Origin of the sequence: Pseudoalteromonas sp. A3 (assembly GCF_025942345.1) — a bacterium.
GTDB classification, from domain to species: Bacteria; Pseudomonadota; Gammaproteobacteria; order Enterobacterales; family Alteromonadaceae; genus Pseudoalteromonas; species Pseudoalteromonas atlantica.
This window is the reverse complement of the sequence record NZ_JAPCKL010000004.1, coordinates 185,257-300,599: the sequence shown is the minus strand read 5'-3', so window position 1 is coordinate 300,599 and position 115,343 is coordinate 185,257. Positions and strand designations below refer to the sequence as shown.

101 protein-coding genes, 1 tRNA gene and 1 other RNA gene (1 of these 103 running past the window's edge) are annotated in these 115,343 nt (G+C 41.1%); 68 read left to right on the top strand and 35 right to left on the bottom strand.

Translation table 11 applies throughout. The features are described from left to right. The 16 genes from fliR to OIZ54_RS10125 form a co-directional block, all read left to right on the top strand. On the top strand, positions 1–193 hold the final stretch of the coding sequence (gene fliR, locus OIZ54_RS10200; protein ID WP_004588302.1) for a flagellar biosynthetic protein FliR. 587 nt of this gene lie to the left of the window's left edge; the window shows 193 of its 780 coding nt (coding positions 588–780); the start codon falls outside the window, past its left edge; its stop codon occupies positions 191–193. 8 nt (positions 194–201) lie between these two features. Then, the gene (gene flhB / locus OIZ54_RS10195; protein WP_248442837.1) at positions 202–1,335 is read left to right on the top strand and encodes a flagellar biosynthesis protein FlhB; all 1,134 of its coding nucleotides are present in this window, start codon (positions 202–204) and stop codon (positions 1,333–1,335) included. Between the two features lie 200 nt (positions 1,336–1,535). After that, positions 1,536–3,647, top strand: coding sequence for a flagellar biosynthesis protein FlhA (flhA, locus tag OIZ54_RS10190; protein WP_024032312.1), 2,112 nt, complete (start codon positions 1,536–1,538; stop codon positions 3,645–3,647). A gap of 22 nt (positions 3,648–3,669) precedes the next feature. Further along, positions 3,670–5,145: a flagellar biosynthesis protein FlhF gene (gene flhF / locus OIZ54_RS10185; protein WP_096739259.1), complete on the top strand. Its 1,476-nt coding sequence runs from the start codon at positions 3,670–3,672 to the stop codon at positions 5,143–5,145. Next, on the top strand, positions 5,138–5,998 hold the full coding sequence (locus tag OIZ54_RS10180; RefSeq protein ID WP_054983003.1) for a MinD/ParA family protein: 861 nt from the start codon (positions 5,138–5,140) through the stop codon (positions 5,996–5,998). The genes flhF and OIZ54_RS10180 overlap by 8 nt, the downstream gene beginning before the upstream one ends. A 26-nt stretch (positions 5,999–6,024) precedes the next feature. Continuing rightward, positions 6,025–6,735, top strand: a complete 711-nt coding sequence (locus tag OIZ54_RS10175; protein WP_024032309.1) for an RNA polymerase sigma factor FliA — start codon at positions 6,025–6,027, stop codon at positions 6,733–6,735. 41 nt (positions 6,736–6,776) lie between these two features. After that, positions 6,777–7,160: a chemotaxis response regulator CheY gene (cheY, locus tag OIZ54_RS10170; protein WP_004588308.1), complete on the top strand. Its 384-nt coding sequence runs from the start codon at positions 6,777–6,779 to the stop codon at positions 7,158–7,160. 15 nt (positions 7,161–7,175) lie between these two features. After that, positions 7,176–7,943, top strand: coding sequence for a protein phosphatase CheZ (locus OIZ54_RS10165; RefSeq protein ID WP_004588309.1), 768 nt, complete (start codon positions 7,176–7,178; stop codon positions 7,941–7,943). Between the two features lie 15 nt (positions 7,944–7,958). Next, positions 7,959–10,187 (top strand): chemotaxis protein CheA, encoded by a 2,229-nt coding sequence (locus OIZ54_RS10160; RefSeq protein ID WP_248442838.1) that lies wholly within the window; start codon positions 7,959–7,961, stop codon positions 10,185–10,187. Positions 10,188–10,238: 51 nt separating this feature from the next. Beyond that, positions 10,239–11,384: a protein-glutamate methylesterase/protein-glutamine glutaminase gene (locus tag OIZ54_RS10155; RefSeq protein ID WP_264390349.1), complete on the top strand. Its 1,146-nt coding sequence runs from the start codon at positions 10,239–10,241 to the stop codon at positions 11,382–11,384. Continuing rightward, positions 11,377–12,141 (top strand): flagellar motor protein, encoded by a 765-nt coding sequence (locus tag OIZ54_RS10150; protein WP_004588312.1) that lies wholly within the window; start codon positions 11,377–11,379, stop codon positions 12,139–12,141. The genes OIZ54_RS10155 and OIZ54_RS10150 overlap by 8 nt, the downstream gene beginning before the upstream one ends. Positions 12,142–12,146: 5 nt before the next feature. Continuing rightward, positions 12,147–13,112 carry a flagellar motor protein MotB gene (locus tag OIZ54_RS10145; protein ID WP_248442840.1) on the top strand — a complete coding sequence of 322 codons (966 nt, stop codon included), beginning with the start codon at positions 12,147–12,149 and terminating at the stop codon, positions 13,110–13,112. A 12-nt stretch (positions 13,113–13,124) separates the two neighbouring features. Beyond that, positions 13,125–13,895 carry a ParA family protein gene (locus OIZ54_RS10140; RefSeq protein WP_004588314.1) on the top strand — a complete coding sequence of 257 codons (771 nt, stop codon included), beginning with the start codon at positions 13,125–13,127 and terminating at the stop codon, positions 13,893–13,895. Between the two features lie 3 nt (positions 13,896–13,898). Further along, entirely contained in the window at positions 13,899–14,681 is a 783-nt protein-coding gene (locus tag OIZ54_RS10135; protein WP_029773816.1) for a chemotaxis protein CheW, read from the top strand. Between the two features lie 24 nt (positions 14,682–14,705). Beyond that, the gene (locus OIZ54_RS10130) at positions 14,706–15,203 is read left to right on the top strand and encodes a chemotaxis protein CheW (protein ID WP_004588316.1); all 498 of its coding nucleotides are present in this window, start codon (positions 14,706–14,708) and stop codon (positions 15,201–15,203) included. Between the two features lie 17 nt (positions 15,204–15,220). Further along, positions 15,221–15,622 (top strand): DUF2802 domain-containing protein, encoded by a 402-nt coding sequence (locus tag OIZ54_RS10125; RefSeq protein ID WP_004588317.1) that lies wholly within the window; start codon positions 15,221–15,223, stop codon positions 15,620–15,622. An 81-nt stretch (positions 15,623–15,703) separates the two neighbouring features. On the opposite strand, the gene OIZ54_RS10120 is transcribed toward OIZ54_RS10125, so the two are convergent. Further along, positions 15,704–16,024, bottom strand: a complete 321-nt coding sequence (locus OIZ54_RS10120) for an EscU/YscU/HrcU family type III secretion system export apparatus switch protein (RefSeq protein ID WP_004588318.1) — start codon at positions 16,022–16,024, stop codon at positions 15,704–15,706. A 1-nt stretch (position 16,025) separates the two neighbouring features. Then, complete coding sequence (locus tag OIZ54_RS10115) at positions 16,026–18,338, bottom strand: flagellar hook-length control protein FliK (RefSeq protein WP_248442841.1); 2,313 nt, start codon at positions 18,336–18,338, stop codon at positions 16,026–16,028. Positions 18,339–18,451: 113 nt separating this feature from the next. Here OIZ54_RS10115 and ccmA point away from each other — a divergent pair, with 113 nt between their 5' ends. Genes ccmA through OIZ54_RS10065 form a run of 10 tightly spaced genes read left to right on the top strand, consistent with a single transcriptional unit; the run spans position 18,452 to position 26,167 of the window. Next, on the top strand, positions 18,452–19,072 hold the full coding sequence (gene ccmA, locus OIZ54_RS10110) for a cytochrome c biogenesis heme-transporting ATPase CcmA (protein ID WP_095206646.1): 621 nt from the start codon (positions 18,452–18,454) through the stop codon (positions 19,070–19,072). Next, on the top strand, positions 19,072–19,758 hold the full coding sequence (gene ccmB, locus OIZ54_RS10105) for a heme exporter protein CcmB (RefSeq protein ID WP_004588321.1): 687 nt from the start codon (positions 19,072–19,074) through the stop codon (positions 19,756–19,758). The genes ccmA and ccmB overlap by 1 nt, the downstream gene beginning before the upstream one ends. Before the next feature lies 1 nt (position 19,759). Continuing rightward, the gene (locus tag OIZ54_RS10100; protein ID WP_004588322.1) at positions 19,760–20,497 is read left to right on the top strand and encodes a heme ABC transporter permease; all 738 of its coding nucleotides are present in this window, start codon (positions 19,760–19,762) and stop codon (positions 20,495–20,497) included. Between the two features lie 3 nt (positions 20,498–20,500). Continuing rightward, a complete protein-coding gene (gene ccmD / locus OIZ54_RS10095; RefSeq protein WP_004588323.1) occupies positions 20,501–20,704 on the top strand; it encodes a heme exporter protein CcmD in 204 nt (67 codons plus the stop codon). Further along, positions 20,701–21,180, top strand: a complete 480-nt coding sequence (ccmE, locus tag OIZ54_RS10090; protein ID WP_004588324.1) for a cytochrome c maturation protein CcmE — start codon at positions 20,701–20,703, stop codon at positions 21,178–21,180. The genes ccmD and ccmE overlap by 4 nt, the downstream gene beginning before the upstream one ends. A 1-nt stretch (position 21,181) precedes the next feature. Next, a complete protein-coding gene (locus tag OIZ54_RS10085) occupies positions 21,182–23,146 on the top strand; it encodes a heme lyase CcmF/NrfE family subunit (protein ID WP_029773819.1) in 1,965 nt (654 codons plus the stop codon). After that, positions 23,146–23,715, top strand: a complete 570-nt coding sequence (locus tag OIZ54_RS10080; protein WP_029773820.1) for a redoxin family protein — start codon at positions 23,146–23,148, stop codon at positions 23,713–23,715. The genes OIZ54_RS10085 and OIZ54_RS10080 overlap by 1 nt, the downstream gene beginning before the upstream one ends. Then, a complete protein-coding gene (locus OIZ54_RS10075) occupies positions 23,715–24,176 on the top strand; it encodes a cytochrome c-type biogenesis protein CcmH (RefSeq protein WP_004588327.1) in 462 nt (153 codons plus the stop codon). The genes OIZ54_RS10080 and OIZ54_RS10075 overlap by 1 nt, the downstream gene beginning before the upstream one ends. Continuing rightward, positions 24,176–25,426 carry a c-type cytochrome biogenesis protein CcmI gene (ccmI, locus tag OIZ54_RS10070; RefSeq protein ID WP_248531551.1) on the top strand — a complete coding sequence of 417 codons (1,251 nt, stop codon included), beginning with the start codon at positions 24,176–24,178 and terminating at the stop codon, positions 25,424–25,426. The genes OIZ54_RS10075 and ccmI overlap by 1 nt, the downstream gene beginning before the upstream one ends. Before the next feature lie 9 nt (positions 25,427–25,435). Continuing rightward, the gene (locus OIZ54_RS10065) at positions 25,436–26,167 is read left to right on the top strand and encodes a VacJ family lipoprotein (protein ID WP_004588329.1); all 732 of its coding nucleotides are present in this window, start codon (positions 25,436–25,438) and stop codon (positions 26,165–26,167) included. Positions 26,168–26,245: 78 nt separating this feature from the next. Here the strand turns inward: OIZ54_RS10065 and OIZ54_RS10060 are convergent, their stop codons facing one another. Continuing rightward, positions 26,246–27,469 (bottom strand): EAL and HDOD domain-containing protein, encoded by a 1,224-nt coding sequence (locus OIZ54_RS10060; RefSeq protein WP_096041370.1) that lies wholly within the window; start codon positions 27,467–27,469, stop codon positions 26,246–26,248. Between the two features lie 334 nt (positions 27,470–27,803). On the opposite strand from OIZ54_RS10060, the gene putP reads away from it, so the two are divergent. After that, positions 27,804–29,282, top strand: coding sequence for a sodium/proline symporter PutP (gene putP, locus OIZ54_RS10055; protein WP_264390348.1), 1,479 nt, complete (start codon positions 27,804–27,806; stop codon positions 29,280–29,282). Between the two features lie 116 nt (positions 29,283–29,398). Here the strand turns inward: putP and fahA are convergent, their stop codons facing one another. From fahA to bcsR, 10 genes are all read right to left on the bottom strand, one after another. Continuing rightward, on the bottom strand, positions 29,399–30,712 hold the full coding sequence (gene fahA, locus OIZ54_RS10050) for a fumarylacetoacetase (RefSeq protein WP_264390347.1): 1,314 nt from the start codon (positions 30,710–30,712) through the stop codon (positions 29,399–29,401). 130 nt (positions 30,713–30,842) lie between these two features. After that, a complete protein-coding gene (gene hppD, locus OIZ54_RS10045) occupies positions 30,843–31,889 on the bottom strand; it encodes a 4-hydroxyphenylpyruvate dioxygenase (RefSeq protein WP_055253161.1) in 1,047 nt (348 codons plus the stop codon). 308 nt (positions 31,890–32,197) lie between these two features. After that, positions 32,198–34,945: a metallophosphoesterase gene (locus OIZ54_RS10040; protein ID WP_264390346.1), complete on the bottom strand. Its 2,748-nt coding sequence runs from the start codon at positions 34,943–34,945 to the stop codon at positions 32,198–32,200. A 145-nt stretch (positions 34,946–35,090) separates the two neighbouring features. Next, positions 35,091–36,584, bottom strand: a complete 1,494-nt coding sequence (locus tag OIZ54_RS10035) for a peptide MFS transporter (RefSeq protein WP_024032295.1) — start codon at positions 36,582–36,584, stop codon at positions 35,091–35,093. A gap of 245 nt (positions 36,585–36,829) precedes the next feature. After that, entirely contained in the window at positions 36,830–40,648 is a 3,819-nt protein-coding gene (locus OIZ54_RS10030) for a cellulose synthase subunit BcsC-related outer membrane protein (RefSeq protein ID WP_264390345.1), read from the bottom strand. After that, on the bottom strand, positions 40,639–41,766 hold the full coding sequence (gene bcsZ, locus OIZ54_RS10025) for a cellulose synthase complex periplasmic endoglucanase BcsZ (RefSeq protein ID WP_264390343.1): 1,128 nt from the start codon (positions 41,764–41,766) through the stop codon (positions 40,639–40,641). The genes OIZ54_RS10030 and bcsZ overlap by 10 nt, the downstream gene beginning before the upstream one ends. Next, positions 41,766–44,012 carry a cellulose biosynthesis cyclic di-GMP-binding regulatory protein BcsB gene (bcsB, locus tag OIZ54_RS10020; protein ID WP_264390342.1) on the bottom strand — a complete coding sequence of 749 codons (2,247 nt, stop codon included), beginning with the start codon at positions 44,010–44,012 and terminating at the stop codon, positions 41,766–41,768. Before bcsB ends, bcsZ begins: the two co-directional genes overlap by 1 nt. Next, entirely contained in the window at positions 44,005–46,674 is a 2,670-nt protein-coding gene (gene bcsA, locus OIZ54_RS10015) for a UDP-forming cellulose synthase catalytic subunit (RefSeq protein WP_264390340.1), read from the bottom strand. Before bcsA ends, bcsB begins: the two co-directional genes overlap by 8 nt. A gap of 2 nt (positions 46,675–46,676) precedes the next feature. Then, entirely contained in the window at positions 46,677–47,390 is a 714-nt protein-coding gene (gene bcsQ / locus OIZ54_RS10010) for a cellulose biosynthesis protein BcsQ (RefSeq protein WP_264390338.1), read from the bottom strand. Positions 47,391–47,421: 31 nt separating this feature from the next. Next, on the bottom strand, positions 47,422–47,601 hold the full coding sequence (gene bcsR, locus OIZ54_RS10005) for a BcsR/BcsP family cellulose biosynthesis protein (protein ID WP_264390336.1): 180 nt from the start codon (positions 47,599–47,601) through the stop codon (positions 47,422–47,424). Positions 47,602–47,715: 114 nt separating this feature from the next. Here bcsR and bcsE point away from each other — a divergent pair, with 114 nt between their 5' ends. The 3 genes from bcsE (at position 47,716) to tyrR (ending at position 52,854) form a co-directional block, all read left to right on the top strand. Then, positions 47,716–49,338, top strand: a complete 1,623-nt coding sequence (gene bcsE / locus OIZ54_RS10000) for a cellulose biosynthesis protein BcsE (RefSeq protein WP_264390334.1) — start codon at positions 47,716–47,718, stop codon at positions 49,336–49,338. 169 nt (positions 49,339–49,507) lie between these two features. Then, entirely contained in the window at positions 49,508–51,088 is a 1,581-nt protein-coding gene (gene bcsG, locus OIZ54_RS09995; RefSeq protein WP_248442850.1) for a cellulose biosynthesis protein BcsG, read from the top strand. A 209-nt stretch (positions 51,089–51,297) separates the two neighbouring features. Next, entirely contained in the window at positions 51,298–52,854 is a 1,557-nt protein-coding gene (gene tyrR / locus OIZ54_RS09990) for a transcriptional regulator TyrR (protein ID WP_004588344.1), read from the top strand. Between the two features lie 18 nt (positions 52,855–52,872). Here the strand turns inward: tyrR and OIZ54_RS09985 are convergent, their stop codons facing one another. After that, a complete protein-coding gene (locus OIZ54_RS09985; protein WP_004588345.1) occupies positions 52,873–53,367 on the bottom strand; it encodes a hypothetical protein in 495 nt (164 codons plus the stop codon). A 103-nt stretch (positions 53,368–53,470) separates the two neighbouring features. Between OIZ54_RS09985 and OIZ54_RS09980 the strand changes: the two genes are divergently transcribed. Further along, positions 53,471–54,007, top strand: coding sequence for a thioesterase family protein (locus tag OIZ54_RS09980; RefSeq protein WP_264390330.1), 537 nt, complete (start codon positions 53,471–53,473; stop codon positions 54,005–54,007). Positions 54,008–54,067: 60 nt separating this feature from the next. Here OIZ54_RS09980 and OIZ54_RS09975 read toward each other — a convergent pair whose 3' ends face one another. Continuing rightward, positions 54,068–54,721 carry an OmpW/AlkL family protein gene (locus OIZ54_RS09975; RefSeq protein WP_004588347.1) on the bottom strand — a complete coding sequence of 218 codons (654 nt, stop codon included), beginning with the start codon at positions 54,719–54,721 and terminating at the stop codon, positions 54,068–54,070. 261 nt (positions 54,722–54,982) lie between these two features. On the opposite strand from OIZ54_RS09975, the gene dapE reads away from it, so the two are divergent. Further along, complete coding sequence (gene dapE / locus OIZ54_RS09970; protein ID WP_264390328.1) at positions 54,983–56,167, top strand: succinyl-diaminopimelate desuccinylase; 1,185 nt, start codon at positions 54,983–54,985, stop codon at positions 56,165–56,167. A gap of 364 nt (positions 56,168–56,531) precedes the next feature. Here the strand turns inward: dapE and OIZ54_RS09965 are convergent, their stop codons facing one another. Then, on the bottom strand, positions 56,532–58,238 hold the full coding sequence (locus tag OIZ54_RS09965; RefSeq protein ID WP_029774118.1) for a GNAT family N-acyltransferase: 1,707 nt from the start codon (positions 58,236–58,238) through the stop codon (positions 56,532–56,534). Between the two features lie 162 nt (positions 58,239–58,400). On the opposite strand from OIZ54_RS09965, the gene OIZ54_RS09960 reads away from it, so the two are divergent. Both OIZ54_RS09960 and OIZ54_RS09955 read left to right on the top strand, forming a co-directional pair. Further along, positions 58,401–59,321, top strand: a complete 921-nt coding sequence (locus tag OIZ54_RS09960; protein WP_248442852.1) for a 2-hydroxyacid dehydrogenase — start codon at positions 58,401–58,403, stop codon at positions 59,319–59,321. Between the two features lie 96 nt (positions 59,322–59,417). Then, entirely contained in the window at positions 59,418–59,558 is a 141-nt protein-coding gene (locus OIZ54_RS09955; protein ID WP_024032281.1) for a hypothetical protein, read from the top strand. A gap of 148 nt (positions 59,559–59,706) precedes the next feature. Here the strand turns inward: OIZ54_RS09955 and smrA are convergent, their stop codons facing one another. From smrA to OIZ54_RS09940, 3 genes are all read right to left on the bottom strand, one after another. After that, the gene (gene smrA, locus OIZ54_RS09950; RefSeq protein ID WP_024032280.1) at positions 59,707–60,288 is read right to left on the bottom strand and encodes a DNA endonuclease SmrA; all 582 of its coding nucleotides are present in this window, start codon (positions 60,286–60,288) and stop codon (positions 59,707–59,709) included. A gap of 129 nt (positions 60,289–60,417) precedes the next feature. Continuing rightward, on the bottom strand, positions 60,418–60,663 hold the full coding sequence (locus OIZ54_RS09945) for a hypothetical protein (RefSeq protein WP_264390324.1): 246 nt from the start codon (positions 60,661–60,663) through the stop codon (positions 60,418–60,420). A 106-nt stretch (positions 60,664–60,769) separates the two neighbouring features. Continuing rightward, positions 60,770–61,207 carry a hypothetical protein gene (locus tag OIZ54_RS09940; RefSeq protein ID WP_264390322.1) on the bottom strand — a complete coding sequence of 146 codons (438 nt, stop codon included), beginning with the start codon at positions 61,205–61,207 and terminating at the stop codon, positions 60,770–60,772. A 102-nt stretch (positions 61,208–61,309) separates the two neighbouring features. Between OIZ54_RS09940 and OIZ54_RS09935 the strand changes: the two genes are divergently transcribed. After that, entirely contained in the window at positions 61,310–61,693 is a 384-nt protein-coding gene (locus tag OIZ54_RS09935) for a response regulator (RefSeq protein ID WP_004588354.1), read from the top strand. A gap of 111 nt (positions 61,694–61,804) precedes the next feature. On the opposite strand, the gene rpsT is transcribed toward OIZ54_RS09935, so the two are convergent. Then, on the bottom strand, positions 61,805–62,065 hold the full coding sequence (gene rpsT, locus OIZ54_RS09930; RefSeq protein WP_004588355.1) for a 30S ribosomal protein S20: 261 nt from the start codon (positions 62,063–62,065) through the stop codon (positions 61,805–61,807). A gap of 294 nt (positions 62,066–62,359) precedes the next feature. On the opposite strand from rpsT, the gene murJ reads away from it, so the two are divergent. The 13 genes from murJ (at position 62,360) to OIZ54_RS09865 (ending at position 77,395) form a co-directional block, all read left to right on the top strand. Further along, complete coding sequence (murJ, locus tag OIZ54_RS09925) at positions 62,360–63,898, top strand: murein biosynthesis integral membrane protein MurJ (RefSeq protein WP_413680496.1); 1,539 nt, start codon at positions 62,360–62,362, stop codon at positions 63,896–63,898. Between the two features lie 84 nt (positions 63,899–63,982). Further along, positions 63,983–64,909, top strand: coding sequence for a bifunctional riboflavin kinase/FAD synthetase (gene ribF / locus OIZ54_RS09920; protein WP_264390318.1), 927 nt, complete (start codon positions 63,983–63,985; stop codon positions 64,907–64,909). A 29-nt stretch (positions 64,910–64,938) separates the two neighbouring features. Continuing rightward, positions 64,939–67,767: an isoleucine--tRNA ligase gene (gene ileS / locus OIZ54_RS09915; RefSeq protein WP_264390316.1), complete on the top strand. Its 2,829-nt coding sequence runs from the start codon at positions 64,939–64,941 to the stop codon at positions 67,765–67,767. Between the two features lie 12 nt (positions 67,768–67,779). Then, complete coding sequence (gene lspA / locus OIZ54_RS09910; protein WP_004588359.1) at positions 67,780–68,280, top strand: signal peptidase II; 501 nt, start codon at positions 67,780–67,782, stop codon at positions 68,278–68,280. Then, positions 68,277–68,717 carry an FKBP-type peptidyl-prolyl cis-trans isomerase gene (gene fkpB / locus OIZ54_RS09905; protein WP_004588360.1) on the top strand — a complete coding sequence of 147 codons (441 nt, stop codon included), beginning with the start codon at positions 68,277–68,279 and terminating at the stop codon, positions 68,715–68,717. Before lspA ends, fkpB begins: the two co-directional genes overlap by 4 nt. Further along, positions 68,717–69,646, top strand: a complete 930-nt coding sequence (ispH, locus tag OIZ54_RS09900; protein WP_248442856.1) for a 4-hydroxy-3-methylbut-2-enyl diphosphate reductase — start codon at positions 68,717–68,719, stop codon at positions 69,644–69,646. Before fkpB ends, ispH begins: the two co-directional genes overlap by 1 nt. 40 nt (positions 69,647–69,686) lie before the next feature. After that, entirely contained in the window at positions 69,687–70,721 is a 1,035-nt protein-coding gene (locus OIZ54_RS09895; protein ID WP_248442857.1) for a sensor histidine kinase, read from the top strand. Next, positions 70,718–71,422, top strand: a complete 705-nt coding sequence (locus OIZ54_RS09890; protein WP_126007793.1) for a LytR/AlgR family response regulator transcription factor — start codon at positions 70,718–70,720, stop codon at positions 71,420–71,422. Before OIZ54_RS09895 ends, OIZ54_RS09890 begins: the two co-directional genes overlap by 4 nt. Positions 71,423–71,685: 263 nt before the next feature. Further along, positions 71,686–72,246, top strand: coding sequence for a type IV pilus modification protein PilV (gene pilV / locus OIZ54_RS09885; protein ID WP_248442858.1), 561 nt, complete (start codon positions 71,686–71,688; stop codon positions 72,244–72,246). Position 72,247: 1 nt separating this feature from the next. Continuing rightward, on the top strand, positions 72,248–73,243 hold the full coding sequence (locus OIZ54_RS09880) for a PilW family protein (RefSeq protein WP_138579991.1): 996 nt from the start codon (positions 72,248–72,250) through the stop codon (positions 73,241–73,243). Further along, the gene (locus OIZ54_RS09875; protein ID WP_004588366.1) at positions 73,231–73,734 is read left to right on the top strand and encodes a hypothetical protein; all 504 of its coding nucleotides are present in this window, start codon (positions 73,231–73,233) and stop codon (positions 73,732–73,734) included. The genes OIZ54_RS09880 and OIZ54_RS09875 overlap by 13 nt, the downstream gene beginning before the upstream one ends. A gap of 1 nt (position 73,735) precedes the next feature. Beyond that, entirely contained in the window at positions 73,736–76,963 is a 3,228-nt protein-coding gene (locus tag OIZ54_RS09870) for a PilC/PilY family type IV pilus protein (RefSeq protein WP_248442859.1), read from the top strand. A gap of 9 nt (positions 76,964–76,972) precedes the next feature. Next, positions 76,973–77,395: a type IV pilin protein gene (locus tag OIZ54_RS09865; RefSeq protein WP_024032268.1), complete on the top strand. Its 423-nt coding sequence runs from the start codon at positions 76,973–76,975 to the stop codon at positions 77,393–77,395. A gap of 14 nt (positions 77,396–77,409) precedes the next feature. Here OIZ54_RS09865 and OIZ54_RS09860 read toward each other — a convergent pair whose 3' ends face one another. After that, positions 77,410–77,940, bottom strand: coding sequence for a GspH/FimT family pseudopilin (locus tag OIZ54_RS09860; RefSeq protein ID WP_096739290.1), 531 nt, complete (start codon positions 77,938–77,940; stop codon positions 77,410–77,412). Positions 77,941–78,019: 79 nt separating this feature from the next. Further along, positions 78,020–78,571 (bottom strand): GspH/FimT family pseudopilin, encoded by a 552-nt coding sequence (locus tag OIZ54_RS09855; RefSeq protein ID WP_248442860.1) that lies wholly within the window; start codon positions 78,569–78,571, stop codon positions 78,020–78,022. A 179-nt stretch (positions 78,572–78,750) separates the two neighbouring features. Here OIZ54_RS09855 and OIZ54_RS09850 point away from each other — a divergent pair, with 179 nt between their 5' ends. Next, complete coding sequence (locus tag OIZ54_RS09850; RefSeq protein WP_004588371.1) at positions 78,751–79,089, top strand: P-II family nitrogen regulator; 339 nt, start codon at positions 78,751–78,753, stop codon at positions 79,087–79,089. 236 nt (positions 79,090–79,325) lie between these two features. Here OIZ54_RS09850 and OIZ54_RS09845 read toward each other — a convergent pair whose 3' ends face one another. Continuing rightward, positions 79,326–79,694 carry a hypothetical protein gene (locus OIZ54_RS09845; RefSeq protein ID WP_248442861.1) on the bottom strand — a complete coding sequence of 123 codons (369 nt, stop codon included), beginning with the start codon at positions 79,692–79,694 and terminating at the stop codon, positions 79,326–79,328. A 57-nt stretch (positions 79,695–79,751) separates the two neighbouring features. Between OIZ54_RS09845 and OIZ54_RS09840 the strand changes: the two genes are divergently transcribed. Next, on the top strand, positions 79,752–80,288 hold the full coding sequence (locus tag OIZ54_RS09840; RefSeq protein ID WP_248442862.1) for a GNAT family N-acetyltransferase: 537 nt from the start codon (positions 79,752–79,754) through the stop codon (positions 80,286–80,288). 96 nt (positions 80,289–80,384) lie between these two features. Beyond that, positions 80,385–82,058 (top strand): gamma-glutamyltransferase, encoded by a 1,674-nt coding sequence (gene ggt / locus OIZ54_RS09835; RefSeq protein ID WP_248442863.1) that lies wholly within the window; start codon positions 80,385–80,387, stop codon positions 82,056–82,058. Positions 82,059–82,102: 44 nt separating this feature from the next. On the opposite strand, the gene OIZ54_RS09830 is transcribed toward ggt, so the two are convergent. Then, entirely contained in the window at positions 82,103–83,305 is a 1,203-nt protein-coding gene (locus OIZ54_RS09830) for an aromatic amino acid transport family protein (RefSeq protein ID WP_248442864.1), read from the bottom strand. Positions 83,306–83,511: 206 nt separating this feature from the next. Between OIZ54_RS09830 and OIZ54_RS09825 the strand changes: the two genes are divergently transcribed. Next, positions 83,512–84,399 carry a DMT family transporter gene (locus OIZ54_RS09825; RefSeq protein ID WP_248442865.1) on the top strand — a complete coding sequence of 296 codons (888 nt, stop codon included), beginning with the start codon at positions 83,512–83,514 and terminating at the stop codon, positions 84,397–84,399. Between the two features lie 13 nt (positions 84,400–84,412). On the opposite strand, the gene OIZ54_RS09820 is transcribed toward OIZ54_RS09825, so the two are convergent. Further along, positions 84,413–85,291 carry a flagellar protein MotY gene (locus OIZ54_RS09820; RefSeq protein ID WP_054983043.1) on the bottom strand — a complete coding sequence of 293 codons (879 nt, stop codon included), beginning with the start codon at positions 85,289–85,291 and terminating at the stop codon, positions 84,413–84,415. 362 nt (positions 85,292–85,653) lie between these two features. Here OIZ54_RS09820 and rnt point away from each other — a divergent pair, with 362 nt between their 5' ends. Next, positions 85,654–86,346: a ribonuclease T gene (gene rnt, locus OIZ54_RS09815; protein ID WP_248442866.1), complete on the top strand. Its 693-nt coding sequence runs from the start codon at positions 85,654–85,656 to the stop codon at positions 86,344–86,346. Here rnt and OIZ54_RS09810 read toward each other — a convergent pair. Next, on the bottom strand, positions 86,330–87,955 hold the full coding sequence (locus OIZ54_RS09810) for a DUF342 domain-containing protein (RefSeq protein WP_248442867.1): 1,626 nt from the start codon (positions 87,953–87,955) through the stop codon (positions 86,330–86,332). The genes rnt and OIZ54_RS09810 overlap by 17 nt on opposite strands. Before the next feature lie 266 nt (positions 87,956–88,221). Between OIZ54_RS09810 and ssrA the strand changes: the two genes are divergently transcribed. Continuing rightward, positions 88,222–88,578: a transfer-messenger RNA gene (gene ssrA, locus OIZ54_RS09805) on the top strand. 87 nt (positions 88,579–88,665) lie between these two features. Here ssrA and OIZ54_RS09800 read toward each other — a convergent pair. From OIZ54_RS09800 to mnmC, 4 genes are all read right to left on the bottom strand, one after another. Then, positions 88,666–89,733 (bottom strand): hypothetical protein, encoded by a 1,068-nt coding sequence (locus OIZ54_RS09800; protein WP_264390301.1) that lies wholly within the window; start codon positions 89,731–89,733, stop codon positions 88,666–88,668. A 355-nt stretch (positions 89,734–90,088) separates the two neighbouring features. After that, positions 90,089–90,724 carry an NAD(P)-binding oxidoreductase gene (locus OIZ54_RS09795; protein ID WP_054983048.1) on the bottom strand — a complete coding sequence of 212 codons (636 nt, stop codon included), beginning with the start codon at positions 90,722–90,724 and terminating at the stop codon, positions 90,089–90,091. 169 nt (positions 90,725–90,893) lie between these two features. Further along, on the bottom strand, positions 90,894–91,217 hold the full coding sequence (locus tag OIZ54_RS09790; protein ID WP_029772569.1) for a hypothetical protein: 324 nt from the start codon (positions 91,215–91,217) through the stop codon (positions 90,894–90,896). Between the two features lie 269 nt (positions 91,218–91,486). Further along, positions 91,487–93,496 (bottom strand): bifunctional tRNA (5-methylaminomethyl-2-thiouridine)(34)-methyltransferase MnmD/FAD-dependent 5-carboxymethylaminomethyl-2-thiouridine(34) oxidoreductase MnmC, encoded by a 2,010-nt coding sequence (gene mnmC / locus OIZ54_RS09785; protein WP_264390299.1) that lies wholly within the window; start codon positions 93,494–93,496, stop codon positions 91,487–91,489. A 181-nt stretch (positions 93,497–93,677) separates the two neighbouring features. On the opposite strand from mnmC, the gene fabB reads away from it, so the two are divergent. The 10 genes from fabB (at position 93,678) to purF (ending at position 108,315) form a co-directional block, all read left to right on the top strand. Next, on the top strand, positions 93,678–94,892 hold the full coding sequence (gene fabB / locus OIZ54_RS09780) for a beta-ketoacyl-ACP synthase I (RefSeq protein ID WP_264390298.1): 1,215 nt from the start codon (positions 93,678–93,680) through the stop codon (positions 94,890–94,892). A 112-nt stretch (positions 94,893–95,004) separates the two neighbouring features. Further along, complete coding sequence (locus OIZ54_RS09775) at positions 95,005–96,126, top strand: 4-phosphoerythronate dehydrogenase (protein ID WP_264390296.1); 1,122 nt, start codon at positions 95,005–95,007, stop codon at positions 96,124–96,126. 45 nt (positions 96,127–96,171) lie between these two features. Beyond that, positions 96,172–97,188 carry an aspartate-semialdehyde dehydrogenase gene (locus OIZ54_RS09770; RefSeq protein ID WP_004588395.1) on the top strand — a complete coding sequence of 339 codons (1,017 nt, stop codon included), beginning with the start codon at positions 96,172–96,174 and terminating at the stop codon, positions 97,186–97,188. A 352-nt stretch (positions 97,189–97,540) separates the two neighbouring features. Continuing rightward, a complete protein-coding gene (locus OIZ54_RS09765; RefSeq protein WP_264390294.1) occupies positions 97,541–102,085 on the top strand; it encodes a FimV/HubP family polar landmark protein in 4,545 nt (1,514 codons plus the stop codon). A 270-nt stretch (positions 102,086–102,355) separates the two neighbouring features. Continuing rightward, entirely contained in the window at positions 102,356–103,150 is a 795-nt protein-coding gene (gene truA, locus OIZ54_RS09760; protein WP_054983053.1) for a tRNA pseudouridine(38-40) synthase TruA, read from the top strand. Positions 103,151–103,290: 140 nt separating this feature from the next. Continuing rightward, a complete protein-coding gene (gene accD, locus OIZ54_RS09755; protein ID WP_024032247.1) occupies positions 103,291–104,166 on the top strand; it encodes an acetyl-CoA carboxylase, carboxyltransferase subunit beta in 876 nt (291 codons plus the stop codon). A 25-nt stretch (positions 104,167–104,191) separates the two neighbouring features. Further along, a complete protein-coding gene (gene folC / locus OIZ54_RS09750) occupies positions 104,192–105,457 on the top strand; it encodes a bifunctional tetrahydrofolate synthase/dihydrofolate synthase (protein WP_264390291.1) in 1,266 nt (421 codons plus the stop codon). A gap of 11 nt (positions 105,458–105,468) precedes the next feature. Next, entirely contained in the window at positions 105,469–106,104 is a 636-nt protein-coding gene (locus OIZ54_RS09745; RefSeq protein WP_264390290.1) for an SPOR domain-containing protein, read from the top strand. Between the two features lie 171 nt (positions 106,105–106,275). Continuing rightward, positions 106,276–106,770 carry a CvpA family protein gene (locus OIZ54_RS09740; protein WP_004586885.1) on the top strand — a complete coding sequence of 165 codons (495 nt, stop codon included), beginning with the start codon at positions 106,276–106,278 and terminating at the stop codon, positions 106,768–106,770. Positions 106,771–106,788: 18 nt separating this feature from the next. Then, on the top strand, positions 106,789–108,315 hold the full coding sequence (gene purF / locus OIZ54_RS09735) for an amidophosphoribosyltransferase (RefSeq protein ID WP_004586886.1): 1,527 nt from the start codon (positions 106,789–106,791) through the stop codon (positions 108,313–108,315). A 100-nt stretch (positions 108,316–108,415) separates the two neighbouring features. Here purF and OIZ54_RS09730 read toward each other — a convergent pair whose 3' ends face one another. Further along, positions 108,416–109,015, bottom strand: a complete 600-nt coding sequence (locus OIZ54_RS09730) for a Yip1 family protein (RefSeq protein WP_004586887.1) — start codon at positions 109,013–109,015, stop codon at positions 108,416–108,418. 215 nt (positions 109,016–109,230) lie between these two features. On the opposite strand from OIZ54_RS09730, the gene miaE reads away from it, so the two are divergent. After that, positions 109,231–110,001, top strand: coding sequence for a tRNA isopentenyl-2-thiomethyl-A-37 hydroxylase MiaE (miaE, locus tag OIZ54_RS09725; protein WP_264390288.1), 771 nt, complete (start codon positions 109,231–109,233; stop codon positions 109,999–110,001). 32 nt (positions 110,002–110,033) lie between these two features. Here miaE and OIZ54_RS09720 read toward each other — a convergent pair whose 3' ends face one another. From OIZ54_RS09720 to OIZ54_RS09710, 3 genes are all read right to left on the bottom strand, one after another. Continuing rightward, positions 110,034–110,834 (bottom strand): substrate-binding periplasmic protein, encoded by an 801-nt coding sequence (locus OIZ54_RS09720; protein WP_264390286.1) that lies wholly within the window; start codon positions 110,832–110,834, stop codon positions 110,034–110,036. A gap of 52 nt (positions 110,835–110,886) precedes the next feature. After that, entirely contained in the window at positions 110,887–111,624 is a 738-nt protein-coding gene (locus OIZ54_RS09715) for a UDP-2,3-diacylglucosamine diphosphatase (protein WP_055253121.1), read from the bottom strand. An 84-nt stretch (positions 111,625–111,708) separates the two neighbouring features. Then, complete coding sequence (locus tag OIZ54_RS09710; RefSeq protein ID WP_024032242.1) at positions 111,709–112,200, bottom strand: peptidylprolyl isomerase; 492 nt, start codon at positions 112,198–112,200, stop codon at positions 111,709–111,711. 64 nt (positions 112,201–112,264) lie between these two features. Here OIZ54_RS09710 and OIZ54_RS20330 point away from each other — a divergent pair, with 64 nt between their 5' ends. Further along, positions 112,265–112,513 carry a hypothetical protein gene (locus tag OIZ54_RS20330; RefSeq protein ID WP_413680490.1) on the top strand — a complete coding sequence of 83 codons (249 nt, stop codon included), beginning with the start codon at positions 112,265–112,267 and terminating at the stop codon, positions 112,511–112,513. A 100-nt stretch (positions 112,514–112,613) separates the two neighbouring features. Next, entirely contained in the window at positions 112,614–113,993 is a 1,380-nt protein-coding gene (gene cysS, locus OIZ54_RS09705) for a cysteine--tRNA ligase (protein ID WP_055253120.1), read from the top strand. 72 nt (positions 113,994–114,065) lie between these two features. Here the strand turns inward: cysS and folD are convergent, their stop codons facing one another. Further along, entirely contained in the window at positions 114,066–114,920 is an 855-nt protein-coding gene (gene folD, locus OIZ54_RS09700) for a bifunctional methylenetetrahydrofolate dehydrogenase/methenyltetrahydrofolate cyclohydrolase FolD (protein WP_029772557.1), read from the bottom strand. A 341-nt stretch (positions 114,921–115,261) separates the two neighbouring features. Between folD and OIZ54_RS09695 the strand changes: the two genes are divergently transcribed. Beyond that, positions 115,262–115,338, top strand: a tRNA-Pro gene (locus tag OIZ54_RS09695). Positions 115,339–115,343 lie beyond the last annotated feature (5 nt).

Genomic DNA, 115,343 nt, shown 5'->3' with positions numbered 1-115,343 from the left:
TATTAATATTTCATTTGGTATTATGACCCGCGCAGCACCGCAATTAAACATTTTCTCAATAGGTTTTCCGTTTACATTAGTTGCCGGTTTAATGATTATTTGGGCTACCTTGGGTAATTTTGTAACCCAATTTGAATTTCAGTGGTTAAAAATGATTGAGCTAATGTGTAGTCTTGTTGGCTGTACGGTGTAGGAGGGGCAATGGCTGAAGATTCAGGACAAGAAAAAACAGAAGAACCCACCTCCAAAAAGCTCGAAGATGCTAAAAAGAAAGGTCAAATAGCACGCTCAAAAGAACTAGGTACTATGTTCGTACTTATTTTTTCTGCAATTTCGTTGCTGTTATATGGGCCGGAAATAGGCAAAGGCTTATACAATATTATGGGCAGGATGCTGTCTTTAAATCGCAGTGAAACCTACGACACCACTAAAATGTTTGCGGTGTGGAGTGAGGTGGCCAGTGCGTTGCTGTTTCCTATGGCGATGTTTGTTTTAATTATTGTTATTGCAGCATTTATAGGAAATACCTTACTCGGCGGCTTTAATTTTAGTTGGGAAGCTGCAGCACCTAAACCCAGTAAAATGTCGCCAATGAAGGGCTTTAAACGCATGTTTGGACCACAAGCAGCGATAGAGCTTGTAAAATCTATATTAAAGTTTGCGCTGGTGGCTATTTTTGCGGTGTTTTTGATTCAAACTTTTTTTGATGAAATTTTGCATTTAAGTATTGAAAGCGCACCTAGTAATATAATTCATGCCCTTGAAATACTCTCGTGGATGTTTTTAGGATTGTCGTGCACTTTGGTGATTATTGCCGCAATAGATGCGCCTTATCAGAGTTATAACCACAACAAACAACTTAAAATGACCATGCAGGAGATCAAAGACGAGTACAAAAACTCAGAGGGTGATCCGCAAATTAAAGCGCGCATTAGGCAAACACAAAGGCAAATGTCGCAGCGAAGAATGATGCAAGATGTTCCCGATGCCGACGTAATTGTAACCAACCCTACTCACTATTCTGTGGCGCTAAAATACGATACTGAGCGAGCAGGTGCGCCGATTGTACTTGCCAAAGGGATAGATGAAATGGCTATGCAAATTCGTAAAATAGCTAAAGGTAACGAAGTACCGATTGTAGAATCTCCTATGCTTACGCGGGCGCTTTATCATACCGCCGAAATAGGCCAACAGATCCCAGATCAGCTATTTACCGCTGTCGCACAAGTTTTAGCCTATGTATTTCAGCTTAAACGCTTTAAAAAAGGCCGCGGAAAGCGCCCCATCCCTCTTAAATCTAAACTGTCTATTCCGGATGATTTTAAATACGATTAGGGTAAGCTAACCACACTTTGAAGAGGCGCCTTGCCTAAATACCAACACGGGGCTGCAAATTCAAACCATAAAGCCCATTCGCTCTTGTCTCTCACTTGCTTTAAATTTTGTATCAATACTCAATGAATCTATTGCTGGCTCTATACTTGGAATAGTTATTGCAATTTCAGGCTAGTGTCAATTTATTGAATTGTAGAGTTATGGATTTTAAAGCGGTATTACAACAACTTAACAAAGATAAAAAAGAGTATGCCAAAGGTGTTGGCACACCGCTACTAGTACTTGCAGCGCTGGGTATGGTTATTTTACCGCTGCCGCCATTTCTTCTTGATATATTATTTTCATTTAATATTGCCCTTGCCTTAGTTGTTTTACTGGTGACTGTTTACACCATGAAACCCCTCGAATTTGGTATGTTTCCGGCGGTATTGTTAATCGCTACAATTATGCGTTTAGCCCTAAATGTTGCCAGTACACGCGTGGTGCTCCTTGAGGGTCACAACGGGGGCGATGCGGCTGGTAAGGTAATTGAAGCGTTTGGCTCAGTGGTTATTGGCGGAAACTACGCGGTAGGTTTAGTGGTGTTTTTAATTTTGATCATCATAAACTTTGTAGTAATAACCAAAGGTGCTGGGCGTATTTCTGAAGTATCGGCTCGTTTCACGTTAGACGCTATGCCGGGTAAGCAAATGGCGATTGATGCCGACTTAAACGCTGGCTTTATTAGTGCAGAGCAAGCACGTGAGCGCCGCAGTGAAGTAACCCGCGAAGCCGACTTTTACGGCTCTATGGATGGGGCGAGTAAGTTTGTAAAAGGCGATGCCATTGCCGGTATCGTGATATTAATTATTAATATTGTTGGCGGCTTATTTGTGGGCATGATCCAACATGACTTGAGCTTTAGCCGCGCAATGGAAGTATATACTTTACTTACCATTGGTGACGGCCTTGTGGCGCAGCTTCCTTCATTACTGCTCTCTATTGGTACTGCTATTGTTGTTACTCGCCAAAACGAATCACATAACATGGGTGAGCAATTTAAAGCCCAATTAGGTAACGAAAAATCATTATTTATCGCCTCAGGTATTTTAATCATTATGGGGTTAGTTCCGGGTATGCCTCATATTGCTTTTTTAAGTTTAGGCGCACTACTTGGCTACTTAGCTTACTTTACTCAACAGCAAAAATTAAAAGCCGCTGCTCTAGCAGCCCAAGAGGCTGAAAGTGGTGCCGTTGCCGGTACTGGCGTTGCAAACAAGCAAGAGCAAAAAGAGCTTGGATGGGACGATGTACAACAAATTGACGTTATTGGCTTAGAAGTTGGCTACAGGCTTATTCCGCTTGTTGACCAATCTCAAGGTGGTGAGCTGCTCAACCGAATTAAAGGGGTGCGTAAAAAGTTATCTCAGGAGCTTGGCTTTTTAGTACCGCCTGTACATATTCGCGATAACTTAGAGTTAGACCCTAATGCGTACCGTATTACCATGATGGGTGTTTCAAGTGGTGAAGGCGAACTCAAACATGGCGATGAACTGGCCATCAACCCTGGGCAAGTATTTGGCCCTATTAAAGGGGTTGAAACCAAAGACCCTGCATTTGGCTTAGATGCGGTATGGATAAAGCCTGATCAAAAAGACGAAGCACAATCACTAGGTTACACCGTGGTTGACTCAGCCACTGTGGTAGCCACCCACATTAGCCAGTTATTAACTAACAGTGCCGCATTATTGCTTGGGCATGAGGAGGTTCAAAACCTGCTTGATATGTTAGCTAAAAGCCATCCGCGTTTAGTAGAAGGGTTAGTGCCAGAAGTACTACCACTGACAACCGTTGTAAAAGTACTGCAAAATTTATTAAACGAAGGTGTGGCTATTCGTGATATGCGCTCTATTGTTCAAACCCTTGTAGAGTACGGCCCACGTAGCCAAGATGCCGATGTTTTAACAGCTGCAGTGCGTATTTCGCTGCGCCGTTTAATAGTTCAAGACGCTGTGGGAATGTCATCAGAAATCCCTGTCATAACCTTGGCGCCTGAGTTGGAACAGATGTTGCATCAGTCATTACAAAATGCAGGCGACGAAGGTGCCGGAATAGAACCAAGCCTTGCTGAGCGGCTTCAAACATCATTAAACGAAGCGCATCAGAATCAAGAAATGGCCGGAGAACCTTCAATATTGCTAACGTCAGGAATGTTACGCACTGTGTTATCTCGTTTTGTTAAGTACACCATACCGGGTTTAAGGGTGATGTCTTATCAAGAGGTACCAGATGAAAGACAGATCAAGATTGTCAGCTCAGTAGGCCAACAATAAAGATTTTAACAGGGGTTGAACCATGAAGATTAAACGTTTTTTTGCCAAAGATATGCGCACCGCACTGAAAGAAGTTAAAGATGAGCTAGGTGTTGATGCCGTTATTATGTCGAACAAAAAACTCGCTAATGGTGTAGAAATTGTTGCCGCAGTAGATTACGACAAAGCAGCCCCTAAAGCCGCAGCACAACCACAGGCAGCGCCTGCTCCGCAAAGAGCCGTGCAACAGCCTACTCATAACTTTGTAAAGCCAGAGCCTAAGCGTGCGCAACCTGAGCCACAAGCAAAAGTAGCAGATAGCTTACAAGCTTTATTAGAGCGCCAGTCGCCACGCCCTCGCTCTCCTGAGCTAGCCTCTATGTTTTCGCAATCAGGTATTGATACGTCTGAGCATTACCAAGAGCCAGCACAGCCACGTACGACAAATATGTTTGCACGCGAAAATGAAGCGCCAAAACGCATGCAAACCCAAGCAGACAGCCTAGGCTTTGATGACTTAGATCAAGACTTTGACGAGTTAGATGCGCCGGTTGCACCGCGTAGTCAAGCTAATAACAACGAAAGCGCCCAAATGAGCGCGATGCGTGATGAAATGAACGCAATTCGCCAGTTATTAGAACACCAAGTATCGGGTTTAATGCAGCAAGATATGGCACGTCGCGACCCTACACGTGCATGCATGATTGACCGTTTAGTTGGCATGGGAATAGATAAAGACGTTGCAGAGCAAATGGCGTGTTTTATTCCAGATGACGTATCGCGTCAGCAAGGTTGGAAAGCATTATTGCAAATGGTTGAAGATCAAATGCAAACCACCAATAACGAAATTCTTCGCCAAGGAGGTGTGTACGCCCTTGTTGGGCCTACTGGTGTAGGTAAAACAACCACAGTAGCTAAACTTGCCGCATTAGGCGCACAAAAGTATGGCGCCGACAAAGTTGCCCTAATCACCACTGATACATACAGAATTGGTGCGTATGAGCAGCTTGCAACGTATGGTCGTATTATTGGTTGTGGTGTTAAACAAGTAAAAGATGCTAATGAATTAGCTGAAGTTTTATATCATTTACGCAATAAGCGTCTAGTATTAATTGATACAGCGGGTATGAGCCAACGTGATTTACGCCTTACAGAGCAATTAAATACGTTAATGCGCAACCAGCGAGTAGATATACGTAGTTATTTAGTATTAAGTGCCACAGCACAAATAAATGTACTGCAAGAAACCGTAAGACATTTTAAAAAGGTTCAGCTAAGCGGTTGTATTTTCACTAAGTTAGATGAATCATTAAGTTTAGGTGAGATTATTAGTATAGCGATTCAAAATCGTCTTCCAATAGGGTATCTTACTAATGGTCAGCGTGTACCAGAAGATATTCGCGTTGCAAATGCTGAAAAACTAGTAAAAAAAGCTGAGCAATTGTATTTAAAAAGAGCAAAAGCACAACATTCAAGGCACCAAGCAGTGGCGCCAAGCACAGTAGGGATGTATGATTAACACAGTATTAGATCAAGCAAGCGGCCTGCGCAAAATGAGTCAAAACAACAACAACGGCGTAAAAGTTATCGCTGTCACCGGCGGTAAAGGAGGAGTGGGTAAAACCAACGTCTCTTTAAATACTGCTATTGCTTTAGGGCAGCAGGGTAATCGTGTATTAGTATTAGATGCCGATTTAGGCCTAGCTAATTGTGATGTAATGCTAGGACTACGTGTTGAAAAAAACTTATCTCATGTCCTTTCTGGCGAGTGCGAACTTGACGAGATTTTAGTTGAAGGCCCAGGCGGTATTAAAATCGTGCCTGCTACATCAGGCTCGCAAAGTATGGTGGAGCTAACCCCATCTGAGCATGCTGGGCTAATTCGTGCCTTTAGTGAGCTTAATACCGAATTTGATATTTTAATTGTAGATACCGCCGCTGGTATTTCTGACATGGTACTGAGTTTTTCTCGTGCAGCGCAAGATGTCATGGTGGTGGTGTGCGACGAGCCGACCTCTATTACTGATGCCTACGCGCTTATTAAAGTACTTAGCCGCGAGCATGGCGTTTATAAATTTAAAATTGTTGCAAACATGGTGCGCAGTATGCGCGAGGGCCAAGAGCTTTTTGCAAAGCTCTCTAAAGTAACAGACCGCTTTTTAGATGTGTCTATGGAGCTTGTTGCGACTATTCCATATGATGAAAATATGCGTAAATCTACGCGTAAACAAAAAGTAATTGTCGATCTTTTCCCTAATTCACCAGCAGCAGTCGCGTTTAAAACATTAGCGACAAAAGCAGTAAAATGGCCTATACCTAATCAACCTTCAGGACATTTAGAGTTTTTCATTGAGAAGCTAGTAAACGGCTGATTATGACAACATCGGTGAAAAGAGCTATGGGATATCAATCAACACAAAATTTAAATGTGATTGTTGAAAAACACGCGTCGCTTGTCAAAAAAGTGGCGTGCCATTTAATAGCTCGTCTTCCTCCTAGCGTTCAGCTTGATGACTTAATCCAATCGGGAATGATTGGCCTTATCGAGGCCTCAAAAAACTTTGACGCCAGTAAAGGGGCAAGCTTTGAAACGTTTGCTGGTATTCGTATCCGCGGCGCTATGCTTGATGAAATGCGCAGAGGGGATTGGGCACCACGTTCGGTGCACCGCAAAAGCCGATTAGTAGCCGAAACCATCACAGAATTAGAAAATAGCTTAAATAGAGAACCAAAAGATACTGAAGTAGCTGAAAAACTTGATATTTCGCTAGAAGAATACCATCATATTTTAAATGATGTTAATTCCAGTAAAGTGCTTGGTATAGAAGACCTAGGGGTAGATGAAGATGTTATTAGCCCTGCAGGTCAAGATTTAGCGCTAGACAAACCATTTAATAATGTTAAAAATGAACGGTTTAATAATTCATTGTTAGAGGCAATAAAGTCTTTACCAGAGCGAGATGCAATGGTGCTTTCTTTGTATTACAACGATGAAATGAATTTAAAAGAAATTGGGCATATACTCGATGTAAGTGAATCGCGTGTAAGTCAGATACATGGTCAGGCGATGATTAAGCTCAAAGCAAAAATCAATGACTGGATAAACTAGTAGTAAGTAAATTATAGGTTAAGACCTCACCGGAGGATGTTTTGGATAAAAACATGAAAATTCTTGTTGTTGATGATTTCTCTACAATGAGACGTATTATAAAAAATCTGTTGCGTGACCTAGGGTTCACGAATGTTCAAGAAGCTGACGATGGTTCTACAGCATTACCTATGTTGCAAAATCAGGTTTTTGACTTTGTTGTAACCGATTGGAACATGCCAGGCATGCAGGGTATTGACTTGCTAAGAGCCATTAGAGCTGATGAAAAATTAAAACATATTCCGGTTTTAATGGTGACGGCAGAAGCTAAAAAAGAACAAATAATAGCGGCAGCGCAAGCAGGTGTTAATGGCTACATTGTTAAGCCATTTACTGCTGGTACTTTGAAAACTAAATTAGAAAAAGTGTTTGAACGCTTAGGTTAATGAGAGGAGAGGCTTATGTCAGCACCAGCTGCGCCTCAAATTACTTTAGAACAAGCTCGTCAGCTCGTCGTTTTTTTAGAAAACGGTGAGCAAGATAAAGCAGATCAATTAATTTTAGATACTGCCTCTCAAGAACAATCGCAGCTTTTTGCTGAAGTAGGTAAGTTAACACGCCAATTACACGAAGCCCTTAAAAGCTTTGAACTTGATACGCGTTTAACCGATTTAACCACTGATGCAATACCGGATGCGAAAAAGCGCTTAAACTATGTCATGGAAATGACAGAAAATGCAGCTAATAAGACAATGGATGCGGTCGAAGCAAGCCTCCCTATTGCGCAGCAGCTAGCAGATGAAATTGCACATATTAAGCCTACTTGGGATAGGCTTATGAACCGCGAAATAGAGCTGGGCGAGTTTAAAACCTTATGCCACAGCATCGACAAGTTTATGAACAGCTCTCATCATAAAACCGATGAGTTGCAAACTTTAATGACTAATGTACTAATGGCGCAGGATTTTCAAGATTTAACCGGCCAGGTTATCCGCCGTGTAATTGAATTAGTCAGAGAAGTAGAAGAAAGTTTAATCCACCTTTTAACAGCATTTGCTGCACAAGATGACAGCATTGCTGAAAGTAAAGAACAACAAGAAACAGAAGAACTGGTTGCCGCACAAACATTAGCAGGTCCTGAAGGCCCTATTATTGATAAAGAGTCGCGAAATGATGTTGTATCTGACCAAGACGAGGTCGATGACCTATTATCAAGTTTGGGCTTCTAAGAGGAGAGTAACTGCATGAGCTTTGAAGTCGATGAAGATATTTTACAAGACTTTCTTGTAGAGGCTGGAGAAATCCTAGAGCTTTTATCTGAACAGTTAGTTGAGCTAGAAAATAACCCAGAAGATACTGAGTTACTAAATGCTATTTTTAGGGGCTTTCATACCGTAAAAGGGGGAGCAGGCTTTTTAGCTATGACTGAGCTTGTTGATGCCTGTCATGGTGCTGAAAACGTATTTGATCTCTTACGCCAAGGGGTTAGAACTGTTAATTCAGAATTAATGGATGTGATTTTACAAGCACTAGATACCATTAATGAAATGTTTGCCACTATTCAAAACCGCGAACAGCCAGACCCAGCAGACCCTCAATTATTAGAAACCCTTCATAAACTTGGCCAACCGCCTACGGATGATGAGCTTACTGAAACAGCCCCCGACGTTGTTGAACAAGAACCCGCAGCTCCCGTTAGCGCAACAGATGATGAAGACCCATTTGCATTTGATGAACTATTTGATGTGGCAGGTTCAAGCCCTTCAGCAGATAGCACGCAAATTGACGAAATTACAGAAGATGAATTTGAAAGCTTACTCGATGAGCTACACGGCAAAGGCCAAAGCCCGGTGTCGCAACCAAGTGCAAGTGCAGAGCCAGATTCAAGTTCAGATATTACCGATGATGAATTTGACAGTTTATTAGATGAATTACACGGTGTAGGTAGTTTTGGTCCTGTTGCAGGAGATACTTCAAGCAGTGAGCCAGAAGTAAAACACACAGCACCACCAGCGGCTGTTGCAAATGATAGCGGTGATGATGAAATCAGCGATGATGAATTTGAAGCACTGCTTGATGAACTGCATGGTAAAGGCGCCGCACCAGAATCAAAAGAAGCTGACACACCTGCACCGCAGCCACCTAAGGCTGCACCTGTAGCACAAACGCCAGCAAAACCTACGCCAGAAAAGCCTACGCCAGCACCTGCAGCAAAACAAGCTCCGGCGGCTAAAGCCGCTGCGCCTACACCTAAAGTGGCTGAAAAACCAGCGAGTAGCGCTGCACCTAAAAAAGCTACGCCTCCACCTGCTGAAACCACAGTACGTGTTGATACAAAGCGTTTAGACCAAATAATGAATATGGTTGGCGAGTTGGTATTAGTACGAAATAGGTTGGTTAGTTTAGCGACCAATACAGACAGTGAAGCGATGGGTAAGGCGATATCAAATCTTGATGTGGTCACTGCTGATATTCAAGGTGCAGTAATGCAAACGCGAATGCAGCCTATCAAAAAAGTGTTTGGCCGATTCCCTCGCGTAGTACGTGACTTAGCCCGTAGCTTAAATAAAGAAATTGATTTACAGCTTGTAGGTGAAGAAACCGATTTAGATAAAAACTTAGTTGAGGCACTGGCCGATCCGTTGGTGCATTTAGTACGAAACTCAGTTGACCACGGAATTGAAATGCCAGCAGCGCGTGAAGCTGCGGGTAAGCCTAGAACCGGTAACGTTACATTATCGGCTTCGCAAGAAGGCGACCATATTTTGTTAACCATTAAAGATGATGGTGCAGGTATGGATGCGGAAAAACTGAAAAAAATAGCGATCAGTAAAGGCGTTATTGACCATGATCAGGCAAGTCGCTTATCAGATACAGAAGCGTATAACTTAATATTTGCACCAGGCTTTTCGACCAAAGAAGAGATATCTGATATTTCTGGCCGTGGCGTAGGCATGGATGTAGTAAAAACTAAAATTACGCAGCTTAATGGCTCTGTGAGTATACAGTCAGAGTTGGGCGTAGGGACTATTTTAGAAATAAAAGTACCATTAACACTGGCTATTTTACCTACGCTGATGGTCATTGTTGGTGAGCAAACGTTTGCGTTACCACTTGCTGGTGTGAGTGAAATATTCCACTTAGATTTAACCAAAACCAATGTTGTAGATGGTCAGCTTACAATTATTGTTCGTAAAAAAGCGATACCGCTATTTTACTTAGAGCATTGGCTAGTTAAAGGTGCTGATTGTTCTCAGCGAAAAGCGCAAGGTCATGTGGTAATTGTACAAATAGGTACTCAGCAAGTTGGCTTTGTGGTTGATTCATTAATTGGCCAAGAAGAAGTTGTTATTAAGCCTCTTGATGCGTTATTACAAGGTACGCCAGGAATGGCTGGTGCAACAATTACATCTGACGGTGGTATTGCGCTGATTCTGGATGTACCTAATATGCTTAAGCATTACGCAGGATAAAATGTAGGCATACCTGTGTATGCCTACACATAAATTTAATAAGAGAGCGCAATGGCCGTAAAAGTTTTAGTTGTTGACGATTCCAGTTTTTTTCGCCGTCGAGTAAGCGAAATCCTTGAACAAGACAGCGGTATCGAAGTAATAGGTTTTGCTGTTAACGGTAGAGAAGCCGTAGAAAAAACAGCGCAGTTACGTCCAGATATGATCACCATGGATGTAGAAATGCCTGTGCTTGATGGTATTAGCGCAGTAAAAGAAATTATGGCGAGTAACCCAACGCCAATACTTATGTTTTCTTCATTAACCCGCGACGGTGCAACCGCAACTTTAGATGCACTTGATGCCGGAGCTATGGACTTTTTACCGAAAAAGTTTGAAGACATTGCACGAAATAACGAAGATGCAATCAAGTTATTGCAAGCCAAAGTGAAGGAAATTGGTCGCAGGCGTGCTCCACGCCCTGTTAGGCCATTAACATCAAGTAAGACTACTGCTCCATCTGCAAGCAAACTTGCCACAACAAGCTCTTCGCTTAAACAACCTGATAGAAGCTTTCACCGTGCTGCCCCAGTGCAGACAACAACTACACCCAGTATGCCCACGCGTGCCAGCGGTAAACACTATCAAATAGTGGCTATTGGCACTTCAACTGGCGGGCCAGTTGCTTTACAAACTATATTAACCCAATTACCTGCTAACTTTGCACACCCTATTTTGTTAATTCAGCACATGCCGGCGGCATTTACGCCTGCGTTTGCGGCACGTTTGAATAGCCTTTGCAAAATACGCGTTAAAGAAGCGCAACAAGGTGACAGGCTAGAAGCCGGCACAGCCTACTTAGCACCTGGTGGACAGCAAATGATGGTGGAGGGGCGAAGTGGTAACAAAACGTTGCGTGTATTTGAAGATAATAGTGAACGAATAAGCTACAAACCAAGCGTTGATGTTACTTTTGCAAGTGTTGCTAAAAGCTACCAAGGAGACGTACTTGCTATTGTTTTAACCGGCATGGGCGCTGATGGACGTGATGGCGCGCGAATGCTTAAGCAATCTGGCGCAACAATTTGGGCGCAAGATGAAAAAAGCTGTGTGGTATACGGTATGCCTCAAGCTATTGCTAACGCTGGGCTTGCCTCTGAGCATTTAGCGTTAAACGACGTAGCAGCAAGAATAAAAAGAGAGACTGGTTGTGGATAAGCTCTCTGTTTTAGGGTTAATCATTGCGCTGGGCGCTATAGCGATTGGTTACTCTTTAGAGGGTGGCGTTGTCACGGCGTTATTTAATGGCCCTGCACTTATTATTGTACTTGGCGGCACCTTAGGGGCTGTTATGTTGCAAACGGCGACAAGCACCTTTAAAAAAACGCTAAGCATGAGCCATTGGGTGTTTTTTTCACCCCAGTACAATATTGAGCAAGCCATAGAGCAAATTAAAACGTGGTCGCATAAAGCTCGCCAGGAAGGGTACTTAGCGCTTGAAAAAGAGGCACTTAGTCACCCAGATCCTTATGCAGCAAAAGGGCTTAGCTTACTAGTAGATGGGTGTTCGGAGCAAAAGCTACGCGACACCTTAGAAATAGATTTAATGCTTGAACGAGACCGCTTACTTGAAGCAAGTAGAGTGTACGAAGCCATGGGCGGATATAGCCCAACTATAGGTATTTTAGGGGCTGTACTTGGTCTTATTCAAGCAATGTCATTTATTACCGACCCTCAAAAGCTAGGTGCAGGGGTCGCCACCGCATTTATTGCAACAATATATGGGGTGGGTTTAGCTAACTTATTATTTTTACCTATGGCCAATAAGCTTAAGCAGCGAGTGGAGCAAAAAATGCTTTACCATGAAATGATGGCCGAAGGGGTGATTGCTATAAGCCTTGGCGAAAGTCCTATTAACATAGAATTAAAGCTTGAAGCTTATCGCACAGAGCGCCCTAATGTCGTGGTAGAGTAACTTTTATGTTACGCCGGCGCTTACGTCAATCAGCTGAAAAAAATCAACATACAGAACGTTGGTTAGTCTCTTATGCTGATTATATGACCATTATGTTTGCCTTTTTTGTGGTTATGTATGCCATTGCCATAAATAAAGAAGAAAGTTTTCAAATCCTCTCAGACTCCCTAGAACAGGTTTTTGACAAATCAGCAAGGCAGCAATCGCAACAAGGTGAGGGCGTTACTGGCGAAGGGCTACTTACTGACCGTGTTACCCCAGAGCAAGAGTTATTGTACGGTGAGAGCATTCAAAAACAGGAGTCTGGCCCAGAGCTGCTAGATGGACATAGTGATACCAGCAATATAAAACAAAAGCATTTAGGTAAACCACTCGATAGTTTGTTAACTAAATTACATTCAGCACTTATTGATGAAATTCGTGATGGAGAAGCCAGTTTAGAGCTCAACCAAGATTGGCTTATTATTGAGCTAAGTTCAGGAATGCTGTTCTCAAGTGGTAGCTCTGTGGCCCATGCGCGAGCTAAGCAAGTCGTAAAAATTGTAAAAGATATTATTGCCCCAGTAGATAACTACATAAGGGTAAGAGGTTACACAGATAACGAAAGTATTCGCAATGAAATGTTTCGCTCTAACTGGGAGTTGTCAGTTGCACGTGCGACCTCTATTTTAGTTGAATTAGAAGCGTTAGGAATTAACCCAGCTAGAATGGCAATCGAGGGGTATGGGCAATACTCACCTTTTGCCGATAACGACACCGCAGCAGGTCGAGCAGAGAATCGTAAAGTTGTTATTGCGCTTTCTAAGTATGGCTTAGTACAACAAACCACCGAAAATGAAGCTGAGCCTGATGAGCAAGTGCAACAAGCTACGCCTGAGCCAGAGGTGGAACTTCCCTCTGATGATAACTCTATTAAAATAATTCGTTTACCTCATGGTGGCATCAGAATCACCACGCGCAATGAACAGTAATTAGGACTTAATGTGAAGATTTGGACAGTAGCAAATCAAAAGGGCGGTGTAGGTAAAACCACAACGGCTGTCAGTCTTGCTGGTATTTTGGCCTTGCAAGGTAAACGCGTATTACTCATTGATACCGACCCTCACGCCTCACTAACGTACTATTTTGGTATTGATTCTGAAGATTTAGAAGTCAGTGTGTACGATATTTTTGCCCGCGGCACCTCAATGCAAAGTGAAGAAATACTTCAAGCATTGTGCCCCTCTACGATGGAAAACCTAGATATATTGCCCGCGACGATGGCTATAGCAACCCTCGATAGAAGCATGGGCAATAAAACGGGAATGGGCTTAATTTTAAAAAAAACACTTGCAAAAATTAGTGAACATTACGATTATGCGCTGCTTGATTGCCCGCCCGTTTTAGGTGTTTTAATGGTGAACGCATTAGCCGCCAGCGAACGTATTTTAGTGCCTGTGCAAACTGAGTTTTTGGCGCTCAAAGGGCTTGATAGAATGATGCGCACTATGGAATTAATGCAAAGCTCTCAAGCGAAACAGTACCAATATACTATAATCCCTACTATGTATGATAAGCGCACAAAAGCGTCGCTTGAAGCCTACAAAACGTTACAAAATACATATAAAGATAAAGTATGGCCAGGGGTGATCCCCGTTGATACAAAGTTTAGAGATGCAAGCCTTGCACAAAAGGTACCCATAGAGTTTTGCCCACGTTCGCGTGGGGTTTACGCTTATAAAGCGTTATTAGATTATTTAATTGGACAAGGTTAATGAATGAGTAAGCAATTATTTGCTAATGAAAAAGTAATGACTCAATACTTAGGGGCGCTATTATGCGAAGACGAACCTGAGGAAAACCTTGAGCCTGTAGCAAAGCTACTTGAGCAAGTACCTAGTGCCTTACAAAACGACGAAGTACTTTTAAAGCCCAAAGCGCAATTAAAAGTAACCGAGCAGCTTTATTCTGAGCAAGTAAAAGAGAGTAATAGCGAGGCTGACGCCACTATTTCGCCACCTGCACCTATTGAGCCTGAGCCAGTAGAGACACCTGAGGTGCAAACCCAGTTAAGTACAGAACCTGCCCCTTTATTACATAGCCAAGAAGATTACTTTGAAGGTGAATTTCAGGCTCTGTTTTTTGAAGTGGCTGGTTTAACATTGGCTGTTCCTTTAAAAGCGCTTGGAGGAATTCATCAATTAGGTGAAGTAAATCATTTATTTGGTAAGCCAAAGTGGTTTAAAGGCGTTATGCTTAATAGAGATGAAAAGCTAAACGTAGTTGATACTGCACGTTGGGTAATGCCTGAAAAGTACGATGAAAAGTTAGAGGCCTCTCTTAATTATCAGTATTTAATAACCCTAGGCGATAGCAACTGGGGTTTATTGGCCGAAAAGTTAATAAATAACATTACATTGAGTAAAGAAGATGTAAAATGGCGAAAAAACAGTGGCAAACGCCCTTGGCTTGCCGGTGTTATTAAAGAAAAAATGTGTGCTTTAATAGATGTAGATAATTTAAATGCACTATTAGAAAAAGGCTTAGATAGCCGTCAGTAGTAACGACCATTACGGGGTAACAGCATGAGCGAAGATAGACTATTATCAGCGAATAAAAACGCAGATAACAACGATGAAATTTTACAGTGGGTAACGTTTAAGCTTGAAGAAGAAACGTATGGCGTAAACGTAATGCAGGTGCAAGAAATTTTACGTTATACCGAAATTGCCCCAGTACCTGGTGCACCTTCATACGTTATTGGCATTATAAATTTACGTGGTAACGTAGTCACTGTTATTGATACTCGTGCACGCTTTGGTTTGCCTGCTGCGGATGCAACTGATAACTCTCGCATTTTAATTATTGAAGCAGAAGAGCAAGTAATTGGTATTTTAGCTGATAGTGTTTCTGAAGTTGTGTACTTACGCAGCTCTGAAATAGACAGTGCGCCAAATGTTGGTACCGAAGAAAGCGCTAAGTTTATCCAAGGTGTATGTAACCGCGATAACGAATTACTTATTTTAGTCGATTTAAATAAATTACTTAGCGATGACGAATGGGATGAGTTAAGCGATATTTAAGCTTTACCACTAAAATTATGTTGTTACTCAGTATCGCAATAGCAGCGTTAGGGATAGGTTTAATATCGCTGGCGCTAATTGTTGCATTAAAAAATAAACAGTCGGCGGAGCTTAATGCGGTATCACAGCAATTAAAAGATACCTCAGAGCAAACACATATATTACGCAGTGAAGTGTCTGAGCTCAGAACAGGGCTTTTAAGTATTGGTAAGCGCGTACTTGAAGTTGAGCAACAAAATCAAGAGTTGATGCAACAACAAGCTGCCCAAAAATATGATGACCCAGACGCAAAAATATATTCTCGTGCTGTTAAAATGGTTGAGCTTGGCGCAGATTTAGATGAGGTGATACGCGAGTGCGAGCTTCCTAGGGCTGAGGCTGAACTATTATTTTCGTTACATAAACAAAAAGACGCCTAGCGTCTTTTTTGCTTTTAACTACACGTAATACCAATGTGCAGTAATACTTAATAAAGGGGGAGATATAATTCATCCACCTAGTTATGCCTTTACATTTAGCTTACCTTGAAAGTCTTGCCAGCCAGGTGGGAACTGCCCACGAAGCACGTACGAAAAAGCAATCAATTCAGCAATAACATAATAAAGTTCTTTAGGTATTTCCTCTCCCAATTCTAAGTGAGAGAGTGTTTTAGCAAGTGCTTCATCTTGGTGGATCATAATGCCTTTTTGTTTCGCTGCTGCGATTATTTCATCGGCCAACTCGCCAAACCCTTTTACACTTACTGCTGGGGTACTTCCTGCTTCATACAACAGGCCAATCGCGGATTTATTATTTGCTGCTAAATTAGAGGTGTCAGTCATGTTAAACCTTAATATTTATAATGGCATGCGATTGATAAAACGCTTGATGACTAGCATCTGCGCGTTTTAAGTTTAGCTCGCCAACTTGCAAGCCATGCTGAGCTAATTTAGCCCTGAGGCTATCTAAGTGAGGGTGTGCAATTGCACTTACTTCTTGGCTAGAGGCAAGCAGCTGGCAATCGAGCGCTTTGTCCATAAGCTCAGCCACTATTTGTAATTGCCCTTGCTGTGCATAATCAAAATTTAATCTAACAAACCACACGTTTTTTTCGGTTTTATCTACACTGGCTTTTTTATATTGCCCTAAGGTTATCTCTGTTTGTCCCGCTTCAGGCGGAAGTTTCATCGGAAATAAAAACTGTGCTAGCGGGTTTGTGTCGCTTTGTTGGTTTGGCGTAGTTACTTGTACTTGGTTAAGGGTATTTTTAACTTGTAGCAGCTCTGGGGCAAGCTCTTGTATTTGTGTTTGTTGAAGTTGCTCTAATAGTTTATCCGCGCCATTACCTACTTTAAAAGTAGGTAAAAGCACATTAAGTAGGGCATCCACGCCTGTGTGGTTATTAAACGTTAGCGAAGTACTTGATTGGCTTATTATTGGCGCCGCTAAAATAGTAACCGCAAGTTGCTCAAGCCCTTTTGTAAAGCTACTTTGTAGTGTGTCGTTTGGCGTAGTAAGCGGTTGTAAGGTACTTAAAAGCTCTCGCTGTATGGTGGCTGGGTGCACATTAGTACTGGAGACCATTCTATTAAAAGCTTGATTCACTAAACGCGTAAGATCAGGTGTATTTTGAGTAGCTTTACTTGCTATGTCAGTAATTTGGCTACTCAACAATGTTTTAGGGTTGGAAGCGCTATTTGGGCGCTCACTCTCTGTTGGCAAATTTAAAAGCGAGGTTAAAAGTTTAGCCTCTGTTGGTTGTAACTGCTGACTTACAGCTGTGTTAAAAAGTGAGTGAGACAAACTGGGTTGGTTAGGAGTATTTACCTGTGAAGTTGTGGCATGTAGTGTTTTTAAACTCAGCGGCACAGAAGAGTTGCCTTGCGTACTTACATTTGTTGGTTGGGCGCTCACTGCTTGGGGCTGAGCTGTGTTGTTTGCTGATTGCCATAACGACACACTCGCCTTTAATTGCTGGGTTATTTGCACTAAAGGAGGCAGCTGCGCAAAGTGTTTAGCTAAAGGGCTGTTAGGGGTAAAAGAATGATTAGCCACTTCTGCGGTTATATTTAGCTTGCTTAAATTAGGGTTTGTTAGCGTGTTTATTGGTGTCGGCGTTTTATTTACATCAAGCTTAGCTTGTTGAGCCTGCAAAGGTGGCATTTTACTCGCAAAGGGTTTGTTTTCAAAGTATTTAACGGCATCGTTAATTCGCGTTTTTAAATCACTAAAGCTACTTTGTAACCATGACTTTATAGGGCTTTGTGCACTTAACTGCGGGCTTGTTTTATCAGCGGGGGGTCTGGCTGCATTTTGCTGCTGTGATAAAACCAAGTCGGTAAAGGGTTTACTAAATGAGTTATTAAGCGCGACCTGCATTTTAGGTAAGTTAGTTTTAATGAGCAGCTTATCTGCTTGATTGGTAATATTGACTGCCACGGGCTTGCTAGGCAATTCACTAAGCTGTTTATTAGTTATCGGTGTTGTGAACGAGCCGCTATGCTGAGGGTGCGAAATAATAGCTAATTTAGGCGTTGCTTGTAGTTGCGCGCTGGGCAGTAAGTTAGTTAATAGCTGCGAAATTTTATGCTGGCTGAGAGTTTGAGTATGGACGGTGTCAGCAAAGCGGTTAATAACATTTATTTGTGCGCCTTTATTGGTTGTATTAATAAGTACCTGTAATGGCTGCTCGGTATTTAACAGCTGTGCGGTTTCTTTGTTAATTGCAATACTGGCATTAAGGCTAGGTATCATAAGCTGCGGTGACGGCGAAAGCTGTACATTGACTGGCAAAGGTTTACTTTGTATTTCACTACCGGTACTAACATAATTTAAAAAACGCTGCAGTTGTGATGCGTTGCTAAGTGTAATATTGGTATTGTTAGGAGTAATATTTAGCTGCTTTCCATCAGCGCTGAGCTGTATGTTAGCACTTGCTATTTTGTCTGTATTTTGAGGGGCATGCGTTATGCCTAAGCGCAGTGTTTGCCAGTGTTTATCAATCAAAACATCGAGTGTAATTGAGCCTTTTGAAAACTGAATATTTTTAGCCGCAAGTACCTGCTCGGGTAATTGTACTAATTCGTCCGAAGTGCTCGGGGCGCTTTGGTTATTAACCAATGAATTAGATAATGTGATTTGCGTTGGATTATTCATTATTTTAAATCAAGTTTTCGCTAATTTTCGTGAATCGATTTTAAAGCAATATTCGTATTACCCTATCATTATGGTAGACTAACGCCTAATTTTTGGCATAGAGAAACGTCATCTTGTTACACATTAAGTCCGTCACCTGCATCAAGCAAGAACGTTGTTTGTTTGCGGATCTTAATTTTAGCCTAAATAGCGGTCAAATCATGCAATTAGCGGGTCCTAACGGGGCTGGCAAAACATCATTATTGCGTATTGTCGCAGGCTTTAGTGTGCCTGATGAAGGCGCTATTTTTTATAACCAGCAAGCTATTGCCAAGCATTATGAAGAGTACGCCACAGACCTGCTATTTATAGGCCATAAAACCGGTGTCAATGTGCAGCTCAGCGCACTGGAAAACGTGCGCCATTGGTTACACATTAACGGCTATACAAATGAGCCCGACTTATATCCAATTTTAGCTAAGCTTGGCTTAGTGGGCCTTGAAGATGTGCCGGTAAGAATGCTCTCTGCAGGGCAGCAGCGTCGTGTTGCTTTAGTGCGATTATGGTTAAGCGATGCAAAACTATGGGTACTTGATGAACCCTTTACTGCACTTGATAAAAATGGCGTTGCCTTTTTACAACAACGTTTTTCTGAGCATTTAAAAAGTGGTGGCGCTATTTTACTAACAACCCATCAAGATTTAACAACACAGTTTGAAAACCTACAAACGGTGACCTTGGAGTATCGTTACTGATGACTCGTCAACATTCATATTGGCTGCTGTTTAGTGCGGTATTTAGTAAAGATGTAAAGCTTGCATTTCGCCAGCGCGCTGAAATTATCAATCCTATCTTGTTTTTTCTCATTGTTATTTCTTTATTTCCGTTAGCAATTGGCCCAGAGCCCGGTCTATTAAACAGAATGGCGCCAGGTATTATTTGGGTAGCAGCTTTGCTCTCTACCATGCTTGGACTCGATAAATTATTCAGAGACGACTATAACGATGGCTCGTTAGAGCAGTTAATTGCTTCATCGTACCCGCTATCACTCACCGTGTTGGCTAAAGTCGCGGCGCATTGGGTTGTTACCGGTTTACCATTAGTATTAATGACACCGTTATTTGCTTTATTGCTTAATTTAGAGAGCTCTGCGCTGTTAGCGACCGTATTAACATTATTATTAGGCACGCCATTATTAAGCTTTATTGGTGCAATTGGGGCTGGCCTTACTGTGGGATTACAAAAAGGCGGCATTTTAATGAGCCTATTAGTGTTGCCTTTGTATATTCCTGTTTTAATTTTTGCAACGTCAGCCATTGATACCAGTACTATGTCGCTGGATTATAGTGGGCAGCTTGCCATTCTTGGGGCCATGTTAGTAGTTGCTATTATGTGTGCACCCATCGCCATATCGTCAGCATTAAAAGTGAGTGTAAGTTAATATGTGGAAGTGGTTACATCCCTACGCAAAAGCAGAGCGCGCATATCAATTATGTAATACGTTACTGCCTTATTTTGCCGTTGTTACGGTTATAAGTATGCTTGTTGGTTGGATTTGGGGCTTAGGTTTTGCACCAGCTGATTATCAACAAAAAGACAGCTACCGTATTATTTTCATTCATGTTCCATCGGCTATTTTGTCTATGGGCGCATACTCTTCTATGGCTATAGCAGCTATTGTCGCTTTAGTGTGGCAATTACGTAACGCTGAACTTGCTGTAATTGCTATTGCCCCGGTGGGAGCATGTGTTACAGCTATTGCCTTAATTACCGGCGCTGCATGGGGTAAACCTATGTGGGGTGCTTGGTGGGTATGGGATGCACGTTTAACCTCTGAACTTATTTTATTGTTTTTATACTTAGGCGTGCTGTCGCTTTACCATGCCTTTGAAGATAAAAAATCAGCAGGGCGCGCAGCGTCTATTTTAGCCATTGTAGGGGTAATTAATTTACCTGTTATTCACTACTCCGTAGAGTGGTGGAACACCCTGCACCAAGGCGCAACAATCACAAAGCTTGATACAAAAGCCATTGACCCAAGTATGTTTTGGCCGCTTATGGTAAATATTTTAGCATTTGCAGCGTTTGTGGGCACTGTAACGTTAATTCGCCTTAAAAATGAAATATTACAACGTGAAAAGCATCGACCTTGGGTTCGAGCCTTGTTAAGTAAGGGGTAAATTATGCAGTTTGACTCTTTTTCTGATTTTATTGCAATGGGAGGCTACGGGTTTTACGTGTGGCTTTCATTTGGTACATGCGCCTTAATTTTGTTGGGCATTTTATTTAGCTCTTTACGTGATACAAAACGTATTATGGCCTCAGTAGAGCAGCAAGTTGCGCGCGAAGCGCGAATTAAAAAAGCGAAGCAGGAACAAATCTCATGAACCCAAGACGTAAAAAACGCCTATTGGTAATTATTGCAGTACTGTTTGGTATTGGTGCCTCTGTAGGCCTAGTGCTTTATGCGCTACAAGAAAACATAAACTTATTTTATACACCAAGCGAGCTAATAGACGGCAAAGGCCCAGATAAAGAAAAACCGCAAATAGGGCAAAAGTTGCGTATTGGCGGTATGGTTGTGCCGGGTTCTGTCATTCGTAATGAACAAAGTTTACAAGTCAGCTTTAAATTGATTGATACCGGGCCATTGGTAACAATTAAATACCAAGGCATTTTGCCTGACTTATTTCGCGAAGGCCAAGGTATTGTAGCGCAAGGTGTGCTTGTAGAACCAAACGTGATTGAAGCTTTTGAAGTACTGGCTAAGCATGATGAAGAATACATGCCAGCAGAAGTTGCAGAAGCCGTAAAAGGAATTAAACACGAAAAACCAAAATACAACCTAGATAGCGGTAGCTAATATGATCCCAGAACTTGGTTATTTTTCTTTAACGCTTGCCATGGTGCTAAGCGTTTTACTGTGTATTTTTCCGCTGTGGGGCGCGCATACCGGTAATCTTCGTTTAATGCGTGCGGCCCCGTCTTTAGCCGTTGGGCAATTTGCTTTTGTACTTCTCTCGTTTGCTGCGCTTATCTATGCCAGCTTAACAGATGACTTTACGGTATCTTATGTGGCGTATCATTCAAGTAGTACGTTGCCTTGGTATTATAAAATTACCTCTACGTGGGGTGGGCACGAAGGCGCTATTTTACTGTGGCTTGTAATGCAAGCAGGGTGGACCGCCGTGGTTGCGATGCGTTCTAAATCGCTACCTTGGGTGTTGCGTGCACGTGTTTTAGGTGTGCTTGGCTTTTTAGGTGTCGGTTTTATGATGTACACACTACTGCTTTCAAGCCCATTTGAACGCTTACTGCCGTATTTCCCTGTTGAAGGGCGTGATTTAAATCCGCTACTACAAGACCCAGGTATGATCATTCATCCGCCATTACTGTATATGGGATATGTGGGGTTATCGGTTGCGTTTTCATTTGCTATTGCAGCACTTTTAACAGGTAAACTTGATAACACCTGGGCTAAATGGTCTCGCCCATGGACGATGACTGCTTGGGGCTTTTTAAGTTTAGGAATAACCATAGGCAGCTGGTGGGCTTATTCTGAGCTTGGCTGGGGTGGCTGGTGGTTTTGGGATCCGGTAGAAAACGCATCGCTTATGCCCTGGCTAGTCGCTACGGCTTTATTGCACTCTTTGAGCGTGACAGAAAAGCGCGGTGTATTTAAATCGTGGACTGTGCTGCTTGCCATCGCTGCATTCTCCCTAAGCTTATTAGGCACCTTTATTGTTCGCTCAGGTATTATTGTATCGGTGCATGCATTTGCCACTGACCCCGATAGAGGTTTATTCATTCTAGCCTTTTTAGGCATTGTTGTTGGCGGCGGTTTATCGTTGTATGCGCTGCGCGTATCACAAGTTAAAAGCGAAGGCCGTTACAAGTTTGTATCACGCGAAGTGGCCTTATGGCTTAACAACATCTTTTTAGTGGTAGCCACATTAATTGTTCTTTTAGGTACTTTGTTACCTATGGTGCATAAAGAAATGGGCCTAGGCAGTATTTCTATTGGCGAACCGTTCTTTAATAAAATGTTTGCCATTTTATTAGTACCATTTGCCATATTAATGGGAATAGGGCCTTTTCTTCGTTGGAAACAAAACAAGTGGGCTGTACTACAAAATAAAGTATTAATAGGTGTGTTAATAAGTGTTGTTATTACCTGTGCGTGGTTGTTCTCAAGCTACGATGTCGTAAAGCCACTTACATTATTAGCCACCACCTTAGGTGTATGGGTTGCAGTCTCTACTGCCATAGATTTATACGCCAAGGCGTCGGTTCACGGGACGCTAAAAGAAGGTATTAAACGTTTAGGCATTAGCTACTGGGCTATGGTGCTAGGTCACGTTGGTTTAGCATTTGTTATTGCTGGCGTAACACTTACTTCGGCGTACTCGGTGGAGCGTGATGTTTCTATGAAGCAAGGCGATATTGTCACGCTTAACCAATACGAATACCGATTTGATGGCGTTAAATCAATACGCGGCCCTAACTACAGTGGGCATGCTGGTGTAGTGTCGGTATTCAATAACGATAAGCTAGTGACTGAGTTACATGCAGAAAAACGCAAATACGATATTGGTATGCAATTTATGACCGAAGCGGCAATTGATGCCGGCTTTACTCGCGACCTATATTTAGCGCTCGGTGAGCAATTAAGTAAAGGGGCATGGTCACTGCGTATTTATCACAAACCTTTCGTGCGTTGGATGTGGATAGGCGGTGTACTTATATCGCTTGCAGGGTTTATGATTTTATTCGATAAACGCTACCGTACATCAGCAAGTACACGCAAAAAAGCGTTGGAGAATGCGTAATGAACCGTAAAATTTTAGCTTTAGCACCGTTATTAATATTCATATTTTTATGTGTATTTTTGTATCAAGGTTTGTTTGCCAACCCGCGTGAAATTCAAACCGGACGACTAGGCCAAACGATGCCTGCGTTTAACCTGCCTGATTTAATGCAAGATGATAAGCGCTGGACAGATGAAAGCCTAAAAGGCGAAGTTTATTTACTTAATGTATGGGGGACTTGGTGCCCTACATGTTTAGTTGAACTAGGGTATTTAACTAAGCTACGCGAGCAAGGCGTAAAAATTATTGGTTTGTACTATGTACAAGGGTACGATGCCGATTTTGATGGCCCATTTGATATGCAGGCTTTGCGCACCGATGTGAGCGATATGCTCAGCCGTGCTGGCGACCCATACCAATTTAATATTTTAGACTTGCACCGTACCTTGTCACTTGATTTAGGTGTATCAGGTGCCCCTGAAACATTTTTAGTGGATAAAACGGGTAAAATTTTATTACACCATACAGGGGATCTAAACCCGCGCGTATGGCGTGCTAAATTTGCCCCTGTTATGCAGGAGCTAAATTAATGCGAGTGTTTTTATTAACCCTGAGCTTTTTTATAAGTATGGCAGTGTATGCCGAGCAAGATCGCTACCAGTTTGACAATAACCAACAAGCTGTGCGCTTTGAAGAGTTAACCAAAGAGCTCAGGTGCCCTAAATGTCAAAACCAAAATATTGCAGACTCTGATGCCATTGTTGCAAAAGATTTACGCGACAAGGTACTCGCGTTGGTAAAAGAAGGTAAAACAAAAGACGAAGTAATCGATTACATGATAGACAGATACGGTTATTTTGTTCATTACGATCCGCCTGTAACACCAGCCACATTAGTACTTTGGGTTTTACCTGTACTTATTGTTATTTTGGGTTTTGGTTTTATTGTAATTCGCCAGCGTAAGGCGTCAGTTAAGCAAACCTGGAACAGTGATGATGAAGCAAAACTTGCTAAGTTAATTGCAGAAAATAAACGTCAGGAGCAAAATTAATGATTTTAATGTGGGCGTGTTTTGCTTTACTCACACTAATTGCACTGGCTTTCATTATGTTGCCTTTTTTAAAAAAAGAGCGCGTGCAAACCATTACTCACAATGCTAATGCAGAATTGATCAGCATTTACGAGCAGCGTTTAGTTGAGTTGCAAAACGACTTAGACAATCAACGTATTGATGCGCAAAGCCATAGTGAATCGGTTATAGAGTTAAAACGTCGTTTATTGAACGAGCTTTCGCCAGAAAAATCGCTTAATAGCAAAGGTAATAACCGTATTTTTGCTTTAACAGGCGCAGCATTTTTATTAGCCCTCACCGGTGTTTTTTACACCTTTACAGGGAGCCAGCAGCAAATAGCAGCGTGGTATGATGCAATGGATAACCTTGCAGATTATGGCGAGCGTGCGGTAATGCAAAAAGGTGAGCCACTAACTCAAAACGAGTTGCAAGCGTTTGCTTTAGCGCTGCGCACTAAGCTTAGTGAATCAGGCGATGACGAAGTTGCGTGGATGTTGCTTGGACGTGTAGCCATGTCGTTAAACGAATTTGATATGGCGCAGCAATCATTTGATAAAGCCCTGCGAATGAACCCAGACAACATGCAAGTACTCATTAGCTACAGCCAAGTTTTACTACTTGAAGGCAGCGAAGAGAACATGACGCGTGCAGCGGGTATGCTATCTAAAGTGCTAAAGGTTGAACCAACAAACCTTGATGCTATTTCTTTATTAGCGCTTATTGCCTATGAGCGCAAGGACTGGCCGCAAGCCAAAGCGGCGTTTGAAGTATTACTGGCAAGCATGGATAAAAGCGATACGCGTTATACAATGATAGCGCAGCGTATTTCCGATATAGAGCAACAAATGCAAAATGAGGGCTCTGTAATGCCGGTCTCTGCTAACAGTACTATTAGTGTTACTGTGAGCTTAGCGGATGAGCTTTTCGATAAGCAGCCACAGCAGGGGACTTTATTTATTTTTGCCAAGGCTGCTCAAGGCTCTCCTATGCCATTAGCGGTTGTAAAACTAAATGAATACAGCTTTCCGCTAACGGTGCAACTCACTGATGCTAATGCAATGGTTGATGGGTTAAACTTATCAAGTGCTAAAGATATTGTGATCACAGCGCGGATCTCAATCGATGAGTCAGTTATGCCAAGTAGTGGTGAGTTAGAGGGTCACTCTGAGACACTACAACGTGAAAACGTAAGTGACTACCAACTTCAAATTGATACATTAATACCTTAAGGACATTAGATGTTAAAGCATAGTTTTACTTTTTTATGTTTATTGGTGCTAGCCGGATGTGCACAAGTACCAGAAAACAAAGTTGATGAGCGCGACCCGCTACAAAGCATTAACCGTCCATTGTACGACTTTAATATGGATATTCTTGATGCTTATATTTTACGCCCTGTGGCTGTAGGGTATGTAGAAGTGACCCCTGTACCTGTACGCAATGGGATTGTTAACTTTACCGATAATATTAGTGCGCCTGTTGATATGATAAACGCAGGGCTACAAGGTAAAGCGGGCAACGCAGGCGTGAGTTTAGCGCGTTTTTTAGTTAACTCTACGGTAGGTGTATTTGGTATTTTTGATGTTGCAAGTTCACTTGGACTTGAGCTGGTAGATGAAGACTTTGGCCAAACATTGGGCGTGTGGGGCGTTGGCGATGGCGCATATATTATGCTGCCGGCAATGGGACCAACTACAGCACGTAACTTAACAGGCGATGTAGTTGATAACTTTGTGTTACCAGAAATCGCTCTGACTACGCCTCAAACTATTTTAGTTTTTGCGCTTAAAGCGGTCGAAGCTCGTGCTTCACTTATCCCGCAAGAAGGCCTACTTAATGACTCTCTTGACCCGTATTTGTTTGTTAAAGACATATACTTTCAGCGTCAGCTTTATGAGCTATACGACGGCAATCCACCAATCAAAGAAGAGCCTGAAGACTTTGATGAAGACTTCTTAGAAAGCCTATAAATAACAGCTATAAAAAATGCCAGCAATTGCTGGCATTTTTTTATGTGTATTTTGAGCTTAAATAAGCTCTAATGTTTATTATTCTTTAACCATCAGCTGCATTTGCTCATTAACCCAGGTTAAGGCGTCATGGTATGCGTTGGCAACTTCTTCGCCTAAATTTAATTGTTTAGCAATTTCGTTGGCGGCTTCCCAATCTGCGTGCTCATAAAACTTAACCAAGTTTAGATACTGAGCAAGCAGGCCTTCGTCATTCAATAGCGCAGCTTTTATCTCTGCAGACAGCGGGAGCTTTTGCATAACGCTTTCCATGGTTTCATCTAAAATGGCGTCCATAAGCGACATCATGCCAGTTAAAAAGGCCATACCGGTATCTTTAAACTGCCCGTGTGAAATAGCAAGTAGTTCGCCAAATCGTGCACGTGTTAGCGAAAGCCTAATTAGCTCAACAGGTTTATCGGCAGAAACTTGCGCTGCAAATAACAAAGATAACAGCTTTTTAATTTCGTTAGCGCCAAGGACGATGAGTGCTTGTTTGATTGTGTTTATTTCGGCTCTGCGCGCAAACGCAGCTGAGTTTGAATAACGCAATAACTTGTATGATAGATTTACGTCACGTTCAAACACATCGGTTATCTTTTTAAGATCCATTTCAACAGATGAGGTTTCGTAAAGCAGCTCTGCTAATGCCATTTCTGATGGCGGTAGTGCTTTACTTTGTACCATTTCAGGCTTTGAAAAAAAGAACCCCTGAAAATATTCAAACCCAAGCTCTAGAGCTAAATTATAAGCTTCATAGGTTTCTACTTTTTCAGCTAAAAGCTTGATGTGTGGATAGGCTTTAATATCGTTAATTATGGTTTTTATTGCATCTTCATCAGTGGTTAAAAAGTCTATTTTTAAAATATCGATAAACGGGTAAAAATGGCGCCATACTGGTTGGTGAATGTAATCATCAAGCGCTAGGGTGTAGCCTTTTTCTTTTAAATCTTTAACAATAGCCAGTAAGCGCTTACCTGGTTGCACTGTTTCAAGGATTTCTACAACGACCGTCTCTTTCCCTAACATAGTAGGGTAACCTTTAAGTAAGGTTTCTAGGGTAAAGTTAATATAGGCGGGTTTGTTGCCAGTTAAATCTTCTAAGCCAAAATTAAACTGACTCCCTTCGATTAGTTTCGTTGTTGCTTCGTCACCGTCTATGTCTGGAAATACATTATCAACGCCATCACGAAATAATAACTCGTATCCAACAAGCTCCTTTTCGCGGTCTAAAATAGGTTGGCGTGCAGCATAAAAATACATAAATAGTTCCGTACAAAATAATAATTATTAGCAATGGCTATAATATATGGCAAAACGTTCGAAATAGCATTAGGTAATTATTATTGATTTAATGAATTGTTATTAAATATTAGCTATATATGTAAATAAATTTACCGTATATCGGGTGTTTGAGGGTTAAATAGTCAATACGGCTGTTTTTTGTTCACTTCAGTGTAACAAGTTGGAGTTATCACCTTTAAGCATGGTATAGTCAAGACGGATGGTTTTTACCCCAATAGTGTCTTTATTATAATATTTTAAGAGTCATTATTAGGATTAAAAGCCTGTTTTATACAACTTTGTGGAGGCGAATTTGGAAACAGGAATGATTATTTCACTGGTATTGTATTTTATAGTCATGCTTGGCATTGGACTTTATGCATACAAACAGTCTACAAGTGATGTTTCGGGTTATATGCTAGGTGGACGTAGCTTATCTCCAAGTGTTGCAGCATTATCTGCTGGCGCATCGGATATGAGCGGTTGGATTTTAATGGGCTTACCTGGCGCTATGTTCGTTACTGGCTTTAGTAGCACATGGATAGCAATAGGCTTGGTTATTGGTGCGTGGTTAAACTACTTTTTAGTTGCGCCTCGTTTGCGTGTTTACACTGAAAAAGCAAACGATTCAATCACAATCCCAGATTACTTCTCTAATCGTTTTAATGATAAATCAAACCTTTTACGTGTAGTTTCTGCGGTAGTAATTATTGTGTTCTTTACGCTTTATACATCATCAGGTGTTGTAGCAGGCGGTAAATTGTTTGAAAGCTCGTTTGGCTTAAGTTACGAAATGGGTTTATACATCACCACTGGTGTTGTTGTTTTATATACCTTATTTGGTGGCTTCTTAGCAGTTAGCTTAACTGACTTTGTGCAAGGCTGTATTATGTTTATTGCCTTGATACTGGTACCGACCGTTGCTTACTCTTTATTAGATCAACCGCTAGAGTCAACACTTCATAGCGTTAACCCCGATATGCTTAATTGGATAGGTGCAGGCTCTGCATTAGGGATTATTTCGGCAATGGCATGGGGCTTGGGCTACTTTGGTCAACCTCATATTATTGTACGTTTTATGTCGGTGCGTAGCGTAAAAGATATGCCAACGGCTCGCCGTATTGGTATGACATGGATGATAGTTGCAGCCATTGGTGCTGTGGGTACTGGTTTATTTGGTGCCGCGTACACTTACGAAAACAACATTGTTGTTGAAGACCCAGAAACCATTTTCTTAATTCTTTCTGAGTTATTATTCCACCCATTAATTGCTGGTTTCTTATTGGCGGCTATTTTAGCTGCAATCATGAGTACAATTTCTTCGCAGTTACTTGTTAGCTCAAGTTCGTTAACTGAAGATTTTTACAAAACGTTTTTACGCAAAGAAGCAAGCGACACAGAGCTTGTTACTGTAGGACGTATTAGTGTAGCAGCAGTTGCTCTATGTGCTATTTACTTAGCGTACGATAGAGACAGCTCAATATTAAGCTTAGTAAGTAATGCATGGGCAGGTTTTGGTGCGGCATTTGGCCCACTGGTTTTATTTAGCCTGTACTGGAAACGCATGAACTTTGAAGGCGCACTAGCAGGTATGGTTGTTGGTGCTGGTACGGTTCTGTTTTGGATTTACTCACCATTTATGATTGATGGACAAAGCTTAAGCAGTTACATGTACGAAATTGTACCAGGCTTTATTTTAGCAAGCATTGCAATTGTCGTTGTAAGCTTAGCGACGAAAGAGCCAGCGCAAAATATTACTGCGCTATTTGATGAGGTTGAAAAAGAGCTTTAATCAACCCGTACTGTAGATACGAAAAAGCCACCTAGTTTAACTAGGTGGCTTTTTTATTTGCTATGTGTTGTCCTCAAATGTGTTTGCTTATTTAGGACATATCAATAACCAATAAGTTATTTAGCAGGTAATACTGTGCTTTCTACGCTACCAAAGCCAATACGGGCATAGCCTGGCTTTTCACACCAGCCGCGCATAATTACGTTATCGCCATCTTCTAAAAAGCTGCGTTGCTCACCATTACTCAGGGTTATTTTTTCTTTACCACCACGAGAAAGCTCTAATAAAGAACCCGCTTCTTCATGTGTAGGGCCTGACTGGGTGCCAGAGCCGAGCATATCACCTGGCATAAAGTTACAGCCATTTACAGTGTGATGGGTCACCATTTGCGCCACAGTCCAATATGAATGTTTGAAGCTTGAGGCAGAGACCTGCGTAGGTTGGTGGTTTTCATCACGCATTTTTTGAGTCTGAATTTTAACATCCATTTGGATATCAAATGCTCCTTGCTCGCGGTTAGCAGCAGATTCTAGGTACGGCATTGGCTGAGGGTCGTTTTCATCACGTGTCCAGCTAGTTCTAAAAGGTGCAAGTGCTTCAGTGGTGACAATCCAAGGCGATACGGTTGATGCAAAGTTTTTAGCTAAAAACGGGCCTAATGGTTGGTATTCCCATGCTTGTAAATCCCGTGCTGACCAATCATTAAATACACAAAAACCAAATACATGGTTTTCAGCGTTTTCAATGGCGATAGCATCACCCAGCTCATTGCCTTTGCCTAAGTAAATACCGAGCTCTAACTCGTAATCTAGGCGCTTACATGGGCCAAATGATGGAGTATCTGCATCGGGCGCTTTAGTTTGCCCTTTAGGGCGGTGAAACGTTTGCCCCGATACATCAATAGATGAAGAGCGGCCATGATAGCCAATCGGCACCCATTTATAGTTTGGTAAAAGCGGGTTGTCTGGTCTAAACAAGCTACCAACGGCTGTTGCATGGTAAATTGAGGTATAAAAGTCGGTGTAATCACCAATACGACACGGCAGTGAAAACTCTATATCAGCTTGAGCAATAAGGGTACTTTGCATTTCTTTTTGTTGCTGTGCGCCTTCACGCAATGCTTTTGAAAGCGCTAAGCGCAGTGCTGACCAGTATTGCTCCCCTAAACCCATAAATGTATTTAGTGTTGATTCGCTTGCTGCATCTAGGGCTGTTTTAGCATCACCGGTAAAAATGTTTAAGTGGCTCAATTTTGCTAAATCAATAACCTGATCGCCAATAGCAACCCCGCCTCTAAATTCTTCATTTGTGTTTTTAGTACGAAATTCTGCAAAAGGTAAATTTTGAATCGGGAAGTCACAGCCTTTAATATTGGCCGACTCTACCCAGCTAGTTAAATTAATGTCGTGGGTTTCGTTAATTTGGCTCATTACTTATCCTTTAGGTTTGATGTTGGGTGCATGCATTTATTTAAGCATACTTGTATCTTGCACCCTACTTTTTAAATATTAAAACGACAAAAAGCAGCGAAGATCGCTGCTTTTAATTTACTCAAAAAAGTTATAAAACGCCGCGGCGCTCTTGGTCTCGCTCAATTGACTCAAACAATGCTTGAAAATTACCTTCACCAAAACCACCATCATCTACACGTTGGATCATTTCTATAAAAATAGGTCCAAATAGGTTTTTAGAGAAAATTTGTAATAGGTAGCAGTTTTCACTTTGGCTATCGACTAATATTTGATGCTCGCGAATTTTTTCTTTATCTTCTGCAACCCACGGCACACGGTCAAAAATAGTGTCGTAATACTCAGGAATAATGTCTAAAGTAGCAATGGTCGATTTATCAAGCTTATCAAGCGAGCTAACTAAATCGTCAGTTAAAAACGCGAGATGTTGTACACCAGGGCCATTATATTCGCCTAAATACTCGTCAATTTGGTTGTTGTCATTGCCTTTACCTTCATTAATAGGAATTGAGAAGGTGCCACAGGGTGATTTTAATGCATACGATAGCAGCGCTGTTTTTTGACCTTTAATATCGAAATAGCGTACTTCTGTAAAACCAAACACGTCTTTGTAAAAGTTTGCCCATGTTTCCATAGTGCCTTTGTAAACGTTATTAGTTAAGTGATCTATACGTATAAAGCCTTTATCTTCAACTACATTAGGTGATGATAAATCTTCAAAGTCAGACTCATAAATAGACCCTTTATCACCAAATTGCTCAATAAAGTAAATCAGGCTATCGCCAATACCGTAAATGGCGGGGTAAGGTAAGTCTTTATGGGTTGAGTCGGTTGCGGGTTTTGCACCACGTGCTACAGCTGTTTCAAATGCATGCTGTGCATCCTCAACGCGCCAACCCATAGAGCAAATTGCTGGACCATGACTTTTTGCAAATTCAGCAGAAAAACCATCGCGTTCGTTATTTAGTAAAAAGTGAATGTCGTTTTGGTTGTAATAGACAATATCCTTGCCTTTAAATTTTTTTAATTTTGAAAAACCAAAATCAGTAAACACTTTATCCATGTAGTCTGCATCAGGTGTTGCGTATTCAGTAAACTCAATACCAACTAAACCTAGTGGATTATTTGCTTCACTCATTTTTATTACTCCTGCAATAAATATTGCTACTGCGATTATGTGTTGTTGTCGTGTTGAGCTAGATAATCAACTAGATTTTAAGTTTGGGGAAGAGGGGAAGCAGATTTAGCATTTGAGCAAACTGTAAATTTAATAAGACGTTTACTTAGTCAATAGGTTTATACCTTACGCTTTAGGGTAAACGAGCATGTATTAGCTTGATGCTTTTAATTTATTAAAGTTTAAGGTATTGATATAAATAAATAAAAAAGAGGTTTTATAAAAATAAAACCTCTTTTAAAAATGTAGTTACGTAATGTTTTTTGTATTTAATTGTTTACACTTTGTGTCCGGTTGTTAAAAAACGTGTTGCGCTGCTCGAGCCAAAGGTTAGGTTTTACGGTTGGAGCTGCTTGGTAATGGCGCTCAATAGCTTGGTTTAATACCCGTGTTGTAGGGGTAAATGTCAGCTTTGATTGTGCACTGCCTATGCTTTTAATTTCGTCTCGAGTCAGGGCGCGCCCAGCATATAAAAGGGCGTTTAAATAACCGGGCACTGTTTCAAAGTTGTTATCTGTAAAGAGTAAAACAGATGACGTTAATGCCCAGGTGTTATTTATTTCACCGTCTTCTTTCACACCAGCAAGCTCGCCGTCTATGTACACTTCAAATACCCCATTACTGGGGGCGGTATAAAATACAAATGCAACTCGGTGCCAGTTTTCAGGCTCTGTTTGTCCAAAGTAACCACTATCACTGGTTGATTTACCATAACCGCCGGTTGGGTCGATAAACATATCGGCATCATCAGTGAGGTAATCTTGTGTGTTTGCTTGCATGATAGCGCGATAAATATCTTTGCCTTCTTCTGGCCAATATAAATCCATTACTAAGGTGTAATCAGAAACCATTCCTTCACTTGCATAATCACCATTGGCAGGTGTATTTAAGGTTATTAATAACCCCTCGGTAGGGGCGTGGCGTGAAAACGCCATTACACCTGAGCTGCCATCAGCAAAATCAGCAATACCAAGTTCTTGAGTTGTATTATATTGCGTTTCTTCAGGGCCCCAGTTTGTCTGTTCTGGGTCAAAATAGCTCAATACTGAAGGGCCATAATCTGCTGCCAAAGGGCTATTTGCATCATCAAAATTCCACACTGTGACATTGCTTTGCTCATTACATGAAAAGAGTTGATTATCGGTATCTAGGTATAAGCATTGGCTTGTTCTAAAACGCGCATATTGATCGAGTAACCACCATGCTTCGTCAATGGCTTCTATGTTTGAAAACGTTACACCGCTAAAAAATAGCTCAGGATTAAGTGCTGCGCCTTTAAATAAAGCAACCTGATAAGTGTTCGCAGCTTGTATACCATCAGGTTTGAGTAAAAACCAATCAGGCTGACTGGCAAACATGGTGTTTAAATCGCTACCTGTAACCGTTACGCTATATAACGAATTAAAGCCAGGAGTGTTAGAGGGCTGGCGCTCAACATAGTAGGCTTTATGAAAGTCTTCTTGTGTTAAGGTCCCTGGTGTCCACCTTGTTTGTACTAATTCTGGGTTAAGCAGGGCCGCCGTTATATCACTTGCATGGGCTGCAGCTAAAGCCGTTATTTCTGCAAGTTCTAAACTACTTGGGTAGTTTTCAGAAATAGCAATTTCTGTGTTTGCATCAGGCGCATAGCGGCCCATAATTTCATCAATTGCCAGCTTAGTTGGTTCATCACGTTCGCTAATGCTGTCAGTTTCAATGGTGCTGTAATCTATTACTGGTGATGTTTTATCTTGCAAGTTAAACGTAAGAGTAACATCGGTGATGCCTTTGGCGTAAAAATCTGGCTGAATAACCACAGCGCCGTTCTCGAGCGTATTATAACTTTCACCGCCATGAGTATGGCCGCCTAACACTAAATCAATACCGCTTACATCGGTTGCCATATCAATATCTAAACCTTCACCTAAATGGCTTAGCATTACCATGTAGTTAACATCGCCTTGGTATTGGTTTACTATACTTTGTGCTATTTGTTGCCACTGCCAGCTCATTTTAAATTGTTTGATAAAATCAGGTATAGGCTCATTATCTATCGGTTCGTCTAGCTCGTTCCAAGGTACTGAGGTCATACCAAATACACCTAAGGTCACACAGCCTACTTGTACTTTAGCAAAGCCTACAGCGGCAAAATCTTGTAATTGTTCGCCTTCATAGCGTGTATTACTGGCAAGCACTATGGCGTTATCATCTTGCGAGTAGCTTAATAATTTTTCTGGCCCCCATGCATAGTCGTGATTTCCTACCACACGTAAATCAAACTGCATGGCTTTAATGGCTTCTTCTGTAGCGCTACCTTGTGATAGTTGCTCAGCAACAGTGCCTTTTTCGTAGTCATCACCCCCGTTGGTAAAAAGGGTATGCGGCGTTTGTGCAAGTACTTGGTTGTAGTAGGCTTTTATGCGGCTAAAGTATTGCTCCTCATAACCGAATCGCGCATGTAGGTCAGCAACATGAACAAATCTAACCGATTGCTCTGTGGCTGTGGCGTCACACGTTGGGCCTATAGCAGCAAAGGCCTCATTGCGCTGCATCATAATAGCGAAGGTTCCCAGTGTTGTTACTTGCGCACTTACAAACCCATCTGCAACAAAAGAGTTATCAATAACTGACCAGCTATCGCCAGACTGTCTAGCAATAAATAGCTGACCACCTAATTGGTAATCATCAGGTATTTTTATGCTGATAGTAATTGGATCACTAAAAGAAAGCGTATTTGGGGTGAGCAGGTGTATATCTGAGATAATATTTAGTAGTGCATTTGCATCATCTAATACTGTTTTTTCGTGTGTAAGTTCAGTGTTTTGAGAGACAGCATAGGCAGGTACAGTCAGTAAAAAGCTTCCTTCATCAAGGCTGACATCTAAACCTGTAGTTGTAGAGACGGTTAACTCGCTAGGCTCAGGCTCAACGGGATCATTAGGGTTAGTTGTAACTTGATCGTCTGAACCACCGCATGCAGATAAAAAAACAATGCTTAAGGTTAAAAATAGGGTGTGAGATAAAGTTAACAAGCGCATGTACTGCGTCCCTGAGACTAGTTAAAAATTAATCAGCAGATGATACCAGTTTACAGCGAGGTGATATAGAAATTTGAGAAAATTTCCCCCATAGTGGCTATGGGGGAAATTATAATTAGTATTACGCGTAATTAAACGTGCAATATTATGCAGCTTTTTCTTCTAGGCCTTGTTTTTCCCATACTTTCGCTTTAAAGCTCATAAGCACTAAAACAATACCTACGCCAATGCTAAATAAGGCAATTTGTAAGTATAAGTTAGGGATTTCTTCAACGTTATTTGGATCAAAGTTACCAGCCAGTAAGCCAGCAATAATGTTACCAATTGAATAAGTTAATACAAATACACCCATCATTTGGCCTGTGTAACGACGCGGCGAAAGTTTACTTACCGCACTTAATGCTACAGGGCTTAAACAAAGCTCACCCACTGTATGTAAAAAGTAGGTTGTTACTAGCCAGTATGGCGCTACTTTTAAGCCTTCAGCTGCGTAGTGAGCGGCCATAAACATAACTAAAAAGCCAGAAGCCATAATAATTAAGCCCATTGCACATTTTACGCTGTAAGTAGGCGATACCATCTTTTTAGATAAGTTAATCCAAAGCGCGGCAAAAAATGGCGATAAAGCAATAATAAATAGTGAGTTTAAAGATTGGAACCACGTAGTCGGAATTTCAAAAGTGCCAATAAGGCGATCTGTGTAATCACGGGCAAATAGGTTAAGTGATGAACCCGCTTGCTCAAAGCCAGACCAAAAACACGCAGAGGCAACACACACTAAAAATAGTGCCCACATTCTTTGTTTTTCGCCCGCTGTTAATTTACCTGTAAAGTAAATAACCCCGAAATAAATAAAGAATATAATTGTAAACACAACAGCTGTGTAGCCTGCTACAACAGTTGGGTTAATAATAATTGCGCCCGTCATTGCTGCAGCGGTCACACCAGCGGCAATAACAACAAAAGCAGCAATACCAAACCATGCACGAGATGCACCTTTAGCGCTTAATGGGTTAGCCGGTAATGCACTGTGCTCTGGTAGGTTGTTAAGCGTACGCTTATATTGGATTAAGCCAATAGCCATACCCACAGCAGCTGCACCAAATGCCCAGTGCCAACCTACGTTTTCCATAAAGTAACCACATACGTAGTAACCAATTAAAGAACCTAAGTTAATACCCATGTAGTATATAGCGTAACCGCCATCACGGCGCTCATCAGCATCGCTGTATAACTGGCCTACCATTGCGCTGATATTTGGTTTTAGCAAACCAGTACCTGTAGCAACAAAGATCAAACCAATAAAAAATGAATACTCATGAGGCACGGCCAAAATAATATGGCCACACATGATGATGATACCGCCGTACCATACAGCCTTTTGACCACCGAATAATCTATCCGCTAGCCAACCACCCGGTAAGCCTAAGAAATAAACGGCACCTGTGTATAAACCGTAAATTGCAGCAGCTGATGCAACAGTAAAGGCAAGGCCTTCTTCTTGTAGGCTTGCTGTCATAAACAATACGAGCATCGCTCGCATGCCGTAGTAACTCATTCGTTCCCACATCTCAGTGAAGAACAATGTCGAAAGTCCTTTAGGGTGGCCAAACCAACCACTATCTGGAGCTGAACTCATATTTACTTCCTAACTTTAAGAATTGTTGTAATGGCCTTATAATTTTTTGCTTTAGCTGTTTTGTGCCATGGGGCACTAAAACGCTCGACCATCTGTATATTATTTGTAGCTAAGATAATGATTTGCTAAATGGTAGTAACACCACAAGGTAAGAGACACACCCTTATCCTAGTTACAATTGCGCTCAAGTATACATATACCTTAGTGCGAGGGGAAGCATTCGCGATATATCACCTTGCACTGCGTTAAAAGTCTGCATAGGGAATAATTGGGGTGCCAGGAAACTCTAACGTCCCGTACACAGGGTTGAAGTAATAGCGAATATAGAGCTGGCCAAAGTTTGGTTCGTAAAAGTCAGCACGATCGATGGCTAAATAACCACCAAAAAACCAATGCGGCGTTATACGGTACTCAAAGCTTCCTTCAAGATTGTATGACACGCCAGAGCTGTCATCACTCTCAAATACAGGGTCCACCCCGGTAATCGCTTCTCTATCGTAGGCTTGTAGCTGCAAGTCAGTGTCGTTAGGATAAAAATCAATGGCTTGGGTTTTTGTTTGCGAATATGAAATCCCTGTTTTTAAGCGATAAACAAAGTCATCGCCCCAGCGCGCATCGTAGCTTAAAGGTACCGACAACCCAACGTAGTTTTGTGGGCTATAGTAACCGCCGTGGCCCCATGTTTCTTCACTTAAATTATACTGATATGCCCAATGCAATAGACTTGCGCCGACGGTAAACTCGCGTTCTTGATTACTAATAACGCGATAATAAGACCCGCCCATTACTCTATAGCGTTGGTTATCTTTAACATTTTGCCCTTTATAGAGCGTAAAGTCGGCGCTTGACCAAAAGCCCCAATCGCCACCTAAGTCATGAGATAGGTTGGCGGTAAGGCCTGTTGAGCGCACGCCGCCCCAAATTTCACCGGTATTTACATCTTCAAGCCCAGCATAAGAGAGCACGGAGCTTGTTACTGGGCGTTTTTCAAGCTCTAGGCTATAACCAAAGTCGCCAATACTGTTGGCGTAATTTACACCCCATACTATGTCTTCAATTAAAAAGCCAAGTGGGGTCGTGCCTACATCAACACGCCAATTTTCATTTTGCCATCCAATACCTATGTCGACCCCATCTTGCTCAGGGCTTACTTCATCAATAGCACAGGTAAATATACAAAGTGCACCTTGGCCGTAGCGGCTACCAGCAAATTGCTCATCAAAGCGAGTTGTTTGTGCGCTAATAGTGGTTGGGTCTATTTTAATAAACCCTTGGCCTTGCCAAAGTGGAAAGTAGGCCTCAATAGGTACTAAGCCTGCGCCAAGAGTTGCCTCGCTTTCGGTGCTTGTTTGGCCACTAAAGTTTACCCCAATAGCAATGTATGCTTGGTTTTTGCTTTGCTCATTTATAAGCTCGCGTTTAGCGCCATTAATATACCACGCATCATTTTCATCTATGTTAGCAATTTGTTTGTAAAACGATTCATCGTTTAGGCGTTGCTCGCTTGATAGCGTTTTTAAATACCATTGCTTAGCTTGGTCTTGTTCATTAAAATTTCGAGCAACTTCAGCGCCTAAGTAACTAAGCTCCTTATCATTGGGTGATTTAGCAATTAATTGATTGGCTAAAACTAAAGCATCACCTGCGTAATTAAAGTCATTTAACGAGGCCATTATTTGGCGTTGTAAGTAGGCTTGCTGATCATCTGTTTGCGTTATTGCGCGCTCAGTAACTTCTTTTGCCTGAAAGTCGTTACCTAATTCTCTGTAAGCTTTTGCTATTGCAAGCATTGCTTGAGGTTCAATTGGCTGATTGTTTTTCAGTTTTTGCTGATAAACAATAATTGCTGACTCTTGTTGCCCCAGAGCTAAGTTAGCATTTATTAATGCCGTGGTGATGGCGGGTGTACTTTGGTACTTTTGATCAAGCTGGTTCAGCTTTGCTAATAATTCGCCACCTTCGTAATACTGATTAATATACGTGGTGTATAAATTGACGTACTGTTCTACTTCGCCAGCACTTGCATTATTTGGCAAGCTGTAATGAGAAAACCATTGTTCTACAGCAGGGCGCTCGTTTTGTTCTAATAGCCACTGCGCGTAAAGCATATGCCAATAAGGTGATAAAGTAGGCTCTGTATTTAATGCGTTATTAATTAACTTTAGAGCGTGTTTTTTCTCATCTATTTGATACCAGCTACGCGATAGTTCGGCTTTCATTACTGGAGTTAAATTTTGCGCTTCTAAATTACTTAAATGAAAAATAGCCGTGGTTCTATTTTTGGTATTTAAGTGTCGCTCGCTTTGTCGAAGAGACTCGTTGAGCCTGAGCTGTTGCTCAAGAGAAATTATGTCGTCATTTCGATCATTAACCGGCACATACTCTAAGGTGTTTAAAGCGCCTTGATAATCATCAATTGAGCGTAAAAATAAAGCATGGCTATAACGTAACTGTGGATTGAGCGGAAACTGCCAAAGCACATTATTAAATAACGTTTTTGCCTTTTGAGTTAACCCGTTTTGTTGATAAATAAACGCTAAATCGTAATAAAGCCAAGGCTGCTCAGGGGCCAGTTCAATAGCCTCTTTTAAGGTTTGTTCAGCAAGCTCTGTATCGCCTGCATCACTATATTGGCGTGCTTTTTCGCGAAGCTGGCTACTTAACGTTGCCGCATACACAGGTTTAAGTTGAGCTTTTTGAGACTGAGATAAAGCATTATAAAACTTGATTAACGACTGCTCATTGTTATCCAATTCAACAATTTCTAATAACCCTGTTAGAGCGCCATTATTAAGCGGATCATTTTTTAACACGGTTTGATAAATAGCGGCCGCTTGTGAATAATTACCTTGAGCAAATTGTAACAATCCGCGGTTATACAAAACGCTAGCAGGGTCTTGCTCAAGTGTGTCGGCTAAATTTAATTTAAGCAACGCCGTTTTAAACTGGCTATTATTAATGGCTTCTTTAGCTTGGCGTATGTAAAGCCAAAACTTTGCCGTGGTGGCTAAGTCTTTTAGCGTTTCTCGCTCGGCAAAGTCGGCGGTATGCGAATACGCCTTAGTAAAATAATTATAAGACGTTTGATTTTTACCCATACGCAAATAAAGGGTGCCAAGGCTGCGCATAATTGCGCCATCGTTAGGGCGCCCTTTGAGCGCTTTTAGTAAAAGCGGCTCTGCGGCAACGAGCTTGTTTTTTTCAAGTAACGCCTCACCTTTAAGCCATAGTTGGTAGGCCGGGTTAGCTAATAATTTTTGTCGCGCTTTTAAATCTTTTTTGAAATCTTGATACTGTAATTCGCCTTTGCTGCTAAACGGATACACGCTAAAGTAGCGCTGAAATTGTTTTTCTGTAGCGCTATTTAATTGCATGTTAGATAAAGCACCTAACCAGATTGTTTCTACTTCATTACTGTAGCGAGAGGTGGCACCATATTTACTTAAAATAGTTAGCGCGGTGCTATCAGTGGGGTTATTTCTGAGTAAGTGGCGCGCATATGCAATATCTACCGCGCCGATGTTCTCGTAACTGCGTAGTAGCCTTTCGTAGCCTTTTTTTACATTTTTCCATTGGCTTTGATCTTGTGCATACCAACTTAAGTGCTCGAGCTCAAACGCTAAGCTTGGATAGGTGTTTTTAAAAAGCCTGCTGTAAATTAATCGCGCTTGTTCGTAACGTCCCGCACGGGCAAGTAATTTAGCTTGTTGTATATCTGCTTTGTCTTCGTTTTCTAATCTAGCAATTAATCGTAACTGTTCTACACAAGGGTGGGTACGTGTGTTGTTACCGTCAATTTTTCTTAAAATTTGATTTGCTTGTATAGCCTTACCATTGGCAAACTCAAAACGAGCAAGCGCACACTGGCTTTCTATTCGATTAGGGGCAATGGCCAATAACTTTTGTAAGCTATCGGCAATTAAATCTTTATTTTCTTGCACTTCACCAATATTGATTTGGCTTAAAAGCCACTCAACAGAGTGTGTATCAATGTCATTATTTGTTTTAGCATGCACACTTGCGCTGACTGCTAACGTACAAACAACAGCCCATTTTAACGACATTCAGTGCTCCACTTTGGCTTGAGCGTCCCGTCTGCTGTTATTAAAAAGCGCTTATTAAGCGCGCTACTACCAAACAGGTTTAATACACTGTCGTAATAGCGTGTTTGTGTGAATGATTTATCGACCATTAACTTTTGTTGAATGGCCATAACCAAAGAATTATCGCCATTTTCTTTTAGCATGGGCAGTAGGGCAGCATTAAAGCCTAATGGGCCACGCTTTTGGGTTTTGCCAGAGCGCGCATAGGTATTTAAAGGGACATAGCCACGGCTGTTTATAGCCTCCACAAAAGGGGTAAACTGCTCGCTTAGTTGTGCTTTGTATGGCGCATCGTTCGCCATCATGCTGGCCCATAAGTAAACCCTAATGGCGTTAAAACTGCCTAAATCGGTTGCTTTTTTATCGTAATAAAAACCTTTTGCTGGGCTATACATCACCCAATCAGGGCTCACTCCGTTTTTAGCGGTATCCAAAATAAGCTTTGCAGACGCTTCATGTAATTGCTGCCAAGGTGAGTGCGGGTATAATTTGCTAAATTGCTGATAAATAAATAACGGTGAATAACTAGGGTTGAGTTTATAGGTGTTATTTTCAAATTCAAACCCAGCAGGGGCGGGTAATAAAGTAAGCCCTAACCCTGAAATATAGGCGGTTTCTTCTCGCATAATACGCTGCGCTAATACAGCAGCTAAAATACTATAGCGGCGGTCATCCCATAAAATAGCTGCTTGCGATAAACTATATGCTATCCATAAATCAGAATCTGATGCTGGGTTTGAGTCTATAATCCCATAGGTATCATTGCCTGTTTCACCCCATTGCCACGCAGGCAGACGTGTACTTAAATCGCCTTCAGAGAGGTGGTCTTGCGTCCAATCTAAAATGCTATCAAACGCGGCTTTATCGTTTGCTACTAGCGCAAAAAATAGTGCGTATGATTGCCCCTCTGAGGTGGTAATATTTTGTTTTGAACCTAGGTCTATTACGCGGCCTTCATCACTAATAAAGTGATTTTTAAATACTTGCCAGCCCTGCCAAGGCTCGCACTGCTGCGTTTGCGCTGACACAGAAAAACTTAAAAAAGCGGCTACTAATAATGCTCGGTTAAGTAATGTCATTATTCATCTCCTTCAGCTAAACGCTTATGGGTGAGTGCTTGTAGTAATCGCCATAAAATAAATGAAATTAGTAACAGCGTTAATATAGAAAGCAGGGCTAAAATAAATGGATGGTCAGATAAATGGAACCACACCAGCGTATGTACAGGAATATGACCGACAAAGTATTGCTCTTCGGTTTTTATTGTTTTAACGCCTTGTGAGTTTATAACCGCAGCACTGCCTTTTAATTGGCTTAATGTTTGAGAGTCCATAAGGGTTTTATCAATTAAGCCAAATGCTTTTTCAGTGGTGGCATTAAGTGATACAACAGAGCGCTCAGAATCAAAAGGAGATTGATAAGCTGTAATTACCGCCATATCTCCGCTACTTTTTACACTTACTTGTATTTTATCTGTGGCTTGCTCATCGTATGCACCGTTGTAAATTGCTTGCTTTATTTCACGTTGGTTATTCGTTAAAAGTACGTTTGTATGCGCATCTTCATCTAGTTGCTGAGCTGTGCTGCCAGGCTTTGCAACAACTAAAATATCTTTGTCGTCTAAATCAACATTTTCATTTAAATGGGCCACTGTCATTCTGTGGGTTGGATACCCCGTTATTGCGCCAAAATGACCGGTAAGATTAAACAGCAAAGTTAACGCTTTTGCAGAAGGCTGCTGGTCAATTAGTACAAGTGTTTGCTGTAAATCGGCATATTTGGTGTACGGGAAGCCACTGTTCGCAAAAACATTCAAATCTGGCAGGGCAATGTAATGATCAAAACCACTTACATCAATATTAGAATTACCATCAATAACACCAAACTCACCACCAGGTGGTGCTATTGCACACTCACCTTTTTTCAGCACACTAAATCTAAAATCAAAGTTTAGCTCGTTCCGAGTGGCTAGGTTTATGCCATTCAGTGAAAAGTTTTCTGCGTTTTGTGTAGTATCGGTATTGGCAATAAGTGGCAATAATGTTTTTGTAGTATTGAGTGTAGAATCGTCGTTATCTAACAAATATCCACTAATAAACTTTTGATTAATCAACATATTTAACCGAGAGTCCAAAGACTCGCTCTCGGGTGTGCTGCGATATTGCAATGTAATGGGGATGCCTTTTTCGCGCCAAGTAAATAAATCTGGCGCAAAACGCACGTTTAATTTTACGGGTCCGTTATTTAGCCCTTGTGCTTGTAGCTGATTGTCAAAATCAATTAATTCGTCAAAGTGTACTGCTCTATCAGTGCGTAACCAGCGCGGGGCATCGTACGCCTTGCGAAGCGGTAGTTGGTTAATTGCTTCTATGCTAGCTGTTCTGCCGGTCATGACTTTATGGCCAAAGGCCAATCCCGTGACGGCGGTTTTTAAATCGTCTTCATCACGCCCTAAAATCAGCAACATTTTGCTGTATCTATGTAGTGGGTTTGAAATAATCTCAACGGTTGGCTTTTCCACATCGGGATAGTCTTTTAAAAAGTCAGGCTTTGAATCGTTGGTAATAAAAACCACGCTGTGCGTATCTAATGATTTGTTAATCACCACCGGAAAATCAGCACCACGCCAGTCAGCTTGCGCGCCAAACCAGCTTGAAAGAGTCGCAGCCGCTTCAATCGTTTTGGTGTTAGGTGTTTTTGCAAACACAAACGGTAAGCTTAACTTATTGTAATCTTTGGCATCAAAAAAGGGCTCTGGTAAATATTCTAAACGGCTATCTATTGCCAGTTGCTTTTGATTGAGCGTGATATTGCTCGATTTATTAATTTCGGTCCAAATAGAGCGGCTAAAGTAATCTTGGCAACGTAAATCATAATAACCAACAAGCTCAAACCTAACTTGGTTGTAGTCTTGTACATACTTAGCATTGAGTTTTAGGCTATGGTTAACGGTATTTTTAACCACACTTAGTTGCTCATTTATGGGCAGTACAGTGACTAAGTTTTCATTAAAATACACTTTTAAATGCGACACGTTCGCAATCAATGATGGCGAGTTTGTGTACGAAAAATTAAGCTGTAAATCGGTGCTTAATTTATCAATGCGGTTGGTAAAATCCACTCTTGAGTTGTTGTTTATGCCATCAAGCTTGTAGCCATCAAAGCCTAAAGCAGCAAAGTCTAATCTTAAACTAGACACGTTGGCGCTTTCTGGGTAGCCATTTATAAACACAGATTTATCGTGCATTGGCTCAATAGCACATGCTTTGTAAGCACTGCATGTTAAAAACAGTATTAGAAATGTATTAAGCAAATTTTTAATCATAATTATAATGCACTATTGGTTTTTTAGGGGTGAAAGAGTTTATATATACAACAATTTTTGTCATTAGTTTTACAAAGGGTTGTAATGGCTTAGGAGCATGAAACAATAAATTGCTAAATCCTCTTAGGCTTGTTTTTTGTACTTCTTTAAAGCTATATGAAGGGCGGTCATGACGAAAATTATTTTGCCAGTCAAGCCACGCATCCGCTCTTGAAAAAGTACATTGTATAAATGCTTTTTGCTTTTCGAGCGAGAGATCTTTTAACGTTAAGCCTATTTGTTTGTTTCGGGTGTTACATACATACGTTGTAAATGAAAACTGTTTATTACCGCGGCTCATTAATAGCTCTATTTTGTCGTTTACTCGGCATAAATGAGCGTGCTCTGTTTCAATGCCCACTCCATTATCAGAGTAATCGGTTATTTTAACTTTTAACGTATGGCCATTTGCTAAGCGCACGCCGGCCGGAAAGTTTGCCTTAATACGGTGTGACTGCCTTACTTGCCTAGCTTCTGCAGCAACGGCTACCGCAGCGCCTAAAATAATAATATTATAAATTGCCCAGCCCATGCTGATTAACAAAACGCCCACTTGGCTCGGATCGCCAAAGCCTAAGCGTAAAACACCTACAAGCATGCCAACTAAGTTTATGAGTAAAAGTACCAAGTAGGGTTTAGATATACCCCAATCGTAATGCTCTTTATCATTTAAGCCGCCTTTTTCTGTTACGTTAAACTTACCCTTATTAGGGTTTATTAGCGCAACGGTTGTCGGCTTTAATATGTACCAGGCAAGAACAGACTCATATACTTCACCCCAAAAAGAGTAGCGATATTTACCCTGAATTCGTGAGTTGGTCGCTTTTATTTGTATGAGTGTAGGCACTACATAAATAAAAATAGCTAAAAACGGCGCATAAATAATGTAAGCATTAAAGTATATGAGCGCCAGTGGCGCGGTTAAAAATACAATACGCGGAATGCCCGATAAAAAGTGCAGCATGGCGTTTAAGTAGCACAGGCGCTGTGGTATATCGAGCCCTTTACCTAAAATTGGGTTATCGAGCCTAAATATTTGCGCCATACCCCGAGCCCAACGAATACGCTGGCCAATATGTGCAGAGAGGCTGTCGGTGGCAAGGCCTGCAGCTTGTGGGATATTTATATAAGCGGTTTTATAACCGGCACGTTGCATACGCAGAGCAGTGTGGGCATCTTCGGTTACCGTTTCAAATGCAAAGCCACCAATATTATCAAGTGCTTCACGTTTTAAAACGGCGCATGAGCCACAAAAGAAGGTGGCATCCCACATGTCATTACCATCTTGGATCAACCCATAAAAAAGCATGTTTTCATTAGGGATTTGGCTGTGGTTATTTAAATTACGCTCAAACGGGTCTGCTGAGAAAAAGTGATGCGGTGTTTGCACTAAACATACTTTGCTGTCTTTTAAAAATTGCCCCATGGTCATTTGTAAAAATGAGCGGGCAGGTACGTGGTCGCAGTCAAAAATAGCAATGTAGTCGCCGTTAGTGTAGCGCATGGCACTATTCATATTACCGGCTTTAGCGTGGTTATTATCGGGCCTTGTTAAATAACCCACCCCCACTTTTTGAGCAAATTCTTTGAACTCAGGGCGTTTGCCATCATCAAGAATATAAACGTTGAGCTTATCAGCAGGCCAATCAATGCTCATCGCCGCAAGCGTGGTAGGTTGTACAACGCTTAATGGTTCATTATAAGTAGGAATGTATACATCAACTGTTGGCCACAAGTCGGTGTTTTCTGGCAACGGAACAGGTTTACGCTCTAGGGGGTTTATAGTTTGAAAAAAGCCTAAAATGAGCACTAGCCACGCATAGGTTTCTGCCAGCAGCAAGCCTGCGCCTAACGTAAGCGCAACAGGGTCATCCCAATTGAGGGTTTCTGTGTAGCGCCACCATAAATAACGCGATGAAGTGGTTACCGATAGGGTGATCATTACAATGGTGGCCATTTGCCCTTTAACGCGCTTGAGCCCGTATGCCACTATCAAAATAAAACTAATAAACACGGCTTGCGCTTCTAGGCTAAACGGAATGGTTATAAAAATAGCCAGTAAAAACAATATAAAGGCTACAACCACATATTTTATTAGTTTATTTTGCCAAATCTTAGCGTCAGCCATGGTTTTAAAAGCACTTTTTTTAGAACCCTTAACGTTTTTTGATAACAAACGCTTTAGTAATCTACCTAGCTTTAAGTCAAACCAACGCAACTGTTTAAGTGAATAACTTACCCCATTATAAAACTGATTTGATAGCCGCTCCCTTACAGAGTTATTTTTAGGTTTGTATTTAAAAAATAACAAATAAACGCTTTGAATGATAAAGCGCAAAATATTTGAATAAATAAACGTGCGGTACGGCAAGCGAAGATGCGGGTAGTAATCATACAAAACAAGTTCAAAGTTAATTTTGTGGTCTTTTATATTGATAAACAATGAACTAATCAGCGTAATAAAAGGCATTAAAAAGGCTTCTATTACGTTTACTTTGTGCTGGTTAAAATAACTATGAAACTTAAATAAAATATAACGTACAAGTTTTTCAGTAAAAATAATGCTTAACAGTAAATACAAAGTACTGTGTATTGGGCGCTTATAAAGTAAAGAAAAGCTCATAACTACAGGGCCGATTTACTTACAAGCCAGCCGGCAAGTGTTTCAAAGTCATCGTTAGCAACACTGTAAGGCGCACAATTAAGCGCTACATTTCTATAGGCTGTAGACTCTTTAATTACTTCATCACTATTTATAAAAAAAGGCGCCATAAGCGGCAAGGTAGATTGCCACAAAGAAAACAGGTCAAACTCAAGTGTTGATGCAGAGTTATAACGATTGACTAAAAAGAAGTGTTTCCACTGGTTGTCAGTGTGTTTTAACGTTTGTAGTTTTTTATAAATTAAGCTGTGGCAAATAGCATCACAATTAACTATTTCAATCACTATGTCGTTCTCATCGAGCGGATAGTGGGTGATATCAATATGTGCAGGGCAATCAAAAAGAAGCCAAGCATTATTGTTATAATCCAGTTTATTGCAATTGTTAATAAAGTCGAATAACGCGGCGGTACTAACACTTTTATCGCCAAAAGGTAAAAACACTATGCCATCACTATCTTGATGAAAGTGCTCAAGGGCTTGTTCAAAGTCCTGCTCGTTACTCCAGCCGTGGTTGTACTGCCAAGGCAGGCCAAAGTGCAGGCCCAAATCGCTTTTAGAATCTAAATCTATAGCAATAACGTCAGAGCCTGATTTTTTTAATACGCAGGCTAAGTTGGCAACCATAGAAGTAGCGCCAGTGCCGCCTTTAATGCCTTTTAGAAAAATTCTTTGCAAGGGGTTGTTTACCTGTCGTTTCAATTACTACTTACGCATTTACTGCACGGTGTATTTCGTTCAGTAATGAGTATTTTTCTATTGTTTGTTTATTTTTTTGTTTATTAACAATTTCAACGTAATCTTCACTTTTGCCGCCAAAACGCCGTGCAAGGTTCTCAATGTCATTTGATGTTAAGGTTTCAGAGCTTTTTGTCGTTAAATTACGCATTGTTGCCTTTATAGTGAAGTTTATTATTTTTATTTAAAGTGGACAATATTTGTCTATTATATATAGAATAGCGGGTAAAACTAGTAAAAAAGTATTTTTTATAGGCTAAATTCAGTGCAAAACTTTAACATTTCAGGCTTGCAGCCCTCTGCTGCAGAGCTAAAACCTGCATCGTTATATGCAATTTTAGCCCCTTTAGACAATTTTGCTACTGAACTGGCATTACATGCAATTAATAAACCCTCAGCCTCTGATATTTATATTGTTTCTTCTCAAATAGAAACATTTTTTGAAGGCCCTTTTAGCGATGCATTAAATCATGCATTTGACCAACACAAAGTGCATCCGTTTAGGTTTTCGGCAGATACACGCGACTGGCCAAAGCAACAAATAATTAACAACACCCTAAAAGAGCTAAATGCTTATAAACAGCTAAATAATGCATTAGTCATTGTTCACTTTAGTACGACTGATTTAGCTTCATTGGATCAAAAGCAACTGATTCAAAGTGTTCAGGCCTATAAAAAATTTAGTACACAATCAGGAGCGACCGTTTTATTTTTAGTTTCAGGCCCTGAGGTGACTAACTATCGCTTTTTATTAAGGCGATTAAATTCGGACCTCGACGGGTTGGTATATGTTGAAAATGATTCAACAGTGCGCGTACTAGAGTACGATTATTGGCATCACAGTACAGGTATCATCGCCTCTGTACAGTATCCATTAATGATTGAAAATGGCTGCTTTAAAGTGCAGCAAAATAGTATTACGGAACAACAAACCTCAACATCGGGTGTATTTGCAGATGAAGACGACGTGTGGATTGTACAAGGAGCTATTCCCGAAGGGACCAAGCTTCCTGCAAAATATAAAATAATAAAAGACAATAATGCGCTTTTTTCAAAAGGCCCTAAATTAGAGGCGGCAACATTGGTATTTGCAGTCTCGCGTTATACCGATTTAGCCTTGCTTGCTAAACAATGTTTTGAGCTTAGAAAAAACTGTGGTCGCTGGCTTAAATTAGTAATTCAGAACGTTGATGGGGTGATCCGCCATCAAGATGAATGCTTATTTTTGACCTTAGGTGTTAATCTTATTTTGTATAGTTTTTCAGAGCCTTCAAGGTTGCTCTCACAAGTTCAGTCAATTCAAGGGTTTCAATTTTCAAGGCCGTTACCGCCTTCTATTGAACATGTACTTCAATTTACCGAAAATACCTTTTCTAAAGGTTACCTGCCTTTTATAGAATTTACCAAACAGGTAGAAGTTCACAGCGACTCAGCTGTAAATTTAGGGGTAAGCGGGGTGTTGGTTAAATTAGAGCTTTTGCCTCGGATTGATCCAATCCACCCTTTGCATTTATTTCATATAAAGCGAGAAGGTGACGTATTCAGTTTGGTAGAAAACACCGTGTATTTGTATTTACATGCGTGTCGCGAAAATGATGTTAACAATGCGATAAAGCACTTGTTTAAATTAGAAACAAACGATTTTTTTGCACAGCAAAATATTATTTCCGATCATTTTTATATTCAGCAAGAATGTAAACAGCTTAGGCGTTATTATGCGGGCCAAGATATAACCGATTACTCTGCCCAATTAAAAGAGAATGAAAGCTATAAATTTTCGCAAAAAATAGATCCAAATGTTGCAGCTGATTTAGAAACACCAGAGTTTACTAAAAACGAGCGCGCAGATGCTGTGCCGTTTAAAATGGCCATAAAGAGTAACGTATGAGTATCAATCAATTATTGATTACAGCAATTTTAGCGATGCTAGTTGGCGTATTTTTATGTATGTCGGGGTCGTTGATACTGAAAAAAATAAAAAAATACTATGCTCAGCTTACGTTTAAACATGAAGTACTCGAACCTTACAAACCAAATAGAATAAAGAAGGGTAAATAGTGAAATTATCAGGCTTAGGGGTGTGGAACCTCTATTTTTTAGTTAAGTTTGCACTTTTTTATTATGGTGCAATCGACTTTGGCTTATTAGCAAATGCTGCGCTGGCTGCTTTTTTTGCTATTTCTTACACGCACCCTTTACTAAATAAAGCCAAACATTGGTTAGGCGCGGTAATGGCCATTGTTTTACTTTATAAAGATTCGTGGTTGCCTCCTATAGACCGTTTAACACGCCAAGCTGGTAACGTGCAAGACTTTAGCTTTGGCTACTTTTTAGAGCTCATGGCGCGGGTTATTAATGTTGATATGTTATTAGCACTGTTTGTTATTACTGTGTGCTTTTGGTATTGCTCACAGTGGATACGCTTTACCACCGTAACAGTGGTTGGGCTTATGTTTGTAGCTTGGCAGGGCACAAACAACGAGGATAATTTAATTTCACAGCCAGTGGCGGCTAATAATGTTCAAACAGCGGCGCCTCGTGCACAAGCACAAGTGGTAACGCAAGAAGCAAAATCGCCTGATCAGCAATTAAAAGAGTTTTATCAGCAGCAAAGTTTGCTAGCAAGCCAATTCCCTCAGCAATATGATGGCGAGTTATTTGATGTCATAGTACTAAATATTTGCTCGATGGCCGTGGCTGATCTAGAGGCCATTGGCGTAAGCCTTGATGATTTATATAGCGATTTTGATGTGGTGTTTTCTGATTTTAATTCGGCGACTTCGTACTCTGGGCCTGCTGCAATTCGCCTGCTACGAGCAAGTTGTGGTCAAACAAGCCAAACTGCCTTATTTGAAAATGCGCCAGAGCAGTGTCATTTGTTTAAAAATTTAGAAAACTTAGGTTACAAAAGCAATGTGGTTATGAACCACGACGGCCACTTTGATGAGTTTAAAGGTTTGGTGAAAAAGTTTGGTAAAATAGATGAGCAGCCTTACGATATAACTAACTTACCTGTAGCTCAATACGGGTTTGACAACAAACCTATTTACTCAGACGGGGCAGTACTAAACTCATGGTTAAATGATAAAGGTGAAGACTGCGCGCCATGTGCTATGTATTACAACACCACCAGTTTGCATGATGGCAATCAACTAGCGAATCAAGCCCGCATGAGTAGCCTTGAAAGTTACCCAATTAGACATAAAAACTTATTTAACGATATTAACGGGTTTATTAAAAACCTAGAAAAACGTGGCCGTAATGTCATGCTGATGATAGTACCTGAACACGGCGCAGCATTAAAAGGCGATAAAGTGCAGTTTGCTGGGCTTCGTGAGATACCAAGTCCAAGTATTGTATCTGTTCCGGTGGCGATTAAGTTTATTGGTAAAAATGTACAAAGCTATTCACAAACGCTTGTAAGCGAATCAACAAGTTACTTTGGTTTATCGGAGCTAATTAGTGGCGTGCTTAGCACAAACTTTTTTGCAGGTAATGGCAATATTGCCGACCTAGTTGATACGCTGCCTCGCGCACCTAAAGTAGCCGAAAACGCCGATACAATAATGATGTATGTTAATAAGCGCCCTTATATTCAATTAGATGGCGGAGATTGGACCCCATACCCGCAAAATTAATAGCATATATGCACGACCCCTTTTAAAACGCAGCTTACACGCTGCGTTTTTTAGTTTTAAGCTGTACGTTATTACAGTTTGATGTTTATAGGCGTGAGTTTACAGCGATAAAGGCGGTGGTTTGTCCAAATTTGTTTACAATTTACTGTATTGAATAACGGAGTTAGCGTATTATTCGGCTAATATAGTTTTTCCTTATTCGAGGATGTATGCGTCTAGATATTCATTGTGCCGACCGTGTAGGTATTGCCCAAGAGATCCTAAATATTTTAGTAAACTACGATGTTGACTTAAAAGGGATTGAGGTTGATTCGGTAAATTGCCGTATGTATGTAAGCTTTCCTGAAATTGAATTTGAGCAATTTCAAAAAATTATGCCTTCCATTCGTTTGATTGATGGCGTACATGATGTTCGCACAACCGCCTTTTTACCCTCTGAGCGAGAGCATAACGAATTAAATACACTGCTGCGTGCACTTCCCGATGGTGTTATTTCGATTGATGCAAAAGGGTGGGTACGTTTGTGTAATGACGCAGCCTGTAAAGACCTACAGTTGAGCGAAAAAGAAGTGGTCGGGGCCAATATTAATAACCTACTAAAAGGGTTTAACTTTACGCGTTGGTTAGAAGGCAAAGAAGTACTTGGACAAACAACCCGGGTAGATGTTGCTGGTGAAGACTTTATTGCCGATATTTTACCGATTGCCGTCCCGCAAGGTGGTGAAGGTGACGTGTTAGCTGGTGCGGTTATAAATATAAAATCGCAAAGCCGCCTTGGTCAGCAGGTCAGTGCCTTTAGACGTTACGGGCAAGAAAGCTTTGCAACTATTCATAACTTTAGTACCGCTATGCGCCGGGTAGTGCGCGAAGCACGCAAAATGTCGCAGCTAGAAGCCCCCATTTTAATAACCGGAGAAACAGGCACAGGTAAAGAGCTCCTTGCTCGTGCGTGCCACTATGCCTCTAATCGTTCGGTTAAGCCGTTTATTGCACTTTCGTGCGCATCTTTGCCTGATGATGTGGCTGAATCTGAATTATTTGGCTACGCCGGATATGAAGAAAACACCGCACCTAAACGCGGAGTACTAGAGCAAGCCGATGGCGGTACTGTGTTTTTAGATGAAGTTGGCGAAATGTCTACACAGCTACAAACAAAGCTGCTGCGCTTTTTACAAGACGGCACATTTAGAAAAGTGGGCGACGAAAACGAAGTAAAAGTAAACGTGCGTATTATTGCAGCCACACAAAAAGATTTACCCGCAATGGTGCAAGAGGGCGTATTTAGAGAAGACCTATACTATCGAATTAATGTACTCACATTAGAGATTGCACCACTGAGAGATCGTAAAGCTGATGTGGGTCCATTAGCCGAGCACTTTATTCAAAAGTACGCACAGCAAAACGGCCATGCAATTCCGCTTTTATCACAAGAGTGCTTACGCTTTTTACAAGAGTACCCGTGGCCAGGTAATGTGCGCCAGCTAGAAAATGCAATTTATCGGGCGGTGTCGTTACTTGATGATAGCGAGCTACGTGTAGAGCATTTGCAATTGCCCACCTTTACCCACGATTTAGGCTACTTAGAGTCAGATTTTGAAGGGTCGTTAGATCAAGCTGTAAAACGTTTTGAAGCAACCTTGCTACGCAAATTGTATCCGGCTTACCCAAGCTCAAGACAATTAGCTAAGCGTTTAGGGCTTAGCCACACTGCAGTGGCAAATAAACTACGAGATTACGGTATTAATCGCAAAACTGTTAAAGTTTAATAGCCGCTTTACTGGGCACTAGCTCTTAGTGCCCATGTTTTTAGTAACCCCATCAATGGCGATAGTTTCTATGCCATTTTCATCAAAATTAATCACTATGCTTGCGTTATTACGAGTAAAAAAGTAACTGCGGCCATTCAGCTCAATCACGTAATTGCCTTTTACGGGGTCTTTAAATTGCTGCTTTTTTAAACTGACAGTATGTTTACCTATTTGCCAATCAAACGCTTCAATAAAGCCATTATTAAACTCTTGTACCCACACTTGGCTTTCATCTTTAGCTAAAGTGATTGCTACCGAGTATGAGTTAGGTAATTGCGACATATCGTAGCTTTTGCTACCTATCGAAAATTTACCAAGCTGCTGCTGCCATGCAAAGCCAAAATTAAAGGTTTTTTCTATACCTGTTGGGTAAGTTACCGTACCTGGGCCTTTAATTGTAAAATCGGCTAGTGCGCTGGTGCTAATGCATAATAAACTGGTTGTGAAAAGTGTCGCTAATTTATATTTCATACTATGACTTTTTTATATTTATAATTTGAGATTAAAACAGAACATTCGCCTTAACAAGTGGCTATGTTACACTGAGTTAACTTTATACTGGTAAGACCTTCTCGTGAACTTATATATTAGACTTCTTTTATTATTTTTTAAAATTAAGCACAACCGCGACTACCAACAGTTACTTGATACTGTTGATATTGATTACAAAGCACTGCCAACAGACTGCGATATCAACCTGCATCTAACAAACTCGCGTTATTTGGCTATGATGGACTTGTCGCGCACTTGGATGATTGAGCGAATTGGTCTATTAAAACAAGTAATGAAGCGCCGTTGGTTTCCTATTGTTAATGCTACAGCCATAACTTATATTCGCGATATTAAACCTATGCAGCGTTATACCATTAGTACCAAGCTGGTAGGGTGGGATCATAAATATTTTTACATTGAACAAAAGTTTCATTCTGCGCGTGGCCTGCACGCTATAGCGTATGTGCGCGGTGTGTTTAAAAACAAAAAAGGCATTGTCAGTATTGAAGAAATGCTTGAAGTAGCCGAGTTTGATGGTGTAGCGCCTATTTTGCCAAGCGAAATTATGCACTGGAAAGAAATGCTTGAGCAAAAAAAGGTGAATAACCTTCCTAAATAATTTTCATAAAATAAGGCCTTTCGGCCTTAAACACATAGAACATAGGCGCTGCAAACTTAATTAAAAGCTGTACCTTACACCAAACATGGCAACGACTGGGTCAAGCTCAACGGTTGATGTAAGGGCTTTTGCACCGTTTGCGTACACTGTGGCATCGGTATCTATATCAATCATTGACACCATGGCATGTAGCCCCCAATGTTGATCGATTTTATAGTTAGCGCCTACTTGTGCAATAAAGCCAAACGAATCATCGAGTTTTACTTCAACATCGTCAGTGCCTAGGGTTGCTTTTAGCGCTTGAGAAGGCTGCTCGTCAAAAAAGGTGGTGTAATTTAACCCTACACCAATAAACGGGCGTAGCGCGTAACTTGTATCTAAAAAGTGGTATTGCGCAACCAATGATGGCGGAAGCTGTTTGATGTCGGCAATTTTATTGCCAGCTAACCCACCCGCGCCATTTACATCGTGCGAAAACGGCGTAGCGGCAATAAGCTCTACCACCCACTTATCGTTAAATGCATAATCGATTGTAATACCTAGCTGCGTGTCAGAGTCGCCTTTTAGACCCAGGGTTGGCGCTTCGTTAATTGCCGAGCTGCTGTTATCTGGATTTACATTAATAGCGCCAACATTAACGCTAAGGTTAGCGTGTGCCGCAGGGGTAATAGCAAGTAAAGAGGTAAGTAATGCAATGCTGATTTGGGTTTTCATGTTGTGCTCCAATAACTACTTTTTGATTGACGCTATTATTACAATCTCCGAGCGTTGAAAACCTGTTCTAGATCAAAGTTTCAAAAATGTTTGAAGTATGTGAACCCTTTTCTTGATTTAGATTAAAGTCAGTGCAAAAAGTATTTTAATTAATTGACACAGCTATGTATTTAACGGTCATCGCACTGTATTAACTTTGCCATTATTTGGTCATATTCTCGCGCTTTAATAATCTTTCTTATGGTTATTGAGTGTGTTGTTATGTCTGTTGCAAAAGTATCGCAAAACAGTGTAAGTAAACCTTTAAGCGCGGTGGTAAAAAATACGCAAACGCTTATTAGGTTTGAGTCTGTAACGCCTAACCAAGGCGGTGCCATAGATTGGCTTAGCAATGAGTTAACTGCGCTTGGTTTTAACTGTGAGCAGTTTATTTGTGAAGGCGTTACTAATTTAATTGCCTACGTTAGTTTTGAGCAAGAAGGGCCATGTGTTGCGTTTTCTGGGCATATTGATGTTGTGCCCGCAGAGTCGGGCAACTGGCTAAGCCCGCCTTTTGCTGGCAATATTATTAATAATGCCGTGTATGGTCGCGGCGCTGCCGATATGAAAGGCGGTGTGGCGGCTATGCTTGGTGCTACTAAGGCACTATTAAAAGATACTAAAAGTAAAAAAGGGCGTTTTTATTGGCTTATTACCTCCGATGAGGAAGGAGAGGCTGAATTTGGCTCAGAGGTAATAGCCGCGCGTTTAGCAAAAAATAATATACAACTTGATGGCTGTATTGTTGGTGAGCCGACAAGCTCTAAACACGTAGGCGATACAATTAAAAATGGTCGCCGAGGCGCTATTTCTTCTCGTATAAAAGTGCACGGCAAGGCCGGACATGTTGCCTACCCACAGAACACTATAAATGCTGCGCATATTGCGGGTAATATTGTAAATTGTTTAAGTAATTTAACATGGCCTGACGATGAGCCAAGCTCTAAAACCACCTTGCAAGTGACCGGCATTAATATAAATAATGTTGTTGATAATTTAGTGCCTAGCGAGTGCGAAATTACCTTTAATGTGCGATATAGCCATGGTTATACAAGCAATGCAATAAAGCACTGTATATCAGCGGCGCTGAGTGAATACGCCCAGCACCTTGAGATTGAATGGGAGCGAGCGTGTGAGCCCTATTATACGGCACCAACAAACGGGTGGAGTTTATTGCAGCAGTTAGAACACACCATTTATGCGCAAACAGGGAGTTACCCCATGTTAAGTACCAGTGGCGGTACTTCTGATGGCCGATTTTTTGCAAACCAGCATACCCAAGTAATTGAGTGTGGCGTTAAAAATAGTACCATTCATCAGGTAAACGAACATGTTCCGGTTGATGATTTACTTAAAATTGAGGCCATTTACACAGACTTATTAGCGCGAATTTTTAGCCATAAATAGTAATCGCTCAATAAAAATAAACAGCGAGAATCACCTCGCTGTTTGTTTGAGTAGGGCGTGTTGATCTTTAATGATTGAGTTTGCAGCAGTATGTTTGGTTTTTAGGCAAGGCAGAGCCTATGAAGTGTGGTTATTCCCCATAAATAGGCGATAACGCAGCATAAATGCCAAACATGCGCTGCCCTTCGGGTTCTGCCTAGGGGCGATAAACTCTTTGTTGCTCGGTTTTTACTTATTCTTACAGGGATGTAAGTCATTAGAATAACGCAGGAGCAGTTATCGAGCCCACTAGGTTACAAACCTCGCGCCGCGATTAAATCGCCCCTAGATTGAACAAATTTCAATCCGTAAAGTTCAACACGCCCTAACCTAAATAGCGCTTAGCTTTATTTTCTTTTACGTTTTGTAAATCTACCAGCACTAACCCATCAATACAGTTGTTAAAGTCGGGGTCGATACTAAAGCTTAAAAATTTTACGCCGCCAGGCTTGCACAGCTCTGTATATTGCTTAAATAGCGTAGGAACTTGTGCCCCCATATTGGCCAGTACATGTTTTAATTCTACAAAGTCTTCTTTTACATCGTTACCACTAAAAACAGTTTTACACTGAGTGAGTTGTTGCTCGCTTAATTTAAACTCGTTATTGGGGGTGGCGAGGTGTTGCTCTGATTTATAATAATGTTGATAGTAATGCACAAGCATGGCTTTTGCTTGTTCAGGTAAGGCGTTAGAAACGCTCACCGCGCCAAATAAGTAACGATATTGCGGGTAGTTTTTAATAAATGCGCCAATACCGTACCATAAGTAGTCTAAGCTTTTACGCCCCCAATATTTAGGTTGCACAAAGCTGCGGCCAAGTTCTATACCTTGCTCTAAATACGGTTTCATTGCTTGTGTGTAACTAAACAAACTATCGGTGTATAAGCCTTCTCGGCCATGTTTCTCTATGATTTCCTTTGCACAAGCAAGGCGATATGCACCCACTAATTCTAGCTGCGTAGGATCCCACAGCACTAAGTGTTGATAATCCATATCATATTTGTCGATGTCGCGGCGTTTTCCGCTGCCTTCACCTACCGCTCTAAAGGCAATTTCTCTCAGTCGTCCAAGCTCTCTAAACACTGGAGAGCTACCAGTGTACTGGTATAAATGAATATGCATGCCATCTTGTGTTTTACCTAATAACTGACAACTCTCTATGGCTTTTTTAAGCTCTTTGCGGCACTCAGGTATTGCAATAGGGGTTTGGGTTTTAAGAGGAAGGGGCTTTTTAGTGGTAAGGCGGTAAAGTTGCTTGCGAATGAGATTAACGATTTCTTTATCTTTTAAGTTTTCGATTAAATATGACTCAGGCGGAATGGAAGCGCCAATTTCAAACTCTAATGACTTTTGTCGCTGCTTAAACATTTCTTTTACTAATAATAAGCTCGCAAGTGGTTTGTAAATCATTGAGGTGCCATAAAAAAGCGGACTGTTTTTAGCTTTTATATAAATAGGTAGAATAGGGCTGTTTGCTTTTTTAGCCATGCGTAAAAAGCCACTGTTCCACTTGCAATCTTTAATACCGGTAGGGCTTAAACGCGAGACCTCTCCCGCAGGAAAAATAAGTAACGCACCTTCATCTTTTAAGTGTTTTTGTATATTACTTAATTCTTGTTTTTTACTGGTTCCCGATAAATTATCTACCGGCAACAGCAGTGAATGCATAGGGGTGACCGACATTAGCATGCGATTGGCAACCACTTTTAAATCTTGCCTAACGCTGGAAAGTACTTTTATCAGCGCAAGTGCGTCGAGCGAGCCAATGGGGTGGTTAGCCACAATAACTAACTTACCTTCGCTGGGTATGTTTTCAATTTGTTTTGGTTTGTAGCGGGTATCAAAGTCAAGCTCATCAAGCACTTGTTCAACAAACTCTAGTCCTTGTAAATGGGGGTAAGCATCGCCAAAGGCGACAAATTCTTGTTCATGTAATAAGTAGCCAAGCCCCTTTTTAACTAAACCTTTTACTTTAGGGGAGTTCTCTAATTGTGGTAAGTTTGCAGCTATTACTTTATCAACGCTTATCATATTAACCTCATTTACAATTTGGCCTATTCGCCATCCTGTTTAGAGTAAAAAAAGGGTGTGACATTTACTTTGCAGTTGTGTGACTTTTTAAAGAGCACATTACGAGCTGCTCAGTTGTTTATTAGTGTAGATAAAATTTATTTAATAAAATTAGGAGCTTCTATGTCGGTATTAGTAGCCATTACCGGGCGAGATAATACAAAGCTAATTGCAAAGCTAAAAGAGCTATTACCCAATGAAGAAATAATGCAATGGCCAGAGTGTAAAAAGCTCAACAATGTAGAGTTTGTATTAGCCTGGAATGCACCAGATGATTTGTGGCAGCAATTACCTAACTTAAAGGCGGTGTCATCGTTTGGGGCGGGTGTAGATAGTATTAATATGTCTTTATTGCCTAAAGAGGTAGACGTGGTTCGCATTGTTGATACTGAGCTTGCTCAAGATATGGCAGAGTACGTACTAGGCCATGTATTTGCGCACAAGCTGCGTTTAAAAGAGTATTTTGTTAAGCAATCACAATGCAATTATAAACCTAAGCGCGCATATAAATATAATCACGTGGGTATTTTAGGCTTTGGTGAGCTAGGTAAAGCGTGCGCCAAAAAACTAACCCTGAATGGCTTTACGGTAAGCGCTTGGTCAAAAACTGAAAAAAGTGATGAGCAGGTGCATCTATATTCTCAGCAGCAAGGCCTTAATGAAATGCTGCCTACAATTGACTACTTGGTATGCCTACTGCCGCTAACAAAAGATACTAAGGGTATTATTAATGCCGATTTATTAGCTAAGTTACCGGCCCATGCCTGTGTAATTAACGTTGCCAGAGGTGAGCACCTAGTAGAGCAAGATTTAATAAACGCACTTAACAGTGAAATGTTAAGGGCTGCCACGCTCGATGTATTTACCCAAGAGCCGCTACCGGACGATCACCCATTTTGGCATAACGCTAAAATAACGATTACACCACACTGCGCCGCGTTATCTGATTTAAATAGCGTAACAGCGCAAATTGCAGAAAATATTAATCGCCTAAAAAGCGGCCTTACATTAAATAATCGGGTTAATAGAACAAAAGGTTATTAATAGATAGCAAAACAGTTTAACAAACAGCTTGTTAACATTTGTAATTTTAATTATTGTGAAGTTTAGTCACTAAAATAAAAATAATAAGAGTAACGTATGAAATCAAGTCAAGGCGGAGTAAAACTAAGTTTAGTAGTGGTTTCTATTATAGTGCTAGGCGTGTCTGCTTGGTTTAACCAAGCGAGTGCCGATCAAGTGCCACAAAGCAAAAGTTCACAAACTTCACAAAGTGAATAAGTGCACTTGTAGACACATTATAAAAAGGGGACTCTATTAATTTGTTTTTGGCTTAATAAAGCCAGATCATTAAAGAGTACCCACTTTTCATTAGGCCATTTAATTACTAAAGTGCGCTTCGTTACTGGTATTTAGTAAAATAAGTTAATTAGTACCGTTTAGCATGGATCTCTCGGTTTTCATGCTTTTTCTCATCACTTTTTTTAAGCAACACATATGTTGCGCCACTGCCACCATGGTGCTTTAAAGCGGTATGATACGCTAATACCGCGGGTAGAGCCTGTAGCCACTTATTAACATAGCTCTTTAGTATACCGGGCTTAGCTTTATTTTTTATACCAATGCCATGGCGTACTAATACAACGCGAATGTTTCGCTGGTGGCAATCAGTAATAAAGTTAAATAATGTTGTGCGTGCGTTTTTAAGTAATTGGCCATGCAAATCTAATGTGGCATCAACTTGGTATTTAGCTAAGCGTAAGTTTTTAAATACTGCGCTTTGTACGCCATCTTTTTTAAAACTGAGTAATGCATGCGGGTCTAAAAGCTCTACATGCTCAGATTGTAAGTAATTTTCGTCATTCGCAAGGCTAAGCTCGGCAGCTTTACGCTTTTCTTGTTGGGCAAGGGTGGCACTGGGATTACTTGCAAGGGGAGTTACAGTATCGTGGTTTATAGGTTTTACATCTTCCATAGAAGATAAAAATAAATCGAAATCAGATAAAGACATAGTAAGACCTAAATGAGGATTAATACGAGATAAATTTTATCTTAGTTCAATCTGTTCCCCAAGCCTTTTAATTTTTTCAAATAAAAAAGCCCAGCAAGGCTGGGCTATAAAATATTCTAAGGGGAAATGTTAACTCTGCGTTACATTAAATTGTCCAAACGTATACACTTTGAACAAGTAAAATGTATTGATCAACACTAAACTCATATTCGAAATAACACTCGACGACATTAAATCCAAGCTAAAAGACAAAAATAACAGACCACATGCACTAATCGCTGCAACACGCAGTATTGTTATGTGGTTAATAAAGAATGCACCTAAACCTAGTGCAAGTAATAAAGTGTTTAAAAGCCAATCTAGCTCGTTTAGCATGGTCGTTTCAATAGTTCAGTTGTTGAAAAAAGGAGCGCCATTATGTTGATCTTTTGCACACCTTTCAACCAAGTAATTTTAAATTTTCAGATTAGTTTTTTTAATGCTAAATATAGCTAGCTAGTGCTGCAAAAAAGCCATTATTTTTTATTAGTTGGTACTTTTGACAGCTTTGCGGCGCCTTCATATCTGCGCATAAATAAAGGGCATTGCGCTTCTCGTCTAGCTGCGGGTGTAAGTTTGAATCAAGTAATGTGCGGCCATATCCAAAGACCCCAGGCCAATAAATACTTTCGCTCACTAACCCTAATTTTTTATAGGTGAGCAAAGTTGGTTTTGGAAAAATAATGGCTACAGCAAAAATGATAGCCAGCGTAATAAGTAACCCTTTTTTAGACTTTACAGGCTGCTCCGCTGGGGTTGATGTTGAGTTAGCTGTAGATTGCGGTGCTGTTTGCGGCCTATTGCGGGGCTTTTTTACAGGGGTTTTTCTTTTTTGTGGTGTTTTACCAAGCAATGATTGTTTTTTTGTGTTGTTTGACATAAAGCAAATCTGGCCTTTTGAGCGTAGGTCTCTATAATAAAATGATTAAATATCTAGTTATATAATAACTTATACAATGCTTTTAGCCTACGAGGAAGATACATGGATACGCAGCTATCAATTTTAATAGTAGATGATGTTAGCACAGTGCGTAGTTTTTTGAGCCAAACGCTCATGCACTTAGGAATAGAAAACGTTAAAGAGGCTTCAACGGCTAAACAATGCATTAGCGAATGCCAAGCTGCTAATTACAATATGATTTTTTTAGATATTGAACTGCCTGACGGCGATGGTAAAGAGTTAATCGCGCAAATTAATGATATTAACCCTGAAACTAATGTGGTGATGGTGTCGGCCCATTCAGCAGTAGAAAATGTTAAAGAAGCCATTGATAAAGGTGCTAAAGGGTTTGTGGTTAAGCCATTTACGCCTAAAAAAATTGCGGCCATGTTGAAAAAGTTTTATCCCGATTTGGAAAATGTTTAACCAGCTTTAATAGTAATGCGTTAAATTAGCTTAAAGTTTAGCGGATTGCTAAATACCAAATTTTAGATATAAAAAAACCGGCCTAGGCCGGTTTTTTAATCATAAAACAAATTATAGCGCTTTAATTTTAGCTGCTAAACGGCTCTTATGACGAGCTGCTTTGTTTTTATGAATTAGACCCTTAGTTGCGTAACGGTCTAAGATAGGTGTAGCAACAGAGAAAGCTTGCTGTGCAGCTTCTTTATCGCCAGCTTCAATAGCAGCGGTTACTTTTTTGAAGTAAGTACGCATCATTGAACGACGGCTTGCGTTGTGCTGACGGTTTTTTTCGCTAGTGATAGCGCGTTTTTTTGCAGACTTGATGTTAGCCAAGGTTTGCTCCTAACAATCTTAAATAAAGCTTAAATTAAAGGCCGTGGAATATGCCTGTTTTTATCATGAATGTCAATTTAAATTTAACAACTCAAGAAAAACTGCTCCTTATAACGAACATCAATTTGCCGCTTTAGCAGTTAATATCGCTATTGTAACAAAGCACAGACGCCCAGCCTAGTGCTTTAAAGCGATTTATAAAAAAGACTGTGGCATAATTGCGCTAACTAAAGGTTTTTAAGTAGGTTTAAGGTGTCAAAAGGATTATTTCGCTCCGGTATGATTGTAAGTTGTATGACAATGATATCGCGTATTTTAGGGTTAGTACGAGACGCTGTCGTTGCAAACTTATTAGGTGCTAGTGCAGCTGCTGATGTTTTTTTGTTTGCTAACCGTATTCCCAATTTTTTACGCCGTCTATTTGCAGAGGGGGCCTTTGCCCAGGCATTTGTGCCTGTACTTAGTGAAATTAAAGAACACCATGGCGATGATAAAGTTAAGTTATTTGTAGCACAGGCTGCCGGTACGCTGGGCACTATTTTGCTTTGCGTGACTATTTTTGGCGTTATTGCCTCGCCTGTTATTGCCGCGTTATTTGGTACTGGCTGGTTTATAGATTGGTGGCAAGGTGGCCCCAATGCAGAAAAGTTTGTGCTGGCAAGCTCCTTATTAAAGTTAACCTTTCCGTATTTGTTATTTGTTAGTCTAGTAGCACTTAGCGGTGCAGTAATGAATGTGTATAACCGCTTTGCAGTGGCTGCTTTTACGCCCGTATTGCTTAATGTTTCAATTATTACCTGCGCCATTTTATTGCACGACAAATTTAGCGTGGGGGCGTATGCGTTAGCTATTGGTGTATTTGTGGGCGGAGTGGTGCAATTGTTGTTTCAGTTACCATTTTTATACCGAGCAAAAATGCTGGCACGTCCTCGCTGGGCGTGGCAAGACGAGAACGTTAAAAAAGTGCGTAAGCTTATGCTACCGGCATTATTTGGTGTTTCAATAAGCCAAATTAACCTTTTGCTCGACACCATGATTGCCTCGCTATTAATGACGGGCTCTATCGCATGGCTTTATTACTCAGATAGGTTAATTGAGTTTCCACTTGGTTTATTTGGTATTGGTATTGCCACTGTTATTTTACCCGCACTTTCTAAATTGCATAGCAGTAAAAAGCTCAGTGATTTTCAGCATACGTTAGATTGGGGTGTGCGTTTTGTGATTTTTTTAGGCATACCCGCCATGGTTGGTTTAATGATTATAAGCCCGCTTATCATTACTGTGCTATTTGATCACGGAGCATTTAAAGACGCTGATGTTGATCATGTCAAAGCGGTAAGCTTAGGGGTGGTTGCCTACTCGGTAGGGTTAGTTAGCTTTATGCTTATTAAAGTATTAGCGCCGGGTTTTTACTCGCGCCAAGATACCAAAACACCTGTGCGCATTGGTATTATTACGCTGGTGCTTAATATGGTATTTAATATTATGTTAGCCCCGTTTATAGGGTATTTAGGGCTTGCTTTAGCAACGTCTATGTCGGCCAGCTGCAATGCTTTTTTACTTTACAGGCAACTTAAAAAAGAAAAAGTGTATCAGTTTTCTGCAATGAGCCTGCGCTTTAGCGTAAAGTGCATAGTAGCAAGCTTGGTAATGGGCGCTTTAACGTGGTACGTCAGCAGCCGTTATTATTGGGCTACATGGCATTTTTATGAGCAAGTAATGTTGTTAATTGTATTGCTAGTAATTGCTGCAATAAGTTACTTTGCGGTGCTGTTTTTACTTGGTGTAAGACTAAATACGATAAAAAGTGTAGCAACTACTGAATCAAACTAAAAAAAAGATTATAATCGGCAGCCCTGTGGTTTTGAACGATTTTAAAGTCGTTAATAATACTCGCTGAAAAAGGCATTAGGTGGCATGGAGTTAATTAGAGGTATACACAATATTCGAGCGCAACATTATGGTTGTGTGTTGACTATTGGTAATTTTGACGGTGTGCATTTAGGCCATGGCGAAGTGTTAAAAGGGTTGTTAGCGGATGCCAAAGCACATAACTTACCCTGTACTGTGATGTTATTTGAGCCGCAGCCGCAAGAGTTTTTTGCTAAAAATAATGCGCCAGCTCGACTTACTCGGTTACGCGACAAACTCAGATTACTAAGTAACTTAGGTATTGAGCGGGTTATTTGTATTAGCTTTAACCAACAATTTGCCAATATGCTTGCTGAGCAATTTGTTAGCGATATTTTAATTAAAAAGCTAGGCGTTAAAGCACTCACAGTAGGTGATGATTTTAAATTTGGTAAACAGCGCCAAGGGAATTTTAATTTACTGCTCAGTATGGGCAAACAAGCGGGCATGGATGTAAAAAGCACCGCGAGTTTTCGCCAATTAAATGCTAGAGTAAGCAGCACACTAATACGTGAAGCATTAGCCGCAGGCGACTTAGAAAATGCTAAGTTAATGCTAGGGCATAATTATGCTATTTCAGGGCGTGTAATACATGGTTGGAAAAGAGGGCGAGAGCTTGGTTTTCGAACTGCAAATATAGCGCTTAAACGCCAAGTTTGCCCTGTAAATGGGGTGTTTGCCGTAAAAGCAAACATTGCCGGAAAACACGTTTATGGGGTAGCCAATATTGGTAACAAGCCCACTTTTAATGGAACTCGTGCTTTGTTAGAAGTTCATCTTTTTGACTTTGCACAAGATATATATGGACAGTTTATGCACGTGGAGTTAATAAAAAAACTTCGCGATGAGAAAAAATTCGAGACATTAACACAGTTAACGGCACAAATTGCAACCGATGTTGCCGCCGCAAAACAGTGTTTTGGTTTAAATTAGGTAGCCGATAGATACGGAAAGTAGGATTAATGAGCGACTACAAACATACTTTGAATTTACCGGAAACACAGTTTCCAATGCGTGGCAATTTGGCACAACGTGAACCAAAAATGCTTAAAGCATGGTATGAAGACGACCTGTACGGTCAAATTCGCAGCGCCAAAAAAGGTAAAAAGACCTTTATTTTGCATGACGGCCCTCCGTATGCAAACGGCGATATCCATTTAGGCCACTCAGTAAATAAAATTTTAAAAGACATAATTGTTAAGTCTAAAACTTTATCTGACTTTGATGCACCTTATGTGCCTGGTTGGGACTGTCATGGTTTGCCAATTGAGTTAATGGTTGAGAAAAAAGTAGGTAAGCCAGGCGTTAAAGTAACCGCGAGCGAGTTTCGTGAAAAATGCCGTGCTTACGCTAAAAAGCAAGTTGAAGGTCAAAAAGTAGACTTTAAACGTTTAGGTGTGTTTGGCGATTGGGACAAACCTTACTTAACAATGAACTATGACTTTGAAGCAAACGCTATTCGCGTGCTTGGTCGTATTATTAAAAATGGCCACCTTCATAAAGGTGCAAAGCCTGTGCATTGGTGTACAGACTGTGGTTCTGCATTAGCAGAGGCCGAAGTAGAGTACCAAGATAAGCAATCTCCAGCGATTGACGTACGTTTTACATTTGCAGATCAAGACGCGGTTGTTAATGCCTTTGATTTAGCCGATGGCCATAAAGGCCAAGGCAGTGTAGGTACTGTTATTTGGACTACAACGCCGTGGACTTTACCCGCTAACCGTGCGGTAGCAGTGCATGCAGATTTAGAGTATGCCTTAGTACAAGTAGATGATGAAGGCTCACAGCAACGTTTAATTTTAGGCTCAGAGCTTGTTAAAGATGCAATGGACCGTTATGGCTTTAATCATTTCCACGTACTAGGTTATGTTAAAGGTGCAGCACTTGAAAACTTACACGTTGCTCATCCATTTTACGATTTTGATGTACCGGTAATTGTAGCTGACCACGTTACTACTGACTCAGGTACGGGTGTGGTACATACCGCGCCAGGCCATGGTCAAGAAGATTTCGCGGCAGGCTTAAATTACAATCTTGAAGTAGCAAACCCTGTAGGCGCGAATGGCGTTTACCTACCTGATACAGAATTATTTGCTGGTCAGCATGTATTTAAAGCAAATGCCAGTGTAATTGACGTACTAACAGAGCGCGGTGCTTTAATGCATCATCATGCGCTTACGCATAGCTACCCGCATTGTTGGCGCCACAAAACACCTATTATTTTCCGTGCTACACCGCAGTGGTTTGTAAGCATGGATCAGGCTAACTTACGTCAAGACTCGTTGAGCGAAATTAAAAACACCCAATGGTTGCCAGAGTGGGGCGAAAGCCGCATTGCGAACATGGTTGAAGGTCGCCCAGATTGGTGTATTTCACGCCAACGTACTTGGGGGGTGCCAATTGCCTTATTTGTTGATAAAGACACTGGTGCTTTACACCCAAATACGCAAGCGCTTATTGAGCAAGCTGCAGAGCTGGTAGAAAAATCAGGCATTCAAGCATGGTATGACCTAGAGCCTGCCACCTTGTTAGGCGAAGAAGATGCCAAGCAATACATGAAAGTACAAGATACGTTAGATGTATGGTTTGATTCGGGCGTAACACATGCATGTGTTGTTGATGCACGAGAAGAGTTAGTTGGCCCAGCAGATTTATACCTAGAAGGTTCTGATCAGCACCGTGGTTGGTTTATGTCATCAATGATGACCTCAGTTGCTATTAACGGTCACGCACCTTACAAGCAAGTACTAACGCACGGCTTTACCGTAGATGAAAACGGCCGCAAAATGTCAAAATCGTTAGGCAACGTTATTTCACCACAAAACGTGATGAATAAACTTGGCGCTGACATTTTACGTTTATGGGTAGCCTCTACCGATTACACCGCCGAAATGACAGTATCGGATGAAATATTTAAACGCTCTGCAGATCGCTACCGCCGTATTCGTAACACTAGCCGTTACTTACTAGCTAACCTAAGTGGTTTTGATCCAAAAACAGACCAAGTTGCTGTTGATGATATGGTTGAGCTTGATAAGTGGATTGTTGGCCGTGCAGCCCAATTACAAGAAGAAATTTTAGCAGCCTACGATAGCTACCAAATGCTATTAGTAACGCAAAAGCTAATGAACTTCTGTACAGGTGAGCTTGGTTCGTTCTACTTAGATGTAATTAAAGACCGCCAGTACACAGCAAAAAGCGACAGTCATGCACGTCGTTCTTGTCAAACTGCGCTTTATCATATTGCTGAAGCAATGACTCGTTGGATGGCACCAATTATGAGCTTTACAGCTCAAGAAATTTGGGAAGCACTACCGGGCGAGCGTAGCGATTACGTATTTACATCGGTATGGTACGACGGTTTACACGCACCGACAAACAGCCAATTTGGCAACGATGACTGGCAAGCGATTCTAAATGTACGTGACGAAGTAAACCGCGTATTAGAAGCAGCCCGAAAAGAAGAAGTAATTGGCGCAACGTTACAAGCAAGCGTTAACTTATACGCCGAAAAAGCACTGGCTGATAAGTTAGCAGCATTAGGTGATGAACTACGTTTTGTATTACTAACGTCTGCGGTCACTGTATCTGCAGTAGATAGCCAGCCAAGTGATACACAAACAACCGAAATTGAAGGTTTGTACATTAGCGTAGCAGCCACAGATGCAACTAAATGTGAGCGTTGTTGGCATTACAGCGATGATGTAGGTTCAGAGCCTGCACACCCTGAAATTTGTGGTCGTTGTGTAAGCAATGTTGACGGCGAAGGTGAAAAGCGTCAATTCGCTTAGGAGCTTTACTCAGTGAGCAAACTAGCCCAAAAAAGTGGTTTAGTGTGGCTTTGGTTAAGTCTATTACTTCTTGTAATAGACTTTGCCACTAAAACACTTGTTGTAAATACCATGGCTTATCAAGAGTCGATTAATTTACTACCTGTTTTTAGTATTACCTACGTACATAACTATGGAGCGGCCTACAGCTTTTTAAGTGAAGCGGGTGGCTGGCAACGTTGGTTTTTAAGTTTTATTGCCATTGCTATTAGTGCGCTATTAGTGTGGTGGTTAAAGCGTTTACCAGCGACAAATAAAATATTATGTAGTGCTTATGCGTTAGTGCTTGCTGGCGCTATTGGTAATTTATATGACCGTGTTGCTTATGGTTATGTAATTGACTTTATACATGTGTTTTATAAAAACTCGCATTTTCCAGTATTTAATATTGCCGACTGTGCAATTTGTATTGGTGCCGCATTATTATTATTTGATGCCTTTACAGGCGAAAGTCCGAAGGAGCATAAAGCATGAGCCAAGCTGTAATTGGTGAAAACTCAGAGGTTATTTTTCACTTTTCTATTAAACTAGAAGATGGCTCTGCCGCAGACTCAACCAAGGTGCATAATAAACCAGCCAAGTTAACGATGGGTGATGGCAGCTTAACGGCTAATTTTGAAAAGTGCTTACTAGGTTTAAGTGCAGGCGAAAGCAAAACGTTTGAGTTAGAACCAGAAGACGCCTTTGGCCAACCTAATCCAGATAATATTTACTATGTAGAACGCAGTAAATTTGGTGCAGAAACGCCAGCTAAAGTCGGCGCAATTATTGCCTTTACTCAGCCTGATGGTACTGAGCTGCCAGGACTGGTACGCGAAGTACAAGGTGAGTCGGTTACTATAGATTTTAATCATCCGTTAGCAGGTCAACGTTTAACGTTTGAAGTAGATATTATTGAGGTGCAAGGCTAATGGATATTTTATTAGCGAACCCGCGAGGCTTTTGTGCAGGGGTAGACCGTGCAATTAGCATAGTAGAGCGCGCTTTAGATATTTTTGAAAAGCCAATTTACGTACGCCACGAGGTCGTTCATAACCGCTACGTAGTAGATGGTTTAAAAAACCGTGGTGCTGTATTTGTTGAAGAGCTAGACCAAGTACCTGATGACAGCATTGTTATTTTTAGCGCCCACGGTGTATCGCAAGCGGTACGCTCAGAAGCTAAACGCCGCGATTTAAAAGTGTTTGACGCAACATGCCCATTAGTTACTAAAGTGCATATGGAAGTAACGCGAGCGAGCCGTAAAGGTATTGAGTGTATTTTAATTGGTCACCATGGTCACCCAGAAGTTGAGGGTACTATGGGGCAGTATGACAATAACGACGGTGGTATTTACCTTGTAGAAACCGCAGAAGATGTTGCCAAACTTAAAGTTAAAAATGCTGATAACCTATTTTATTGTAGCCAAACAACGCTTTCGGTAGATGACACTGCAGATGTAATTGATGCGCTGCGCGAAAAATTCCCAGCAATTGATGGCCCGCGTAAAGATGACATTTGCTATGCGACACAAAACCGTCAAGATGCTGTGCGTGATTTAGCAGACAAGGTAGATGTGCTATTAGTTGTGGGGGCAAAAAACAGCTCTAACTCTAACCGTTTACGTGAACTTGCAGATAAAATGGGCACAACCGCTTATTTAATCGATGATGCAACAAATGTTGAAGCACAGTGGTTTGGTGAAACTAACGCTGTGGGAGTAACTGCGGGGGCTTCTGCGCCAGAAGTGCTGGTACAGCAAGTTATTGCACGCTTAAAAGAGCTAGGCGGCAAGCAGGTAGTTGAAAACCCAGGTGAAGAAGAGAATATCGTATTTGCCGTTCCTGTTGAGCTGCGTTAATCTATATAAATTAATTATTTAGATTACAAGGAGAGCCGTTATGAGCAAGTTGCCGCAAGGTGAAACATTGCTTTTTTCGGCTCTTTTTAATGAGCGCGGGGTACTTGCCACGCTTATTGTTACCCAAGTTGTTGCTACTATCTTAGCGTTTGCTCCTTTTGTTGAAGGGGATAGCTGGCAAAGCCTTGGCGTAATTAGTTTATTTTCTCATATGACCGTTTTGGTCAGTATTTCTGCTTTATACTCTTTTCGGGGTGTTTTACAAAAAAAGCCGCAAACCACCCAGCTTTTTGCTTTTTTTATTTCCTTTTTAGTCAGTACCGCTTTATTTAGTGTGCTGTGTGCCCGCTACTTTTTAGATATTACAAATAATGAAACGAGTATTTATTTTGTATTACGAAACTGCTTAATTGTTTTTTTGATCACGGCTTTATTTGTACAGTTTTTACTGATTTATTTTGAAAAAGAGCAGCAAACAAAAGCGCTCGCGCGCGCGGAGCTTGATGCTTTGCAAGCCAGAATTCGCCCTCATTTTTTGTACAATAGCCTTAATACCGCCGCCGAGCTAACACATCATGATGCCGATGCTGCAGAGCAAGCAATACTTGCGCTTGCGGCGCTGTCGCAAGCGGCTATGCGCTCGGGGCAGCGCGTTTCTCTCGAAGATGAGCTGACCTTATCAAAACAGTATGTTGCGCTGGAAACATGGCGCTTTGGCAGTCGTTTAAAGCTTAATTGGCAAGTGCCTGCTGATTTACCAGATATTAGTATTCCGTGCTTAACCCTTCAGCCGTTAATAGAAAATGCGGTGTGTCATGGGGTAGAGCCCAGTGAAACAGGGGCCGTTATTAGTGTAGAGCTACACGTAACAACAGGGTATTTAACATTGATTGTTTCTAACCCTATCACTCATAATGAGGCGTTAAAAAGACCAAATAACGGCATGGCACTTGAAAATATTCGCCAACGATTGTTTATATATTACAAAGAAAAAGCACAACTAACGATCACACAAAAAGAGGATGTATTTAGAGTAAAAGTGGTGATCCCTAAGCAGTTTGAGAACCCCCAATGAATGTTGTAATTATTGATGATGAACCGCTAGCTCGCGCAAGAATAAAGCGGCTACTGCAGCACAACGAGCATATTTTAGTTAAAGGCGAAGGTGATAACGGCGCGCAGGGGCTTGCCATTATCAAGCAGGTTCATCCCGATTTGGTTTTTTTAGACATAGATATGCCGGGTATTAATGGCCTAGAAGTAGCACAGCAACTAAATACGCTGAGCGTGCCACCGGCAATAGTATTTGTAACGGCTTACCCCGAGCATGCACTTGATGCGCTACAGCTTAGTGCCGCAGGATACTTAGTAAAACCCGTTACTGAACAGGCATTAAATAAAGTGTTAGCGCAAGTTGGGCGTTTAAATAAAGCGCATATGCAAAAGCAGCAATCTACAAAAATTAGTTATCAGCTTGGTGGCACAATAAAAAGTATTGAACTTGATCAAGTGTATTACTTTAATGCCCAAGAAAAATACACCAATATGGTATTTAAAGAGGGCGAGGCCCTAATTGAACAAAGCTTAAAACAACTTGAGCAACGCTTCCCAACGCAATTATTACGTATTCACAGAAATACGCTCATAAACAAACAAAAGCTTGTTGCCTTGCATACCCAAAGCCCTGGTGTACATAGCGTAGAACTAGCCGGATGTAAGGAGCAATTAAGCGTAAGTAGGCGAGAGCTAAAAACAGTAAAAAATGCGCTAAGTTAGAGCCTGTTATGTTTTAGGTTGAATTTTTAGTAGGTTGCTTGGCTTTTTAAGTAAGGCAGAGGCCGCTATTGAGCCCACTAAATTAGCAGCATTGCGCTGGAGTTAAATCGCCTCTAGATAGAGTAATTTTAATCTTCAAAGCTCAATTGGCTTGATGCTGTTAACCGTTTATCAACAAATTTAACCGCTTGTCCTAGTATATATTGCATCTACATTTTCAATGCATAAACTTATAATCAGATAAAATTTATTTGGTTTTTACTATGCATTCACCTCACAAAAAACCTCAAAAAGGCTTTACCTTAATTGAAGTGCTGATTGCGTTTATTATTTTAAGCTTTGGCTTATTAGGCGCTGTTGCACTGCAAGCAAAAGCTAAGCAGGCAAGCTTTGACTCTATGCAGCGGGCAGCCGCGGTAGCGTTAGGAAATGATATTATTCAGCGCATTAGAGCAAATGATACCGCACAGCTAGTTACTTTATATACGCAAACTTTCACCAGTAAAACATCAACGTCTACCTCTACGGCTTGTTTTAGTGGGTCATGCACTGCAGCGCAAGTTGCAGCCCTTGATTTACAGCAATGGAAACGCGCCATTCGTGCACGCGAAAACACCGGTTCTCTCGATGATGCCACTGTATGTATAAACCCTACGGCTGCATCAGGTACGGGTGGGCGTGGGTTTAATATTGAAGTAATAGTGTCTTGGCAAGGCCGCCAAGAGTTTAATGCCAATGATGAAACCAAAGCGCTTAAATGCGGTACTGACGATAAAAAACGCCGTTTGGTTGCATTAAATAGCTATATATACCTAAGGAGCTAACATGAGAGATAAAGGTTTTACACTAATAGAAATGATGATTTCATTATTTATTGGTGGGCTTATTTTAGGTGGGGTGATGTTTACCTATATTGGCATGAAAGTAACCACAAAAGACACAATGACAATAGGCGAGTTACAAGAGTCAGGCCGCTTAGCCATTAATATTATGCAGCGCGATATTGAGCAGGTGGGCTTTTGGGGAACTTATTATGATGACTCGTTTACTGCAGCAAACACACAAACGTTAGCTAACCCTGGTGGTGATTGCTTTGAAGGGCTTAATAACGGCAGCTTTCCAGATTTAGCATCTTCTAGCAATTTCAGAACTATTTATGCAAAAGAGGCCAGTTCAACAAGTGAGCTTAACTGTATAAGTAAGCCAATTGCAGGAACTGACATTTTACAAATCAAGTTTTTACAAGGTGAGCAGCTCACGGTAGATGGCGCCACTAATGAAACACAAGCGGATGAAAACTATTTTATAGCTGAGCAAGAAAGCGCAGAATTTACCCGAGGCGTTGTAGCAGCGGGTAGTTTAAACGTTAATGCCACGGTGTGGCCTTATAGCCATCATGTTTATTATCTCGCAGAGCAAACTTATACGGTAAATAATAAAAGCCTTACAGTACCAGCATTAATGCGTAAACGCTTAAATGGCGCCAATATGAAAGCCGAAACCATTATGGAGGGCGTTGAAAACATGCGCTTTGTATTTGGTTTAGATACAGACAGTGATAGCCGTGTTGATTCGTACCGAAGTATTGAGGACATGCAGCACTCTGACTGGGAAAACCGCAAAAGTATTCTAACAGTGCAGGTTTTTTTATTAGTTAGAGCATTGCAACCAGATCCGGGCCTTAAAATAAAAAATCAAACATATATTTTAGGTGAAGATGAAGACTCCCGAGAGCTCACTTTTACCGATACTTACAGAAGAACAGTATTTACCACCACAATTCGTTTAAATAACGTGGGAGCAAATTTATGGCGTATCTAAGTAAACACGCAAATAAACAACAAGGTGTTGTGCTTATTACAGCCCTTATTATGGTTATTGCTGTAACGGGAATTGCCGTTACATTAATGAGCAGCAGTAGTGTAGATATAAAAATTACCAATGCAGCTCAAGAGCGAGAAGTCGCTGAAAATGAGCTTATTGGAGAAGTACAGCGAATGATTTCTGATGAGGCAAGCAAAGGTGCTGCTAATCAGTTTTTTTTAACGCCAGATGAAGTATCAACTCATGCAGGCGCAGATGATGAAGGGATGGTAATAGCCACGCACGACGATATGCAAAGCAAAATGATAAACCTAAATCAGGGGGCGCTTGATTTAGAATGCCCACGCCGATTTAATTTTACTGCCGGTATATCGTGTAACATGCTGCAAGTTTCTACCACTATTCAATATGGCTCTAAAGCAAAGCACGAACTTACAATTGTAACAGGTGTAGCTCAAGAAATGGCCAGTATAAGTAAGGGGATTTAGAATGAAATTTAATCTTAATAAGCCATTGGTCTCTTTACTTGGTTTAGCACTGAGCGCCTCAGCAGTTGCTGAAGATATAGAGCTTTATGTCAATCATGATTTAGATTTAGATGAGAAACCAAGGGTTTTACTCATATTTGATACATCAGGCAGTATGGCGTTTTCATCCTCTAATGGTAATAGTTGTGGCTTTAGCAACCAAACTGGTTACTACTTATGTGCAGATAGTCGCCTTGCGGCAGCACAATTTGCCATGAATAAAGTGGTATCAGATAACGAAGACTCTATTGATTTTGGTTTGATGCGATTTAAAAGTGATTCTGAGGGCGGCTATATTGTAAATGGTGTTGGTAGTGACTCGTCTATAGTGCGCAGCTCCATCGCAGCTCTTCCAGCCAATGGTGGCACGCCTCTAACAGAGACACTTTGGGAAGCATATTTATATATTACTGGGCAGAAGCTTGAATATGGTGAAGACGCTTCAACTGTAGAGCGTGATACAAATGTAGAGTTACGTACAGGTAGCCAATGGACAGATGTTGAGTGTGATTGGGTTTACAGAGGGAGAAGAACTGGCTGGGTGTATGAATGTGAAAATATAGTGAGAGATAATTACGAGTATACTTATATATCGCCCTTTGCAGACAGTGAAGCAGAAGCGGCTCGTTGCGATAATTCAATCAATATTATTTATATGACTGATGGCGACCCTTCTAATGATAACGGCAGCGATAGTGATATTAGTGATGAACACGAAAAGTACTTTGGAGAACCATTAAACTGGAATACCGATAGTTATTACAGTAACTACCTACACCAAATGGCTAAAATTATTCATGGTACAAGTGATGTTACCGTTGATTTATATCCTGCCACTGCCGATATCCACGAAACAGGCCGCTTATACACTATAGGTTTTGGTTCAGGTATGAGTGCAAGCGGGCAAGAACTTTTAAGACGTGCTGCCTTATTGGGTGGCGGTGAAAACTTACCAGCAAGCACCCCAGATGAGCTTTCTAACTCGCTAAATAGTGCTATTTCTCGTATTCGTGAAGTAAACGATAGCTTCTCTTCGCCTTCGGTAGCAAGTAACAACGTAGACCAAACACGTAGCCGTGATGCCATTTACTTTGCCATGTTTTACCCAGAAACAAACACCCGGTGGGGTGGGAATTTAAAAAAATTAAAAGTATCAGGCAGTGAAATAGTTGACTCTGCAGATAATACAGCGCTTGATTCTGATGGTTTAATCGACACAGATGCTAAAACATTTTGGCTGCCAGATGGCCAGTCTGCCGATGGTAACTTAGTTGCACAAGGGGGCGTAAACTATCATTTAGCTACACTCACGGGGACTCCAGCTGAAGAAAGACGCAACCTCTATACAGATAAGCAAGGCGATATAGTTGAGTTTACTACTAATATTGTGAGCGATATTTTAGATTTAGTCACCAATAACCCGATTAGCCTAGCTAGTTCAGATATAAAATGGGCAATGGGGATAGATGTTGACGATGAAGACAACGATGGCTCAAACACCGATCAACGCAGTGATATATTTGGCGACCCTTTACATTCTAAGCCCGTAGCAATCGACTATGGCAATGACGACATACGTATATTGATTGGTACTAATGCCGGCTTTTTACATATGTTTAAAGACGATGATACCAATAACCAAGTGACCGAAAGCTGGGCGTTCATTCCCTCTGAACTTTACGATATTATTAAGCCTTTACGCAATGAAGACACCGGTAAACTCTACGGGATGGACGGCCCAATCAGTGTTTACTTTAGTGATAAAAGCTTAAATGACGAAGGCATTAACGATGGTATTGTTGATGCAAGCGATGGTGACGATGTGTGGGCATTTGCAGGTATGCGCCGTGGTGGAAAAAACTATTACGCCTTTGATATTACTAACCCCGATCAGCCTAAAAAACTATGGGATAACCCTATAGAAGGCGGTACTGGCGATTTTAAAGAGCTAGCTCAAACGTGGTCAAAACCCCAAATAGCGTACATAAAAGCATTTGGTGATAAGCCATTACTCGTTTTTGGTGCAGGGTACGATACAAATAAAGATGCCGTGGTAAGAAGTGAAGACTCGGTTGGTCGCGGTATTTATATAGTAGAAGCTGAAACAGGTAAAAAAGTGTGGGCTTTAACGCCAAACGAAAATGGATTTAAAGGCAAGCACTCGATTGCAGCAAATGTTTCTACGCTTGATTCAGATTACGATGGTTACATTGACAGAATTTATGCTGCCGATACCGGGGGCGATATTTGGCGTATAGACATGCCAGGCACAAGCACCAGTAATTTTACGCACTTTAAACTTGCAGAGCTTGGTAGCAGTTTAGCAAGCCAAGACCGTCGCTTTTTTTACCAGCCGTTGGTGGCACGTACACTTTATAGCAAAGTAAGTGAAACAACGATTAATGGTGAAACAGTGATTACACGTTTAGATACGCCGTATGACGCTATTGTAATAGGCAGCGGAAATCGCTCAAAACCAACAGGTACAAATGAAGACGATCAGCTGTTTATGATAAGAGATGAAAATACAGTAACTCAGTCATTCACTAGCGCCCCTACAGCGATTAAACCAGCAGATTTAATGCTAATGAACAGCGATCCGTTTGGTAATGCACTTGATGATGTAGATGAGTTTGTTGATTTAGAAGTCGATTTAGCTAAATTTAAAGGCTGGCGCTATGAATTAGGCACAGGCGAAAAATCTTTAGCAGCAGCCACAGTGGTGGGCGGTGTCGCTTACTATACAAGCTTTACTCCATCATCAGAAACCTCTACAGAGAACCAATGTTCATTAAGTGGCGGTGGCGGCTCGTTGTATGCGTTCCATTTACATTATGGCACCAAGGTATATGACGACTTAAAGTTTACCACTAGCTATGATGTACCTGATACACCACAATTGTACTTTGGAGAAGGCCCCTCTTGTGCCGATGGAAATGGTGACGGCTTTTGTGATGATAACCCAACCATTGAAGTGACCGAAGAAAGCCAGTTTTACCTAATTGGGCCGGGAATAAAAGGCGAAGATGCACAAAACCCAATGAAGCCAGTAGAAATAATGGGCCCAGGCTTAACGGTTGTAGATGGTAGCGTACAATTAGTGAATGACGATGATAGTGTAGGGTTTGGCTTTAAAACCCAACAAACCTATATTTATAAACGTGAAGAAAATGATGAAATTGATGATTAAGGAATATTAATGAATAAACAAGCACGCGGATTCACGTTGATAGAGTTAATGATAGCCGTAGCTATTGTAGGTATTTTAGCCTCAATAGCACTGCCTAATTATACTGAGTATGTAAAACGCTCTTCTCGGGCCGAGGCCGCAGCGGCGCTTTTAGACGCTGCAAACAAACAAGAGCAGTACTTCGTAGATAATCGTGAGTACACAGAGACATTCTCAGACTTAGGTATACAAGAGACCACAGAAAACGGCCATTTTGAGCTGTCGATTGATGTGGATGATGACGATAATACGTTTACAATTACTGCAAAACCTATTGCGGGTGCTGTAAAAGGCGACGGTGACTGCACGCAAATTACAATTACTGACACAGGCTATAAAGGCGCAAAAGGCAGTAAAGGTAATTCAGATGTTGAGTATTGCTGGGGACGTTAACTTAATCGGGTTAACTAGTCGCTCTGACATTTGTCGGTTGATTTAATTCGTATACGGCCTGTTTGACTGACAGATAAAGCCAGCCCCTCAAGGTTGGCTTTATCTTTATTTGGGCAATATATAAATGTTCCATTTTGAAAACCATTTAAAGAGCCATCGGGCCGAAAGGTAATTGCACTTCGGGGGTATTGCATAGAATCTGCATCATGGATTTTTGCAAATGTGCTTATTAATAAGTCGTCGGTGTCTAATGACGTAGACTTGTCGTTATCAATAAATAGCGACATTTGCCCATCCCACTCATCTTTAGTGCATTGATTATCTTTTAAAGCACACAAAGTAACATAAGTACCATTTTCAATAGCGTAAAGGCGGCCATAATTAATGTTTCTGTGCAGCAAATTAACATGATTGTCGGCTCGGTTTTTCGCTAAAAAGTCAGGAAAAACCGATAGAGAAATTTGGCTAACAATACTCACAATAGCAATAGATGCCATTAATTCTAAAAGCGTATAGCCAGCCTGAGTTTGGGTAGATAACCTCATCCCTGAAGCCCTGAGTCAAAAAATGTATTAGCTCAGTGTAGTAAATGATAAAAATATGACAACTTAAATTGTATTTTTTTTAACCGCATTTAAGTGCACTGTCACCGGCATAAAAAGCAGTACCTGATTGCGATAAAGTAAGCGCTTTATTATTTTCAGTGCCACCATTGGGGCAAAAAACAAAGTCACCTGGGTTTGTGGTAATTCGTCCACTGGTATTAAAGCGCAAGCGACGCTCATTTCCTGTAAAGGTTAACTTGTCGTTACCTGATATTTCTTCCATGACTCTAAGCAGTGTATCGGAAGCGCCATTATAGTGCCCATCGTTATCTACATCGATAAATACAACAATAATTTTATTCTCGTCCCACTTTTTGTTGCAGTTGAAAGTGTCTTTGCTGTTTTTAATTTTACCTTGGCCAGTAGGGCACAAAACAACAATTTCATCTGTACTGGCGGCTTGTGAGCGAGCAAAGCTAATATTGCGCTTTAGTTCAAGCAAGAAATTCTCAGCGCGGTTTTCCTCAAGCATATCGCTACTGTCCCAAAGAGCTATAGAGGCGATAATACCGACTATGGCTACTGCCACCATGAGCTCTAATAAAGTTAAACCGGTTTGGAATTTTTTCATATTATTTATACCTACTACATTTGTTATTATTATAGCTAGTTGAGAAAGATTTATAATTCAGACTTATAAATAATTATACCACGCTTGGTTGTTTTATCATCGAATTCAATTGCTTTGTTTGCTATGAACTCCATGATTGTCTAAAATCGAGGCAACTAAAGCTTTAATAAGTAGTGAGCATGAAAAAAATAGAAGCAATCATCAAACCGTTTAAGTTAGACGACGTACGCGAAGCCCTATCAGATGTAGGTATTACGGGTATGACTGTAAGTGAAGTAAAAGGTTTTGGTCGTCAAAAAGGTCACACAGAACTTTACCGTGGCGCTGAGTACATGGTGGATTTTTTACCTAAGGTAAAACTTGATATTGTGCTAACCGATGAAGATGTTGAACGCGCTATAGAAGTAATAGTAAAAACAGCGCAAACAGGCAAAATTGGTGATGGTAAAATATTTGTCACAGATGTTGAGCGTGTAGTACGTATACGCACCGCAGAAGAAGACGAAGAAGCGATTTAATTATAGTAATAAGCGCATAAATAAAAAGGCTGCAAATAATGTTATTTGCAGCCTTTTTTGTAAATACTATTTAATACCAATCAGCAATAATAATTAAGTATTTTAAGGGTCTAAGCCTCACGCTAAGTGCGTTAAAAACGCTTGTTAAGAACACCTAAATAGCAATTTTTTACTTACTAAACGATGTTTTTACCTCAAAGCAAATTACTTAATTAAATGAATTAGTATCAATAATATTACTGTTTTTCAGCATGTTCTTCACGCGCTTCTTCAATTTCTTCAGCGATTTCTTGCGCTTCTTGCTTTGTTTTTTCGGTTAATTCACCCGCGGCTTCTTTGCTTTTTATCCATGCATCAACGGCAATCTCTTTGCCATCGTCGTACATGTCTAAGCCCATTGCTTTACTTTGTTCAAGCAACTCATTTAATGACTCATCATTTTTAAGCTCTGTGGCTTTATCTTTTACATCGTTCCATGTGTCACCAAGCTGCTCTTGCATTTGCGCGCTTTTATCTTTTGCATCTTCTTGTACTTCCTGAGCATCTTCACAGCCCGTTAGTGTAATTAAAGTGCCTAATAAAGCTAAACCTGCTAATTTGTTCATGTGCTATCTCTCCTTAGAGACAAATAATTAATTCCACTTAATAATAGAACAGCGAAGATGAACACACCTGTAACAACACGCTTAAATTTCAAATTAATGAATGAACACGATTGGCCGCTGCTGCATGAGCTAGATCAAGACCCCGCGGTAATGAAATACATAAACCGAGGAACGCCTTCGACATTAAAACAAATTAAAGAAATAGGGATCCCCAGAATGCTTGCCTATAAAAATGCAAACAAAGGCTGGGGGCTGTGGAAAATCACCCTTAAAAAAGAGGACTCTTTTATAGGGTGGGTGCTTGTTAGGCCTATGCACTTTTTTACTCAAACTCCCGATTTTACAAATATTGAAATAGGGTGGCGCCTTAAGCAATCTAGTTGGGGACAGGGTTATGCAACGGAGGCGGCTAGTGCATTATGTAACGCCTTAAAAATGCAGCCAGAGATAAAAACACTATCTGCAATGGCACTGGCCGATAATAAAGCTTCAATTAGCGTCATGCAAAAGCTGGGATTTACCTGGGTTAAAAACTATATACACACTGATGAACAAGGCGATTTGGATGCCGTTTTATACGCAAAGGCGTTATAGCATACAAAAAAATCACTTGTATAAACATTGACCTAACGTTCTATGGTATGCATAAATGAGCCAAGCGAGATTCAAATAATAAAGTAAGGATGTTTTATGGGGTTATTTTTTCGACCAAGCCGGCTCATTGTTAAGAGTGTGTTGATTGCACAATTTTGTATATTTAGCGTGCAGGCGGAGCAAGTTACTAAAAGCGCTGTCGCAATGCCTGACTCGTTTAGTGCAGATACAGCACAAGCTATTTTAGAACAAGGTGGAAATGCTGTTGATGCGGCTATTGCTGCGCAATTTGTATTAGCGGTAACGCTTCCCGAAGCCGGAAATATTGGCGGGGGAGGCTTTATGCTTATACAAAAAGAGGGAAAAGGCGACTTTATAGACTATCGCGAAACGGCTCCCCAAGCAGCGCACAGAGATATGTATTTAGATGCCAAGGGCGATGTAATTAAAAACAAGTCAATTTATGGTATTCATGCAAGTGGTGTACCAGGGAGCGTAGCCGGTATGTGGCTGGCGCATCAAAAACACGGCACCTTAAAATGGCAAACATTAGTACAGCCAGCGGTTACCCTAGCAGAGCAAGGCTTTAAAGTGCCGCCCAAATTGGCTCAGGGGGTCGCACAATACATTGCTCATCTAGACAAACAAAATATAAATGTAAATTTTAAACACTATTTTGCAGATATAAAAGCAAATCAGATTTTTAAACAGCCCGAGCTAGCCGCTACTTTAAAGCGCATAAGAGATAACGGTCAAGACGGGTTTTATAAAGGCGAAACAGCCCGCATTATTGCCAACTTTATGCACCAGCACGGCGGCATTATTAACCAAACTGATTTGGCTAATTACACGGCTGTGTCGCGCACGCCGATTAAAGCTAACTGGAACGGTTATGAAGTATTAACCTCTCCACCACCAAGCTCTGGCGGAATAGCTATTTTGCAGTGGCTAAAAATGTTTGAGCTTAAAAAAAGCGAAATGGGGCTGGTACATAACTCTACTCAATATGTACATTTACTTGCTGAAATAGGTAAACGTGTGTTTGCCGATAGAGCAGAGTACTTGGGCGATCCGGACTTTTTTGATGTACCAGTGACTGAGCTTACTCATATTGATTACCTAAAAGCGCGCAGTAAAGATATTTCTTTAACAGCTATTTCAACCACCGAAAACATAAAACCAGGCCTCAAAGAAAGTGAACAAACCACGCATTTTTCTATTATTGATAAAATGGGTAATGCAGTGGCCAATACCACAACGATTAATTTAAGCTTTGGTAGTGGCGTTGTGGTTGAAGGTGCAGGCTTTATATTAAATGACGAAATGGACGACTTTAGCGCTAAACCTGGGGTAATGAACGCCTTTGGTGCGCTCGGCGGTAAAGCCAATGAAATTCAGCCTCAAAAGCGTATGCTTAGCTCAATGTCGCCAACCATACTGCTCAAAAACAACAGCGTTAAAATGGTCACAGGCTCGCCTGGGGGCACAACAATTATTAGCTCGGTGTATCAATCTATTTTAAATGCGGTTGAATTTAACATGGGCGCCAACGATATTGTTAATAGCACGCGGTTTCATCATCAGTTATGGCCTAAAAACGTAATCAGAACAAACGCAGGGCTCAGTGAAAACACTCAAGCTGAACTTATAAAAATGGGCTACACACTGAATGAACGCCGTTTTGGCGATTTGCAGGTTATTGTAAATAAAGACGGTGAGTTACAAGCAGCTTCTCAGGCTACAGGCCGTGGTGAGTCTCGGGTATTTTAACATTTTTAACTAACCCCTTTAAGCTAAAGGGGTTAGTTTTGTTATTAACCAATAGCGGGTACTAATCCCAACATTTGCATAAATTGGGCGACAATAATTACAACGCCGCACAGCCCTGCCACCGCTAAACCCATATTACCACTTCGCACTTGGTATCCCGTTTGAGGGCCCGATTTACGCTGCTTATACACCATAGAAACCGGTAAAAATATTGCTAATACCACAAGGGCGATGGCTGCATAGCCTAGCGCCATTATAAATCCCTGAGGGTAAAATAACGCAAACCCTAAAGGGGGAATAAAAGTAATTAGTGCGGTTTTTATTCTTTCTGATTTGGTGTCGCCTTTATTAAATGCATCAGCAAAAAAATCAAATAACCCTAAGCTAACACCTAAAAAAGAGGTGGCCAATGCTAAGTCGGCAAACAGTGTAACAGCGCTTGTTACCTGCGGATTATGCGCAATATTTGCCACACTCTCTACAAAGCCTGTTAAGCCATTACTATTGAGTAAATCACTTTGCTGCATAATCCCTTGGCTAAGCAGTTGCCAAAAAATATAAATCACTAAAGGTAAAGCAGCCCCTGCAATCATTACCTTACGCAATACTTTTGTTTCTAGCCCCACATACTTAACAATTGACGGAATAGAGCCATGAAAACCAAATGAGGTAAAAATAACGGGTAAGGCAGATAAAATCAGCCCTTGCTCAACGGGCATTTCAAGTAAGTGCTTACCTTGTACATAGGGTGTAAGCATATAAAACAAGCTGCCTAGTACTAAAATTTTAATCGTAAATAACACGCGGTTAAGTTTATCTACTTTACTGGTGCCTAAAGTAACCACGCTACCTATTACAATGGCTAAAACAATAGAGGCAATTTGGGGCGCTATGTTTATGCTCAAATCACTATTAATACGCGACTGTAACTGCGCGCCACCCCCGGCTATATAGGCTGCGCACAGGGCGTAAAACAAAAATATCATCGAAAAGTTAGCAACGTACTGGCCGCGTTTTCCTAACCAGCGCTTTGCTAAGGTGTTTAACGTTGCATCTCTAGGGGCGTATTGGTGGAGCTCTAGCATTAATAAAGCGGTGTAGGTCATCAGTAACCAACTGGCTATTATCAGTGCAAGCGCGGTATTAAATCCAAGCCCTGCAGAGGCTATTGGCAATGCCAGCATACCTGCGCCTATGGTGGTGCCTGCAACAATTAACATGCTGCCTATTGTTTTATTTTTAAGCACTTAACTATCCTAAAATGTGTGAGAGGCACTCAAGATATAACTAGTTACTTAAAACATAAATAGTTTTGTAATAAATGCCGGTAAATAATAATGTAACTATGAATTTACAGCTGTATTTAGACGTTTATATATGTACTGCGTATTACTTTCGCGCGTATAATTTACTTTAATAGGGTTTCTACCTCCTCAGTGCAAAGGAATGGCGTGTGTCAGTTAAATTATCTTATTTACTACTTGTCATTATTTGGTGTACTACGCCTTTAGGTATTGTATGGAGCAGTGAAACTGTAGCACCAACCCTCGCCGTTTTAATGCGCATGATTATAGGCTTATTTGTTGCTGGGTTAATTGTTGCTATAGCCAATATTCGTGTACCTTGGAGCAAAAACGCGTGCACGTTATATGCATACTCCAGTTTGGGTATTTTTGGCGGTATGTCATTAAGTTACATGGCTGCTACCACAGTACCTTCAGGTATTATTTCATTAGTGTTTGGCCTTGCGCCTATTCTCTCTGGCTTTTTAGCACAAAGGTTACTTAATGAGCCTAAATTTAGCCCTATTAAATTAATAGCGCTGAGCTGTGCATTAATAGGCCTTTATTTTGTAAGTTATAACCAGCTACAAACCTCACAAACTCAGGGCATAGGGCTGATGTATGTGTTAATGGCGGTTACTTTATTTAGTCTTAGTGGGGTGATGATCAAACGTGTAAAAATTGCTATTCACCCTATGGCAACCACTTTTGGAGCGCTGGTTTTTGTTACTCCTTTATTTGGGCTGCTGTGGTGGCTGGTAGATGGGCAAATAAGTATGGATTATTGGAGTGCTCGCTCGTTATGGAGTATTGCGTATTTAGGTATTTTTGGCTCGATTGTAGGGGCTTTAGCGTATTTTCATGTATTACAAAAGTTAAACGCCAGTACTGTAGCCTTAAGTAGTTTAATAACACCAAGTTTTGCATTAGCGCTAGGCGCATTACTTAATAACGAGCCTTTAAGTCAGGAGCTCATTATAGGTGCCATAATTATATTTTTGAGCCTAACGTTTTTTCAGTTTGGCGATAAGCTCATAAAGCGGCGCAGCGGTAGTTAGCAGTTTAGGGCGGTTACATTTTTGCTATTTGAATAATTAAACGACGGTTTTTATTTCGCCCTAAAATATTTTCGTTAGTATCAACAAAACGTTTTTCACCTAGGCCTGTGGTTTCTACTTTGCCCTCATCAACACCTAAGCTGACCATATAATCTTTTATAGCTTTAGCACGCTTACGCGATAAATCTAAGTTATTCCAACGGCCACCGTAGCTATCGGTATACGAATCAATACTTATAGACTCAATACTGGTATCATTTTTTAAATACTCAGCAATTTTATCTAAGCGCTTTTGCGACTCTTTAGTGAGCTTACTGCTATTTGATTGGTAGTTCATTACAGTAAATGAAATATCTTCAAAGCTGTATGGTAAAAGTTCATCGCGGCACTGCAAAAACGCCCAATAGGCTTGTTTAAAATTAACGCTTGAAATACCAACGGCAATTTTGTCGGCACTATTTTGCCAGTCTTGGTAGTAAAAGGTAGGATGAAACCCTTTTTCAAGTTCAGTTAGCATTTCCCATGCGGTTTTATTACCAAGCTCACCATCAAACTTTTTAAGTAACTTCATCGTGGTTATATCACGCGCGGGCAGGCCTGAACGCCATGCTGGTGGCACCGCCTTTAAACCGGCTATATCGTAATTGTCGGGGCGCACAACCATATCTAGATTAAAGGTTAGGTTTTTGTTTTTACTAGCCGATGCCTTAAATATGGCCTCACCGTAGTAGGGCACTTCGTGGTTTAATTGACACTGTAAGCGTGTTGTTTTTATAACTTCCCAATTGGAGTTATCTTGATTTGCGCTGTATTGGCGCATAGCCGCTTGCGATGAATAACTCATCAAGGCGGTGCCAAGGCTTACGCTAATAAAAAACAACTTACACTTCATAAAACGCTCCGGTTAATCTACTAAGCCAATATTTTGGCGTACGGCTAAAGTAGGGCTCTATACCAACTTAATTAAAAACATAATCTTTGTATCGTATTAAATAGCCCACTCACTGCGTTAAACTTACTGATGTAAAACAAAGCTATAAATAATTTCGCCTTGTTATTGCGCTATTTTCTAAGCGCCATACTAGTATCCGTAATTTAATGCGATGGGAATTAATAACAGCCAATACAATTAGCAGTTATTTAAAAGCAAATAGCATGCCTACAATATATTAATTAAATAATTTATAAAGCCCTAGCCGAGTAGCCCCCAATTTTGACATAATAGTGAGCTTATCCTCATAAACCAAGAAGACTATGGCAAATACTGAGCAAACACTTTTCGCACAACGCTTTCGCGGCTTTTTTCCTGTTGTTATTGATGTAGAAACCGCCGGCTTTAATAAAGAAACCGACGCCTTACTTGAAATTGCCGTATCAATTTTAAAAATGGATGACGAAGGGTTACTCAGCATAGATCATACCGTTCATTTTCATGTAGAGCCTTTTGAAGGCGCTAATATTGAACAAGCCGCAATTGAATTTAACGGCATAGACCCGTTTAGCCCGTTGCGCGGCGCTGTACCAGAAGACGAAGCAATTAAAGAAATTTGTAAAGCAGTACGTAAAGCGCAAAAAGCTGCTGGGTGTCAACGCTCAGTTGTAGTGGCACATAATGCAGCCTTTGATCATGGCTTTTTAAATGCAGCCATTGAGCGTAACAATATTAAGCGTACGCCATTTCATCCATTTGTGAGTTTTGACACAACCTCGCTTGCAGGGTTAGCTTTAGGCCAAACGGTACTAGCTAAAGCATGTAGAGCCGCGGGGATTGAGTTTGATAACAGCCAAGCACACTCGGCACTTTACGATACAGAACGCACAGCAGAGCTATATTGTTTAATAGTAAATCGTTGGCAAGAGCTAGGGGGCTGGCCACTAGCGCCACTACCTGAAAATGACGCCCAAGAAACTGAAAACACCGAAGAGGATACTAAAACGACTGAGTGATCTTTCCCTCAGAAAGTTTTACTAAGTGGGGTGGGTAAATACGCGAAAACTGTTTTGTGTCTTTTGCTATTTTAAGCTCCACACCTGGGTGCATTATTTCGTTAATTTTAAGTCGGCTAGTTGCCAATAGCTGAGAAATTTTTTGCTTCACCAATCTTTTTTGACGTTGTACGTGCATAGCGCGAGTTTTTATATGCTGCTCATTAGCGGCAATTTTATCTAGTAGCTGTTGGCGTTGAGCAGCAACTGGAATTTTTATCGCTTTTTCTTTAGCTTGTTTAAGTGCAGATGTTTTACTTGCCAACACTTTTTCAAAATCAATTATTTGAGACTGCTTTGAGCGCAGTTCATGCCAGTTTTGAGCTAAAAACACACGGGTTTTAGTCCCTGCCGGCGCACCTAGCTCACCTGTTTCAATACGCATAGCATCAAGAATATTTCCCCCAATTATTTTGCCGCGAGGGTTACCTGCTTTACCAACACGTATTAAGCGCCTTGCACTTAAATTACAATGCAATGCTTGGCGTTCTATAAATAAATCTTGCGCACTTTTAATATTACAGTACTGGGCATAACCAATAGAAATAGTACGCTGGGCTGAAATTTCGCAAGTAAATGCTTCTTCATTTTCACGCTTACGGCCAATAGCGCCGAGCATAATAGTTACCGCGCTTTGGCTTTCAATCGTGCCTGATTCAACAAACCCCAATACAGTAATATCGCCATTGGCTTTAACCCGCATACCATCTTTTACATCACCAGAGATAATTACACTGCCATCAAAATCAACATGACCTGTACTTACATCTACATTATGAAAACACAAAACATCGTCAACCCGCATGCCTCTAGGTAAGGCCACAGGCACACCTTTACAATCAGCGATGAGCATGTTTGGGTTATTAGGATCTATTTTTGTGCCTTCAAAGGGCTGTAATTGATGCTCTTTACCAGGCTTTGCCTTGATCATATCGCCAAAAACCGTATAGCCATCTTCACCTGGAGTAGCTGCTACTCGCTGCATTAAAGGGGTGCCGGGTTTTACCGTAATAATAGCGCCAAGGTCTTTCATATCGACCTTGCCACCTTCTTTTGCTTGGGGGCTAAGTACGCGGTCTTGCGCTGTAGAGCAAAGGCGAACAAACCTCGCATCACTACCTTCTTTAGGGTTTCGGCCATGAGCCACAATAGCGCTGTATGATGTACCTGCAGGGTGAGAAAACTGCTGACCTAAAAACGTATCAAGTGCACGAGGACTAATGCCTTTTTTTACACCGGCTTTAACTAAAGCTGCTTGAGCTGCCTCCATAGAGAGTAATGCGCCGCCTTTGGCCGTGGTAAGCGTTGCCTCTGCAACCATGTTTTTTTCATCAACGTTAATAACAATGCTCGCGTCCGTGGCTTTGGCAATTACTAATGATTCTTGCTGATAATTTTTACTCGGTGAAAATAATTTACCAATATTGCCAGAGAGTACTTCAAACTCGCAATAATCCGACTGTTCAAGTAGCTCAATAAGTTGAGCACTCGTCACCGGAAATCCATTATCAATAGGGTGTGCAGATAACGCCAGCTCACCCGTTTGTTCATTAAATAAAAAAACCGACATTTATAAATTCCCTACGTAATATGCCTGTTATTATGATTATTACTTTTACTACTAAAGCCTTATAGCTAGTGTAAAATTTAACTCCTTATTTGAGCACAACTTGACCGACATGTTAAGTAAATGTTCAGTATTTGTTTGCTTTTTTACAAACTTGTGCTTGTTTACTGTTCAGTTGATTCAGTTAGCTAAAATAAAAGTGTCACACCCCTTGAGTATCAGTCGTTTACTCAGTTATACTGCCCTCACTGAAAGAAATTCATATTTCAGGGGCTGATTAGGATTCGACGGAATTCAAGAAGCCTGAGGTGCATGTCGAGGTGCGGTTTGCCTCGTAAAAAAGCCGCAATTTAAAGTAATCGCAAACGACGATAACTACTCTCTAGCAGCTTAGGCTGGCTAGCGCTCCTTCCATGTATTCTTGTGGACTGGATTTTGGAGTGTCACCCTAACACCTGATCGCGACGGAAACCCTGGCCGGGGTTGAAGCGTTAAAACTAAGCGGCCTCGCCTTTATCTACCGTGTTTGTCCGGGATTTAAAGGTTAATTAAATGACAATACTAAACATGTAGTACCGACGGTCGAGGCTTTTCGGACGGGGGTTCAAATCCCCCCAGCTCCACCAATACAGGTATTTAAGTTCGTTACTTAAAAACCATAAAAAACCGCCAATTTGAGCAATCAGATTGGCGGTTTTTTTTATGGTTTTAATTTATTCTGTGCTTGTAGCGGCTAGCTTCATTTTTATCGACCTTACTTTCATTTTAATACTAATAATAATAAGCGTTAAAAACGACATTAAGCTAATTAGTAGAGTTAAATCTAATATCGGTGACTTGGCGAGTTGTGTGTTTGTAGGTGTGACGGGCAAAGCGTCAGGCTTATTTTGTTGTTGCCTAATGTAGCTTTGGCTTATCCAATCAACGGCGTTTATCCATTGAATTTTATCAGGGTTATCATTACCAAGCTTGCTCATTACATGGGCGTCGTTATTAAGCGATTTAGCAAGGTTAATTAATTGCTCCCAAAATACATGTTCAGTGCCTAGCGCATCTATTTCTTGTAGGTGCTGCTTTAACCTTTCTGCGCCCATGCTGTTTATATTTGGTTGCTTTAGAATTTTTGCGTAACTGTTTATATGCGTTGAAAAACGAGCAAAATAGCTATCAACTTTTTGCTGCGCCCCTTGATTAAGCTCATCTGTGTTGTGGGTGTTAGGCAAGGTGACTTCTGGGTGCTTTTTTTGATTTGCTAAGTACTGCTTATAATGAACGTAATTTAATGTTGTTGAGGGCGAAGCTGATGAGCTGTCTATCATACTCATTTTAAGTGTGTTAAAGCTTATTACTGCTGAGCAAATAAGGCAGATGAATAATAAGCTATAACAAAAAAATAATGCGCTTTGCAGTGCTAATTTGGGCAAGGCGGCAGGGCTATTTACGCCGGATTTTTTAATGCTGGTTATTGTATTAGCTATGTTTTTTACAGCAGGCTCATTGTGAGCAACAACCAGTTTAGTACCCGCGGCACTTTGGGGTGCCCTTACACTTGCGTGCGGTTCTACTTTGGTTATTAAACCAAAACTTTTTAGTTTAGATTCTGTTTTAACTGCATCAATACTCGATAGGTCTTTGACGAGTGCGTAGGCTCGGCCATCAAATAATTTTACAGCGACATTATGAGGAATTTTTAAAAACTGACAGAGTTGCTCTTGTACGGTACTAATGTCAGCATTTTGGTGTAACTGACCATTAAAAATAATTTTAAATGAGGCGCTCACGCTATGTCCTTATTCGTGCAACTTCCATTGAGGAATTTTTATTATTGTTTTAACACGCTGTTAATTTACCAGATAAAATAAGGGGTTTCTAGTATTTAGCCTTATTAAACTAGTAAAAAAGCCTGAACAAAATTTACTCTGTTGAGTTTTTAACGCATTGTTTTACGGTGATTTTAGTGGAAGTGCTTGTTTTTCATGTTGTTTTATTAGGAACGCGGTGTGTAGGCTTTTATAAAGCGATTTAAACGTGTTGTTTACATTTAATAAATATAGTGAAGCAAGGGAGGGCGCGTGCGATTTAGCATTTAAATACGTTGCCCTTTGCAAGGGGGTTTACAAAGGGCAACCAGAGTGTTTATTTTACAGCTGCTTTAATGGGCGTTTCGCCGTCAAATAGCTCAAAAACGCGGTTGCCATTAAATGCGTTAGTAGCAATATGTAATAGGGCATTGGCAACGTTTTCGCGGCTAATTTTAGCTTTAGAACGATCGTTTGGCCGCTCGGTGGTTACTTTCATTGAGGCGCTTTCATCGGTCAGCCCACCTGGGCGCACTATGGTGTAGTTTAAGCCACTGTTGATAAGGTGCTCATCGGCCATATGTTTAGCAACTAAGTAAGGTTTTAAGTCACTTTCTATTGAGTCTGGATCGTCAGCGCCAATAGAGCTAATCATAATAAAATGCTTTACGCCATGCTCTTTAGCATACGTTGCTGCTTTGGTGGCTGCCCATAAATCAATAAGCACGGTTTTATCTGTGCCTGTACTTCCGCCCGAGCCAGCAGCAAAAATAACTTGATCGCAATCTTTTAGCGCACCAGAAAAATCTCCTTCGAGATCTTGCTCCACAATGCTTAAAAATGGACTATCTAAATCATCTAACTTACTTTTATCACGCACTAATGCAGATACATTTTGCTCATTGTTTAAAAGCAACTTGGTTGCCATTTTACCAATTTGTCCGCTAGCGCCAATAATTAGGGTCTTACTCATAATTAATTCCTTCTCAATTTAGTGTAAAGGTATTTAGTACAAATAGACCTTGGGGTAGGCATTCGTTTTTAAAGGGTAAAACGCTGTTTTTCTCTACAAAGTGGTTATTTAAAAGTAAATAAAAATAGAGTCTGAACTGAGCATGAAAATTAGCCGCTTTTTACTGTGTTTATTCAATCATTATACTGACTTCGGTAACATAATTATGATGGTATAAACTGATGCGAACAGCATGGTTTTGGTAGTTATAGTAAAGGGTGCGGTAGTTATTATCGCCTTTGCTGTTAATGGGATCACCAAGGGCCTGCTGATAAAATTTAGAAATAGCATCAATAGAAGCAGCTAAATACCCTGTTCTAACCAGCGGGTATTCGCCAGTTACATCCATGGTGGTGATGAATTCTTCAGGTAAGGGGATGGCGGTTACGTCTTGGCTAAATGTGTTAAACGATATAGCGGCGAGTAATGTTACAGCACAGGTTAAAGCTTTCATTGTTATCCTTTTATTGATACCCATCCGCATTCATACATATGGTGCGCATTGGTTATATAATACCAGTGCGCAATAATACTTAATCATTTTGCGGTGCTAACCGTGTCGCTACCTGTTTTAAAAAATTCTTATTTAGAACAACTAAATAGCGAACTTTTTTCTTAGCCATCAACAGGTTTTTCCAGCCTCAAAATTGATCACTTAATTAAGCGGATTGGTATAAATTCCTTTTATGGTTATTATTTTACGCAAAAAATGAATGATGTCATTTAAATTTTATTTCGTATTAAATCACGTACTATAAAACGCGCAGGGTGAATGGCCTGGCTTACACGCTCGCTGAGTGGGCGTGGTTCATTATTTAACGTGCTAATAAAGTGCTCGCTTAATAACGGTGCGCTGCATAATGCGCGCGCTCCAAATCCGGTAAAAATATGTAAGCCTTGTTGTGGCTTGCATAGAGGTGAGTATTGATAGCGTTTACCTAGGCGTAAATTAGCAAAGGCGGTGCTGTAATCGCTTTGCTCACACCATTGTCCTGCCATTGGCAAGTGATCTATAAATGTGCAGCGCACAGCTGCTTTAGCGCAGGTGATGTCACCTAATGTGGTGGCAAAGTCGCTTTGATGGTAAAAGCTAAGTAGTTGCTCATGGTTTAGCTGGTTGTCTTTGTCTGTAACGGCGCGACTTTTTGTGTTTTTTTCAAATGTAGCGCCCATACAGTGTTTACCTAAATAGGCGGGGGTAAAATAACCTTTATGGCACAACACGGTTTTAAGCTGCTTAGATTGTTCACTCGCTTGAATATGCGATACTTGACCACGTACCCCTACAATAGGTAATGCGTTTGTTTGTTCAAACGCATCGCTATGCTCACCTGCACATATTATTACATCACTAAAAGGGCCATATTGGGTATGCTTGTGGGTTAAATACCAGCCTGCATCGGTTTTAGTAAGCTGCTGTATATGGCAATTAAAATAGCTATTAATAGGGTTAAGGCTATTGGCCGCTTTTAGCATTGCCTCAACTAGCTGGGGTGGGTTTACCCAACCGCCTTGCTCAAAATAAACGCCGGGGTAGCCGGTTTTTACGCCCGCCAGTTTATCTCCTTGCTCTACAGTTACATTGCGCATTAAGGCTTGAGGCCATAACTGTTTTTGTTCTAAGTTTTGATGTTTATCGGCAAGAGGCTTTTTTACCGCATGTTGCAGTACACCGCACCAGCTATAATCAAAATTAAAGCCATTTTTTAGTAGTTGTTGGTAACTGCGTTTAGCGTATAAAAAACTGTGCGCAAATAATTCACTATGAGGTGAGTTTTTAGCTTGCAGATGGGGGTAAACCGCGCCTTGTACGTTATGCGAAGCGCCCATAGCTGGTTTTTCATCTTGACAAAATAGGCTACTTTTAATGCCACGCTTAGCCAAACTGTGCAAAATACAGCTACTCGCAATCCCACCGCCAATTACAGCAACATGCTCTAGCTTGGCAGGGGGTTGTTCAAAGTACGGGGGTGATGACTGTGCACTATTAGCGTGTGCTAATTGGCCTATCAGCATTTCGCGTTTACGGCCAAAGCCTTTCGCTTTTTGCATGCTAAAGCCTGCAGCTATTAAGCCTCGGCGTACAAAGCCTGCAGCGGTAAATGTGGCAAGTGTTGCATGCTTGCGCGATATATCAACCATGGCATTAAACACACTTTGTTGCCACATGTCAGGGTTTTTACTTGGTGCAAAGCCATCTAAAAACCACGCATCGACCACCCCTGATTGCGGGTAGCTCATTGCATTTATTGAATCAAGCACGTCGCCAAAATACAAATCAAGAATAACTTGGCCGTTATTAAATTCTATACGATGACAGCCGCCTAAGTTTATAGGGTAGTGCGTTATTAATTCGTCACTAAGCTTGTTTAATGTTGGCCACGCTTGCAGTGCTTTTTTTAGATCATCAGCATTAAGCGGGTATTTTTCAAACGAAATAAAATGCAACCGCTTAACCCGTTTGTCTACTTGATTTTGAACTTGTTGATTGGCAAGGTGGTCATTAAAGTGTTGCCATGCATTTAAAAAGTTTAAACCAGTACCAAAACCGGTTTCGGCAATAACAAAATGCGTTTGGTCATGATTTTGTAACCGCGCCTGTATATTGTTTTGTTGATAAAACACGTAATGCGATTCAGCAAGGCCGTCGTCATTAGAAAAATAAACATCGTCAAAGTTATCGGCTACCGGTGTGCCTACTTCATTAAAGTGTATTTGGGCGTTTTTTATCATGACTTATTAAATTTTTAGACAGTATTTTTTAATTATTTTACGGGTTTTCTTTGAAATAGTCTGGCGTTATTTATAAGCTATTAAATTCAGAGTACAGGTGTACGCTAGAAAGCTGACCACTTAACACCTAAAAACAGCGTAAAATACACAGTAATTTAGTATCAAGCTAAGGGAATTACCCATGAGAAGAGCCGTAATTACGGGTATCGGTGTTGTATCAAGCATCGGTAATAACAAACAAGAAGTATTAGAGTCACTAAAAGCGGGCAAAAGCGGTATTGCTTTTAACCAAGAATTTGCCGATTACAGCTTACGTAGTAATGTATCGGGCAAAATTGATATTGATGTTAAAGAACACGTAGACCGTAAAGCAATGCGCTTTATGGGTGATGCTGCTGCTTACTCTTATATTTCTATGAAGCAAGCAATTGAAGATGCTGGCTTATCTGATGAGCAAGTATCTAATGAGCGCACGGGTTTATTAGTTGGCTCTGGTGGTGGCTCTTCAAAGTGGCAAGTAGAAGCGGCCGATATTTTGCGCGAAAAAGGCGTAAAGCGTGTAGGTCCTTATATGGTTCCGCGTACGATGGCAAGCACGACATCGGCTTGTTTAGCAACGCCATTTAAAATTAAAGGCGTTAACTATTCTATAAGCTCTGCGTGTGCAACATCTGCACATTGTATTGGCCACGCTGTTGAGCAAATTCAATTAGGCAAGCAAGATGTTATTTTTGCCGGTGGTGGTGAAGAGCTTCACTGGACTCTTGCAATGGAATTTGACGCAATGGGCGCGTTATCTACCAAATATAACGAAACACCAGAAAAAGCATCACGTACGTACGATGCAAACCGCGATGGTTTTGTTATTTCTGCTGGTGGCGGTATTGTTGTAGTAGAAGAGCTTGAGCATGCACTTGCTCGTGGCGCACATATTTACGCAGAAATTGTAGGCTACGGTGCTACATCTGATGGCTACGACATGGTAGCACCGTCAGGTGAAGGCGCAGTACGCTGTATGCGCCAAGCAATGCAAGGTGTTGATACACCAATTGATTACTTAAACACGCACGGTACCTCTACGCCAGTAGGCGATGTTAAAGAGCTAGGCGCTATTCAAGAAGTGTTTGGTGGTAACTCGCCGCTTATTAGTGCGACTAAATCTTTAACGGGCCACGCACTAGGTGCTGCGGGTGTTCACGAAGCTATTTTCTCAATTTTAATGATGGAAAACGACTTTGTAGCGCCATCTATTAACGTAGATGAGCTAGATGAGCAAGCACAAGGCCTTAACATTGTAACTGAGCGCCGAGATGCACAGCTTAATACTGTTATGTCTAATAGCTTTGGTTTTGGTGGTACAAACGCCACATTAGTTATGAGCAAATATAAAGGTTAATTCGTTTTCTCTTTATAGTGATTAAAAGCCGAGCATTGCTCGGCTTTTTAGTTTGTGTAATGGCTCGGTTGTTCGTTACAATGGCGCCTCATTTTGCCATACGGACTCCCCAATGAAGATTCTTGCCGATCAAAACATGCCTTTAGTTGAGCAGTATTTTGCAGACTTTGGTGAGGTAACGCGCTTTGATGGACGAAACTTAACACCCGATGCGTTAATTGATGTTGATGTATTACTTACGCGTTCGGTTACTAAAGTAAACAGTGACTTGCTTGCCCACGCTAATAAATTAAGCTTTGTAGGTACCGCCACTATTGGTGTTGATCATATAGATACACAGTTACTAAACGATAAAGGCATTGCCTTTAGTAGTGCCCCAGGTTGCAATGCAGTGGCGGTGGCTGAGTATGTAATAAGTAGCTTGTTTTCCTTAAGCCAAGAAAACGCAGCCCCTTTAAGTGGTCAAACAATAGGTATTGTTGGGGTGGGTAACATTGGCAGCTGTTTAGCACAAAAACTAAAAGCACTTAATGTTGATGTTTTATTATGTGACCCAATTAAACATGAGCAGGGCTTATTAGCCGAGCATGTTGAGCTTGACGAACTACTTGAGCGCGTAGATGCGGTTACCTTTCATGTACCGCTGATTAAAACCGGTGAGCACAAAACGCATCATCTAATTGATGAAAAACGCCTTAAAGCGTTAAAGCCTGGGTTAGCAGTTATAAATGCGAGCCGCGGAGAAGTAATTGATAATCAAGCTTTGTTATCGGTTATGGAGCAAGGGGCAGACTTAGATTTGGTTTTGGATGTTTGGGAAAACGAGCCTAACATTTTAATTCCATTGCTTGATCATGTGCGCTATGCCAGCGTGCACATTGCCGGCCATACCCTTGAAGGAAAAGCCCGCGGCACACAAATGCTGTACCAAGCATTGTGTAAATTAAAAGGCGTAACCGCAGAAAAATCTCTCGCTGATTTTTTACCACAACCTGCTGTTACAAGCCTAAGTTTACAAAGCAGCTTTACTGAGGCTGATATTGCACGTTTAGTGCATTTAATTTACGACGTACGCCGTGATGATGGTATTTTGCTGCGCAACTTAGCAAAAGACGGGTTTGATAGTTTACGTAAAAACTACCCAGTCAGGCGTGAGTTTAGCACTTTAACGGTAAAAGGGAGTGCACAGCATACAGATGCACTCGCTCAGCTTGGCTTTAACACCGCAAACTAATTTAACTAGTAGTGTTGTTTTAACACTGCTTAAAGAGGATAAAATATGTCGCAAAAATATAACGTTGCTGTACTTGGCGCTACAGGCTTAGTAGGTCGTCAAATTATTGAAACCCTGGAAGATCGTAAATTTCCGGTAGACCAACTTTTTTTACTAGCCAGTAGCCGCAGCGCAGGTGAAGACATAAAGTTTCGTGGTGAAACCATTGAAGTGCAAGACGTAGAAGGCTTTGACTTTAGCCAGGCACACATAGGTTTGTTTTCAGCTGGTGGCAGTGTATCAGAAAAATACGCGCCAATTGCAGCCGATGCGGGCTGTGTTGTAATTGATAACACCTCACATTTTAGAAATGATTTTGAAGTACCGCTAGTGGTACCAGAAGTTAATGCAGCAAGCCTTGAAGACTTTAGAAATCGCAATATTATTGCAAACCCTAACTGCTCTACTATTCAAATGATGCTAGCGCTTAAACCAATTTACGATGCTTATGGTATTGACCGCATTAATGTATCTACATACCAAGCTGTATCTGGTGCAGGCAAAGAAGCCGTAGATGAATTAGCAAAGCAAACAGCTAATTTAATGAATGCTCGGCCAATGGAAAACGAAATTTTTCCTAAGCAAATTGCATTTAACGTTATCCCTCAAATAGATACCTTTGAAGATAACGGCTACACGCGCGAAGAAATGAAAATGGTAAACGAAACGCATAAAATTTTGGGCGATACCACTATTGCAGTCAACCCAACCTGTGTACGTGTACCTGTATTTTTTGGCCACTCTGAGTCAATCAACATTGAAACACGCATGCCGTATGACTTTGAGCACGTTAAACAGCTTTTAAATGATGCCCCAGGAGTCGAGCTTATTGAAGATGAGGGCGATTACCCAACCGCGGTTTCAGATGCCAGTGGTAATGATACAGTTTACGTAGGCCGCTTACGCGCTGATATTTCGCACCCTCATGGTTTAAATATGTGGGTTGTAAGTGATAACACCCGCAAAGGGGCTGCCACTAATAGTGTGCAAATAGCGGAAGAGTTAATCGCTAACTACTTATAAATACCCACTAATATTGTGTGTAAATTAAGCGGCAAACTTTTATAGTTTGCCGCTTTTGTATTTAAGGGAGCCAAATTATTGCCGCTTAGCGTTGCTACTAAACTAAACGCCTTGATCTATCACGATAAAATAGTATTAAGAATAAAGTTTTAAGGTATTTATTTTCAAAGCGTTGCAATGGATATTAGGCCGCAACTGGTTTATAGTTTGTAACTGGAATAGAGCTTGCAATAAAAATAGATTGTAATAACAAATGTAGATCAGCTATTTGGCTGGTTACGGCAAGAATAATTAATGTTGAGCAGCTAAATAAATAGCAAAGCATTTAACATTTACACATTAAAGGATCAGCATGCGCGGTTTAGCTTCACTTATTATATTAGCGTCTGCATTGGTAGTAACTCCAATTTACTCTCAAGACAGCACCCAATTAAAGGGGCCAAAAGGCGCTGACTATGGTGCGCAAGGGCGATCAATAGGGCCTATAAAGCCAACCGATACACTATGGCGTATTGCTGCCAAAGTACGCCCAGATAACTCAGTTAGTATTTACCAAGTTATGCAGGCCTTGTATAACAAAAACCCTAATTCTTTTTTAGAACAAAACCTAAACCACATGCAAAGTGGTGCATATTTAAAAATACCCACCTTAGCGGAAATTAGACGCGTAAATCCACAGCTTGCTAAACAACGCTCAGAGCAAGATGACGCGCTGTGGGAAAAAAAGAAAAATGGCACACTAACCACCAGTGAAATTAACGCCGCGCAAACTAAAGTAACACAAGCTCGTAAAGCCGATGTTGACGACGCTAAAAAAGAAATTCAAAAAGAATTAAATGAAATAAAAACGCAGCAAGGTAATAAGCTTGTTGAGCTGCAGCAGCAATTTAAAAGCTCGGTTATTAATGTAGAAGAAATATTAGCTGAGAATAATAATCTCAAAAAACAATTGTCGGGTATTTCAAAAGAGCTCGCCAATGTAAAAGAACAGCTAGGTCAAGACAGCGAAATTCAAAAACAGCTAAAAGAGCTAATAGAAAAACAAAACGAAATAATAGCTCAACAAAAAGTGCAAGAAGTACCAAAAGAAGAACCTTTTGACCTAGGCGCTTTAATGTCTAACCCACTTGTGCTTACTTTATTAATGACCATTCCTGCGTTATTAATTATTTTTGCTGTGGTGATGTTTTTACGAAAGCGCGCCAACAAAGACGAAGAAACTCAAGATGACGATGATTTTCTGCCACAAACGCCCAGCTTTACCGAAGACGAGCCGCAAAGTAATGATGCGTTAGACGATCCAATCATTCCTGACCCTCTTGATGATTTAGATATTCAACTAGATGACAATCATAGCAGCGATATTTTGCCAGAGGATGATATTGCATTTGATGATTCTCTCGATGATGCGTTAGACGATGAATTTTCTGATTCAGAAAACTTGCTCGATCAAGACGAATTAGAAAGCCTATTAAGTGATGATATTGTTTTTGATGACGAAGGCAGTGAAGGGGACGAGTTAGACGTTTTCATGCAGCAGGGCTTTGATGAACCTGTAGATGATAAACAAGATGATGAAATTGACCTTGATTTAGATGATACAAAAGATACGGACGATATTTTAAGCAGTGACGACCTAGACGATTTATTTGACGAGGACGATAGCCTGCCTGAAATTGATTTGCCTGAGGTTGAGCAACCTACCGAGGATAGCAGCTTAGAAAGCAATGATGAGTTGGCCGCCTTAAGCGAAGAGCTAGCCCAAGAAGAGGATGATGACTTTGATATTGATGAATTATTAGATCAACAAGCTGATAAAGAATCACCAAAAGACGATGACTTTGATTTAGACGACATAGATAGCCTAATTGATGAAGCCGGCGGTACACCTGATGAAACCCCTGCTGATGCTGCGCTGGTTGAAGAAAACGATGACTTTGATTTAGACGACATAGACAGCTTAATTGATGAAGCCGGCGATACAACCGAAGAAACCCCTGCTGATGCGCTGGTTGAAGAAAACGATGACTTTGATTTAGACGACATAGACAGCTTAATTGATGAAGCCGGCGGTACAACCGAAGAAACACCTACTGATGCTGCGCTGGTTGAAGAAAACGATGACTTTGATTTAGACGACATAGACAGCTTAATTGATGAAGCCGGCGGTACAACCGAAGAAACCCCTGCTGATGCGCTAGTTGAAGAAAGCGATGACTTTGATTTAGACGACATAGACAGCCTAATTGATGACGCAGGCGATACACCTGAAGAAACCCCTGCTGATGCGCTGGTTGAAGAAAACGATGACTTTGATTTAGACGACATAGACAGCTTAATTGATGAAGCGGGCGATGCACCTGATGAAACCCCTGCTGATGCGCTAGTTGAAGAAAGCGATGACTTTGATTTAGACGACATAGACAGCTTAATTGATGAAGCCGGCGATACACCTGATGAAACCCCTGCTGACGCGCTAGTTGAAGAAAGCGATGACTTTGATTTAGACGACATAGATAGCCTAATCGATGAAGTTGAAGATTCACCTGCCGCTCAAGTAGCAACAGATAATGATACAGAGCGAGATATTGATAGCGCATTAGCTGATTCAGTCGAAGATCTAGCTGATGCACAGCAAGATTTTGACGAAGATGATATTGAAACATTAGCGTCTTCACTTATTGATGAGCCAGAGCTTCTCGAGGAACCAGAGCTTGTAGAAGAGCCTGAGCTTGAAGAGGAGCCTGAGCTTGCAGAAGAGCCTGAACTTGTAGAAGAGCCTGAGCTTGCAGATGAGCCAGAGCTTGAAGAAGAACCCGAGCTTGAAGAAGAACCCGAGCTTGAAGAAGAACCCGAGCTTGTAGAAGAACCAGAACTTCGCGAGGAGCCAGAACTTGTAGAAGAGCCAGAACTTGTAGAAGAGCCAGAACTTCGCGAGGAGCCAGAGCTTGAAGAAAAACCCGAGCTTGCAGATGAGCCAGAGCTCGAAGAAGAGCCTGAACTTCTCGAGGAACCAGAGCTTGAAGATGAGCCTGGACTTGTAGAAGAGCCAGAACTTGAAGAAGAACCCGAGCTTGCAGACGAGCCAGAACTTCTCGAGGAACCAGAGCTTGAAGAAGAACCCGAGCTTGCAGATGAGCCAGAGCTCGAAGAAGAGCCTGAACTTCTCGAGGAACCAGAGCTTGTAGAAGAACCAGAACTTGATGCTGACTTGCTTGAAAACACTGACTTTACAGATAGTTCAGAAACGTTACTCGACCCAGAAGATGCACAGGAAGAGTACACTGACGATACCCTAAAAAGTGTTGATGAATTACTCAACGAGCTACAGCAGGCTACAGACGAAGACTATGTTGAAAACCCTGATTGGGCGTTAGATGATCTTGATGATGACATTGAAGAGGTAGAGGTTGATTTAGGTGACGATCCGCTTGATTCACAAGAAACACCAGCGAGTCCGCTTTTAGATACTCAACCTGAAAATGATGCTGTAAATGATACGCTTAGTGATGATATAGACTTTTCAGATGATAAGCCTGAGACGTTAGATGTAACAGAGCAACAGCAATATCTTCCTGATGAGTTATTGGGAGATGAGCTTGATGGTGATGCAACAGGCATGCAGCCAAGCCAAGCTGAACAAGACTTAGCAAACGCACTTTCAGGCAGTGAATTAGATAGCTTAGAAGACGACTTTGATGATGAGTTACTCATTGATAACGATTTTTCAGAGCCAGAGCTTGAGCCGAAGCATACCGATGGTATAGGTGCAGATGATAACCACGCTCAAGTGCCGTCATCACTAGATGAATTAACTGATGATGAAAGCGAGCTAGATTTATCTGAAAATACGGATGCAGACGAAGGGGTTTTCGATGATGATTTATTGCAAAGCGTTGATGAGCTAGACGAGCTCAATGCATTATTAGATGAGCAAGTAACTCCAAGTGAAGAACTTGACGAGTACCCTGAGTTAGAGCTTGATAACGATGACGAAATTGATTTAGATGATCAGCAATCATATAGTCCGCAAGAGTTACAAGGTGATGAACTTGATGGACAAGCAAGCGGTATGGCGCCAAGCCAAGCTGAGCAAGACTTAGCAAATGCACTTGCTGGTAACACTGGTGTTGATGCGTTAGAAGCCGACCTAGATGACGAGCCGCTGATTGACGATGAGCTTGATGCGCCTTTACCGCAAGAGGAACCTCTAGGTGAAGCGCAAGCAACGGATAGTGCGCAGGAACAGCCTGATTTTGACGATGCAATTTTAGAACAAGCACTTTCAGAAGATGTTGAAGATGAAATAACAAATTCGCAATTAGAAGCCGAGCTAACACAGGCTGCTGATGATCAAACTAATGAAGACGTTATTCCCGACGAGCAGCTAGATGATGAATTTATGGCTGACTTAACGCAAACCGATTTTGATGCGTTGCTTAGTGAGTTAGGTGAACCGGATGAGTTAAATTTAGAAGATAGCAGCGAATTTGATGTCGACTTTGATAGCCTATTAAACGAAGACTTAGACACTGAAGTTGAAGCGAAAGCGGTGCAAGAAGAGCCTTCGCAAAGTGATCAGCAGGCTACAACCGATGACTTTGTTGATATTGACGCGCTACTTGAGCAAAGCGATGACTCAGTACTTGAGCACGAACCCTATGACGAGGTTAATATGGACGTAGGCTTAAGTGACTTTGATTCGTTACTTGCAGGCGATAACCCAACAGATGTTGACTTAGAAAGCGGTGGTTATTCTGCCAAGCTTGATTTGGCAAGAGCATACATTGAAATTGACGACTTTGATTCAGCCCTTAAAGTAATTGAAGATGTTATTGAAAGTGGCCCTGAAGATGTACAAGAAGAAGCGCAAAGTTTAAAAGCTAAACTTAACTAGAGCATTCATGATTATAAAAACCGCATTAGCTTTGTTAATGCGGTTTTTTTATAGGTACGAATAACTCTAACCTATAAAAGCACTTAATTAGTTTTAGACGTTTATTAAACCCAGGACGTTAAAAGCTCACTAACTTATCGCTGTGTTTTATTGGGGTAAAATAAATTACTTAATTTTGCGAATAACTATAAATAGACGAGGTTACTTTTATTGCACCGCGAGATAGCATAAAATGCCCCGTTCATTAGCACAGTAGGTAAAGCAGTAATTATGCGAGTAGCACTTGGAGTTGAATACAACGGCGCACGTTACAGTGGGTGGCAACGTCAGTCTCATGTAAATAGCGTACAACAAGAAGTAGAAAAAGCGTTGTCGAGCATTTGTAATCATCCGGTTGAAATAGTGTGTGCGGGCCGCACAGATGCAGGTGTGCATGGCACTGGTCAAGTTGTACACTTTGAAACCCATGCTCCCCGTGAGATGGTTGCATTTACTATGGGAATGAACACGTTACTCCCTAAAGATATAGCGATTCGTTTTGCACAACCTGTTAGTGAAGACTTTCATGCACGCTTTAGCGCAACAGCGCGTCGTTATCGTTATGTTATTTATAATTACGCTTATAGAGGCGCAGTTATGAATGAAGGCGTTACGCACTTTCATCACCCACTTGATGAAACAAAAATGCAAGAGGCGTGTCAGTACTTAATTGGCGAGCACGACTTTACCTCTTTTAGAGCGCTGCATTGCCAAGCTAATACAGCAAACAGAACTATTCATCATTTATCGGTACAACGCCAGGGCGATTACGTTATTATTGATATTAAAGCGAACGCTTTTTTACACCATATGGTGCGTAATATTACCGGCTGTTTAATGGATATAGGTCTACACAAGCACCAACCTGTATGGTTAAAAGAGCTATTAGATTTAAAAGAGCGTGCTAAAGCCAGTGCCACGGCTAAAGCCGCGGGTCTTTATTTAGTAGATGTAGATTACCCAGAGCACTTTAATATTCCTAAAACCCCACTAGGGCCATTATTTTTACCTGACTCGGAATGTTAGTGTTGAATTTATAAGCGTTTATCTAACTACTAAGACCAGTTTTTTATACCGTGTTTGTGTAATTCATGTTTTAATTGAAAAAATCTGTCTGCTACTTATTAGCAGACTCGCGACACAGAACAGCATTAAGAGAGTTGCAAATGAGTTGGTTAGAAAAAATCTTACCTAAAACGACTAAGTCGTCAGGTCGTAAAGAAATTCCAGAAGGCGTTTGGGCTAAATGTACAGCTTGCGATTCAATTTTATATAAAGCTGAACTAGAAAAATCATTAAACGTATGTCCTAAATGCGACCATCACATGCGTGTGAGCGGCCGTAAACGTTTAGAGCACTTTTTAGATGAAGGTGACCGCACGGAGCTTGGCACTGAGCACGAGCCTAAAGATGTATTAAAGTTTAAAGACTCTAAAAAATACTCAGACCGCATTAGCGCAGCCCAAAAATCAAGTGGCGAAAAAGACGCGTTAGTAGCAATGAAGGGCCGCTTAAAAGGTATTCCTGTTGCTGCGGTTGCTTTTGAATTCTCATTTATGGGTGGTTCAATGGCTTCGGTTGTAGGCGCACGTTTTGTTGATGCCGTAGACCAATGTTTAGAGCACAACATGCCATTAGTGTGTTTTTCTGCCTCAGGTGGTGCACGTATGCAAGAAGCACTTATGTCGCTTATGCAAATGGCTAAAACCAGCGCTGCGCTTGCTAAAATGAGCGAAAAAGGCCTGCCGTTTATATCAGTAATGACCGACCCAACCATGGGTGGTGTATCTGCATCATTAGCGATGTTAGGTGATATTAACGTAGCTGAGCCAAAAGCTTTAATTGGCTTTGCGGGTCCGCGCGTAATTGAGCAAACAGTGCGTGAAACCTTGCCAGAAGGTTTTCAACGCAGTGAGTTCTTATTAGAGCACGGTGCAATTGATATGATTATTGACCGTCGTGAAATGCGCGACACATTAGCACGCGTACTTGCTAAATTTATGAACTTGCCTTCTACCGAACAAGAGCATAGAGTAGCGTAAATTTCAGCTTTACTGATTACACGCTATGACAAATACAATTCCTAGCCAATCATCAAGCCTTGATGATTGGCTTTGTTATTTAGAGAGTGTTCACCCTGCAAATATTGAAATGGGACTCGAACGCGTTGCTACTGTTGCAAATAACATTGGCTTATTAAACACTTCCAGCAAAATTATTCTTATTGGCGGCACAAACGGCAAAGGCACAACTGCACGCTGTTTAGAATCGCTATTACTTGCGCAAGGTTACAGCGTAGGTACGTATGCCTCTCCTCATTTAATTAGATACAACGAGCGTGTGCGCATAAATGGCCAAGAGCTTGATGATCAATACCATGTGGATGCCTTTAACACGCTAGAGCAAGGTCGCGCTAGCACGGCGCTTACGTATTTCGAATATGGCACCCTAGGTGCGCTGGCTATTTTTAAACGCTTTGAGGTTGATTATGTGCTGCTTGAGGTTGGTTTGGGCGGGCGCTTTGATGCCACCAATATTGTTACACCTTATGCAAGCGTGATCACCACCATAGATTTAGATCATAAAGAATACCTAGGCGATACACGAGAGTTAGTTGCTTATGATAAAGCAGGTATATTTCGTCAAAACACGCCGGCTATTATTGGTGATTTAAACATACCACATACAATGACCGATTACGGTGCTGAGATTAAAGCAGGCATGGTTATATCCGGTACTGATTTTATATTCAAAGAGCACGAAGCGCATTTTACATGGCAATATAAAAATCATAATTTGCTGTTAGATAAGCCAGCGATCCCAGCACAAAATGCAGCAACGGCCTTAACAACCTTAGCTGTGCTAAATCTATTGCCAAGTGATGAGGTAATTAAGCATTGTTTAGCTAACTTAGTTGTTGAGGGACGCTTTGAGCAGTTAAGCACTTCACCTTTAGTGTTTACCGATGTGGCTCACAACCCCGAATCTGCTCGTTATTTAGCACTAAAGCTTGCAAGCTATAAAGATAAAGGCTTTAAAATTCATGCATTAGTCGCTATGCTTGCTGATAAAGATAAAGCGGGTGTACTTAAAGAGGTAAGCCATGTAATTGATCACTGGTCTCTTACTAGCTTGCACATACCTCGTGGCGATAACGTTGAAAATATGGCCGCGGCGTTGCAAACTATACCTCATACAGGCACGCATAAACGCTATGATAGTGTGCACGATGCGCTTAATGTAATTATGCCTACACAGCAAAGTGATACGCTTTTAATTGTGTTTGGGTCATTTTTTACTGTTGCAGATGCTATAAACTACTTTAAAAAATAGAGAGAAAGTCGGTGAACTCAGGTTTTATAAATCGTTTAGTCGGAACCAGTATTGTGGTGATCGCAGCAATTGTGTTTATTCCTAATATACTCGATGGCGAAAAGGTCCACTACAAAGAGGGCTTTAAAGCTATCCCTGAACGCTCTGAGTTTAAAACTATTGACCTTCAAGAGTCTATAGATGAAAAAGTAGCGCAGGCTGAGCCTTTAAAACAAGAGCAAATTGAAGACATAGCTGCCGATGACGATTTGCTAACAAGCAAAGAAAGCCAATACGCAGCAGAGCCTGAAATAGTCGAAGCAAGCATAGAGCCTCAGACTGCGCCAGAGCCTGTAGCGAAAGCGCCAGAGCCGGTAAAAGCAAAACCTATTGCGCCACGTAAAAGTGAAGAAAACCTCACTGATATGGCCTATGTAATTCAGCTAGGTAGTTTTTCCCATGCGGCTAATGTTAAGGCCTTACAAGCTAAGCTTAAAGCGAAAGGCTTTAAAACGTTTACAAAACCAATTAAAACGCCAAACGGCACATTGACTAAAGTGTTTGTTGGGCCCTCGCTTGATAAGGGGGAGCTGACCAAAAAGTTACCCGAGCTTAAAGCGCTTACCAAGTTAAACGGTAAAGTCACCCAATACAGTGTCTCTAATTGATTTTAAAAGGCCTTACTATAGTAAGGCTTTTTTTGTTTTTAAGGGCTAAAAATAGCCGTTAAAGTGATAAGTTTTTGTACGTGCTAGTTGCTGGTTATCTCCCGCTTTAACTTGCATATTAACGAGGTTTGGGTATAGAATGCGCCCCAAAATAGCGACTAATTGGTTAATATGATCTGGGTTGATTACGCCATTCTTGGCATCATTGCACTGTCTACCATCATCGGTTTAATACGCGGCTTTGTTAAAGAAGCTATGTCATTAGCAGTATGGGCTTGCGCATTTATCATCTCTAGTTTGTTTTACCAATATTTAGCTTCCTTCCTAACAAGTATTTCTGAACCCCTTTTAAGAAATGCGGCGGCCATTGCCATACTCTTCTTTGCGACGCTACTGTTAGGCGGTTTACTAAACTACATTTTAGGTGAGCTTGTACAACGTACTGGTTTATCTGGCACCGATCGTGTCTTCGGCATTGTTTTTGGTGCGTTACGAGGCGTGTTGGTCGTGAGCGCGTTACTCTTCTTTCTTGATGCTTTTACTGGTGCACCAAACACGCACTGGTGGGGCAATTCTATTTTGATTCCAGAATTTGGCTTTGTTGTTGAATGGTTCTTTTCGTACCTAGAAAACAACTCGAGCTTTTTAAATTCAGTAAACCGTTAATCGGCGAGGATAAATTACATGTGTGGTATCGTTGGGATAGTCGGAACATCTCCTGTTAATCAGGCGATTTATGATGGCTTAACTGTTTTGCAGCACCGAGGTCAAGATGCCGCGGGCATCATTACCATTGAAAACAATACGTTTAGCTTGCGCAAAGCAAATGGCCTAGTAAAGGATGTGTTTCACACCCGCCATATGAAACGACTACAAGGCACAATTGGTATTGGCCACGTACGTTACCCTACTGCTGGCTCGTCAAGTTCATCTGAAGCGCAGCCGTTTTACGTTAATTCACCATTTGGTATTGCGCTTGCGCATAATGGTAATTTAACCAATGCTGAAACTCTAAAGCAGCAACTGTTCTCAGAAGCGCGTCGTCACGTTAATACAACGTCTGACTCAGAAATACTACTTAATATCATGGCACATGAGCTAAGTAAGTCTGACAAATTACATTTAGACGCTGAAGACATCTTCACTGCAGTAACCGAAGTAAACAACAAAGTAACCGGTGGCTACGCCGCTATTGCGATGATTATTGGCCACGGTGTTTTAGCATTTCGTGACCCTAATGGTATCCGTCCTTTGGTATTTGGTAAGCGTGAAACCCCTAAAGGCACTGAGTACATGTTTGCCTCAGAAAGCGTAGCATTAAAGCCAGACGGCTTTGAATTTGTGCGTGACGTTGCACCAGGTGAAGCGATTTACGTAACTGAAGATGGCCAATTTCATTCACAAAGTTGTGCTGAAAAAGCCTCTTATGCGCCGTGTATTTTTGAGTTTGTTTATTTTGCTCGCCCTGATTCAACCATCGATCGTATGTCGGTTTACGCAACGCGTGTAAACATGGGTACTAAACTGGGTGAAAAAATTGCGCGTGAGTGGAGCGATAAAGACATTGATGTTGTTATCCCAATTCCTGAAACCTCATGCGATGTGGCGTTAGAAATTGCCCGCATGCTTGATTTACCTTACCGCCAAGGCTTTGTTAAAAACCGTTATATTGGTCGTACATTTATCATGCCTGGCCAAGAAATGCGTAAAAAGTCAGTGCGTCAAAAGCTAAATGCGATTGACCGTGAGTTTAAAGGTAAAAACGTTTTACTGGTTGATGATTCAATTGTACGCGGTACAACCTCGGCACAAATTGTAGAAATGGCCCGTGAAGCCGGAGCAAAAAATGTGTATTTTGCCTCAGCAGCACCAGAAATTCGTTTTCCTAATGTGTATGGTATTGATATGCCATCTGCCGCAGAGCTTATTGCGCATGGCCGCGAAGTTGAAGACATTAACCAAAGCATCAGTGCTGATGGCTTAATTTTTCAATCACTAAACGATTTAATTGCCGCTGTAAGCCAAGAAAACCCAGAAATTACTAAGTTTGAAACCTCTGTATTTGATGGGCAATACATTACCGGCGATATCGATCAAGATTACTTAAATCATATTGATCAATTGCGTAACGACTCGGCTAAAAGTAACCGCGAAAACGCCATGTCATCAGGCCTTGAAATACACAATCAAGATGCCAACGAAGCTGATTAATGTGTGATTAAACATAATCAGACATAAAAAAAAGGAGCTAATTAGCTCCTTTTTTGCGAAGGAAAGAAAGGGAACACTTCATATCAAACAACGTGGTTGATTAGGTAAACATTGGACTCACAATGCCGTTAGTCCAAAGTATTGCGGTTACAGCTAAAATTATTACCAATAAAATTAGCCCGCAGGTAACAACAGAGCTGGCATAAATAAAGCCGCGCTCTTGTGGAATATGCATTAGTATTGGCACGCCTGTATAAAGCAAGTACACCGAGTAGGCTAGGGCAATCATACCTACGCAAACAACAAACCACAGCTCAGGTAAAAAAGCGGCTAAGGCCGACATAAACACGGGTGTAGCAGTATAAGCGGCAAGTTCAAGCGTTTGTGTAAAGGTAGGTTTAGCACCAAATGTAACGGCCATCCAATGGGCTAAATAGGCCAGTGCAAACACACCGGCTATTAACGCACCATACATAGCCACGGCAATTAGCAATGCGCTTTCATGTGTTAAAAATACTGGGTTGCCCGCACCAATACTCCAGCCTAAATACACCGATGAGTAATACCCCATAATCGATGGAAATAATGCAATAAGTAAAATATGCGACAGGCTATAAGTCAGGCTTTCGTGGCGGTTATCTATTGTTTGCCATTCTTCGAGTGGATGAGCATAAATGCCCCACAGGTGGTTCAGTATCATAGCGGTACTCCATAAAAGGAACGTATTACTGTTGGTTATAATTTAGTTTTAGTTAGTTTGTTTTTTATACAGCACCTATATTTATGGTTTAGTTCATATACAAAGTCAAGTTAACTGCTTATTAACATTTTAAAGAGGTTGTTTTAGCTCGTTTTATTCTTCGTTATTTTTCGTGTTAAAATGGCTTTTTATTATTTGAAGTAACGAGCAGCCCTGTGCCACATAGCGAACTTTTAGCCCCTATTAATAATTTTTTATTGTGTGAAACCCCAAATGAATGGGTTATTGAGGCAGTAAAAAAAGAAAATTTATCGATTATTTTAATCGATCACTTAATTTGTGAGTTAAAAGCAGCGCAAAGTGCAATGTTTTTAATTCGTAAGTACGCGGTAGATAAAGACAGCAGCGATGCATTACTTGAATGGCTAAAGCCCTTTGAAACACTTATTTATAAACGCGAAGGTAATTGGCGTGATTTAGCGGCTAAAAATAAACTTACAAAATCTATTATCCCAAAGTCTAACTCACCTTACGGGCAAGATTTAATAGATAAAATGGTGATGCTAATAAAAGAAGAATTACATCACTTTTATCAAGTGCTCGAAATAATGGACGAGTATGGAGTAGAGTACCGCAGTATTACACCGTGTCGTTACGCTAAAGGGATGCTACGTAACGTTAAAACGTTTGAGCCTAATGCATTAGTCGATAAACTAATTGTAGGTGCTTATATTGAGGCTCGCTCATGTGAGCGTTTTGCTGCACTTGCTCCACATGTTGATAAACGCTTAGGCGATTTTTATATTTCATTGCTTCGCTCTGAGGCGCGCCATTATCAAGATTACTTAACACTGGCACAAGAAATTGCTGATTTTGATATTACTGAGCGAGTAGACTTTTTTGGTACAATTGAGGCCGATTTGATCACTAGCCCTGATGAAGACTTTAAATTTCACAGTGGCGCACCTGCACTAGTTACTAACTAAAGTGGTGCTATTTAGCTCTTTAAGCACACCGGTTAGTTAGGTGTGCTACTTCTTTCTATAAAGTCTATGAGCTCAAGCGCCGTGCTTTGAGAAAAGCCATGTTTTACTAATAGCTCTTTTGCGGTGCCATTGTATAAAATAGTAGAAAAGCCTTGTTCAAGCGCGTCTCTTTTTTGTTTTGCATCAGGGTCAGACTTTGGAAACATAACATGTAGTTGATGATGCTCTAAATCGGGCGAAATATATTCAACTTGTGGCGCGCCGGGTTCATTAAGCTTTTCGGTGTTTTTTAACCAGTATTCACCCACTTCTTTAGTGCCTGCTACTAAGTCTATTCGTCCTTTTTGAAGCATATATAAACTGTTAATTAGCCCGCGAGTTGAGGTTACGGCCAGGCCATTACTTTCAGAAAAAACTTCACTTACTGCATAGCCAACGCCTTTACAAATACTGTATGGCTGTAAAGAGTCCATACTGCCGTCATAGTTTATTTGTCTGTCTTTGAGCTTAAATAGTCCAACGTATACGTTAGCAAGTGGGCGCGAATAATAAAAAAGATCAGTACGCGACTTTGTATAAAAAGCGCCTAAAATCGCATCTTTTTTATTTTTTTTGGTAAGCTCCAGCGCCCTGTTCCAGCTGGTAAACTCGATGTCGTTATTAATATTTTGATTAGCTAAGGCGGCTTTAGTTAAGGCAGTAACCCAGCCGTTATCAATTAAGCGCTCACCAATATAGGGTGGGGAGTTTTCGGCGACGAGCTGCCAATTTTCTGAGGCATACCCTTTGGAAAAAATGCAACAAAGCACCAAACAATAAATAGCTTTATACATATATCCTTATCCTATTACCAAAAAGTACTTAAATAATAGTCAGGATTTGAGATTATGCGAAGGGCGTATTAATGAGTTTTTGACCTTGTGGAGTAACCACTAAATATGAGCCTTGAGTATACCAATCACCAAGCACAGTTCGTGTTAGTGTTTGCTTACCTACAGTGTAAGTGTGTACGTTAGGGCGGTGGGTGTGGCCGTGTATCATGTTGCTTACATTATACTTGGCAAACATCGCTAGTACGGCGTCATCTACTACGTCTAAAATTTCTATGGGTTTGTCGGCTTGGCTTAATTTGCTTTTTTCTCTGGCATTGCGAGCAATTTTTTTTCTGTACCATAGTGGCATTGCTAACATTAATTTAGGCCACCACCAACCGCGACTTTTTTTACGAAACTTTTGATACTCAATATCTTGAGTACACATTTCATCACCGTGCAAAATAACAGTGGGAGTGCCATATAAATCTATAACCGTTTGCTCGTTTAGCAATACCATACCTGCGCGTTTAGCGTATTGCTCACGCATAATAAAATCGCGATTACCGTGTATAAAGTACACTGGTGTTCCGCCATCTTTAACTGCTTTTAAATGCTTTGCTACCTCACTAGCCAATTCTGTTACGTAGTCATCCCCAACCCATACTTCAAAAAAATCACCTAAAATATACAGTGCATCTACGGGCTTACCAATAATGTGCGTATTTATAAAGCGATAAAAAGCCTCGCTAATATCTGGGCGGTTTTCACTTAGGTGTAAGTCTGCAATAAAGTAGGTTTGAGAAGTCATAGAGGCATCTAGTTAGGTTAAATAAAAGCGGGCGCATACATAATGTACCATGCCCGCTTAATTACTCAGTATATGAGTAAACGTTTAGCTTACAGTAACGTTTTCGATGATTACATTTTCAAGCGGTACGTCTTGGTGAAAACCAGCGCTGCCTGTTGCTACACCTTTAATTTTATTTACTACGTCCATGCCTTCAACTACTTCAGCAAATACACAGTAACCCCAGCCTTGCGAAGTTTCGCTGCTGTGGTTTAAAAAGTCGTTGTCGTTAACGTTAATAAAAAATTGGGCTGTTGCTGAATGTGGATCAGGCGTACGCGCCATTGCTAATGTACCTACTTTATTAGATAAGCCATTATTTGCTTCGTTTTGAATTGGGTCGTTAACGTCTTTTTGTTCCATACCAGGTACAAACCCACCGCCTTGCACCATAAAGCCGTCAATTACGCGGTGAAAAATAGTGCCGTTGTAAAAACCTGAGTTTGCGTACTCTAAAAAGTTTTTAACTGTGTTTGGAGCTTCTTGCTCAAACATTTTAATGGTGATGTCACCAAAATTAGTGTGTAGAACAACCATGTGGTTTCCTATATCTGGTTTAATTAGTCGCGCTATTTTATCTTAGTTAACTAAGATAAACAAAGTGCTTGTTCAATATATCCAAAGCTGCCCAAGGTATATACTTGTGCGTTTTACAGGGGGTCAATATCGAGGCGGTATTTTGCCGTTGTGGTATTTTCTCTCAATATATAACCATGCACAGAGCAAGAGTCTGTTAAGCAATAAACAGGGTGGTTTAAAACTGATTTTTACAGTGTTATTAATTTTAACAACAGAACCTCTATTACATACAATCAAGGCCTCGCCAAAATTGGTTTTAATTCCAACTTAAACACGCGTATTGAAGAGGTTTGGGTATAAAAAGCGCTAGAGCGGGGGCTTTTCAAGTGTTAACATAGCCAACTCAGCAAACAGTCAAGGACTAAAAGTAAATGGTACAAATATACAACACACTCACGCGACAAAAAGAGCAGTTTAAACCTATGGTCGAAGGCAAAATCGACATGTATGTGTGTGGTATCACCATTTATGATTTTTGTCATATCGGTCATGCGCGTACATTTGTCGGGTTTGATGTTATTGTCCGCTACCTTCGCCACCTTGGTTACGACTTAAAATACGTACGTAATATTACCGACGTAGATGACAAAATAATCAAACGCGCAAACGAAAATGGCGAGTCAATTAATGACCTAACTTTGCGTATGACCCAAGCCATGCACGAAGACTTTGATAGCCTAAACATGCTGCGCCCAGATATTGAACCTACGGTTACAAATCATATGGATGAAATTATCGAAATGGTTGAGCGCTTAATTGCAAAAGGCCATGCGTACGTAGCAAACGACGGTGACGTGCTTTTTGATGTTTCTACGTTTGAGCAGTACGGCGCACTATCGCAGCAAGATTTAAGTATGCTCCAAGCAGGCTCTCGCGTAGAGGTCGCCCAAGATAAAGACGATCCGCTTGATTTTGTATTGTGGAAAAAAGCAAAAGCAGGCGAACCTTCATGGTCATCTCCGTGGGGAGAAGGGCGTCCGGGTTGGCATATAGAATGTTCAGCAATGAGCTCAAAGCATTTAGGCGAGCATTTTGATATTCACGGTGGCGGCTCTGATTTACAGTTTCCGCATCACGAAAACGAAATTGCGCAATCATGCTGTGCAAACAATGGTAAGTATGTAAATACATGGATCCACACAGGCATGGTACAAGTAAATAAAGAAAAAATGTCTAAATCATTAGACAACTTTTTTACTGTGCGTGAGGTACTAAAAACATATGACGCTGAATCAGTTCGTTACTTTTTAATCTCAGGGCATTACCGTAGCCAGCTAAATTACTCGCAAGAGAATTTAGATCAAGCACGTTCATCGCTTGAACGTATTTACACAGCACTTCGTGGTGTTGAGCCAATAACGTGTGATATTGAAAACAATGAGTACGTGGCTAAATTTAGAAAAGCCATGAATGATGATTTTAATACACCAGAGGCGTTACCGGTTTTATTTGAACTGGCTAAAGAGCTAAACCGTGTTAAAGACACCGATACACAGCAAGCAGGGCAATTAGCATTTGTGCTACGCAGCATAGGCGAAGTGCTTGGTGTTGCCCAGCAAGCACCTGAATCGTTTTTGCAAGGCGGGCAAGATGATGATGAAGTGGCCACTATCGAAGCGCTGATTGTAAAACGTAATGAAGCGCGCGTAAACAAAGATTGGGCCGCTGCTGATGAAGCACGTGATGCACTTAATGCACTCGGTGTCGTGCTTGAAGACTCAGCAGGTAAAACAACGTGGCGTAAAGCGTAAATGCGTTAAAGTAGCTTTTAAACTAAAAAGGGTTGCCAGTTGGCAACCCTTTTTTAATGCTAAGGCATTAATTTAACTGTGGTATTTTTCACATGCTTCGAGGGTGTTTTCAATTAAACTTGCTACAGTCATTGGGCCAACGCCACCCGGTACAGGAGTAATAAAATCAGCTTTTTGCTCTGCAACACTGTATTGAACATCGCCCACTAACTTGCCTGTATCTAAACGGTTAATACCTACATCAATCACAATTGCACCTTCTTTTACCCACTCACCAGGTATGAATTCAGGTTTACCTACGGCCACTACTAATAAGTCTGCGCGGCGCACATGGGTTTCTAAGTCTTGTGTAAATTTGTGACATACCGTTGTAGTACAACCGGCAAGTAATAACTCAAGCGACATAGGGCGGCCAACAATATTAGAGGCACCAACAACTACCGCATGCATCCCTTTGTAACGCACGCCCGTTGAATCTAATAAGGTAATAATCCCTTTTGGTGTACATGGGCGCAGCGCCGGCATACGTTGCGCTAAGCGGCCAATATTGTAAGGGTGAAAACCGTCTACATCTTTATGTGGTGTAATACGTTCTAAAATCTTTTCTGCATCAAGGCCTTCAGGTAGCGGTAGTTGCACTAAAATACCATCTACTTCGCCATCGTTATTTAGCTCATCAATTAATGCTAGTAGTTCTTCTTCGCTGGTTTGCGCTGGTAAATCAAATGACTTTGAAATAAATCCTACTTCTTCACACGCTTTACGCTTAGAGCCAACGTAAACTTGGCTTGCAGGGTCAAGCCCTACCAGCACTACTGCTAAACCGGGTGCACGTAAACCGTTTGCAACGCGTTCGCTTACGCGCTCAGCCACTGCACTACGTACTTGTTTTGCGATTGCCTTACCATCAATGATGTTTGCCGTCATGGGGGACCTTTAATTGGGGTTAAATAAACTTCGATACTTATATTTTAAAAGCATCTGCATATAAAGAGGGGTGTATGCAAAAAATTAATTTTATTAATGCTTTTTTAATATGCAGGCTATTTTCGCAGAAAAGGCCCGAAGCGCCAAGTTGCTTTTAGGTTATAAACCGGTGTTTTCAAAAAAAGCGTCTAAATTTCAGCTTAGTTTTGCAATATTTAACCATTATGAACTAAAAATGACCGATTGATTTATTTTATGCAAAAAACGTTTGACCTCTCCCAGGCAAATCACTATTATGCACCCCGTTGTCAACGAGGTCACTCGCAGGCAATCGTAAGCATCGGCGATTAGCGCAGTTTGGTAGCGCACTTGGTTTGGGTCCAAGGGGTCGCAGGTTCAAATCCTGCATCGCCGACCACTTCT

What these genes read in the sequence shown, in the direction of transcription:
- OIZ54_RS09775 (WP_264390296.1), top strand. Translation starts at nt 95,005, where the DNA reads ATGAAGATTCTTGCCGATCAAAACATGCCTTTAGTTGAGCAGTATTTT.
- OIZ54_RS09840 (WP_248442862.1), top strand. Translation starts at nt 79,752, where the DNA reads ATGAACACACCTGTAACAACACGCTTAAATTTCAAATTAATGAATGAA.
- ccmB (WP_004588321.1), top strand. Translation starts at nt 19,072, where the DNA reads ATGACTCGTCAACATTCATATTGGCTGCTGTTTAGTGCGGTATTTAGT.
- OIZ54_RS09960 (WP_248442852.1), top strand. Translation starts at nt 58,401, where the DNA reads ATGTCGGTATTAGTAGCCATTACCGGGCGAGATAATACAAAGCTAATT.
- OIZ54_RS10155 (WP_264390349.1), top strand. Translation starts at nt 10,239, where the DNA reads ATGGCCGTAAAAGTTTTAGTTGTTGACGATTCCAGTTTTTTTCGCCGT.
- cysS (WP_055253120.1), top strand. Translation starts at nt 112,614, where the DNA reads ATGGTACAAATATACAACACACTCACGCGACAAAAAGAGCAGTTTAAA.
- bcsR (WP_264390336.1), bottom strand. Translation starts at nt 47,601, where the DNA reads ATGCGTAATTTAACGACAAAAAGCTCTGAAACCTTAACATCAAATGAC.
- mnmC (WP_264390299.1), bottom strand. Translation starts at nt 93,496, where the DNA reads ATGATAAAAAACGCCCAAATACACTTTAATGAAGTAGGCACACCGGTA.
- OIZ54_RS10065 (WP_004588329.1), top strand. Translation starts at nt 25,436, where the DNA reads ATGTTAAAGCATAGTTTTACTTTTTTATGTTTATTGGTGCTAGCCGGA.
- OIZ54_RS10130 (WP_004588316.1), top strand. Translation starts at nt 14,706, where the DNA reads ATGAGCGAAGATAGACTATTATCAGCGAATAAAAACGCAGATAACAAC.
- ribF (WP_264390318.1), top strand. Translation starts at nt 63,983, where the DNA reads ATGGAGTTAATTAGAGGTATACACAATATTCGAGCGCAACATTATGGT.
- smrA (WP_024032280.1), bottom strand. Translation starts at nt 60,288, where the DNA reads ATGTCTTTATCTGATTTCGATTTATTTTTATCTTCTATGGAAGATGTA.
- OIZ54_RS09730 (WP_004586887.1), bottom strand. Translation starts at nt 109,015, where the DNA reads ATGATACTGAACCACCTGTGGGGCATTTATGCTCATCCACTCGAAGAA.
- ileS (WP_264390316.1), top strand. Translation starts at nt 64,939, where the DNA reads ATGAGCGACTACAAACATACTTTGAATTTACCGGAAACACAGTTTCCA.
- OIZ54_RS09855 (WP_248442860.1), bottom strand. Translation starts at nt 78,571, where the DNA reads ATGAAAAAATTCCAAACCGGTTTAACTTTATTAGAGCTCATGGTGGCA.
- OIZ54_RS09820 (WP_054983043.1), bottom strand. Translation starts at nt 85,291, where the DNA reads ATGAAGTGTAAGTTGTTTTTTATTAGCGTAAGCCTTGGCACCGCCTTG.
- dapE (WP_264390328.1), top strand. Translation starts at nt 54,983, where the DNA reads ATGTCTGTTGCAAAAGTATCGCAAAACAGTGTAAGTAAACCTTTAAGC.
- OIZ54_RS09720 (WP_264390286.1), bottom strand. Translation starts at nt 110,834, where the DNA reads ATGTATAAAGCTATTTATTGTTTGGTGCTTTGTTGCATTTTTTCCAAA.
- OIZ54_RS10165 (WP_004588309.1), top strand. Translation starts at nt 7,176, where the DNA reads ATGTCAGCACCAGCTGCGCCTCAAATTACTTTAGAACAAGCTCGTCAG.
- OIZ54_RS09845 (WP_248442861.1), bottom strand. Translation starts at nt 79,694, where the DNA reads ATGAACAAATTAGCAGGTTTAGCTTTATTAGGCACTTTAATTACACTA.
- purF (WP_004586886.1), top strand. Translation starts at nt 106,789, where the DNA reads ATGTGTGGTATCGTTGGGATAGTCGGAACATCTCCTGTTAATCAGGCG.
- OIZ54_RS09940 (WP_264390322.1), bottom strand. Translation starts at nt 61,207, where the DNA reads ATGTCAAACAACACAAAAAAACAATCATTGCTTGGTAAAACACCACAA.
- OIZ54_RS09965 (WP_029774118.1), bottom strand. Translation starts at nt 58,238, where the DNA reads ATGATAAGCGTTGATAAAGTAATAGCTGCAAACTTACCACAATTAGAG.
- flhF (WP_096739259.1), top strand. Translation starts at nt 3,670, where the DNA reads ATGAAGATTAAACGTTTTTTTGCCAAAGATATGCGCACCGCACTGAAA.
- ispH (WP_248442856.1), top strand. Translation starts at nt 68,717, where the DNA reads ATGGATATTTTATTAGCGAACCCGCGAGGCTTTTGTGCAGGGGTAGAC.
- OIZ54_RS09935 (WP_004588354.1), top strand. Translation starts at nt 61,310, where the DNA reads ATGGATACGCAGCTATCAATTTTAATAGTAGATGATGTTAGCACAGTG.
- OIZ54_RS10035 (WP_024032295.1), bottom strand. Translation starts at nt 36,584, where the DNA reads ATGAGTTCAGCTCCAGATAGTGGTTGGTTTGGCCACCCTAAAGGACTT.
- OIZ54_RS09985 (WP_004588345.1), bottom strand. Translation starts at nt 53,367, where the DNA reads ATGAAATATAAATTAGCGACACTTTTCACAACCAGTTTATTATGCATT.
- OIZ54_RS10160 (WP_248442838.1), top strand. Translation starts at nt 7,959, where the DNA reads ATGAGCTTTGAAGTCGATGAAGATATTTTACAAGACTTTCTTGTAGAG.
- flhB (WP_248442837.1), top strand. Translation starts at nt 202, where the DNA reads ATGGCTGAAGATTCAGGACAAGAAAAAACAGAAGAACCCACCTCCAAA.
- OIZ54_RS09810 (WP_248442867.1), bottom strand. Translation starts at nt 87,955, where the DNA reads ATGTCGGTTTTTTTATTTAATGAACAAACGGGTGAGCTGGCGTTATCT.
- truA (WP_054983053.1), top strand. Translation starts at nt 102,356, where the DNA reads ATGCGAGTAGCACTTGGAGTTGAATACAACGGCGCACGTTACAGTGGG.
- fabB (WP_264390298.1), top strand. Translation starts at nt 93,678, where the DNA reads ATGAGAAGAGCCGTAATTACGGGTATCGGTGTTGTATCAAGCATCGGT.
- OIZ54_RS10125 (WP_004588317.1), top strand. Translation starts at nt 15,221, where the DNA reads ATGTTGTTACTCAGTATCGCAATAGCAGCGTTAGGGATAGGTTTAATA.
- OIZ54_RS09880 (WP_138579991.1), top strand. Translation starts at nt 72,248, where the DNA reads ATGAGAGATAAAGGTTTTACACTAATAGAAATGATGATTTCATTATTT.
- OIZ54_RS10040 (WP_264390346.1), bottom strand. Translation starts at nt 34,945, where the DNA reads ATGCGCTTGTTAACTTTATCTCACACCCTATTTTTAACCTTAAGCATT.
- fkpB (WP_004588360.1), top strand. Translation starts at nt 68,277, where the DNA reads ATGAGCCAAGCTGTAATTGGTGAAAACTCAGAGGTTATTTTTCACTTT.
- hppD (WP_055253161.1), bottom strand. Translation starts at nt 31,889, where the DNA reads ATGAGTGAAGCAAATAATCCACTAGGTTTAGTTGGTATTGAGTTTACT.
- OIZ54_RS09945 (WP_264390324.1), bottom strand. Translation starts at nt 60,663, where the DNA reads ATGCTAAACGAGCTAGATTGGCTTTTAAACACTTTATTACTTGCACTA.
- OIZ54_RS10135 (WP_029773816.1), top strand. Translation starts at nt 13,899, where the DNA reads ATGAGTAAGCAATTATTTGCTAATGAAAAAGTAATGACTCAATACTTA.
- OIZ54_RS10080 (WP_029773820.1), top strand. Translation starts at nt 23,146, where the DNA reads ATGAACCGTAAAATTTTAGCTTTAGCACCGTTATTAATATTCATATTT.
- ccmD (WP_004588323.1), top strand. Translation starts at nt 20,501, where the DNA reads ATGCAGTTTGACTCTTTTTCTGATTTTATTGCAATGGGAGGCTACGGG.
- OIZ54_RS09765 (WP_264390294.1), top strand. Translation starts at nt 97,541, where the DNA reads ATGCGCGGTTTAGCTTCACTTATTATATTAGCGTCTGCATTGGTAGTA.
- murJ (WP_413680496.1), top strand. Translation starts at nt 62,360, where the DNA reads ATGACAATGATATCGCGTATTTTAGGGTTAGTACGAGACGCTGTCGTT.
- OIZ54_RS09895 (WP_248442857.1), top strand. Translation starts at nt 69,687, where the DNA reads ATGAGCAAGTTGCCGCAAGGTGAAACATTGCTTTTTTCGGCTCTTTTT.
- bcsZ (WP_264390343.1), bottom strand. Translation starts at nt 41,766, where the DNA reads ATGACATTACTTAACCGAGCATTATTAGTAGCCGCTTTTTTAAGTTTT.
- OIZ54_RS09865 (WP_024032268.1), top strand. Translation starts at nt 76,973, where the DNA reads ATGAATAAACAAGCACGCGGATTCACGTTGATAGAGTTAATGATAGCC.
- OIZ54_RS10145 (WP_248442840.1), top strand. Translation starts at nt 12,147, where the DNA reads ATGTTACGCCGGCGCTTACGTCAATCAGCTGAAAAAAATCAACATACA.
- OIZ54_RS09770 (WP_004588395.1), top strand. Translation starts at nt 96,172, where the DNA reads ATGTCGCAAAAATATAACGTTGCTGTACTTGGCGCTACAGGCTTAGTA.
- OIZ54_RS10120 (WP_004588318.1), bottom strand. Translation starts at nt 16,024, where the DNA reads ATGACTGACACCTCTAATTTAGCAGCAAATAATAAATCCGCGATTGGC.
- OIZ54_RS09740 (WP_004586885.1), top strand. Translation starts at nt 106,276, where the DNA reads ATGATCTGGGTTGATTACGCCATTCTTGGCATCATTGCACTGTCTACC.
- ggt (WP_248442863.1), top strand. Translation starts at nt 80,385, where the DNA reads ATGGGGTTATTTTTTCGACCAAGCCGGCTCATTGTTAAGAGTGTGTTG.
- OIZ54_RS10100 (WP_004588322.1), top strand. Translation starts at nt 19,760, where the DNA reads ATGTGGAAGTGGTTACATCCCTACGCAAAAGCAGAGCGCGCATATCAA.
- pilV (WP_248442858.1), top strand. Translation starts at nt 71,686, where the DNA reads ATGCATTCACCTCACAAAAAACCTCAAAAAGGCTTTACCTTAATTGAA.
- bcsB (WP_264390342.1), bottom strand. Translation starts at nt 44,012, where the DNA reads ATGATTAAAAATTTGCTTAATACATTTCTAATACTGTTTTTAACATGC.
- flhA (WP_024032312.1), top strand. Translation starts at nt 1,536, where the DNA reads ATGGATTTTAAAGCGGTATTACAACAACTTAACAAAGATAAAAAAGAG.
- bcsA (WP_264390340.1), bottom strand. Translation starts at nt 46,674, where the DNA reads ATGAGCTTTTCTTTACTTTATAAGCGCCCAATACACAGTACTTTGTAT.
- OIZ54_RS10175 (WP_024032309.1), top strand. Translation starts at nt 6,025, where the DNA reads ATGGGATATCAATCAACACAAAATTTAAATGTGATTGTTGAAAAACAC.
- OIZ54_RS10180 (WP_054983003.1), top strand. Translation starts at nt 5,138, where the DNA reads ATGATTAACACAGTATTAGATCAAGCAAGCGGCCTGCGCAAAATGAGT.
- OIZ54_RS09715 (WP_055253121.1), bottom strand. Translation starts at nt 111,624, where the DNA reads ATGACTTCTCAAACCTACTTTATTGCAGACTTACACCTAAGTGAAAAC.
- OIZ54_RS09850 (WP_004588371.1), top strand. Translation starts at nt 78,751, where the DNA reads ATGAAAAAAATAGAAGCAATCATCAAACCGTTTAAGTTAGACGACGTA.
- ccmI (WP_248531551.1), top strand. Translation starts at nt 24,176, where the DNA reads ATGATTTTAATGTGGGCGTGTTTTGCTTTACTCACACTAATTGCACTG.
- OIZ54_RS09975 (WP_004588347.1), bottom strand. Translation starts at nt 54,721, where the DNA reads ATGAAAACCCAAATCAGCATTGCATTACTTACCTCTTTACTTGCTATT.
- ccmE (WP_004588324.1), top strand. Translation starts at nt 20,701, where the DNA reads ATGAACCCAAGACGTAAAAAACGCCTATTGGTAATTATTGCAGTACTG.
- OIZ54_RS09890 (WP_126007793.1), top strand. Translation starts at nt 70,718, where the DNA reads ATGAATGTTGTAATTATTGATGATGAACCGCTAGCTCGCGCAAGAATA.
- OIZ54_RS10030 (WP_264390345.1), bottom strand. Translation starts at nt 40,648, where the DNA reads ATGTCGTTAAAATGGGCTGTTGTTTGTACGTTAGCAGTCAGCGCAAGT.
- accD (WP_024032247.1), top strand. Translation starts at nt 103,291, where the DNA reads ATGAGTTGGTTAGAAAAAATCTTACCTAAAACGACTAAGTCGTCAGGT.
- OIZ54_RS09870 (WP_248442859.1), top strand. Translation starts at nt 73,736, where the DNA reads ATGAAATTTAATCTTAATAAGCCATTGGTCTCTTTACTTGGTTTAGCA.
- OIZ54_RS10060 (WP_096041370.1), bottom strand. Translation starts at nt 27,469, where the DNA reads ATGTATTTTTATGCTGCACGCCAACCTATTTTAGACCGCGAAAAGGAG.
- rnt (WP_248442866.1), top strand. Translation starts at nt 85,654, where the DNA reads ATGGCAAATACTGAGCAAACACTTTTCGCACAACGCTTTCGCGGCTTT.
- folD (WP_029772557.1), bottom strand. Translation starts at nt 114,920, where the DNA reads ATGACGGCAAACATCATTGATGGTAAGGCAATCGCAAAACAAGTACGT.
- OIZ54_RS10075 (WP_004588327.1), top strand. Translation starts at nt 23,715, where the DNA reads ATGCGAGTGTTTTTATTAACCCTGAGCTTTTTTATAAGTATGGCAGTG.
- folC (WP_264390291.1), top strand. Translation starts at nt 104,192, where the DNA reads ATGACAAATACAATTCCTAGCCAATCATCAAGCCTTGATGATTGGCTT.
- OIZ54_RS09955 (WP_024032281.1), top strand. Translation starts at nt 59,418, where the DNA reads ATGAAATCAAGTCAAGGCGGAGTAAAACTAAGTTTAGTAGTGGTTTCT.
- fahA (WP_264390347.1), bottom strand. Translation starts at nt 30,712, where the DNA reads ATGAGCCAAATTAACGAAACCCACGACATTAATTTAACTAGCTGGGTA.
- OIZ54_RS09790 (WP_029772569.1), bottom strand. Translation starts at nt 91,217, where the DNA reads ATGAAAGCTTTAACCTGTGCTGTAACATTACTCGCCGCTATATCGTTT.
- OIZ54_RS10085 (WP_029773819.1), top strand. Translation starts at nt 21,182, where the DNA reads ATGATCCCAGAACTTGGTTATTTTTCTTTAACGCTTGCCATGGTGCTA.
- OIZ54_RS10115 (WP_248442841.1), bottom strand. Translation starts at nt 18,338, where the DNA reads ATGAATAATCCAACGCAAATCACATTATCTAATTCATTGGTTAATAAC.
- OIZ54_RS09795 (WP_054983048.1), bottom strand. Translation starts at nt 90,724, where the DNA reads ATGAGTAAGACCCTAATTATTGGCGCTAGCGGACAAATTGGTAAAATG.
- OIZ54_RS09875 (WP_004588366.1), top strand. Translation starts at nt 73,231, where the DNA reads ATGGCGTATCTAAGTAAACACGCAAATAAACAACAAGGTGTTGTGCTT.
- tyrR (WP_004588344.1), top strand. Translation starts at nt 51,298, where the DNA reads ATGCGTCTAGATATTCATTGTGCCGACCGTGTAGGTATTGCCCAAGAG.
- OIZ54_RS09860 (WP_096739290.1), bottom strand. Translation starts at nt 77,940, where the DNA reads ATGAGGTTATCTACCCAAACTCAGGCTGGCTATACGCTTTTAGAATTA.
- OIZ54_RS09710 (WP_024032242.1), bottom strand. Translation starts at nt 112,200, where the DNA reads ATGGTTGTTCTACACACTAATTTTGGTGACATCACCATTAAAATGTTT.